Below are 111,190 nucleotides of genomic sequence, written 5' to 3' on the forward strand. Positions count from 1 at the left end.
TGCGGCCGAAAGGCGATGATGGCTCGCTCCGATATGTCGACTTGACCATGGGGGCAGGGGCATCCTTGTCTCCCGATGTGGCTGCAGCTCGGGCCATTTCCGAGGCCGTACAATCGCGGATGACCTTCATCGCTGGTGCCAGAGATGATCTTGTCCCGGAACTGTTCTCTCGCCGCGCCGATCCTGCTCACCTGCAGTCGTTCCAGGCGCGGTGCACGACGAACCTGAACGAACTGCCGACGATGTCGGCCGGGTCTGCGCAAGATGCGCTCGACCAGCTTGTCGAGGTTTTGCTGGGAGGCGGCATTGACCAGCTTTATGCCATCGAGCTGGCACCCGAATGGCTGCCGGCATCGGTGGTAAAGGTTTTCGCGCCGCAGCTCGAACATCCGGACGGCGATCGCCGCATTCGTTTCGGCAGCCGCGCATTGTCAAAGAGTTTCCTGTGAAAGTCATCTTCGTGGGGCCGAGCCTGCCCGATGCCAAAGCACATATTGACAATACGATGGTCATACGACCGCCGGCGTGCCAAGGTGACGTCGTCAGAGCTCTTGAGGATGGCGCGGTTGCTATCGGCCTCATCGACGGCCAGTTCGAGTTCGTCGCGCCCGTCTGGCACAAGGAGTTGCTCTTTGCCCTATCTCAGGGCGTTCCCGTATTTGGAGCGGCCAGCATGGGAGCGCTCCGCGCGATGGAATGCCAGGCCTACGGCATGATCGGCATCGGCAGGATATTCGGTGACTATGCCTCCGGTCTCCGGGAGGAGGATGCGGATGTTGCTCTCCTTCATGGCCCTGCGGAATTGGGCTATCCCCCTTTGTCGGTGCCATTGGTCAATGTCGATGCGACGATAGAGACCGCGATTGATCAGGCCATTATCGGCAAGGAAGAGGCTCTGCGGCTCTCCCGGGCAGCACGGCGTCTCTTCTTCAAGGATCGGACTTGGAGACGTCTCGCCGATGCCGCCGACATGGACATAGGGCAGGTGAGGGCTCTCGTCGCAAAAGCATGGACCGATCAAAAGCGTAACGACGCCATGGAGCTCATCCGCGCCATTGCCGAGGCGCCGTTGCCGGCACATATGACGGACTGGTCTTTCAATGCAACTCCGCTGTGGCGCAAACTTTTCCCACAATTTTACCGTATGTAATTGATTCAAAAATACATCTATTGCGTGTGCAACGCTTTTGCAACGCACCATATCAATCGAAATATGCCAATCTACCCCAACGATATCATTTGTTGGGGCTTTTAACGTGACTGATTTTGAGGGACAGGAACGCCAGGGAGAGATTTTGGCGCTTGCAAAAATGATGCAGTATGCCGGAGGAATCGCAAGTGAGCTCAACGCATCGCAGGCCGTATTCCTTATAAAAGCAGCACAAGCCGCTCTTCTTTCGATGTTAGAAACCGAGTTCCCGAGGCTATCCGGTGAGCATCTGAACGGGCTTGTCAGCGACACACATGGTCACTGTTAGCAAGCTCGGGTCCATTTGTTATCAACGGCGCTCACAAACAGAAACTTCAAGAGATCGAGCTTGCGTAGAAGAGCACTAACCAGAGTGGGATGGTCCGTGAGAAAAGTGAGCTCCACCGATGCAGCAGGCATCGTCGCGGATTTCAAAGAAGGGAATATGAGGATTGCGCTTATAATATTTGGAGCAATCATCACTGCATGGCTTGCGATTGTCTACAATATCTGCCGTTCGCTGAACTGGCTCTGATCTAAGGCTGTGGCACGAGAATCGTGAGATGACCCGGATCACGTCTGTAAGCAATTGTTTATCGCGCCTACCGGTGTCGCAATCCCATGCTGTTTCATACCGCCGAGTGTACCGTTCCGCCCGCAAACTCTATGGGCACGGCCAACGGCGGAAAGGACCTAGGAGAACTTGGCCGGCATATGGCAGTCTTTGCTCATGCCCAGCTTACGTGGGGTTGCCAGCAGTCTCGCGGTGGAGACGATGATGGAAAGGTTGAAACGCCTCGCACAAGGCGCTTTGTCGCAGAGCGAGCTCGAAGTCATAAAGCGGGTATTCGATTTAGCTACGACGCAGAGCTGGTTCGATGATGCTCAATACAGCCGGGATGGCTTTGCCGTCGCGGTGATCAACCTGTTTCGATGCGGAATGGTCAATCCGACCCAGCTGGAAAAGATCGCGCTGTTTTGGGCATTGAGCGACTTTTCCCAGACCATGTCGAGCACACAACGGGCTAAACTGAGATCACTCTACGGCCGATGCGAGGTAGAGGGGTAGGTTTCCTATTGAATGGAGCCGTTCCCCATTCTCAGGATTGGCAACCGAACGGATATTGTGATTGATCCCGATTATCCCTGCAAAGCCGATGCCCGTCGGTACCGATTTCGTGTCTCTGGAATCCACGATGATCGCAGGGAGAGCCATCGTAATGACAGCAACTTTAACGCGTATTTCTAGCATAATATGAATTATGGAACTAAAACCGACATCGCATCGCCTTGGGAGTGCCCGAACGATGTCCCTAATCGCGCGGAAAAATACGACCTTCGAACAGTTTTCTTGCCGTACGGATCGTACCCGCAGCCTTGATTTGCCCTTCGGCGTCGATGTCCAGGAACACTTCCATGCTGCCTGTAGGATGCTCGATCTGATAGCGACCATCCGCTGGCGCCCGAACCAGCTTCCCGGCCGGGCTGTCCGGTAGCCGGGTCGCCGTCGCAACGGTTACAGCAGCGAGCACGCCTACCGACGCATGCACCCGATGCGGAATGAAGCTGCGTGTCGAAATGGCGCCACCCGCCAGAGGAGCCGAGATCAGCGTCATTTTCGGGACCGATGCTGACCTTACATCACCGAGATTCATCGGTGGTCCTGCCTTGAGCCGGATCGCTTCGATGCGCGCCTTGATCTCGGTATTGGCTTCAAGTTCCTCGCGGGTTTCCGAACCGGTGAGACCGAAGTCCGAGGCGCGCATGATCACGCAAGGCATTCCATTGTCGATAAGCGTGGCCTCAATCCCATCGATTACGTCGACGTCATGGCCGGTCGGAAGAAGTGCGCCGCACATCGACCCGGCGATGTCGGAAAAAAACAGCGGGACTGCGGCGTGACTACCCGGCACGCCAGCGATCACGGTGTCGCCGCTATATGTCACGCGGCCATCAGGTGTTTCGATTCTTGCGATCGCCACTTCGCCTGAATTGAGCATGTGAATTCGGACTTCGGTCACCTCGCCCGTCGGTTCAACAAGCCCGCGCTCGATGGCCGCCGGCCCTACGCCTGCTAGGATGTTGCCACACCCTTGTGCATCGCTGACAAGTGCCTGGTCGACGAAGACCTGCAGGAAGAGATAGTCGACGTCGGCGTCAGTCCGCGTCGACCGTGAGAGGACGGCCACCTTGGAGGTCAGCGGGTCCGCGCCGCCGATGCCGTCAATCTGACGAGGATCGGGGGAGCCCATAATCCTTAGCAGAAGATCGTCGCGCACTGTCTTGTCGGACGGAAGGTGTTCGGCAAGAAAATAGGCACCCTTCGAGGTGCCCCCTCGCATCCACAGGCAAGGAATGCCGTCCTCAGACATATCTGAGCCCCTTTGCAGCCAGCGTCTCGCGCATGCCATAAATATCAAGGCCGAGCTCACCGGCAGCGAGCCGCTTGCGCTTGGCGTCCTCGTTGGCCAGCCGCTTTTCTGCGGCAGCTACGACGTCGGCAATCTCGGTGTGTTTGACCACGCAGATGCCATCGTCGTCGGCTATAATGATGTCCCCCGGCTCGATATGGGCGCCGGCGCAGACAACGGGGATATTCACCGACCCGAGGGTCTCCTTGACGGTCCCCTGTGCGGAAACCGCCTTTGACCAGACGGGAAAGCCCATCTGGGTCAGGTCCCGCACATCGCGAACACCCGCATCGATCACGAGGCCGCGGCAGCCACGCGCCATGGCCGATGTCGCGAGCAGATCGCCAAAATAACCGTTGTCGCAAGGCGATGTCGGCGCAAGGACGAGAATATCTCCTTCCCTGAGCTGCTCGATCGCCACATGGATCATCCAGTTGTCGCCGGGAGGGGCTGAAATCGTCACAGCGGAACCCGCGATCTGCGCGCCGGCGTAGATCGGCCGCATGTAGCTCGCGAGCATCCCCTTGCGCCCTTGCGCCTCGTGGACGGTTGCGACACCCGCCTTGGCAAGCCTTTCGATCAAATCAGGTTCAGCGCGCGAAATGTTCTGAACAACGACTCCCATCCATGGTCTCCTTGCTACTTTGCGGGCGGCGTCCCGTGCGTGTGGAACGTTTCGATTGTTTTCAGACCCCAGGCCTGTCCCTTCTTTCGTTCGGTCTCGGTCCACACGACGGGCTGCCAATCGGGTGCAAGGATCAGCCGTGCGCCGGAATTGGCGAGCTCGACCCGGTTGCCAGCGGGCTCCCAGACATAGAGGAAGAAAGTCCCCTGAATCGCGTGCTTGTGAGGGCCGGTTTCAATGTGGATGCCGTTTTCGAGGAAGATGTCGGCGGCGCGCAGAATTTCTTCCCGCGTGTCGGTCGCGTAGGTCACATGGTGCAGGCGCCCTTCTCCGCGGCCGTGTTCTTCGGTGCAGGCAAGGTCATACGTCTTGTTATTGACCGTGAACCAGCACCCGCCAAGGCGGCCATTGTCGAGTTGGATCATCTCGGTGACGCGGGATCCGAGGCAGATCTCCATGAACCTGCGGAACTCGGATACATCCGCGGCAAGCAGGTTCAGATGATCGAGGCGTCGCGGATGACAGCCCCGCGCATGATAGCGCTGGGCGAGGTTCTTGAGCTTCGGCCGCTCCTTCGGCGGTGGATCGTAGCGGACTGTATCCCAATAGATTTCGAAGACATGGCCGAAAGGATCCCTGAACTGGAACGCCCGGCCATGACCGATATCGCCATTTACCCAGCCCAGCACATCGTAGCCGCTGGCCTCGATCGTCTTGACGCGCCGTTCAAGCGCTTCCGGCGATGAAACTCTATAGGCGACATGCCCGATTCCGGTCGTCTCGTTGCGCGTCAATTTCAGGGTGTGGAATTCGTAATCATCCCAGCCCCGCAGATAAGCAGAACTCTCGTCCTCACCCGCCAAGGTCAATCCGTAGACATTGACGAAGAAATCGAGGCTCTCGTCATATCTGTCAGTGAACATCTCCACATGGCCGAGGTGAGCAATGTCGAAACAGGGTTCCATGTCAGGCTCCTCCCGAGAGCGCCGTCAAAGCTCGTCGACCGTGCGCGGGAAAATCGACTGAAAGCCTTCCGCATATTTAGACGCACGCCCGCCGGACTGGCCGCCGGAATTGCGCTGGAAATGGTTGGCACGGTTCTGGGCAACGCGGGTATAAAATTCCCAAAGATGCTCCTGGCCTTCCATGCATTCGATGGCGGATCGCTTCTTATCCCATACGGAGGTGATGTCGAGGAAGACGTCAGGCTTCCAGCCCATCTGCTCCGTCTGATGCGGTTCGAAGAGATAGAGCTGAGGGGCGCCGAGCACCTTTTCGCCGGGATTGTGGCCCCAGGCCTGTGCGATCATGCGGGTTTCGAGCGCGACCTGCGTGGCATACATGTGGTCGGTATTGTAGGGATCGTATTGGGAGTGGCTCAGCATGAAGGAGGGCTGCACATTGCGGATCACGTCCACGAGACGATACTTATCTTCGTCCGTCATGCGTAGGGGATAGTCCCCGAGGTCAAAGCAGATGAGGTCATGGACGCCAAGCGCCTGAGCTGCCTTTTCCGACTCGGCGCGCCGCGCAGCCTTTACGCGGTCGAGGGTTATGTCCTTCTGCTTCCAGAGCTTGGCAGACTCGCCCCGCTCGCCGAAGGACAAGCAGACGACGGTCACATCGTAACCTTTGTCGGCGTGCAGAGCGATCGCACCTCCGCAGCGCCAGACGAAATCTGCTGCATGGGCGCTGATTACCAATGCGGTCTTCTTGTCGGACATGGAAATCTCCTGTTTTTCGAAATCGTATGTCGCTCCGAACGGCCGGTTTGCCAATTTTCTTTCGACGCCTTGTCCATAAGTTTTGGCTATAATGAATAGCGGTGCGGCCTTTCTTCGTCTAAAGCGGGCATGGCTTGATGGAGCGGCTGCGGGATAAGCGGATGATGAACCAGTTCAAGATCGGCATGATCGGATTCGGCGAGGCAGCACGCGCATTTGCATCGGGCTGGGCGCGACCGGACGGAGCGCTGGTTGCCGCCTACGACATCAAGACCGCCGATCTGCGCTGGACCAGCCAAATCGCAACGGCTTGCGCCGAACTCAACGTCCACCATGCCGATGAGGCCTGGCAAGCCCTCTCCGACGCCGCCATAGTCTTCAGCCTCGTCACAGCGGATCAGGCTCTACCGGTCGCCAGGGATGCCGCTCGCTGGCTCAAGGCAGGTGCACTCTATTTCGACTGCAATTCCTGCTCACCAACCGCCAAAATAAGCGCGGCTGAGGCAATCGAAGCAGCGGGTGGCCGTTATGTCGATGTCGCCGTCATGTCGCCAGTGCATCCGGCGCGCCATCTCACGCCGCTTCTGGTTTCCGGTCCCCATGCAGAAGCAGCGAATGCGGCGCTTGAACATCTCGGGATGAAGCCGAAGTCTGCGGGTGAGAAAGTGGGACAGGCGTCATCGATCAAGATGCTGCGTTCTGTCATCGTCAAAGGTATCGAGGCCCTGACGGCGGAGGCGATGCTCGCGGGCCGCCGCGCTGGGGTCGAGAACGCCGTCATTGCGTCGTTACAGGCCTCCGATCCCGGAATAGACTGGGCCAAGCGCAGCTCCTACAACCTCGAAAGGATGATGGTGCATGGGGCGCGTCGGGCGGCCGAGATGCGCGAGGTTGCCGCAACCGTCCGTGATCTCGGACTTCCCGACAGGATGTCGGCAGCTATCGCCGATTGGCAGGACGAGATAGCCGCGCTCTGTGTCCCCGCGAATATCGATGATCTCGGAAGCCGAGCCGACAGCATCCTCGAAAGAATGAACGAGGAGAAAAACAAGGGAGCCTCCGCGACTCAATGAGGCACAATCTGCGGCATCTACGCGTTTTTCTGGCCGTTGTCGAAACGGGCTCTGTCACGCGCGCGGCCGAGATCTGCTACGTATCGCAGCCGGCAGTCACGCAGGCCATATCGAAGATCGAGAAGACACTGGGATATGCGTTGTTCACGCGTTCGCCACATGGCCTCTTCGTCAACGACGAGGGCAAGCTCTTGTTTCTACGGGTGAGACGCGCCTTCTCCTATCTCGATCCGGCACTGGTCGAGCTTGCGCCAAGGCTCAAGGTGACAGCCACGTCGGCGCAACTCGAAGCACTCGTCGGGGTCAGAGAGCTGGAGAATTTCACCCTTGCGGCGCGCCGGCTCGGGGTGGCGCAACCGACTATCCACCGCGCCGTGAGCCAGCTGGAAAAAGAGGCGGCCCGTCCCTTATTTGAGAGAACGTCCTATGGGATGGTTGCCACGCGCCTGGCGCAGAATCTCGCTCAGGCGACCCGCCTCGCATTCGCCGAACTCCATCAGGCAGAGGCGGATCTCGCCGAAGCCCGTGCACAGGAGGCCGGACTGATCGTCGTGGGCGGCATGCCTCTGTCGCGCTCATTCATCCTGCCGTCGGCGATCGCCCGGTTTCGCAGGAAGCGGCCGAAACTGCCGATCAAGGTTGTCGAGGGTGTCTATGCCGAACTGCTCGGCGGCCTGAGACGCGGCGAGATCGATTTCCTGATCGGAGCGATGCGCAATCCCCTTCCCATCGACGATGTCGAGCAGGAAACGCTGTTCAATGACATTGTGGTGATCGTCGCAGGCAAACGCCATCCGCTCATCGGGAAACCCCAAATATGCATAGGCGATCTGGCCTCCTATCCCTGGGTGGTTGCAACGAGCGGCACTCCGATCAGAAGCCACTTCGATGCCCTCTTCCAAGGTCAATCGCAGGGGCCGAAAAGCGTGGTCGAGTCCAGCTCGCTGATCCTGATGCGCGAACTGCTCGACCAGAGCGACCATCTCGGTTTCGTGTCGGGCGGCCAGGCCGCAGCGGAGATCAAGCGCGGCCTCATGGCGTCCCTGCCGTTCGATCTCACCCATACCGAACGGCCGATCGGCATTACGATCCGTAAGGGATGGCTCCCCACCGCCGCCCAGGCAGCTTTTCTCGACGAGATCCGCGAGGAAGCGAAGGCAAGGCAAACTCATCGCCTATAGCCTTCCCTTAAGACGCTTTCCTCGAACGCGTGTCACGCTATCGGTGCGCCGCTTCCAACACTGCCCCACAAGTCGAACTCTTAAACTAAGCGCTCCACGTTGCGACGCGATACCATGAAGGTTCTGGACGTTTTCGATTTTTCAGAATGAGGTCGTGCAGGACGCAACCATTCTATAGCCGCTGCTTATGCCGCGGACCTCTGATTGGATTGGAGGTAGTGGCCCAAGACGCGTACTGCTTGGCCGTCAACGAAGCGCAGGGGCGGAGGAAGTTGGCGGGGAGCGTCAATCGAGCGATTCCATAAAGCCATTTCCGCGAGCGGACCGATGCATGGGCGATCCACAACGCCCATGCATGAAGCCCCGCGCGGACACGCGCAACCATCATGTCGGAGGAGCATATGACACAGTCAACCGTCCTGGAGATCAGGTCTTACATCAACAGCCGCCCGATGTCGCGAATGCAATGGACACTGACTGTTCTCTGCTTCCTGATCGTCTTCTGCGACGGCATGGACGTCGCCATCATGGGCTTTCTCGCCCCGGCTATCACGGGTGATTGGGGGATTTCCAAGCCCGCCTTCGGTCTCGTAATGGCGGCGGCGCCGGTTGGTCTGGCGATCGGCGCGATCCTTGCCGGCTCGTCTTCCGACTGGTTCGGGCGGCGCCGAGTGCTGCTCGGTTCGGTCTTCGCCTTCGGAGTCCTAAGCCTGCTCACCGCGCTCACTCAGAGTCCCACAGAGATGGCCGCGCTCCGTTTTCTGACTGGCCTCGGCCTCGGCGCCGCCATGCCCAACACGACGACGCTACTGTCTGAATATGTGCCCGAGCAGAAGCGCTCCGTTCTTCTGGCGATCATGTTCACCGGCTTCAACTTTGGCTCTGCGATCATCGGCTTCGTCGCCGCATATCTGCTTGCGAAGTTCGGCTGGCATTCAGTGCTCGTGTTCGGAGGCATCGTGCCGCTCGCGCTTTTCGTGATCTTGATTTTCCTCCTTCCGGAATCTGCACGCTTCATGGTCGTCCGCGCAACTCCGACCGATCGCATCCGCAAGCAGCTATCGCGGGTGACGGGGGAGGATCTCAGGTCGGTCAGCGAATTCACGCTCGAAGACGAGCCTGTGACCGCGAGCCAGCCGGTCGCGCTTCTGTTCACCCCGGCATTCATCATCCGCACCCTGTCGCTTTGGCTGTGCTATTTCATGGGCCTGCTGGTCATCTATCTGACGACGAGCTGGCTTCCTACCATGATCAAGGACGCGGGCATGCCGATCGAGACGGCAGCAAATGTCACCGCCATGTTCCAGCTGGGCGGCACGATCGGCGCCATAGTGGTCGGTTTCGCGATGCAACGGATCGGTTCGAAGAGCGCGATCTCGGTATCCTACCTGTTTGGCGCAGTCGCGCTGATAATGCTTGCCTTCAGCGGCTTAACGTCAGCAGCCCTGGCTGCGATCGTCGCAGCTGTCGGGTTCTTCATGAGTGGCGGGCAGACCGGCCTCAATGCGTATGCACCCGGCCGCTATCCAACCTTCGCACGTGCGACGGGCGTAAGCTGGATGCTCGGCGTTGGCCGGCTCGGTAGTATCCTAGGCTCATCGATCGGCGGTCTACTGCTCGGCTTCGGCTGGGACTTCCGCGGCATCTTCTGCGCGCTCGCCGTACCTGCAGCGATCGGCGCGGCGGCGATCCTGATCAACGATCTTCAATCGACGCCACAACTTCAGCAACGGACTACGAGATAACGACTCATACGGCCCCCCATTCGGAGCCGCATATTCTCTCTGGAACTGCGCCGGGTCGCGGCGCTCGGCATGCCGACTGTGACTGGAGCCGCGCAGCTCTCGCGTGTCTATGTGTTCGCGTTGCTGTTCGGCTGCGCCACCGCTTTGATTCGCCAGTTCGCCAAATTTTCGTCGCCGTCGAACACTGCGTTGTGTCGACGGTACCGACAATCTGAGCACCCCGCGCTCATCAAGGTAGCAGTCGAATTCACCACGCCGCCCACTCTTCCAGCGCTCTTTTTACATCATACTGATAGGAAGCCGTATTTTTCCTTTCGCAAATTGCGTGCAGATACAATTCCACGGCACTCCGTTGAAGCACAGTAAGAAGGTAAAATTTCTCCAGAGGCCCGCACAGGTGATATACGAATTCGTGTTCGTAGAGATTGTCGAGATCGGCAATCAGATACGCGGGCAAATGAAATCGCATTCCTTCGGCATCGAAAAACGACGGGCTGCTGGGGTGCTTATTTAGAATCTCTGCGGCGATTGCGGTCCAGTCGCTCTTCTCATCATTGGCCCGAAATGCGGCACGAACTTCATTGCTCGCGTAGTCGTCAAGCGCTCGCGCCTCACCAAGGCCAATGCCATCGCCCAAGGTAACTCCGGCAAACGCATCTCTTATCGCGGCTTTCGCCTTCTCTGTAAGATCAGACACCGGCTTGATCAATGAGGTGCCTGTTCAATGATGCGCTCCGTCACTGTGCGATGTCGGCCAAGCTCCGCCTTCGGTGCGCTCAAACTGGAGGCCGGTCAACGGACCTTCTGGCCGGATCGCCGGCCGCCTCTTCTCCTCGCGAAGAATGCAAAGATAGATGATGCCTGCGATCAGCATCAGGCCGGAAACAACCCCAGCCGCAATCAAAGTGATCATCGAAATGATTTCCATATCGGTCGATCCTCGTGATCAACAAATGTCGATCATTTGAAACCAGTCGCCTTGCACATTTGGCTCCAAAGTATCGATAGGATATCTTACCACACCAGTCACTGGATGGAGGATATATGTTCAAAGCAGTCTCTGACAGCGCTGCTGCTGCCGATGGAGGATCACTTGCATTGTTTATGGAACGACTTGATGGAGAATTGGAACAATTCGTCATCAATCGCTCCCTCGCTTCGCGTGGGACACCTGCCTATAACAAAGTTTCATCGAACCTCCGGTCTCTCTCCGCAGATAATTGCCGGGCAGTCGCTGCCGCTCTCGAACCTCTCTTGGCAATGACTCCATCGATTCATCCGGTGGCAGATTTCATCGAAACACTTAAGAAACAATCCCAAGAAACATCCAAGACTGGGAACGAAGCGGTTGAGGCGGCTGTAGATCGGCAGGCCGGCGGCGCAGGCTGAGCCAACGTCCACGAACCTGAACTGTTGAGCTTGTTCAGGTTGGTTGCGGGCGAGAACAGTCCGAAGTCTATGTGATCAGATGTTGGGTGATCAGATGTTGGCCAGGACCTGTGGTTCTGAAGTTTCTGATTTCCAACGTTTATTTTCGCTGAGGCCTAAAGTTGATGAGCAGAGATTTGAGCTCAATTTCACGTACTCGTCTAGCCGCCTCGTCGAGGCTTACCCAATCGAGCCGACGCTGGCCTCGCTCCTTGAACGCATTGCCGGTCTCTTTCACTTCCACTTGAAACAGGTCAACGACGCATGGCACGACTTTGCCGTCATCAAGTTCTTTCAGATAGGTATATCGCCCGATCGGCGTTTTTCTCACCTTGCCGCGAACACCGGCTTCCTCCCAGGCTTCGATTGCGGCTGCCTCGTGAGGCTCCTTACCTTTCATGGGCCAGCCTTTCGGCACGATCCAGCGCCCGCTTTCACGCGAGGTAATCACCAGAACTTCGATCTCGTGACCGTCCTCCTTGTAGCGAAAACAAAGCGCGCCATATTGGCTTCGAAACGCACTGGAAAACAGCTGTTCCGGCGTGCGTGCCAGCTGTTGCAGCAGGTGCTTTGATTTGGGGGATGCAGGCTTGCCGCCGTCTTTTTTTGACGTCATGTCATTCAACTTATCAGCCTATCCAGCGCCCTATCCTCCTCTAACCGAGCCTCGCCATGCCAGCTCGGCGTGCAATCTTACGGAATGGCCCTCGAGCCTGTCCGATGACGGGCTCTCGCCCAGCCATGTCACAGCCTGCCGCGCGATTGCCGCCACGGGCTGAGCAAAGGTCGTCAGATCATAGGACGACCATGAGGCCTGCTCAATATCGTCAAAGCCGACGACGCAGAGCTGGTCCGGGATCGAAAGCGAAAACTGGTGTCGCGCCGCGTCCATGAGACCGCAGGCCAGCAGATCGGTTGCACAAAATACCGCGTCCGGTCGTTCGCTTCGGGTTAGCAGCCGCTGCGCGACGACCCTGCCCGCCTCGTATCCGGTCCAGCCATATCGCTCGACGACCACATCCAGTCCATGGGCCTTCGCCGCCGCGATGAAACCGGCCTCACGCGCCATCAAACTTGGCGTGCCGGCTTCCGAATTTGCGAACGCCAGCTTGGTGCAACCGGCACGAACGAAGGCTGTCACAACGCGCCCCGCCGCCTCGTGATCGTCGAGATTGATCCGCAAAGGTCCCGGTTGGTCGTCGTCTCTGTTGATCAGAACGAGGCGCTGGCCGCTTCTCAGGCAGAGCTGCGTGATCGACTTGTCGGGCAGGCCCGAGAGAATGATCGATGCATCCGCCCTATATCGGATCGCCTGCTGAAGCGCGCGATCGACGCTGCCATCGGAGCGGTCGGTATTGACGAGCATGGCGACCTTGCCGACGATCTGCAGCTGCTGTGTCAGTTCGCGCAGCAATGCAGACCGATAAGGTGTCGCCACCTCCGAGACAATCAGACAGACAATGCCGCTTTCATTGCGCATCAGCCCGCGGGCGAGATGATTGACCTGATATCCAAGCTCCTCCGCCGCCTGCAAGACCTTTTGCCGGGTGGCCTCGGAAACGCTTGCACCTGGCGTGAATGCGCGGGAAACCGCCGAGCGCGAAACACCCGCCCGCTGCGCCACTTCCTCAGCACTGACAAAATCTCGTTGCGACACGCCGCCTCTCCTCTTCCATCGAAACTCCATCATAGTTTGCAATCGCGTGCAATATGTCGATCGTGCCTGTTTTATGAAACTTTTATGACACCGGTAGTTGACAGCGTGAGATAACCAATGCAGCATTTGCACACGCTTGCAAAAAAGCGCTCGGCGTGGAGGCGCCGCATAGCAGGAGGACATCATGCGTTTGGTCAAATTGGCCGCGGCGACCCTTGCTGCGGGAATATCGCTTATTGCCTGGTCGGCGCATGCCGCAGGCGATTTGAACGTAATCTGCTCGGCAGATCCGGAAGTCTGCGACTTGATGAAGGGGCTCTTCGAGAAGCAGAGCGACATCAAGGTGAATATGGTTCGGCTTTCGGCCGGCGAAACCTATGCTAAAATCCGCGCCGAGGCGCGCAATCCAAAGACGGATATCTGGTGGGCGGGAACCGGCGACCCTCATTTGCAGGCCGCCGCCGAGGGCCTGACGCTGGAATATAAATCACCGCTTTTCGACCAACTTCAGGATTGGGCGAAAAAGCAGGCCGAAAGCGCCAATTTCCGCACGGTCGGCGTTTATGCGGGAGCGCTTGGCTGGGGCTATAACACGGATATCTTGAAGAAGAAGGGCTTGAAGGAGCCCAAATGCTGGGCCGACCTTCTTGACCCCTCTTACAAGGGCGAGATCCAGATCGCCAATCCGAACTCGTCGGGAACATCCTACAATACGCTGGCGACACTCGTGCAGATCATGGGCGAGGACAAGGCCTTCGATTATCTCTCGAAGCTCAATGCCAATGTCTCGCAATATACCAAGTCGGGCTCCGCCCCGGTGAAGGCGGCAGCTCGCGGGGAATCGACGATCGGCATCGTTTTCATGCACGACGCGGTTGCACAGACCGTCGAAGGCTTTCCGATCAAGGCGGTCGCACCGTGCGAGGGCACGGGTTACGAGATCGGCTCCATGTCGATCATCAAGGGCGCCAGAAATCTCGATAACGCCAAGAAGTGGTACGACTGGGCACTCAGCGCCGAGGCGCAATCGCACATGAAGGATGCCAAGTCCTACCAGCTTCCCTCCAACAAGTCGGCCGAGGTGCCGAAGGAGGCTCCGAAATTCGAGGAGATCAAGCTGATCGACTACGACTTCAAGAAATATGGCGATCCCACGATCCGCAAGGCCCTGCTTGCCCGATGGGACAAGGAAATCGGCGCCAAGGCCAACTGACGGCTTTTTCGACTGCCCTCGCAGGCCGGTTCCTCGTGCGTCCGGCCTGCTTCATCTCTGAATTTTGCTGAATGGGATGCGAATCCGACCATGACCAATAGCAAACGCCGGCTGGATGTTGCGCTGATCTTCGGCATCGCTGCCCTGATACTACTCCCATGGTATCGCATAGAGGGCGGCTTCTTCGGCCTTGGCTGGCTGAGCGGCTTTCCCGGCGATCCCTCCACAGCGCCGGGAATCCTGCAGATCGCCAGTTACGGCCGATGGTGGCTCGCGATCGCCGCCGGGCTCCTTATGCTCGGTGGCATCGCGCGCTTCATATCCAGTCCGATGTCGCGCGGTGCGCTCATGGCGCTTGCCGGTGCATTGGGTTTTACCTTTTTGTCGCTGCAGGGACTAGCGATCACGTCGGCGGGCTGGAGCTGGTCGATCTGCGAGACCATCTTCGGCGCGCTGGCAGACGGCCAGCCAGCGATGGGTGCCGGCGCCATTATCCTTGGCATCGTCTTCGTCCTGTTCTTTTCCTTCGGCCTTGCCGAACGCGGCGCGATGAAGGGCGATGCCTTCGTCGTCAGCGCCATTACCATGCTGATCGTCCTTGTTGCGATCTTCGTCTTCTATCCCGTCGGCAGCATGTTCGCCGGAGCCTTCCAGTCGTTAGACGGATCCTTCGATCCCAGTGGCTTCACGACGAACGTCCAGGACCCGTCGATCTGGAGCCTCAGCTGCATTGTCGGCGGCGACCGCTGCGGCATCGCCTGGCGCACGCTTTGGCTTGCCATCTTGACGGCAAGCGGGTCGACCTTGCTCGGGCTCTGCTTTGCCCTTGTCGCCACCCGCACGCGCTTTCCCTTCAAGAAGGGACTGAGGCTTCTCACAATCCTGCCGATCATCACGCCGCCCTTCGTGGTCGGTTTGGCGCTGACCCTGCTGTTCGGACGGGCCGGGGTCGTCACCCAGGCTGCCGCTTCGATTTTCGGAACGGAACCCAGCCGCTGGCTCTATGGCCTGACCGGTATCTGGATCGCGCAGGTTCTCTCCTTCACGCCGATTTCCTTTCTTGTCCTCATCGGCGTGGTCGAAGGCGTCAGCCCGTCGATGGAAGAGGCTTCCCAAACTTTACGCGCCAATCGCTGGCGCACCTTCTGGCGGGTGTCCCTGCCGCTGATGAAGCCGGGCCTCGCAAACGCCTTCCTGATCGGCTTCATCGAAAGCATGGCGGATTTCGGCAATCCGATGGTTCTCGGCGGCAGCCACGGGGTTCTGTCGACGGAGATATTCTTCAGTGTCGTCGGCGCACAGAATGATCCGTCGCGCGCGGCAGTCCTTGCCATGATCCTGCTCGTCTTCACGCTCAGCGCCTTCCTCGCGCAGCGCCTCTGGCTACAGGGCAAGAGCTTTGCGACGGTAACGGGGAAGGGCGATTCGGGTGCTCACAGCGCCCTGCCCCGCGGCCTCTCGATCGCCGTCCACGCGCTCGTCATCCCCTGGATGATCTTTACCGTCGTCGTCTACGTCATGATCCTCTTCGGTGGCTTTGTCCGCACCTGGGGTCTCGACAACACGCTGACGGTGGAACATTACGTCAAGGCCTTCTCGATCGGCCTACGCGACGATGGTGGCCTCGCCTGGACCGGCGTTGCCTGGAACTCCTTCTGGACGACGATGGAGATCGCCCTGATCTCCGCACCCTTGACGGCTGCCGTCGGTCTGCTGACGGCCTATCTGATCGTGCGCCAGAAATTCGTCGGTCGCGGCCTGTTCGAATTCGCGCTGATGATGAGCTTTGCCATCCCCGGCACGGTCATCGGCATCAGCTACATCATGGCCTTCAACCTGCCGCCACTGGAGATGACCGGAACGGCGCTTATTCTCGTTGCCTGCTTCGTGTTTCGCAACATGCCGGTCGGTGTGCGCGGCGGCGTTGCCGCCATGAGCCAGCTCGACAAGAGCCTCGACGAAGCATCGCTGACATTGCGGGCCGACAGCCTGCGCACCATCCGGAAAGTAATTCTGCCGCTGCTGCGGCCGGCGATTACCGCCGCACTCGTCTATTCCTTCGTACGGGCCATCACCTCGATCAGCGCCGTTATCTTCCTCGTCAGCGCCCAGTACAACATGTCCACGGCCTATATCGTCGGCCTGGTCGAGAACGGCGAGTATGGCGTCGCAATCGCTTATTCCTCCGCCCTTATCGTCGTCATGATATCAGTCATTGCCGGGTTCCAGCTGCTCGTCGGAGAAAGGCGGCTGCGACGCGTAAACCGTGTCGCGATGACGCCGTCGCCGACCGCGCCCGCATCCATCGTTCAGGAGAAAACCGCATGAATCCGAAGGCTCCCGGTTCCGTCGTCTTCGAGAATGTTCGAAAAACGTTTGGTGCGTTTACTGCCATTCCCGACCTGTCGCTCACCATCGAGCCCGGTACGCTCGTCACCCTGCTCGGCCCTTCCGGCTGCGGCAAGACGACGACGCTTCGCATGCTGGCGGGGCTGGAGCACCCCTCCTCCGGCCGCATTCTGATTGGCGGCAAGGATGTCACCATGCTTCCGGCCAACGAGCGTGACGTGTCGATGGTTTTCCAGAGCTATGCCTTGTTTCCGCATATGACGGCGCTCGACAATGTCGCCTATGGATTGGAATCCTCAGGCATGAAACGCAAGGCAGCACGCGAGAAGGCGGAGGATGCGCTTGGTCTTGTCGGCCTTGCCGGCATGGGCGCGCGTCTTCCGGCCGAGCTTTCCGGTGGTCAGCAGCAGCGCGTCGCCGTGGCACGTGCGCTGGTCGTGGAACCGCAGGTGCTGCTTCTCGACGAGCCGCTTTCCAATCTTGATGCCCGGCTGCGTCGGCGCGTCCGGACGGATATTCGCGAATTGCAGCAACGGCTCGGCTTTACTGCCGTCTATGTGACCCATGACCAGGACGAAGCACTTGCCGTTTCCGATCGCATTATCGTCATGAAGGATGGCGGCATTGCGCAGCAGGGCGCGCCGCGCGAGCTCTATGATGCCCCAGCCTCGGCCTTTATTGCCGATTTCATGGGCGAGGCCAATGTCATGCCATGCGATGTCGTCGAAACCGACGGCGATGGCGTCATGATCGCGATCCAGGGACTTCGCCACCGGGTCAACAGCCGTTCCGTCAAACACGGCCCCGCTCAGCTCGCCGTACGGCCGAACGCAATCATTCTGACGCCAGGAACAGGCAACGGCCAGTTCCATGGCCAGATCACTCATTCCGCCTATCTCGGCGATCACGTCGAGTATGAGGTAAAGACCGATCGCGGATCGCTCTTCGTTGTCGATGCCACGGTCGATTCCGCCCTTCCTCCCCACACCGATGTCACGATCGCTTTCAAGGATCGCGGCATTGCCGTCATCGGCGGCTGATTGCCGTCAAACATCAGATGATTAAGGACATAATTGCATGACCTCCGTTCCCCTCGCCGATCTTGAAGCACGTCTCGCCCTTGCCGAGACCATCGCCCGCGAGGCCGGCAAGCTCGCTCTCGACTATTTCAAGCGCCGCGAGACCCTAATCATCGAAACCAAGCGCGACCCGCAGGATGTCGTTTCGATCGCCGACCGGGAGGTTGAAAATCTCATCCGTGGACGCATCCATGAAGCGCACCCGCAAGATAGCATTCTCGGCGAGGAATATGGGCTGGAAACGGGCAGCTCCGGCTACACCTGGGTCGTTGATCCGATCGATGGCACAAGTCCCTTCGTCAACGGCATGCCCAACTGGTGCGTTTCCATCGCAGTATTGCATGACGGCATTCCCGTGATCGGCGTCATCTCCGCACCATGCCACGATGAGCTTTACGTCGCCGCGCACGGCAAAGGTGCCACCTTGAACGGCAAAAGCCTCAAGCTGGATGCATCGCGCAATATCCGTAACGCCGTGACAGGCATCGGCGCCAACAACCATGTCTCACCGGCCTTCGTCGCGAAAATGGTCGAGCAGGTTCTCGAAGCCGGGGGCAATTTCATCCGCAACGGCTCGGGCGCCTTGATGCTCGCCTATGTCGCCGCCGGCCGACTGGTCGGCTATTACGAACCCTATATGCATGCCTGGGATTGCCTGGCCGGCTATTGCCTCGTGAAGGAAGCCGGCGGCTGGTACCATCCCTTCCCGACGGAAGGTGAACGTCTGACCAAGGGATCGGTGGTTCTGGGTGCCGCTCCGGGCGCGATCGACGATCTCAAAAAGATAGCTGGCTTATAAGTTTTCACGGTAGACAAGAGCTGAGCAGATATTAGTTTAGATGAACGCGCTTGCAAGTTGACCGTCACATCCGGCGGCAGTGTAGCGCAATGCGGGTCGGCCGATCGAGGAGGATCGACCAAACCGTTTCAAGGAAGAGATGATAATGGGAGGAAAAATGCCTAATCGCCTCGCGTGGAGCTGCCTTGTAGCGGCTGCAATTTCATTCGGAGGAACGTCGCACGCGTTTGCAGTGACCGAGCTGCAATGGTGGCATGCCATGTCGGGCGCCAACAACGAAGTCGTCGAGCAACTGGCCAAGGAATTCAACGAGGGTCAGAAGGACTATAAGATTGTTCCCGTGTTCAAGGGCACCTATCCGGAAGCGCTGAATGCCGGTATCGCCGCGTTTCGTGCCAAGCAGGCGCCCGCGATCCTGCAGGTCTTCGACGCCGGCAGCGGCGTGATGATGGGTGCCGAAGGCGCGATCATGCCAGCGGCTGAAGTTCTGAAAAAGGGCGGCTATACATTCGACAAGTCGCTCTATCTGCCCGGCATCGTTTCCTACTATTCCAAGCCGGACGGCACGATGCTGTCCTTCCCCTATAATTCGTCTTCACCGATTCTCTATTACAACAAGGATATCTTCAAGAAGGCCGGGCTCGACCCAGAGAACCCGCCGAAAACCTGGCCGGAGGTTTTCGACGCTGCCAAGAAGATCAAGTCGAGCGGGGCATCGGCCTGCGGCTTCACCTCGACCTGGCTCACCTGGATCCAGACCGAGAATTTCGCCGCCTGGAACAATGTCAGCTATGGCTCCAACGAAAATGGTCTCGGCGGCACCGACGTCAAGCTGGCGTTCAATATGCCTCTCTTCGTCCAGCATTTCCAGGCGATCGCCGATCTCGCCAAGGACGGCACCTTCCGCTATGGCGGCCGCACCTCGGAGGCCAAGCAGCTCTTCACGTCAGGAGAATGCGGCATTCTGACGGAATCGTCGGGCGGTCTTGGTGATATCATCAAGAGCGGCATGAATTATGGTATCGGCCAGCTTCCCTATTATGATGGTGAAGGCCGGCCGCAAAACACCATCCCGGGCGGCGCCAGCCTCTGGGTTTTCGCGGGCAAGAGCGATACCGAATACAAGGGCATCGCCGAGTTCTTCCATTTCCTGTCGCAGACCAAGATCCAGGCACGCCTGCATCAGGTTTCCGGTTATCTGCCGGTGACGATGGCCGCCTACGAGGAAACCAAGAAATCCGGTTTCTATGACAAAAATCCTGGCCGTGAAACGCCGATCCTGCAGATGCTCGGCAAGGCTCCGACCGCCAACTCCAAGGGCGTTCGCCTCGTCAACCTGCCGCAGGTGCGCGACATCATGAATGAGGAGTTCGAGGCGATGCTGGCCGGCAAGGAAGATGCCAAGACGGCACTCGACAAGGCCGTCGAACGCGGCAATGCCGCTATCCAGCAAGCCATCGGCAACTGATGCACTGATACGGTTTGGCCCGCGGCCGCCAAGGCTGCGGGCAGTTCCCCATCACAGGAGATCGCCGTGCAGTGCGTCGTCTTTCCAAACAAGATTCTTCCCTATTTCCTGGTCGCACCGCAGATCATCCTGACGGTCGTCTTCTTTTTCTGGCCGGCGAGCCAGGCGCTCTATCAATCGACACAGCGCGAAGACCCCTTCGGGCTGAAGAGCGGCTTCGTGGGGTTTGCGAATTTTCGCGCGATTTTGTCTGACGGGACCTATCTGCATTCCCTGCAGGTGACGGTGATTTTCAGCGTCGCGACAGCGCTGCTGTCGATGATTGTCGCGCTCGCGCTCGCCACCGCCGCCGACAAGGTGGTGCGCGGGCAGACACTCTATCGCACGCTGCTGATCTGGCCCTATGCGGTGGCGCCCGCCGTCGCCGGCATGCTCTGGCTCTTCATGTTCAATCCGGCCATGGGCACCTTGGCCTATATTCTGCGCCGCAACGGATTTGCCTGGGACCCGCTACTGAACGGCAACCAGGCCATGGTGCTGGTTATCGTTGCCGCCGCCTGGAAGCAGATCAGCTACAATTTCCTGTTCTTCGTCGCGGGGCTGCAGGCAATCCCCAAATCATTGCTCGAAGCCGCCTCCATCGACGGTGCGCGCGGCAACCGGCGCTTCTGGACCATCATATTTCCGCTGCTGGCTCCGACGACCTTCTTTCTCCTCGTGGTCAACACGGTCTACGCCTTCTTCGACACCTTCGGCATCATCCATGCCGTCACCGGCGGCGGACCGGCGAAGGCGACGGAGACCCTCGTCTACAAGGTCTACAATGACGGCTTCGTCAATCTCAACCTCGGCTCTTCCGCGGCTCAGTCCGTCATCCTCATGGTGATTGTCATAGCGCTGACGGCATTCCAATTCCGCTTCGTCGAGAAGCGGGTGCATTATGCGTGAGGTTAACCGATGATCGAAAAGCGTCCAGTCGCCAATCTCATCGGCCATCTCATGTTGGTCCTTGGCATCGTCATCGTCGCCTTCCCGATCTATTACACGTTCGCCGCCTCGACGATGACATCAGCCGAGATTTTGCGGCCGCCGATCTCGCTGCTGCCCGGCGGCCATTTCGCCGAAAACTATGGCGAGGCGCTGAACGGCGGTGTCGAGCGCGTGGTCGGCGTCAGCCTTGAACGGATGCTGTGGAATACGTTTGTCGTCGCTGTCGTCATCGCCGCCGGCAAGATCGCGATCTCCTTTCTCTCGGCCTTCGCCATCGTCTTCTTCCGCTTTCCGCTGCGGATGGTGTTCTTCTGGATGATCTTCGTCACGTTGATGCTGCCGGTGGAGGTACGCATCCTGCCAACCTACAAGGTCATCGTGGATCTTGGCATGATCGACACCTATGCAGGTCTGACTTTACCGCTGATGGCATCGGCAACGGCGACATTCCTGTTCCGGCAGTTCTTCCTGACGGTGCCGGGTGAACTGCTGGAAGCCGCCCGTATCGACAATGCCGGCCCATTCCGCTTCATGCGCGATATCCTGTTGCCGCTGTCGAAGACCAATATCGCAGCCCTTTTCGTGATCCTCTTCATCTATGGCTGGACGCAATATTTGTGGCCGCTCCTGGTCACCAATGACGCGAAGATGTCGACGATCATCATCGGGCTGCGGAAGATGGTGGATTTCGCCGATGCGGCGACACCGTGGAATTTTGTGATGGTCACGGCGATCCTGGCGATCATTCCGCCCATCCTCGTCGTGGTGCTGATGCAGCGCTGGTTCGTCAAAGGTCTGGTGGAGACGGAGAAATAATGGCCGGAATCATTCTCAAGGATGTCCGTAAAAGCTACGGCGGCATCGACGCAATCAAGGGCGTGTCGCTCGATATCGCCGATGGCGAACTTGTCGTCCTGGTCGGACCTTCCGGCTGCGGCAAGTCCACGCTCCTGCGCATGATCGCGGGCCTTGAAGCCATTACATCAGGCGAAATCAATATTGGCGGCCGTATCGTCAATCGCCTGGAACCCTCAGAGCGCGACATCGCGATGGTCTTTCAGAACTATGCGCTTTATCCGCACATGACCGTGCGTCAGAATCTGGCATATGGCCTGAAGAACAGGAATGTCCCAGCAGCCGAAATAAACCAGCGCATCCAGTCTGCAGCACGATCGCTTGAAATCGAACCGTTCCTCGATCGCAAACCACGGCAACTCTCCGGCGGTCAGCGGCAACGCGTAGCGATGGGCCGCGCCATTGTGCGCGAGCCGGCGGCGTTCCTGTTCGACGAGCCGCTCTCCAATCTCGATGCCAAGCTGCGGGTGCAGATGCGTGTCGAGATCAGACGGCTGCAACGATCTCTCGCGACCACGAGCGTCTATGTCACCCATGACCAGATGGAGGCCATGACGCTGGCCGATCGCCTGGTCGTCTTGAATGGCGGGCGGATCGAACAGGTCGGCACACCTATCGAACTCTATGAACGACCCGCCACCACCTTCGTTGCGACCTTCATAGGCTCGCCTTCGATGAATCTTCTAAAACCTACCGAAAACGGCACAATTGCGCTTTCGCCTGGCGGCCGCCTTAGCGGCGCTAACACGACGATCGGCGTCCGGCCCGAGGATCTTCACCTGGCCGACGGCGGAAGCGATGCGGCGTTCAGCGCAAAAGTGCGTGTCCAGGCGGTGGAGCTTGTTGGGGCGGAAAGCTATGTCTACGGTGCCCTGGCGGACGGCCAAACCATCGTCTTTCGAGTTTCGGGGCGGTCCCGGATCGCAATGGACACCGAATGCGTGGTTGCCGCTTCTGCCGGGAGCCTGCATTTCTTCGATGGTCACGGGAACCGATTAGACCCCGTATAAGCAGTTCAAATCTTGTGATGCGCTGTCAGAGAGCGTCGTTTTGCGGATGCCTCGGCTTTCCATGTCAGGCTCCGTCATTTATGACGGATTTGTGACAACACCTGTTTGGAGTGCCGAAAGTGAACTGGTTTCGTAGACTGATGCCGAGAGAAGACCGTTTTTTTGATCTTTTCTCTCGACATTCGCGCGCGGTCGTCAGCGCGGCGGAAGCTCTGAACGCTTTGCTGGCCGGCAAAAACACTGAGCAGCACTGCCAGCGTATCATTGAGCTCGAAAACGAGGCCGATGACATCACGCGCGAAGTTCTGCTTGCCACTCGGCGCAGCTTCATCACGCCGTTTGACCGTGGCGACATCAAGGATCTCATCATGTCAATGGACGATGCGATCGACATGATGCATAAGACGGTCAAGACGATCCGGCTGTTCGAGCAGGACAGTTTTGATCCTGGCATGCAGGAAATGGGCAAAGTGATCGTCGAGGCGGCAAAATTGGTAGCCGAGGCAATCCCTCTCCTTGATCGCATGAGTGCCAACTCGTCTCGCCTCAGCGCGCTCACCGAAGAGGTCGTAAAAGTCGAGGGGCGCTCCGATGAACTACACGATCAAGGTCTAAAAGATCTTTTTCGCCGGCATGGCGCCACCAACCCAATGGCCTACATCATCGGCAGCGAGATCTTCGGTGAATTGGAGAAGGTCGTCGACCGTTTCGAGGATGTCGCCAATGAAATCAGCGGCATCGTAATCGAGAACGTCTGATGGAGGCCACTCTCGCTTTCCCATTGCTGGTGTGCCTCATCGCGGTGGCATTGTTCTTCGATTTTTTGAATGGGCTGCACGATGCCGCCAATTCAATTGCCACCATCGTCTCGACAAGGGTCCTGCGACCGCAATATGCGGTGTTATGGGCCGCATTCTTCAATTTCATCGCTTTCCTGTTCTTCGGGCTCCACGTCGCCGAAACCCTCGGCACCGGCATTATCGATCCTAACATCGTCACGCCACAGGTCATCTTCGCCGCCCTGATGGGGGCGATCATATGGAATATCGTGACCTGGGTACTCGGCATTCCATCAAGCTCGTCGCATGCTCTGGTCGGCGGCCTCGTCGGTGCTGGCGTGGCGAAGATCGGCGTGGATGCCATTGTTTGGTCCGGCCTGCTGAAGACGGCCGGCGCCATCGTCATGTCGCCACTGCTTGGCTTCGTACTCGCGCTCTTCCTCGTCCTATGCGTGACATGGATATTCGTTCGCCAGACGCCTTTCGCCGTCGATAGCACCTTCCGCGTCCTGCAATTCGCCTCCGCCTCGCTCTATTCCCTTGGCCACGGCGGAAACGACGCCCAGAAGACGATGGGCATCATCGCCGTACTGCTCTACTCCCAAGGCCATACCGGAGCGGAGTTCCATGTGCCCCTGTGGGTCGTGTTATCCTGTCAGTCCGCGATGGCGCTGGGCACACTGTTTGGCGGCTGGCGGATCGTGCATACGATGGGCTCGAAGATCACCAGGCTCAATCCAATGCAGGGCTTTTGCGCTGAGACCGGTGGCGCCTTGACCTTGTTTGCCGCCACATGGCTTGGCATTCCGGTCTCAACGACGCATACGATCACAGGCGCAATCGTCGGCGTCGGTGCCGCGCGGCGGGTCTCGGCGGTTCGATGGGGATTGGCGAGCAATATCGTCGTCGCATGGATAATCACCCTGCCCGCGGCAGCCGCTATCTCGGCAATAGCCTACTGGATCACGAACTGGATGGGATAAAGCCGCTAGAGCGTTTCTGCTTTTCTCCGAATCGCGAAAACGCTCTATCCTTTTATTCTCTCGCAATTCCGGACGGAAAACCGCTTCGCACTTTTCCTGGAATTGCTCTAAGCCCTATTGCGTGACTGCGAGGTTCAGTCTCCTTCTTCGGCGGCATCGTCCTTCTGCTTGTTTTTCTCGGGAGACGGCTTCTCTCCCTTTTTCATGACTGGCGGGATGGCCGGCTTTTCCACCGCACCGGTCGCGCCCTCGGTCTCCTCATATTTCCCTGGTCGCGAGCGAGGGGGATCTGTCGTCTCTTCGTGCTTCTGCTTCTTCATGACAGCCCTTTCCCACGTGATCATCTGCTGGACGGAACTATTCCGCATTAAGATGGTTCCCACGCATCGCCTGGATGATCGAAAGAGTTGGCATTCCTGATCCCGAATAATCTCAGAGCCTGCAAAGGGATCGAACGACGTCGACAAGACGTTTCATGTCGGTTGGTTTGCCGAGATTGGGCGCCTCGGCCAAAACATCGTGCCGAGCAAGTTCTGCTGCATCGCTCGCACTGGCGAGGACGAACGGAACGTCCCATGACTTCAATAGCACGGCGACAGGTGTGACCTTCCCGCCGCCGAGAGTAACGTCCAGGACGGCAGCATCTGGACGTTGGTTCCTTAGCAGGTCGAGGGCTTGATCGACCGAACTCGCCGGTCCCAGGACCTTAAACCCGCTTCTGGTCAACACGCTTTCCAGCTCCATTGCGATAAAGAACTCGTCTTCAACCACAAGAACGATCCCAGGTGGAACATCGCCATTTTTAGGTTCGCTCATAAACGTTTCCAAGGGAGCTTGATGATGACAGCCAAACCTTTTGGATCGAAGTTAAGTTCCACCGTTCCGCCAAGATGTCGGCATGTGCCTTCGATCAAATCGGTACCGTACCCTCTTCGCCTCGGCGGTGCGACCGCAGGGCCGCCTATTTCGCGCCACTGGCATACCAAGTACGACTGGCTTTCCGGTCCATCCTCCAATGACCACTCGATACGCAACGCACCGTCTGGAACGGATAGTGCACCGTACTTCAACGCATTCGTTGTCAGCTCGTGGAACATCATGCTGATCGGTACGATCTTCGAACCTGGGATCTGGACGGCGGGTCCTTCGCAATGGAGACGATCCAGTCCAGGCTCACTGACCGACTGCCCCAACAGGGTTTTAAAGTCGCTTGCTTCATTGATGGCGGCGATCTCCTGAGCACGGAGAGTGACCTCAAGGCGCCCTAGGAAACGGTCGCGGTAGTCTACGCCGGTGAGATCTTCCGCATCCATCCGCATGGCAAGGGATCGCACGACCGCGAAAAGGTTCTTCATCCGATGGCGCGTTTCCGAAATGATGAAATCTTGCTCGGCCTCGTGCCGCTGTCTTTCGGTCACATCGTCGAAGAGGACAAGGATATTGGTGCTATTGTCATCCGGGTGCACAAGACGCCGTGCATCGACGAGGAATGTACGCTGGCCGATGGTTGGAAAATTATGCGCGACTTCGTACCCGATGACAGCAACTGCTTTTGGGATAACCGCGGCGATCAGCTGCCGAAGCTCGGCAATATCCCACTGACCGTTGCCGAGATCAAAGAAATTCTCCCCCAGAATATCGTCGCGCTCCACCTCGAAGGTTTTCAAGAATGCATTGTTTGCGGTTGCGACGCACAAGTTCTGATCAAGGACGACGATGGGCTGCGTCATCGTGTCGACCACGCCCTGCGCCTGGACATGTCCGGCTCGCAAGAGGCGGTATAGATCTTCCAGCATCATTCCCATTCCTCCAACAGACGCACCCAACATGTGTCGCAGGTTCTCTGCTAAAAGTAATGGCCGGCTGAGCACTGGCAAGACCCGCAACGAAGGCGATGCCGTCAAAGTAATTTGACCGCTTTTCCCGCTCTTCTTCGCCACGCGAGCCCTGGGATAGAGCCCGCCCTCTTTATTGAGCTCATCGACATGCCCTCGTTTAACCTGTTGCGGCCGAATCCATAGGGCCGAAGAAGTGTACGACTGTCTGGCAGGGTCAACCGTGAAAAGCTATGATCAAGATTCTTTCCACCTTTGACAGAACCCAAGCATATGCCTTTCAGATACTATGAAAGTCCTTGAGTCGGACCCACGTACTCCGCCAATAGGAACAAGTACGCCTTGGCGCGAAAAAGCGCTTCGTTGAAATTAGCCAATCAGATTATCAATGCGGATCGGGAGTCTGCGGATACGCTTGCCGGTGGCGTGGTAGACTGCACTGGCAATCGCGGCTGCCGTTCCGACATTGCCAAGTTCGCCAAGTCCCTTGACGCCCGCCGGATTGACGTCCCGATCGGTCTCCGACACAAGAATGACTTTTACGTCCTGGATGTCTGCATTCACCGGCACGAGATAGTCCTGCAGATCTCGATTGACAACGCAGGCATTGCGCCGGTCGAATTCGGTCGCTTCGTGAAGGGCCGACGAAATTCCCCAGATCATCCCGCCCATCAGCTGGCTGCGAGCCGTCCGCGTATTCATGATCCGGCCAGCGCCAAAGGCGCCGACGATCCGAGGGATGCGGATTTCCCGGGTTCTCCGATGAACGCGGATCTCGACGAATTCAGCGCCGAAGGCATATTTCACCTTCTTGCCCTGATCGCCGCTCACCATTTCCAGCTTGCCCTTGTAAAGGTTGGAAACGGCTTCTGCCGAAGCAGCGTCAGGACGAAATTCGCTATATTGCTCGATGACGCCGGCTCCCAACTGCTTCAAAGCGTCCTTGAGGCCCTGCGAGCTCTCGCCGATGACGAGCTTACCCTCTCGCAGCGTGATCGAGTTCGGATCGCGGCCTGCGAGTGGCCCGTCATTGGATGTCACCGCGGCATGGGCGAGCTTTTCGCGGATTTCTCCGCAAGCTTTGATGATCGCTGAAGAGACGCTGGCGGTAGTATTCGAGCCGCCTGCAACGGGCGCCGGCGGAAGCCGCGTATCGCCCATCTCGACTTCGACGGCGCTTACGTCGAGCCCCAATTGCTCCGCTGCAAGCTGGGCAGCAATCGTGCGTACCCCGGTGCCGATTTCATGGGAGGCGGTCTGGACCCGTGCCCGTCCATCGTCGGTCAGGGTGATGCGAACTGCGCAAGGCGCGATATTGGTCGGATAGATCGCCGTCGCGCAGCCCATGCCGACCAGCCAGTCGCCATCCCGCATGCTGCCCACATCCGGGTTGCGCTTCGACCAGCCAAATTCGCGGGCGGCCTCGTCGTAGCATTCCATCAGCGAGCGGCTGGAGAAGGGCCGACCTTCGATCGGCTCCTTCACGGCATCGTTGATGCGCCTGAACTCTATCGGATCCATGTTGAGAGCAACCGCCATCTCGTCCATGGCGCTTTCCAGTGCATAGACATAGGGTGTTTCCGGTGGGGACCGCATATAGCTCGGTGTCGGCCTGTCCGCCTTGACCAGAAAAACCTTGGTCAGTACCGATCCATAATCATACATGAGGCCGGTCGTCTTCGTCCCGCCGACCACATAGGGATCCGGACGGGACGTCACCTCCCAACCCTCGTGCTTTAGAGCAGTAATCTTGCCGTCGCGCGTCGCACCGATCTGGATATGGTGGCGCGTTTCGGCACGGTAGGTCTGTGTGGTGAAGGCCTGCGGTCGGGTAACGACACATCGCACCGGCCTGCCCAGCCTGCGTGCGGCAAACGCGATGATGGCCGTTCGCGGCGTGATCGGCCCCTTCGATCCGAAGGCACCGCCGATGTAGGGACTGACCACCCTCACTTGATCGGGTTTGATCTTCAGCTGCCGCGCGATCTCGACCTTCCAGCCGTAGACATTCTGGCTCGGTTCATGAACGACGAGTTCATCCCCTTGCCAATAAGCCGTCGTAGAAAACAGTTCGATCGGATTGTGATGCTGCGTCGGCATCTCGTATTCGGCGTCGATCTTGACGTCAGCGGCAGCAAAAGCGGCGTTGAAATCGCCCGCTTTGACGTCTTCCTTGAACTGCTTGCTCGCTTCTGCCGCAGCCACGGTTTCCGTGCCCTCCGACCCGAAGCTCGTGCTCGGCTTCTCCGCCTCATAGTCGGCGGTGATGCGCATGGCGCCTTCGCGGGCGGCCTCGATGGTCTCGGCCAAAACCAGCGCAATGATCTGGCCGTCATGCCAGATCTTCGTATCGTGGAGAGGTCCGATGGAAGTCGATCCTGATGCCCCGAATTCAGGTGCTTCCAGCTCATCTCGGATGGTCTCATGGGTAATGATGTCAATTACACCTGGCACGGCCCGCGCCTGGTCCAGATGCAGCGATGTCAAACGACCGCGCGCAACAGCACTCGTCACCAACATCGCATGTGCGAGATTGTTGACCGGAATGTCGGCGGGATAGGATGCCTTTCCCGTCACCTTCAGGTGGGCGTCGATCCGCGGCAGTGGCTCACCCATATTTTCCTTTGCAGGTGGTGCGGCTTCGTTCATGGTCATATCCTCATCTCCCGAACCTCAAGCAAGGTCCGCACCAATGTCTGTTTTCCAAGGTCGATCTTGAAGGCATTATGCCGGCGCGGCTGTGCGTTCACAAAAGCGGCCTGCGCTGCCAGTGAGGCGCTTTCCTCCGTGAGCGGCTTGTTCCGGAGTGCCTCCTCGGCCGCCGTGGCGCGCCAAGGAACGGTAGCCAACCCGCCAAGACCGATACGCGCATCGCGCACGATGTCTCCATCGAGGTCGATCGCGACGGCTATGGAAGCGAGAGCGAAGGCATAGGACTGGCGGTCGCGTATTTTGAGGTAACGAGATCGTGCAGCCCAGGCAGGAACATTCACGACGATCGCGGTAATGACCTCGCCCGGCCGCAGCGTCGTTTCGATATCCGGCCGATCGCCCGGCTGGCGGTGCAGTTCTGCAAAGCGGATACGGCGTTTGCCGGATTGCCCTGATATGTCGACCGAGGCATCGAGAGCAATCAGCGCCTGGGCAAAGTCTCCGTGATAGGTAGCTATACAGGAGTCGCTGGTTCCGAGCACCGCATGCTGCCGGTTGAAGCCTTCGATGGCTGCGCAGCCGGAGCCTGGATCACGCTTGTTGCAAGGCCATGAAATCTCGCGGAAATATTCGCAGCGCGTCCGCTGCAGCACATTGCCGCCAAGGCTGGCCATGTTGCGGATCTGCCGGCTGGCTGCAAGCTTCAGGCTTTCGGCAAGCATCGGGCACCTTCGGTTGATTTCCGGATTGTCCTCGACCTCGCTCATGCGGACCAGAGCCCCGAGACGAATGTCGGGATCACCGATCTCGATCGTTTTCAATGATCGATCGTTGATGCAGTTGATATCCACCAGATGCGACGGTCGATTGACCCCGAGCCGCATGTAATCGGACATGTTCGTGCCGCCCGCGATGAACTGTGACGATGCAGCGGTCGGCGGAATTTCCTTGGCTTCGTCCGCCTCTGCGATGGCGCTGCCGACATCGCGAACACTTTGATAGCTGAAAGGTAGCATCAGAGCTTCTCCATCTCATCGCGGGCCTGCCGCACGGCAGCGAGGATGTTGGGGTAAGCGGCGCATCGACAGATATTGCCGCTCATGTATTCGCGAATGTCGGCGTCGTTGCCGGCATGTCCCTCGTGCACGCAGGCAACTGCGGATAGGATCTGACCAGGCGTACAGTAACCGCATTGGAAGGCATCGTGGTCGATAAACGCCTGCTGCATCGGATGCAGATGTCCATCGGCCGACGAAAGACCTTCGATCGTGGTGATTTTGCGCCCGTCATTCATCGCCGCGAAACTCATACAGGACAACGTCCGCTTTCCATCGGTGAGCACCGTGCACGCTCCACATTGCCCGTGGTCGCAGCCCTTCTTTGTGCCCGTCAGGCCCGCATGGTCACGAAGGAGATCCAGAAGCGACGTGCGCGGGTCAACGCTGAACTGATAGGGTTGGCCGTTGATCTTCATCTTTACCGGGACCGTGGATTGCGTCGATGCTGCCGCGAGCCGCGCCTTTTCCTCCTTCGAGGCAGCACCGACTGAAATGGCCGTTGCAGACGTGATTGTCCCCGCCAAGAGTGTGCGCCTCGTAACCCCCGAGGCTGAGGCTTCTTCTGGATTAGACATCCGATACCCTTTCCGATGGCGATTTCAGCAGGAGGACCACACGGCCCGAAAGGCCGTCGTGAGCACGTCTAACCGTGAATTCGCCACAGGGTTCCCGGCGACTTCGCACGAGATCATCTCGCTCAGTCAATCGCCCTTGTTCTCCGCGTCAACAATATCATTGACCTTCCTATGGATATTGGCTCAAGACGCCGCCCAATCTCGGAGGTCGGCGACGAGGAGGTCCGGCACTTCCATGCTGACGAAATGCCCGCCGCGATCGTGTTCTCGCCAACGAACGATGTCCTAACCCTTTTCGACCCAGCTCAGTGGCGGCCGCGGATGACGCGGATGCATCCCAGCGCACATGAAAATCATTGTCCGACATCTACAGGAAACACTCAGCGGCTGTTGAAGTTCCGCATGAGAGACCTTCAGACTGCCGGGATGCAGCTGGTCAAGCAGCGGGCAGAATCTCCGTCGCAATGATGCGTAATCTCGCCGACGATGTGCGAAAGCGTCAAACGCCACCGATGTTGCGATCGCTGGCCCTCTGTGGGCGAAGCGGAAACTCCTCGATCGATGCCAGCATGTCATTCTTCTTCAGGAACCGCTCGAAGTTCTTCCTCACGGCGCTCAATGGAAACCGACCATCGACTGCATCTCTGCAGGCCCGCAGCATAACGACATGCGCGACGCCGCGTTTCTCCTCCGGCCATTCTTCAAGGAAATCAACGATGTCGTCGAGGCAGCATATTTCTTGAATGAAGTGCTTCCTTTTCACGAAAAGAGGGCGGTCAAACACGTACCTTATCATTGCTTCCTCCTTTGACCTGGCATGCTTATGTCCAAAAATTTAGAAAGCGCATTTTCCCCCGCAAGAGGTGAAGCTCGCAGCGAGCTTGGCCAGGACAGGATCAATGTCCCGAAGCATCGTCTATTCACCGAAGGGATAGGTTCCCGGCACGCCGCGATGGTGCTCAATCCCAAGCGGCTTCACTGCCTGCGTCTCATCGAACCAGACATAGGCATCGTCGGCTAAATTTACCTCCACCGGATCAGTTTGAGCCCGTGCCGATGAAGACTGCAATGAGCTTAACAGCGATCGACGTAGCGGTTTCCGTTGCGGTCGCGATAATAGCAACGGCCGGGCTGTCCTGCGACGTTCCCGATCAAGGCGCCGGATACCCCGCCCACGGCCGCACCGACGGCGGCGCCGCGAACATTCCCCGTTGCTACGCCGCCAACAACGGCGCCCGTGGCAGCGCCGATCCCGGCGCCTTGCTCCGTCGAAGTGCAAGCCGTGAGACACAACGCTGCACAGGTGGAAATGATAAACGTTTTCATTTGAACCTCCATTTCAGTTCGCTCCCAGATAGACTAATCTGCTTTTTGCCGTCATGGCTGCGCTAGGGCGAGCCGTATTGACTAAGTGATGTGATTTCACTTGCCACCGTTTTGCATGCGCACAAGCGATTGCGATGTCACTTTGCCTGAGACGACACCGCCCCTGTGGCCGGCGGAACCGGCTCGCCAGGATGAAGGGCAAAGGCGAAATAGACAGCGATGAGACAGGCAAGAACGAAAATCGTCGCGACGAAAATCATCATGCGGCGGCGTGCATCTGAGTGGTGGTTCATGTGGTCTCCTCGCGCGCTACTCACCCGTGCTTGTCTGCTCGGCATCTATCGCTGACAAAGATAGAACCATATCCGGCTGACAATGTTCCGAAGAGGCTTTTCAAGGGCGCGCATATCTCCATCGCTTGCCACGATCGCGCGTGATGATCCGCCGGCGAATGTTGCGTGTTTTTTCTCGCCCAACAGGGCTCGAACGCGACTAGACGAGCGCGCGGGTCCAGTAATCGAGGCCGAGAAAGCCGAGCAGGATCAGCAGCCAGAGACCGGCGGCAAGCGCGGCAATGCGGTTAAGCGGCGTCTGCTCGTTCAGATGCATATAGCGCCAATAGATCATTGCGGATTTGATCGCCGCGATCGAAAGGCTGACGACGAGGCCCACCGGCCCGCTCAGCACGAAGCTTGCCGCTACAGTAATGCTTAGCAAAACCAGCAAGATTGCCCAGATGACGACGAGAGGATTTGCAAGTGGCAGCATCTAAGGTTCATCTCGCAAGATAGAATACAGGATAGAGGAAGACCCAGATCACATCGACCAGGTGCCAATAGAGGCCAGCAGTAACGAGAACAATCGCCCGCTCCGGCAGCTTGATCGAGCCGAACGCCAAGCGAAACGATAGCGCGATCAGAAGCAAGATGCCGATGGACAGATGCACCGCATGTAGGCCGGTGGCGATGAGATAGAGATTCATGAAGAGATGCTGAACGTCGTCCGCATAGCGGGAATGCAAGCCCTCTATCGGGAGCAGCCCTTCGGTAAACTCCATGCGGTATTCGTAGGCTTTCATCGTAAGGAACGCCGAGCCGAGGGCGGCGGCTGCAACCAGCCAACGGGCCGTGATTTTGGCACGGCCCTCCTTAGCGCTCTCCACGCCCAAGGCGACGAAGAGGCTTGAAGTCAGCAGGATGGCAGTATTGAGCCCGCCAATCCCAAAATGCAGGGCATGGGAGGCGCGGACGACCTCGGGCGCATGCGCCAGACGCACAGCAGCGGCAACGCAGAACAAGCCGCCGAAGAGCATGATTTCGCTGCCGAGAAAGACGTACATCCCCATCATCGCTGCACGATGCTGCTGAAGGGGATCGGTGAATGGGTCGGTGACGGGCCTTGTGTCAGACATGTTCGTCCCTCATCTCGATCTCATAGTCGTAAGGTGGGCGATCGACGACGGGCAATGCCTCGAAATTATGCTTCGGCGGCGGCGAGGGCGTCGTCCATTCCAATCCGGTCGCATCCCAGGGGTTGTTGGGCGCCGGCTTGCCGCAGTGCATCGAATAGATGAGATAGATCAACGGCATGACATAGGCGACCCCAAGAACCGCAGCGCCGCCAGTTGAAATGACGTTCAGCACCTGAAACTCCGGCGGATAGACATGATAGCGCCTCGGCATTCCGAGATAGCCGAGCAGAAATTGCGGAAAAAATGTCAGGTTGAATCCAATGAAGAAGAAGATCGCCGTGACCCGCCCCCAGGCCAGCGAATACATGCGTCCGACGATCTTTGGCCACCAGTAATGCAGCGCGCCGAAGAAGGCCGATATCGTTCCGCCGACCATAATGTAATGGAAATGCGCGATCACGAAATAGGTGTCGTGCACATGGACATCGATTGCAAGCATGGCGAGCATCAGGCCCGTCAATCCGCCGAAAACGAAAAGGCCGATGAAGGTCATGGCGAAGAGAAACGGCGGATCGAGCGAGATGTGGCCTTTGAACAGCGTTGCCGTCCAGTTGTAAACCTTCACGCCGGAGGGAATCGCCACTGCGATGCTGAGGAAGGAAAAGGCCGCGCTCGCATAGAGCGATTGCCCCGAGACGAACATATGGTGGCCCCAGACGAAGAAGCCGAGGGCCGCGATCGCGATCGAAGAGCCGGCCACGAACTGATAGCCGAAGATCGGCTTATGGGCACCGGCGGCAACAAGTTCGCTAACTACCCCGAGGGCGGGCAGGACCATGATATAGACGGCCGGATGGCTGTAAAACCAGAAGAGATGCTGGAACAGCAGCGGATCGCCACCAATCGCCGGGTTGAATATGCCGAGCCCGAACAGCCGTTCCAGCGAAATGAGCACCAGCGTGATCGCCAGCACTGGCGTGGCCAGCACCAGGATCAGCGATGTCGCATAGATCGACCAGACGAAAAGCGGCAGCCTGCCCCATGTCATGCCGGGGCAGCGCAGAGTGTGAACCGTGACGATGAAGTTCAATCCCGTGAGGATCGAGGAAAAGCCGACGATGAACACAGCGCTTGCGGCCAGGATCACGTTGCCGTTGGCATACATCGTCGAAAGGGGCGTGTAAAATGTCCATCCCGTATCGACCCCGCCTGCGATCAGAACGAACACCGTAAACAACCCGGCGAGCATGTAGATATACCAGCTCAGCAGGTTCAGCTTGGGAAAAGCGAGATCCTTCGCGCCGATCATCAACGGGATCAGGAAATTGCCGAAGGTGTTGGGGATGGATGGGATGAGAAAGAACCATACCATGACCACACCATGGACCGTGAAGGCGCGATTGTAGCCTTCATTAGTCATTAGGTCTCCCGCCGGCGTCAGCAGATCGAGCCGGATCAGCGCGGCCGCGGCCGCACCGATGAAGAAGAAAAATGTGATGGAGAGGGTGTAGAGAACGCCGATCCGCTTATGGTCCGTCGTCAGCAGCCAAGACTTGAGACTATGCCCGGCGCGCAGGTAGCTGACGCGCTGCGCCACAGTCTCCGTCGAGCCGCCTCTACCGACATTTGCCTCTTCAAGCTTGGGATCAGCGACGCCGGTCATTGTGTCACCCCCGCCTGCTTCAGCGATTTGACATAGGCGACGAGCTTCATGACATCCTCCTCGCTCAGGACGTTTTGAAACGTCGGCATGATTGGCTGATAGCCGGCAACGACCTTCGATTGCGGTAGCAGAATGCTGTCGCGAATATATTGGTCATCGGCAGTGACGATCTCTCCCGATTGAAGCGGCACCGGATTGCCGTAGATGCCGGCCAAAGAGGGCGCTCGCACCGACGCTCCCGGATCGTGACAGCCGCTACAGCCACGGCTGCGAAAGAGCGTCGCCCCTTCCGCGGCAAGGCTAACGTCATTCGAGGACAGGGACAGCCATTTGGCATAGTCGGCGGGGTTCATGACGATAAAACTGCCGGTCATCTCGGAATGGTTGCTGCCGCAATATTGCGAGCAGGCAATGCGATAGGTGCCCGGCTTGTCGGCTACGAACCAGCTGGACGTATATCGCCCTGGCACCACATCCTGTTTGATGCGCAGAGCCGGGATGAAGAGGCTATGAATGACATCCTGCGACGCCATTATGAGCTTGATCGGCTGACCAGACGGTACATGCAGTTCGTTGATTTCGGCCTGTCCTTCGGGATGCTGGAATTTCCACATCCATTGCTTGGCAACGACGTCGACCTGCATGGCGTCGGCTGGCGGACGATAGAGCCTGGCGAAGAGATCCGTCGACCAGATATAAAAGCCGAGAAGGGCAACAAATGGGATGATAGTCCAGGAAAGCTCCAGTGGAATGTTGCGGTTCGGAGCATGCCTGCGATCGGCCTCCTTGCCGCGCCGATATTTGACGATGAAGACGAGGAGCAAGATGAATACGGGCGCCGACAGCGCCACGATCAGCACGGTGAAGGCAATGACGAGCAGGTCGATCTGGTGACTATAGGCCGACGCGCCGGACGGCCAGAGCGGAATGAAATTCATGGCGCCCTCCCCCCGGTCTCTTTCGACCGGCGGTCACGAACAAGCCCGAGAGCAAGCAGGCCGGCACCGACGATCACGGTGAGGCCGAATGCAAGGCGAAGCGCCATTAGAATGGGGGATGAGTATCGCCCGGTTAATGGATCATAGTGATAGCACAGTACCAGAAGCTGGTCACGCCAGCGGCCGATCCGGCCCTCGCCGGCCTCGGTGAGCGCCAGTTTCAGGTCTCGGCTCGTCGGCGCCAGACCGTAAAGCCAGCGGCTTAACCTCCCGTCCGGTGTCAAGACGGCAACGGCGGCATCGTGGGCATATTGGCCAATGTCGGGATCCCAGGCGTAACGATAACCGAGCGCTTCGGTCATGGCATGAATGGCGATCGCCTCGCCCGTCAGCGCATGCACGCCATTTTTCGCGAGGGAGGGGAAGCGGTGCTTCAACTGATCGATCGAGGCCGCAGCTTCTTTCGGGCCCTCACGCGCATCGATGCCGAAGGCAACAATCGTAAAGTCGGTGGCTGGTCGAAATGATTGCCCTTCAACGGCCTCCATCAGACCCGATAGGGTGACGCCACAAATATTGGGGCAATTATGCAGGACAGGCGCGAGAAGGATCGGCTTGCCGCCTCCGAGCTGCCGAAGAGTGACGAGGCGACCCGCCTCGTCACGGAAAGGCTGGTCGAGGGGGATGGAGGCATCCGGCTTCTGATCGATCCCTGTCGCCGTGAACGGATCGAAGGCCGCCGCGTGCGCCTCGCCGGCGCCGAGAAGCAAGGCAAGAGCCAGCGTGAATGCGGCCGTCCTCATTGCGTTTCCTCCCGCTCATCACGGTCCGGCCAGCCGCGCGTCGCCAGAATGGCCATGGCCCTGTTGATCGGAATATGCGCCGTCCCGGCCTTACGATCGATCCAGCCGTACCCCCCGGGACGCTGTTCCGCCTGCCGTTGAAGCAGATCGCGATTGACGGATGGTGACACTTCAAGGCGTGGGCCTGGCTCCGCTTGCCTGGACCCGAACCCCGTCTGCGGCGGGGCGGCGTTCGGCCTCATCCACCACAGAATGCCAAAGACAAGGAGAACAGAAAGACCCATGCCGAGGAAAAGACCAAACGTCACCCAAAGCACCAGCCGCGGCGAGACATCCTTCGGTTCGAATTGCGGCGACGCCTTCTGCCGCCGCGACTTTCTGGAAAGCGAGGCAGTCATCATGAAGCCTCCGCCGCCGTGGTCAGCCGGTGCACGACCTTGCTTGCGCGGGAAAGAATGGCAAGCGTGATCTGCGCAAGACCGCCAAGCGACAAGCCATAGGCTGCGATCGCATAGCCGAGATGCGACGTCAGCTGCGGCAGAATGAGCCACGCATATTCCAGCAAACGCCCCGCGAGGATGATCGATATCAGAACGATCAGCCATCGTCTGGATCGCCGGATCGGCGGAAAGAACAGAAGGAAAAGTGGCGTCAGATGCAGGAAGGCAATCGAGAGCTCGACCAAGGACCAGATGCCCGTGCCACGGCGCTGAAACCAGAGAGCGCCCTGAACCAGATTGCCCGACCAGATGATGAAATATTGCATGAACGCTAGATAGGCCCAGAAAAGGATGGCGGTGATCAAGAGCGCACCGAGCACGCTCGGTTTCGCGACACCACCCTCCCCCAAGCTTAGAAGCACCAGCAAGGCAAGCGCAGTCAACATCTGGCCGGTGAGGACATAAAGCGCGAAACCGGAGGAGTGGAAGTGCGGGTCGAGCGACATCAGCCAATCGGTCGCCAGGATTTCCTGCAGGAGGACGAAACCGATGAGTCCGCCGACCGCAACGGATAGAGATTGGCTGCGCAACAGTGCCTGCGCAAGCAGGTATGCGGCGGCGAGAATGAACAGGGTCCTGAGATCGAAGAATAGCGGCGTCAGGTAGATCGCCTTGAAGGGTTCGGATAGAGGCTGCCGCACCCATTCATAGACGAAGGACAGGCCGAACAGGATCGGCAGCCAGGCGATCAGCACAAGCGGCAGCAGCGATAGCGACGATCTCGCCGCGTGATCGAGATCATGCCGCCAGATCCCCGGAATGATGCGCATCATCATGACCAGACAAAGCGCACCGAGCGGGAGCGCGCTTACGAAGACCAGCGCGGAAAGCCAGCCGAGCAAGGCGGACGCAGGCGCGACCAGCACCAGGGCGAGAGCCGCGATGCAGAAGATGACGCCGCTCAGCGCCAACAAGCGGGTCGGCATGGCTTCGACCCGGCTCATGACCCCACCCTCTTCAGCTGCGCCTGATCCTCCGGCGGCAGGCCTGCGACGCTGGCGCCCTGGCTTAGCTGCAGCGCCCGGATATAGGCCGCGATCGCCCAGCGATCCCGTGGAGAAACGCGATCCGCATAGGAATACATCACGCCGTGGCCCTTGGAGATCACCTCGACGAAATAACGCGATGGCGCCTGTCGCAGTCGGTCGATGTGGAAACTCGGCGGATGGGGAAAGCCTCGCGCCGGCACCGTGCCATTGCCGTAGCCGGCAGCATCGTGACAGGGCGTGCAATAGATGCCGAATTCCTGCTGCCCGCGCCGGAGAAGCTCGATATTCATCGGGGGACGATCGGCAAGCGCCTGCGCATTCTGAAGATCGTCCCGTGCGATCGTTCCATCCGGCGGCGCCTGCAAGGCTTTGCCATCGGCAAAGAGCCGGCTCTTTTCGTAGGAATCATAGCGCGGCTGATGGTTCATGTCGTCGCAGCCGGCAAGCAGAAGCATCGGCGCAAGAATGAGAAGGCGGCACCTCATTCCGGTTGCTCCGTATGCTCGACGGCTTCCACGCTGACCGGATCGAGCATGTCGAGGAAGGTGCGGGTGCGCTTCGGATGGAAGCGCTCGTCGTTACTCAGAATGATGAGAAAGAACTTGTCGGACTGCCCGAGCTGAAACGCCTCTATGTCGAAAAGCGGATGATGCAGCCGCGGCAAGCGATTCAGAAGCAACATGCCGAAAATTGCCGAAAGCACGGCAAAAAGAACCGTGAGTTCGAAGGTGATGAGCATGAAGGACTGCCAGGGATAGAGCGGACGACCGCCGATTTCGATCGGATAGGCGTAGTTGGTGTAGAATTGCAGCCCGTAGCCGAGCGCTGCGCCGAAGATACCGCCTGCCAAAGTCAGCCACGGCACGATGTTCTCCTTAAAGCCGAGCGCCTCCGTCAGTTCTTCAACAGGATAGGGCGAGTATGCTTCCATGACGATAAAGCCCGCCTTCCGCGCGTGTTTCACCGCCTCGATCAGACGCTCTGGCCTGTCGAATTCGGCCAGCAGCCCAAACAGATCTCCTCCGGGACGCGGCTCACGCATGCCTCAAATCCCCCGTCTCGCGTAAAGCTTCCTCCACTTCAAACGTGGAGATGACAGGCAGGAAGCGCACGAAGAGAAGGAACGGTGTCAGGAAGACACCGAGCATTCCCGCATAAAGGCCCCATTCCCATATGCTGGGATGATATTCGCCCCAGGAGGAAACCAGATAGTCGCGATATAGCGACGTCGTCAGCAACATATAGCGCTCGAACCACATGCCGATCGTGACGGACAGGCCGATCAGAAAGAGCATGAGCGGCTGGCGTCTGACGCTTTCGAGCCACAATAGCTGCAGCGGTAGGAAATTCAGAATGACGGCGCCCCAATAGCTGAAGGCATAGGCGCCGACCAGGCGGTCCGTCAGGGTTCCCACATCCTGCAATTCGCCGCCGTAAAGGCTGTCGAACACTTCTGCGACATAGCCGTAGGCCGTCATCAGGCCGGTTGCGAGCAGGAAGCGTCCGAGCAGGTCGAGATGGCGGTCGGTGACCAGCATGCCGAGACCGAGGGCGTGGCGCAGTACGACCGCGATCATGGCGACGACGGCGAAACCGGAAAAGGCGGCCCCCAGCACGAAATAGGGCGGGAAGACCGTGGAGGTCCAACCCGGTATCGGCCCGGCGGCAAAGAGAAGCGAAATTTCCGAATGAACCGAGACCACCAGCGGAACGGCAATCGCCGCCGTCAGCCTGTAGGCCTGGTTCCATCGTGCCCAGTGCCGGGCAGACCCCCGCCAGCCGAGCGCCGCAAGCCCATAAATCACCTGCTGCCAGCGTCGCTTGGCGCGGTCGCGCACTGCCGCGAGATCGGGAATAATACCGATATACCAAAACAGTATGGAAACAGTGAGATAGGTCAGGACGGCGAAGAAATCCCAGCTCAGCGGGCTTTTGAACTGCGGCGAAATCGTCATCGTATTGGGATAGGGCGCGATCCAGTAGAAGAACCATGGCCGGCCAAGATGCAGGATCGGATAGAGCCCGGCGCAGATGACGGCAAACAGCGTCATCGCTTCGGCAAAGCGGTTGAGCGAATTGCGCCAGTGAGCACCCAATAGAAGCAGCATTGCCGAGATCAACGTCCCGGCGTGCCCGATGCCGAGGAACCAGATGTAGTTGGCAATCGCCAGACCCCAATTGACGGGGATATTGTTGCCCCAGACGCCGACACCGGAAATGAGAAGCACCGTCGCCGAAACCGCAAAGGATAAAAGCAGGAGCAGGGAAAATGCGAAGCATATCCACCATGCGCGAGGCGCCGGATATTTCAACGGGATCCGCGTGATCCGCTCCGCGGCTGCAGCGTCCCGTTTGCGAATTTTCTCGCTCATCCCGCCGCCTCCGTCTTTCCGAGGGACGGATCTTCGATCCGGGCGAGATAGGTCGTTCGCGGCCGGGTGTTCGCTTCCTCGAGCAGGCTATAGTCACGGAAACCGGCCTTGAGCCGACTGACGCCGGAATTGGGGTCTGCAACATTGCCGAAGGTAATCGCCTGTGTCGGACAGGCTTGCTGGCAGGCTGTAACGATCTCGCCATCGCGGATCGGCCGGCCCTCCTTGTCGGCCACGATCCGTGCCTCGGCGATACGCTGGACGCAATAGGTGCATTTTTCCATGACGCCGCGGCTGCGCACCGTCACATCCGGATTGCGCATGGCTTTGACCGACTCCGCATCGTCACTGGTGAAGTCGAACCAATTGAAACGGCGCACCTTATAGGGACAGTAGGAAGAGCAGGTTCGTGTGCCGATGCAGCGATTATAGACCTGCAGGTTCAGGCCATCGATGCTATGGACCGCAGCATTGACGGGGCAGCCCATCTCGCAGGGCGCCTGCTCGCAATGCATACAGGGGACCGGCTGAAAATAGGACTTCGCCGCCGTCACATCCCCTTCACGGTAATGATCGATCCGCAACCAATGCATTTGCCGTCCTTCGGCGACAAGCTCCTTGCCGACCACCGGAATATTGTTTTCAGCCTGGCAGGCGGTCACGCAGGCATTGCAGCCGATGCAAAGATCGAGATCGATCGACATGCCCCAGGACGGATCCGATATCGGCCTGTCCGGGTAGAGCGATGGCGGCTTTTGCTTGTGATCCGGCCGGGACTGCGGGCCGAGCTGGCCGATCTCCACCGTCCGGATGAAATCGAAACCGTCGATCGCCTGGTGTAATTGCGTCGTTGCCACCTGCAACATTTTGCCCGTTGGCTCGATTGCAACACCGGTGATGTACCAAGGATCCGTTGATCGCCGCAGACCGTAGGCGTCATAGCCGAGACCGGCAGCTATGGAATCCTTCAGCTTGCGTCCATAACCGAGCGTAATGGTGATCGTATTGGCTTCCTGGCCCGGCATGATCCAGACCGGCCCTTGGATAGAAGCGTTTCCCGCCGTCAATCTGACTTCGGCGCCGTTTTCCAGCTGCCGTTCTGATGCGAGTTGCGGGCTGACAAGGATCACGTTACCCCATGTGATCTTGGTCAGAGGCCGTGGCGTCTCCTGCGCCCAGGCATTTTCCGAGAGCGTGCCATCCCAGACACCGGCATCCGGACGGATGACCAGCGACAGGCCGGAAGAGGCATCCGGCGCAGCTTGCGGGACCGCGCGGTTCAGCACGGTGGGGATGAGCGACAGTGCGGCACTGCCCGAAACGAAGCCGCGATAAAGGGCGTCGCGCCAGCGCTCGTCGAACTCCCCAGCCCAGGCCGCGCGCCAGGTCTGCTGCACCAGATCTCTATCGCTCGACGTGCGGCCCATCAGTGTTTCAAGCACGACATGCGCTGCACGCACCGCGTAGAACGGCCGGACCAACGGCTGGATCAATGTCACGCTGCCGTCGACAGCGCGCGCGTCACTCCAGCTTTCAAGATCATGCTGAAGCGGCACATGCCAATGCGAAAGAGAAGCGGTTTCATCGACATAGAGCCCGGCGTGAATGCGGAGCTTCACTTTCTGCAAAGCATCGCGGAAGGCGAGATCGGCCGGCACAAAATAGGCGGGATCGGTACCGACGACCACAAGTGTCGACACCTTGCCGGCGTTCATGTCGGTGGTCAGAATGTCGAGCGATCGCGAGCCGTCCGGCGCTTGTGCATTGACCGGCTCCGAGAACCGAAGCGTGTTTCCGAGACTTCCCAATCTCTCATTCATCAGCAAAGCAAGTGCCTGAAGATCGTCTCCATGATGGGCGCCGATCAGTAGCAAGCCATTGGCCTTGGATGCTTGAAGTGCGGATGAGGCAGCCATCACCCATTGCCGCTCGTGGTCAGCGAAGCTGACATCCCCCAAACCCGTGAGACCGATCTGGGCGGCTATGGCGCGCAGCAGGCGATCCATTCCCGAATGTGAGGCGACAAGGTGCATATCGGCAACCGCCCCAGTGGCCGAAGGTGTCGGTTCGGCCACGAATAGCCGGCTCGCGCCCCGCATGTGTTGGCGCATCCGCCGGCGATCGGCAAAGGCACGGGCATATGGCGTCTGCCACGGACCGGGGCCGAGGAAATCGTCATCGAGGCTGACGATGGTCTCGGCGGCAGCGAATGCCGGCTGAAGCTCCAGAGGACGACCGAAAATGTGCTGCGTGGCGTTCAATCGCGCCGTGTTGGGCAATGGATCGCAGATATGCCAGCGTGCCTTTGGCCACCGCTGCATCATCGCCTCGATCTGGCGGCGCAGGGTCGGCGAACTGAAAGGTGCGGTCAGCAGCCGGAACCCCTCCCCTTCAGTGTTGTCCAGCTCATCAGCTTTCGCCGCCATCTCGGCATCGAATGCGTCCCAATCGGCGGGCTTGCCCAGATGAAGCGGTGTTTGCGAGCGACCGGGATCGTAGAGACCGAGGAGTGAGGCCTGCGTGAAGGCATCGGTGGCGCCGCCCGATACGGGGTGATCGGGATTGCCTTCCAGCTTGACCGGTCTGCCGGTGAAGGTCTTGCCGAGGACAGGCTGCGCATAGCCGTCAAAGGTCACGGCAGTCGCAAACCATTTGGCAACTCCAACAGTCACGCCCTCCGGGGCTTCGACATAGGGAAGCGCCTCCTCGTCCTCTTCGCCCTTGCAAGCCGAAAGCCCGGAGAGCGCAAGCGATGCTGCCATGATCTTGAGAAGTGTGCGGCGGTCGAACGTGATACCGTTTCTGTGCATCATCGGAAATTCGCGCCTGGAAAACCGGTGAAACTCCTCGGTATCGGCAAGCTCCTCCAATGCCCGCCAGAAATGCCTCCCCGTCTTGCCGACTAGCCGCTCGCGAACCGTGTCTTTTTGAACCGGACGAACTATCATCGGATCACCTGTGACAGATATTGCATTGGATGAGTTTCCTCGGTTCGATGCCATAGGCTTTCACCACCTGCGCGCCGAAATCCTTGTGTTGCTCGGGATTGGCGTCCCAGTCGGACCAGTCCATGCGGGTCACTTGATCAGGCGGGCGCAGATTGGGCGCCGGATTTCGATGGCAATCCAGGCACCACTGCATCTGGAAGGGCTGCGCGCGGGACATCAGCGGCATCCGATCAACCCGCCCGTGGCAGATCACGCAGGCAACGCCGCGGGCAACATGGATCGAATGGTTGAAGTAGACATAGTCGGGTAACCGGCTAACGCGGTTCCATGTGAGCGGCACATTGGCCGCGAGGCTGCGTCGGACCGGCGCCAGCATGCCAGCGCCGGTCCAGATCTGCGAGTGGCAACTCATGCAGATATACGTCGCCGGCAATCCCGCGCGGGCGCTTGTCTCGACGGAGGTGTGACAATACCGACAGTCGATACCGAGACCTGCCACGTGGTGCTCATGGCTGAAGGGAACCGGCTGATCCTGCACCCAGCCGACCAGGGTGCCATAGCTGGAACTCGCATATCCGCCGACAAACAGGACGATCAGAAATATCAGGATGGCGGCAACAAGCAGGGACGCGCGCAACCTCGTATCAGCCGATGCCGTAAAGATCTGCGCCACGGAATTCCCCTGAATTCGCCCTCGCAATGAGGTCAAACGAAAACCGGGGTTGAAAGTTCCACCCATCTGTAGTGCCGTCCCCAGACGGCACGTCCCTTTCCCATTTTGCTAGGAACAATACGGACCGCAGGCGGTTTTAAGGACGAAGGCGGACCCGTCACTGCCGCGACGGCCGCAAAATACATCCTAAAGGAGGCCTGGCTATGAAACATCAGCAACCTCATGAAGGCGCACCAGGAACGACGGATCAATCCCCGCGATGGGAGGGACCGGCTGGCTCAAAGCCGGCTGGATATTTGCCGGCCAAGGATGGCGGTGAAAAAGCGCGCGATGCCCATGGCGAAAATATCGATCATCCACGCAAGCGCCGCGTGTCTGACGCCCTGAAACAGAAGGGTGACGATTGACGACGCCGCCGGGCCATGACGCCGCCACGAAAACTGCCAGGAATAGGTTCGCGCGAAACTCAGCCCTGTCCCAAATGGCGCAAGCTTCCGATCGGCCACGATGAGAAGGATTCGACCTCGGCCTAAACCAAGGCTTACGAGATCGGCCCACGGCGAAATTGTATGGTCGCTTGAGACGATGCCTGCAGCTATTGCTCAATCAATATCTGCAGGCCTTGCATCCTCCAGCGCAAAGCGCATCAACAGTCCCTTCAGTTCAGGTTCGCGCACGCGGCGGGCTGCCTCTTCCGGCACCATCCATTCGATCGTCCGCTGCCCGCTTTCAGGAAACTTTCCGGATTGTTTTCTGACTTCAAGCAGGTGAACTTCGACCACTGACGGTATCGTCTGCCGGTCAGCCAGCACCTTCAAATATGTGAAATACCCGAATATTCCCTTTTTGACCTTGCCCTTGACACCTGCCTCTTCCCAGGCTTCGCGTTCCGCCACCTGACCGCCATCAAGCCCTTTGATCGACCATCCCTTCGGGATCATCCATCGTTTGGTCTCGCGTGTGGTGATAAGCAGCACTTCAGGCGAATTATCGTCGCGATGCCGAAAGCATAGCGCACCATATTGCTCGGCCATATCTCCGGCAGCGATGGTCTCTATATGCGGCGCAAGCCGCGCAAGATGGGGTCGGCGGTTTGACATGGCACCTCTAACTTACCGGCCCATAGGCCCGGCATGATATCGAAACCGACAAGCTCCCCCCAATGCTATCGCACGAGGCATATCCGTGACTGGGCGTCCTCTGACGATGCGCTGCTTCCGCAACGCATCGAAGATCAAATGCAGCCGTGTTTTATGCGGCCTTCCTGGCCTTCGCATTGGCTGCGGTTTCGGCGAGTTTCGTCAGCTTCTGATCCGTCGCCTTTTCCTCCGCGAGCGTCTGCTGCAGGAGGGTGACGGCATCCTTCAGACCGAGTTGCTTGGCCCATTCAATGAGGGTGCCGTAGCGGGCAATTTCGTAGTGCTCGACGGCCTGCGCCGAAGAGATGAGACCGGCATCGAGCGCCGGCGTGCCTTTGAATTCCTCGATGATCTCGTCGGCCTCGGCGATGATGCCTTGGATTGCTTCGCACGTCTTTCCTCGCGCCGGCTTCCCCAGGAGTTCGAATACCTGCTCCAAGCGTTCCACATGGCCCTGGGTTTCATCACGGTGATGAAGGAAACCTTGTTTGCCCTCCTCCGCCTGGGCCGCGCGTGCCATCTTTGGCAATGCCTTAAGAATCTGCTTCTCGGCATAGTAGATGTCTTTCAGTGTTTCCAGAAAGAGATCATTCAAAGTCTTCTCGGATGCCATTTGGAGTCCTCCAACATTTTGAGAAAAGATCATTTTGAAGCAGCGCAGATGCGTCGGTTTTTGTGTGCGCTGGTTCGCACGGCCGATTCAATGCACCTGCAGGAAAAGATACCGGCAACAGCCCTTCCGAATTCGATTACAAATTCTTGTGGTTTTGCTGGTCCGCCCTTGCATGCTGTTCATGCGATCCACCTTGGGAAGCCATGATGTTTTCTCCTTAGTGTTCTCGAGACCTTCATTGGTCCCACTCCCGAACAGACGGCCAGAAGATTGGTTCCCGTCCCATGCCGGGAAAAAATGCAGTTGCGGCCATGCCGATTACGGCGAGAATGGCAAGAGGCTCAGCCACATCCGCCTTGGATGGTGAATTGCTTCGGGACCTAGCGATGCGGCAACGCAAACGCCACGATTTCGTCACCGTTGCGCGACTGCAAGCCGCCATGACCGCCGGCTGCAACGACGACATATTGTCTTCCGTCCGAGCCGAGATAGGTCAAGGGGGTGGCGTTTCCACCTGCCGGCAGGTGAAACTGCCAGACGACATTTCCCGTCTTGCCATCCAGCGCGCGGATATATTGATCCGTCGTTGCAGCGATGAAGATCAAGCCGCTGCGTGTCGCAACACTCCCGCCCATGCTGAATATTCCCGTGGGCAGACCAAAGGGCAAACGCAGTCCAAATGGCCCCATATCCTCTGTCGTTCCAAGGGGACGTCGCCATGCAACCTTTCTTGTCGAAAGATCGATCGCCTGCATCTGCCCCCAAGGCGGGCGGGTACAAGGGATATCAAGCACACCGAGCCAAGCTTTGACGACAATGGAAAAAGGCGTGCCATGCTCAGGATTATTTTGGAAGTCAGGCTGCGGATATGGCTGCTTCCATCCGCCCCATGGCGCGAAGAGCCCTTTGGCGAGAGCCGACGCATAGGGAAGCATCTGCAGTTGAAACGGCATGAATGTCGTATTGATAAACAAGAGTTTGCGTTCTGGATCGATCGTCGCGCCATACCAATCGGAGGTCCCGTCGAAGGCCGGCCAGCCGATGGTCGGTTTCAATCCTGGCGGCGTAAACAGACCGTCGTCTCGCATCCGCCGAAAGGAGATCCGGCAGAGAAGCTGATCGATGGGAGTTGCACCCCACATATCCGTTTCTCGAAGCTTGGGCGCGAGCAGTTGCGGCATGCCGGTCGAAAAGGGCTGTGTGGGCGAATAGCGTTCGCCCGGTATATCGCCCGGCGGCACCGGCCGCTCGTCGACCTCGGCCAAAGGATGGCCATCGCGGCGGTCAAGGAGAAAAAGCTGGCCCTGCTTGCTGGTTTGAACAAGCGCCGGGATACTGCCGCTTCTATCGTCGGGGAGATCGACAAGCGATGGCCCCACGGGAAGATCGAAATCCCAGAGATCATGATGTACGGTCTGAAAATGCCATCTCTCCTTTCCGGTGGTAAGGTCCAACGCCACCAGGGAGCTTGAATAGCGATCGTCAAAAGATCTGCGTTGCCCGCCGAAATAGTCCGGGGTCGCGTTGCCGAGAGGTACGAAGACGAGATTGAGCTTTGGATCGGCCGTATAGACGCCCCAGCCGTTTGGCGTTCCACGCGTATAGGTTTCATCTGCTGCAAGCGGCTTATTGGCGGGATCCTTTCCCATATCCCACGACCATGCAAGTCGCCCGGTGTTTGCGTCAAAGGCACGTATGACGCCTGAAGGCTCGCCGACGGTCTGATTGTCGTAGACCCATCCTCCCAGAACTATACGCCCGTTCAGGGCAAGCGGCGGCGAGGAAATGAAATGAAACCCTGGCGGAACCGGCCCCATGTGATCGCGCAAATCGACCATTCCCCGCTCACCGAACTGCTCGCAAGGCTTGCCCGTATCGGCATCGAGTTCGAACAGCCTTGGTAGATCCGATGCGGTCGAGATTATGCGGTGCGCGCATGTGCCCGCGGATGTTACGGATGAGGCGTCGTAATATGAAACCCCGCGACAAGCTTGATAGACATTGTGCGACATGTCGCCGCCCGGATCATAACGCCATTTCAGCTTTCCCGTCGTTGCATCGAGCGCGATAACCTCGCGATGCGGTGTACAGAAATAAAGGCTATTTCCGACCTTTATCGGGGTCGCTTCAAAGCTGAACTCCCTGCCTTTGGAATTCTCACCCGCCCTCGGCTTGTCGCCGGTGGAAAACGACCAAGCTTGTTTCAAAAGATTGACGTTGTCAGGCGTGATTTTGTCGAGAGACGAATACCGGTCTCCCGCCGGCGTGCCTCCGTAGTAGGCCCAATCGTCTGCTGGACCGGCGTCGCTCTGGTCTCCATCCATGACCTTCCAGCGGGCAGGATCGCCGAAATTGATGGTCCTGGCTTCGGTGATCCGATAGCCCGAGCTAAAGACGAAGATCAGGATCGCCAATGCAAAAACGAGATTGGCGAGGAGGATCATTCTTGCCCTTGCCAAGCGCTCGATGCGGCCGGCAACCCAGGGGGACCAGATCCATAAGCCAAGAACCGCCGGAGCGACCAGTCTCGGGATAAGCGCCCAGCCATCGAATACGGATTCGGTCAGAGCCCATGCCAGAGTTCCGATCAACAATAACGTGTAAAGCCACGGACCGAAGACGCTTCCCCTGGATAACAGCACTGCAACACATGAAAGGATGATACCAGCTATCAGATAATAGGACGTGCCGCCGAGTACGAACAGCCATGCGCCAAGGCACGCAATGGTGATGCCGATCAGCCCGACGAGACAGGCCGTAAAAATGAAAAGAACGCGCATCAAGGCTCCTCCCGTTGGCGCGAAGCACGGTCAAGCGTTCGACCGATTAGAAGTAAGCCATCTCACTTGTTCTCGGAGGCAAGCTCTCCCGGCTTGAATCTCCCGGGCTTGGCTTCTTGTGAGGGAATGGCATCCGACGACGTGGGAGCTGGGTGAGTTTCATCCTCCGACTCCGGCACCACGCCGGCATGATGGTCATCAGGCGATGTTTTCGGGAGATCTTCGTCACGCGCCTTTAGCTCACGTTCCGCATCCAACCAATGGCGCAGCTCCTGCCCATCCGGCTTTCCTTCCATTTCCCACCTGGCATGGGCAGCCTTTTTGATGTCCTCTTTGGTCATCGGAGAACCCTTTCACAGATACCGACATCCAACTGCGCCGGAGCCGCGGAGTTCCCGAACGGACCAGACCTTCAATGAATCCGGTCGGCGATCGATCATGGGAAATCCTCCTGTATTTACGGGGGCTCAGGTGCAGGGTGGTTCGAGCTGACCACAGGCATCATTCCGTGGACAGAAACTCTTCGACCGTCACAATTTTGGCCTGTACGGAAAATCGCCTTTCAAACAGCGTAAGCGCTGCGTCATGTGCATCGTCATCACCACTGCATACGGCATCCTTCAAGATGATAACGCCATAACCGAGATCGATGGCGCCAAGTGCTGCAGCCAGGACGCAGACGTCCGTCTCTCCTCCGCTTATAACCAGAGTGTCGACGCCTTGACGGGACAATATCTGATGCAGACGACCATCCACCCACGGCGAATAGGTGAACTTGTCAAAGATGCGCGCCGGCGGCGTCAAGGCTCGAAAGACTGGAAGCACGTCCATCAATTCTTGAGGCAGATTGCTGGCGGTCATCATGTTCCATTTCTCGTAATAGTCCCGCCATTTGCCTGGCATGATGTCCGGCTGTGCCGGTGGCATGAAGCGCGTGAAAATCGTCCGTTCGGGAAATCGCCCAGCCACCTCGCCAACCTGATCCAGCGTGCGCGCCATCCAAGGCACCTGCCAGGGAGTTGGTTCAAAGAACATACATTGCATGTCGATGCACAAATGCAGCCAGGTTTTCATCCCGCCACCATCCAGCCAAACAGGAATTCAGCCGCGATATTTGCCCTCGTTCATGTCACGCGGATCATAGTTGAGATCCCAGTCCTTTTCGGGTTCGGCCGATCCGGGAGGGGTCTTGTTTACGGTTGCGTCGCTGGAGCCGGTAATGACCCGTGGCTTGGCGCTCGCGACGCCATCACTCTCACTGCCATGCAACAGCTTCCGATACTGACCTTTGGCGTCCTGAGGGGGATCTCCCCTCTTCTTGCCGCCTGGATTGTTCGATTTGGCCATTGTGATACCTCGCTTGCTTGCTTGTCGGACCTTATGGAAGCTGAATTCCTAATGTTCGGCCGAGCCCGGGCGGGCTGTTTTTGCATGCTGGTGCGCCAAGATGCTGGCCGGTGTTATGTTCGCCACCGCAGCTTGGAGCTTGTTCTTCCAGCCGCTCACAACATCCGCTTCACCGTCCATCATCGCATCGAAGCCGATCCGGGCGACTTCCGCAGGATTATCCTTGCTGGCCTGGCCAATTTCCGTGTCCATTAAGCCGGCCCGCTTGAAGAAATTCGTGTCCGTTGCCCCAGGCATCAGGCAACTGACGGACACGCCGGTACCTTTCAACTCTTCGCGCAGGGCGAAGGAGAAACTATTGATAAAGGCTTTGGTACCATTGTAGATCGCCTGGTAAGCGCCCGGCAGGAACCCGGCAATCGAGCCGGTCAGCAGAATGCGACCATGGCCGCGGCTTCTCATCTGATTTCCGACGTGCTGGATCAGATACACGGTTCCGACGATATTGGTATCAATGACTTTTCTGGCGCGGGTAAAGTCTTGATCGAGAAATTGCCGGCCCAATCCCTGACCGGCATTTGCCATGAGCAAATCAACCGGGCGGCCGGCCGTGGCGATGCTTGCCAGAAGCGTGTCGACTCCGGATGGTGTCGAAAGATCCGTCTGCACCGCCAGCACCTCGCCACCAAATTTTCTGAGTTGGGCTGCTGCGGTTTCGATATCGCTCTCGTCGGCCGCCACGATCAGATTGTAACCTTCCTCGGCGGCGCAGACCGCGAGTTCATAACCGATGCCGCTCGAGGCACCCGTGACGACAGCCAGTCCTTTTTCCAAAGCCCGTTTGGCCATAAGCCTGCTCCTTCCTAAGGTTTGAGCACGACTTTCACGCAACCGTCCTGTTTGTCGCGAAAAAGCTTGTAAAGGTCGGGCCCATCTTCAAGGGCACCGCGATGTGTAACGACGAAGGAAGGATCGATTTCGCCCTTTTCGATACGTTCCATCAACATGGGCAGGTAATGTTGCACCGGCGTCTGCGCCATCTTGAAGGTCAGTCCTCTATTGATCGCCGACCCCATCGGAATCTTGTCGAGATATCCGCCATAAACGCCGACGATCGATACGGTGCCGAAGTTGCGGCAACAATGGATGGCCTGGCGCAAGACGTGGGGCCGGTCCGTACCCATGAAGGTCGCGACCTTGATGCGATCCCATCTCGAATCCCAACTGGCGGAAGCCTCCGCCTCAGTTCCCACCGCGTCGATACACGCGTCGGCACCACGTCCTCGGGTCATTTCCATGATACGGTCATAGACATCTTCTTCCAGGAAATTGACCGTCTCGGCACCGCCGGCTTCTGCCAGCAAAAGACGCGCTGGAACGGTATCGATGGCGATAACGCGTTCAGCACCTAGCAGGAAAGCCGACCGAATGGCCATTTGACCCACGGGGCCACATCCCCAGATCGTGATCGTATCGCCTGGTTGGATGTCGCAGAATTCGGCCGCCATATAACCGGTCGGGAAGATATCGGAGAGAAAAAGGACTTGTTCGTCATCCAGCCCATTTGGAACCTTGGCTGGTCCGACATCGCCATAGGGAACGCGTAGATACTCAGCCTGACCGCCGCTGTAGCCGCCAAGGAGGTGAGAATAGCCGAACAAGCCAGCCGGCGAATTGCCCCACAGCTTCGTTACCTTCGAACGATCGGGATTTGTCCGCTCGCAACCAGAGAAGAAACCGCGCTTGCAAAAGAAGCATTCGCCGCAGGCGATCGTGAAGGGAACGACCACGCGGTCTCCGACGGCTAGCGTCGAGATCCCTTTGCCCACCTCGACGACTTCTCCCATGGTTTCATGGCCCATGATATCGCCGCTTTCCATGGCTGGCATCACGCCGTCATAGAGATGGAGATCGGAACCGCAGATCGCGCATGCGGTTACCTTTATGATGATATCGCGTTCATCTTCTAACCGCGGATCGGGAACGCTCTCGCACCGTATGTCATGCTTGCCATGCCAGGTCAGTGCTTTCATCGGTTCCTCCAATATCTCGATCCTGCGCCAAACAGTCGAGCCGCAACGATGTTCCCAAGCGACTGAAATTTGCCGGCCGAGGGTTCAAAGCTGATCAACCGATGGGAAGCCGGCGCACCATCGCCGGCATAGACCTTGGAGATGTTCGAGTGCTGCAAATAACCGACATCGGCAAAGGACGATTTGAAAAAGGAACTTTCGAGTCGGAAGGAGGTTTGGATGTGAAACGCTGGTTTCTAGCGCAGGGAAAGTACAGCCATGCCCGTCTTCGAAAAGGGAAAATACGGTGCTTTAATCGCCTATATCTTATTGGCGGTGCTTATCGGCTGTGTATTGGTTGCGGGAGCCCTTTTCTTTTATCACCGTGAGCCGCAACGGCCCGGTCAGCCCTCGCCCCATGCCCTGGATCAATCCCAATAGTATGAAGAAAAGGCCGGCACCACTTAATCGCTATCGCAAGCGGCGTCTCCCGCCAGACGCGCCATGAATCCAATCCGGCCCAGCGGCCTTTGAATTCATGACGCGCCTCAGGAGGCGGCTCGCCAGCGGATTTGCGAGCCAGGAGGGACCGGCGTTGACTTCCCTCCGGCGGCCGAACCCGTATGTGTGGGATTTGTTCCTGAGGGGAAATAAATATCGAACCGGTACCGTGCGGATCAAATGCGGCGCAGACCACGCTCGGCCTCCGGCGCGAAAACCCAAGGCTTTTGGTCCGCCAGCGGTCCAAGATCTTCTAGAGAGCACTGCCTATCGCAATTCTTGGAAAAGGCGATGCTCCTTGAATTGCCGGCAGTCTCGAAACGAAAGTCTCGTTCGACGGGTGAATGACCATGCTGGGATCGGCAGCCACGCGCCATTGCAATTGGCTTGCGTTACACCTCCGAGGATATTCAAAACACCTCGACCCCGAGTATGGCAAGCAGGTTTTCAAATGAGGAACTTTCGGAGCGGAGCGAGGTTCGAAGCCGAAATCTGCGTTATAGACCAAGGACGCCTCGGCCAGCATTCGCCCACGCTGTGGACCAATTTCGCCGGTACCGTCGCCATTGATTTGAACAGCGCAGGCGGTATCGCCGACCCTTCGCCGAAAAATGCAGGTTTTGGGGCAACCTTCCGTATCGCTGCAAGTTGGGAGGAAATGAAGACCGAGGCGGTTCAAAACACTGTACAGTCAGGGAAGGAGTTTGTAGGTCGTCTTGGTCCCGGCATGGAAACGATATCATGGTTGGCAGCTACAGCAAGATGTTTGCAGGCAAGCGGGTTCTCATCGTCGAAGATGAGTATTTGCTGGCCGACGAAACGCGCCGCCAGCTCAAGAGGCTAGGAGCGACCGTTATTGGCCCGACCGGGCGTGTTGATGTTGCTCTGGAACTGATTGATGACGAGGAGATAGATGTCGCTATTCTCGATATATATCTCGACGGAGAACTGGTGTTCCCTGTTGCGGAGCGACTACAGGAACTCAATATCGCTTTCGTCTTTGCTACCGGATATGATCCTTCCATCGTGCCTGCGTCGTTCAAGGGATTTTTGTTGAACGAAAAGCCATTCGAGTTGGAGAAGATCGCACAAGCGCTATTTGGTCCGCGTCCTATCGGCATGTGAAAATAAAGCGATGCATCTGATTTTGCACGCCATTGATGGCGATGAGGACCGCCGCCCATGCGCTGGGAGGGATGGATGCGAATCCCTCTGCCAGGCCATTGTTTCTCGATGCAGACGAGTATGGTGTCCCGCGCTATCGAGGCTTCATGGTTCTCCACGGCGTGCCACAGCACGCAACTTGGTCTCTACCTCAAAACAGGGGGCACACTTCGGAAGACTTCGCCCCGCTTCGTTCGATACTTAGACCTTTGCCAGTTTGGAGGTGATCTTCTAACCGCCCGGCTCGCTCGGCCGCATTGATGCGCGAGGATCGGCTTTGCATTCACTTTGAATTCACGCAGAGCGAATTATGATCGGATAACCTGAGCTAGGCTGGCCAATGAACGATTCGACAACTGCATATAGTAAAATGTTTTCCGGCAAACGGCTCTTGATCGTCGAGGACGAATATTTCCTTACCGAACGGACAAGCCAGAAGTTGCGTTCACTGGGAGCTATCCTGATCGGCCCGATGGCTAACGTCCCGCGCGCTCTCGATTTGATTGAAGGCAATCAGGTGGATGCCGCGATTATCGACATCCGGCTTGATCCAGATCTTGCGTATGCGATGGCTGAAGCGCTTGAAAAACTCGGACTTCCTTACGTATTTGCCGTCGCGGATAACCCGCCACCGCAATTTTCCGGCTTCGTCCTGCGAGAAAAAGCTGATGATATCGAGCATATCGCCATGGCGTTGTTCGGTACGCGGCGGCTGGATATCTGAGAACTGGAATATCAATAAAGGTCTTCGTCAAGCTGGGCCGCGAGCTGCTGGCGAGCCCGGTTGATGCGACTTTTTACGGTGCCAATCGCACAACCGAACTTCGTGGCAGCATCTTCGTAGGAGCGGCCTTCGATCACCACATACTCCAGCACTATCCGATAGTGTTCCGGCAGGCGGTTGCAGGCCCGCTGCAGTTCCTTTGCCCGGATCGTCCATTCCTGCGACGCTGGGGCGATGCCGACGTCGGATATGCATTTCTTGTTACCCGGAGCCTCGCGTTTGGCGATGCGGAACTTTGTGCAAAATGTATTGCGCATGATGGTGAACAGCCACGATTTCAACCGAGTGCCAGGATCGAACTGGTCGATATTGGCCAGAGCTTTTGTCAGCGTCTCTTGAACCAAATCATCGGCATCCGTCGAATTTCGGTGGAATGTTCTGGCGAAGGCGCGCAGGGCCGGAATGAGCTCCACGATTTCAGCCTGCAAACGATTGGAACGGGACAGGTGGATCACGGTATTCTCCTTTGCCGTATCGCTCATTCAACAGCTCTGATCCGGATGCGGACCTGACATCTTTGGCAGCGCCAGATGCATCCTATCTTTGATTTCAAATGAAGCTACTTCGCGTTGTGACATTCGCCGCATTAGGGAAATGACCCAAGACCATTCTGAGGTCCACTCAAACGCTTTCACACTTCGAAGGAACGGCTCCGTGCCCAGCATGTTCCATGAGATAAGGAGAATCTTTCGGATGGCTCTGCATCCTTTGCGGCTCATTTAAAGCCGGCACACAAGACTTTGTCTCGGCGATGTTCGGTATCCAAACTCTATCAGAATCCGCGCGGCGAAAGTAAACGCAGAACATTCACGCCACTGAGACGCGTCACCCTTGCCTCTCGTCCTGCAGGAGAATGCGAGGTGGTCTTTCGACCATAAAACGATGGGCGCTGCACTGCAGAAGATATACTTCCGGTTCCGGATTCTGCAGCATTGTAAAACCTGCGCTGCGCAGCATCGCCTCCATTGCCGCCTTGTTCGGTATGAACCAGTTTGTCGGGTCCCCAGCATAGCGATTTTCGACGAAGAACAGCTTCGGATAATCAGGACGATTGAAAATCTCCTTGTCCTCGAAGTCGTAATCATCCTTCAGTTCCGGCGTATCGTCCACTCCGCGCTGCATACATTGAAACAGCATCAGATCCTTGACGACGTGCTCGCGAAGCAGGTCAAGCGCCAATAGCGGATGACGCAGATGATAGAGGACACCCATGAAAAGGACGAGATCAAACTTTTCGCGCAGTTCCGCGACCTCGTAGACCGACATTTGCCGGAAGTCGATGTCAACCTCGGCCTGCTTTGCCACGAATGCGGCTTGCCGCAGATAATGCGGATCGGTATCGATCGCCACCACGCGGGCTGCATTGCGTCGTTTCATCTCAAGCGAATAAAATCCCGCGTTGCAGCCGATATCGAGAACGGTCTTGCCCGTCAAATCCGTGGGAACGACTTCCTTGAAGCGCCGCCATTTAAAGCTTGGATAGTCCCCGAGAAAATGATCGGGCGCTGTTTCGATGCCCTTTATGCGCAGGTTGTGAAACCATGGCGCCAGTTCGGCGATCTGGCGCCGTAACTCCTCTTCGCTCTGCATGATCACGCTCCGATTGAAAGACCCGTCGGGCGCCGGATTGGCATGGTCTTATGACGTGCCCGTTGGATAAATTGCGGTTCGTGAAGCGCCTGGCGAAACCAGGCAACGGTATATTCCAGGCCTTCGGTGAGATGAACTTTTGGCTCCCAGGACAAGAGCTGCTTTGCCCGAGCGATGTCCGGCCGCCGACGCTGTGGATCGTCGGTAGGCAGCGGCTGGTAAGCAATGCCTGAGTTTGTTGGCACCATCTCCAGGATCACTTGCGCAAGTGCTTTAACGGTAAACTCCCCGGGATTGCCGAGATTGATGGGCAAGCCGGCGTTTGGCTGCACATTCATTGAGCGGATCAGCCCCTCGACGAGATCGGACACGTAACAGAAGGATCTCGTCTGGTTGCCATCCCCGTAAATCGTCAATGGCTCATGCTGCAGCGCCTGGACGATGAAATTCGAGACGATACGCCCGTCATTCGGCTGCATACGAGGGCCATATGTATTGAAGATGCGCACGACGCGTGCGTCGACAGATCCCGCACGCAGACTATCGAAGCAAAGGGCCTCTGCCGCACGTTTTCCTTCGTCGTAGCATGCGCGCGGTCCGATGCAATTGACGTGCCCCCAATAGTCTTCCTGCTGCGGATGTTCCTCCGGATCGCCGTAGACCTCGCTCGTGGAGGCCTGCAGGAAGGAGGCGCCGTGACGCTCCGCCAGTTTGAGGAGATTCCCCGTTCCGGCCACGCTGGTCATCATCGTGTGGATCGGGTCGGCCTGGTAGAATGGCGGAGAGGCCGGGCATGCCAGGTTGTAGATCTGATGAAGCGGCTCGACGATCTCGAGCTCTTCGCATATGTCATGCTCGATAAGAGTGAAATTAGGGTGATTTTGCAATGACTCGATATTATCGGGCGAGCTTGTCAAAAAGCTATCGACACAAATGACCCGATGGCCGCCGCCCATGAGTGCGTCGCAAAGATGAGATCCGACAAAGCCTGCGCCTCCGGCAACGAGAATGTTCTTTTTGACTACCTGCCGCATGCAATTTCTCCTTTGATTGCTACGCTAACGCACGTCGGCCTGCTAGATTTTCCGGCAGACTTTCCGATAGAAGGTTCGCCAATTGCCTGGCGCGAGCACGGCCGGTGTGATCACCGTGAACGATGCGTTGCGCGAGATCGGCCATTCCGCGTCTCGTTTCCTCCGAAAGGCCGGTCAGCGCGCTGACCACGCCTGCGGCATCATGCGCGATCAAGATCGAGCGATCTCGTGGGAAAAGCTCATCGAGGCCACGCCAGAAATCGCTGATGATCGGCGTGCCGCAAGCGGCGGCCTCAAACAGACGCACACTTGGCGACCAGCCCGCCTCGATCATGTCGGATCGGGTAATATTGAGGGTAAATCTTTGCCGGCTGTAAAAGGACGGATGATCGGCGGGCGCGAGATGTTCGATGCGAGTTACATTCTCGGGCCAATCGATATCAGCGGGAAATTGCGGTCCGGCAACGATAAAGCGCATATGCGGCAGCTGCCGCGCCGGCTCTATCAGAAGCTTCTGCAGTTTCTCCTGACGGTCGGGGCTGTAGGTGCCAAGATAGCCGAGATCCCAAAAGGGTTCCTCGCCCGTATTCCTGTAACGCCGCTCATCGACGGAGCAATAGAGAGCCTCTGCCCGTGAGACGCCGAACTCCGTCATCAGCTGGTCGAGGACGCCTCCCCCCGAAAAAGACAGATAGACATCGAACAGCGGCATTTGATGCCTGGCGACATATTCCTGGTCGTCCTGTCCGAGTTTCGCAAGCGTAACCGGCGTGTCGATATCATAGAAGCATAAGAGCTGGGGCTTTAGCGCGGCAACCGTATCGATCACCGTTACGCCATCCGGCACATAGGAACCGATGATAACGACATCAGCGGCGATCAGTCGCCGCTCAAAGCGGCTCCTGAGTTCATCGATACTGTCGTAATAAGAAAGCTCGCAGAAATCCGGATCGCGAAGGTCTCTCTGCGCCGCATACCACGGAACATCCCGCTCGAGGAAAAGCACATGGTGCCCCTCGGCATGGAGACCTCTGATCAGGGAGCGGAATGTCGTGGCATGACCATTTCCCCAGGAGGAAGACAAGGAGAGGCCTAATATCACGATGTCGAGTGCACGGCTCATTCGGCAGCCTCCTTGCTCGCAAAGCGGGACCGCAAGAGTTGATCGACTTCGACGGCCCGATGCTGGTAAGTGTGCTCGCCAAGCACCCTCGCAAGCGCTCTTTTGCCGGTCTCTGCCGCGCGTTCGGGTGTCAGAGCAGACAGGATTTCACGCACATCCCGGCCGTCGCGCGCGACGAACACCTCCTCGCTCGGCGTCAGAAAATGGTCAATTCCTTCCCAATAGTCGGTGATAAGGCAGGCGCCGGCACCCGCCGCTTCGAACACGCGCGTGGCGGGTGAAAAGCCGTTCTCGGCCATGCTCTCGCGCGAGATGTTGAGCACTGCTCTCGGCGTCACGTTGAAGGCATTGTGATCGCGGGTGGGCACGTGCCCGACATAGCGGACATTGCCCGACATCGGCTTGTCGTCCCAGCCCGCGCCGCCCAGAAGAAAGCGCTGCGAAGGCATGGCTACAGCCGGCTCGAGGAAAAAGGCTTCGACCCGCGCCTCACGATCGGGCAGGCGATTGCCAAGGAAGCCGAGGGTTGCCTCGAAACGAGGATCGGCGGTGACGGGATGATGTGTCTGCGGATCGAGCGCGTTGTAGATCGGAATACATGCAGGCGCGCCAAGCTGCCGGTATTTTTTTACGACAGGCTCCCCACCGCCATAGGTCAAAATCAAATCAATGCCACCAAGCGCCTTACGAAGCGGATGGTCTGTGGACGTCTGCATTTCGGCAAGCGTCGCCGGCGCATCCACATCCCAGAAAATTTTCAACGCCTCCGGCCGGGCAGCCGTCATGACCTCCTGCAAAAGCAGATCGTCCTCGAAGCCGACGCCGCTCGTCTTGATGACAACATCGGCAAGGGCAGCCTCGACAGCAACCTTCTTCAGGGCGGCAATCGTCCCATCATAGACGACGACCTCGCACCAATCGGGCGGATCGATATCGCGATGTTCCTGGCGCTGATAAACGTCGGGCTCGTAGAAGGTGATGCGGTAACCCCTGGCCGCCAATGCCTTCAGCAGACCGCGATAATAGGTGGCCGCACCGTTCCAATAGGCCGAAAGAAGGCTCGAGCCGTAGAAAGCGATCTTCATTCCGCAACCTCCCGCTTATCCACTGCATTATGCCGATCCAGAATTTTCAGAAGTTCGTCCACGCGATGGCCGCAGGTGTGGCGCGTGCGAACGCGCTCCAAACCGGATGCAATCAGCGCATCGGCGAGCGCCTGGTCCGAAAGGACATCGCGAATGAGATGGGTCATTTCATCGCCGTTTCTGGCGACGAGAAAATCCTCACCGGGCCGGAAAAGCTCCTCGCAATCATCCCATGGCGCGGATATCAGCGGAATACCGCAGGCGAGTGCCTCGAAGACGCGTATCGTCGGAATACCCGGCAAGGATTCGACATAAGGGCGCCGGGGGATATGCACAGTCACGCGGTTTTCGGCAAACGCCCGCGGCACCTCGGCATTGGCGATCCAGCCGCCGTAATTGATGCCGGCTTTGCGCAGAGCCTCAAGTGCCGCCGGAGGATAGCGCACACCTCGCACGCTGGTCGTAAGTGCGTATTTCCCGATACGGCTCGCAGGCTCAACGAGAAAACGGCCGATCTCGGCACTGCGTTCATCGTCGCCCCAATTGCCGATCCATATGAGATCGCCCTTCTTTTCCACCTTGGGCATCGGCCTGAACAACGCCTCGTCGGCGGCTTCGTGCCACGTGAAGACATTGTTTCCCCACCCTGCCTTGAGATAGCGCTGACGCAAAGTCTCGCCAAAAGCGAGAATAAGGTCATAGTTCTCAAGATCGAGGCCTGCGATTTCGCTCCGTGCGGAGACGGCGCGATGGTGCGTGTCATGGAAGATGAGTGTGAAACGCCCACCGATGCGTCTGGCTTTACCAAGGCGCTTGACGAGTGCGGGATCCGTCCACTCGTGGACGACGACGACATCAGCATCGCTAATCGCCTCCTCGTGGTCGAAGGCGCTGTCGTAGGAGAGTGATGTCAACTGCGGGAATGTACGGCGGAAAGCTTCCAGCGCCTGCGGACCCTGATCCATGAAGAGATTGCGGCGGCTCCAGGAATCGGAAGGCTCCAGGGCAATCGCACTATGTCCGCGCTTGAGGAGCTCACGCATGACCCCCCGCAGGAAATGCGCATTGCCATGGTTCCAATCCGAAACGAGAGAGTGCGTGTAGAATACGAATTTCATGGATGCACCGCCTCCCTCTCTTCGGCATGTTGCATGGCACTTGCGTAAACGTTCAGAAGCGAGCGGCACTGATGATCGAGCGAATAGGCCTGCGATCGATTTTGTGCCGATAAACCTTTCTCTTTCCGCAGCCTCTCGTCCTCTGACAGCAAATCGATCGCATCGGCAAACCCGACGGCGTCGTGCGGATCTGCAAAGAGTGCGGCTCCGTCCCAAAGCTCGCGATAGGCCGGAATATCCGCTAATACGAGCGCGGCTCCGGCACGGGCTCCCTCAAGCGCAGCGAGCCCGAAGGGTTCGTAGAGTGAAGGCGAGACGACGATACCAGCCTGGGCCATAACGGCGGCGACCTGGTGATGATGCAATTCTCCCAGCTGAACGGCATGCCTGATGGAAAAATGCTGGCCGGACGGTCCATCCACAGCCCCCGCCATAAATATCTTCGAGCGTGAGAGGTGTGCGGCTGCATCCAATACCGCACCATTCTTGCCATCGTCCCACCATCGGCCAACCGCCAGGGCAAAATTCTCCTTTGGAGCCGGCTGCGCATGAAGTTCGCTTGAGTTATGGACGACCTTCAAAGGGGAGATCGGCCCGTAACACGTTTGGAGCGCATGCGCGTGGCTATGACTCGGCGCAACGACGATATCGGCGCGGTCGAAACCTCGCCGGTTGCGCGAGAATTGCCATCTCCATGGATCGGGGACACCCACACCGCGCACGGATTGAAACCATGTCACCACGCATGAATGCGAAACAACGACGACAGGCAGATCGATATCGAGACCGGCAGCCTGTGAGGGGAGATTGAGATGAAGCAAGTCTATCGAATACCGATCGATAAGCTCCCCGAGAAGATGGGAAATGGTGTCGAGCTCATCTTCATTTCCCGCCGTCCAATCCAAGGGTGCATCCAGCCAAACCAATGGTCCGATTGCAATTGCTTCCTGCTCCTGTTCGGAGGAAGGCGACGGCCCAAGCCCGGCGAACACTGTGTTGACCCCAAACCGCTGTAATCCCTTGGCGAGATCCATCGCGTATCGCCATACGCCGCCGACGGCATCGACCGTCATGAGAACCGTTCGTGGCTTGGGAGCGTTAAGCTTATAACCGGGCGAAGGCATTAAATTGGATTGGCAGACATCGACCTCTCCATTCATGCTGAGGCCCTCCGCTCGCGATAAGAATCGCCTAGACGATTGCTCACGAGCCAATCGCAAAGGTCACGCACACCGTTGCGCCATGATATTTCAGGTTCCCAGCCGATGACTTTGCGCAATGCGCTGGTGTTCGTGACGAAGTAAAGCTGATCCCCAACGCGCCAGTCGGAATGCATGGTCGCAATCGGCCTGCCGATGATCCTTTCGATTTCCCTGAGCACGATGCGAATACTCACGGCATTGTCAGGTCCTCCCCCGAGGTTGAAGGCCTTGCCTTTCGCTTCATCGATCGAGCTCAGCAGGCTCCGATAGGCACGGACGGCATCATCGACATGTAAAATGTCTCGCACTTGCCGACCGTCGCCATAAATCGAAATCGCTTCATCGTTCAGTGCGCGGATCAGGAAATGAGCGACCCAGCCTTGATCTTCGGTGCCAAACTGCCGTGGGCCGTAAATGCAGCTCATACGCAAAACGGCGGTGAGCGATCCGAAGGACTTGGCATAGTCGAGAACATATTGATCAGCGACACCCTTGGAGCAGCCATATGGCGTGCAGAAATTCAGTCCGCGATCCTCGTCGAAGCCGTGCTCGCGCAGCAATTCGTCAGCGGGTATATAGCGGTCTTCCAATCCGGCCATCGCGATGTCGTGGATGTCGCCATAAACCTTGTTCGTACTCGAAAAAATGACCGGCGCCCTGTTGCCCGCCTTGCGGACCGCTTCCAGCACGTTGAGCGTTCCGCGGGCATTCGTCTCAAAATCATGAAAGGGATGGTCGAGGCTGGTCGTCACCGCCGTTTGAGCCGCAAGGTGAAAGACCGCCCGCGCCCCTATGAAGTATGGGGCGATGGCATCGAAGTCGCGGATATCCGCGATTGCCGATTGAACGCGATCACCGTGATTGCTTTTCAGCCAACGCAGATTCTGCTCGACGCCGGGGCGGCTGAGATTGTCGAGAACGATCACGTCCTCACCGTCTCTGAGATAGCTGTCGGCGAGATTGCTGCCGATGAAGCCGCTGCCGCCAACGATAATGATGGGGCCTTCGGGTAATCTCATGACATGAGCCCTCGTTCCTTGAGATGCTTGGTCATCTCCGCATTCCTGTCGATAGCCTCGGTCGCCAGAACCCAATCCGCAAAGGACTCGAGCGACCCATCGAGATGGTAACGCGGCTCGAAGCCGAGCAATTCTCTCGCTTTTGAAATATCGGCGAAGCAATGACGGATATCGCCGCTGCGGGATTTGCCGGTAATGTCGGGCGCCAACTCCGGGGCTCCCATGGCAGCGGCAAGTAGCATTGCGACCTGCGCTATGGTATAGGCTTGGCCGCTGCCTATATTGATGACGTGACCTGCCGCCGGCTTGCGCTCCAGGGCCAGACGAAAGGCACGGGCGACATCGCGCACATGAACAAAGTCACGGCGCTGATTGCCATCTTCGAAAATCATGGGCGGCTGGCCATTGGAAAGACGCGAAGCGAAATTGGCGAGCACGCCCGTATAGGGATTGGAAAGCGCCTGACCGGCACCAAAGACGTTGAACAGACGTAGTGCTACTGCCTCGATGCTATAGGCGCGGCCGAAGATGAGCGTCTGGCGCTCCTGCGCATATTTGCTCAGCGCGTAGATCGAGACCAGATCGACGGGCTTTTCCTCATCCGTCGGCGCAGGCAGGAGCGGCTCTCCGTTGGGGCTCAGTGGATCCCACAGACCCTCGGCGAGACGGCTGACATCGCGCCGGATATAGCCGAGGCGATGCCCCACCGGCGAGACATACATGCCCTCGCCATAAACGCTCATTGAGGATGCAACGACTATTCGCTTGATCGGAAGGCCGATCATCGCTTCCAGAAGCACGGCAGTACCGAGATCGTTGGTTCCGACATAACGGGCAATCTCATACATGGATTGGCCGACACCGACCTCGGCCGCCAGATGGATGACGGCGTCAATGCCTTTCAGAGCTTCACGAACCGCTCCCTTGTCGCGCACGTCAGCACGAATGACATCCACAGTATCCATTACTTGCTGGAAGCCAGAAGGACCATGCACCTGATCGATCAGCGCATCGAGAACGCGCACCTGATATCCATTTTCTAGCAGTTCCTCAGTGACATGCCGGCCAATAAAACCGCATCCACCGGTGACGAGAACATGTGACATTGAGCACCTTAGGCTGTTGAGCTGAGAGGTTTTTGATCGCCCCTAACAGTGATCCCCAAGGAATGTTCCTGACGCTATGACATCATTATCTTTGTAGACTTCTTTCATAATGCGCTTGGTTTCGCTCATCAGGTGAGATCTTTGTATCTGCCTCGAAGCATCTTCATCATCTTCTGGAACAAGCCATGCGCATGCCAGTTAGGCACGCGTCTTCGGTCCAATACGACGATCGGATGGCTAGAACTGCCAGGAGAGGATGAATGAACGCGATCACATCAGTGCAGGCAGACAATATGAAAGCGGCCGTCGTGACGAGCCCCGGGCAGCTGCACGTACAACGCATGGCTATGCCCGAACCGGCCGCCGGCCAACTGCGCGTGAAATTGGAAGGATGTGGTGTATGCGCCTCGAACCTGGTGCCATGGTCAGGCCCCGAATGGATGCGGTTTCCGACAGAGCCCGGCGGACTGGGACACGAAGGTTGGGGGACTATCGATAAAATCGGAGATGATGTCACCGGCTTTGCTGTTGGTGATCGCGTTGCGACTTTAAGTCAGCATGCCTATGCCACCTACGACCTCGCCGATCAGGGCGACCTTGTCCGGCTACCCGTCTGGCTCGATAATCGCCCGTTTCCGGGAGAGCCGCTGGGTTGCGCTATGAATATTTTCAAGCGATGCGACGTTCAGCCGGGGCAGTTCGTTGCCATCGTTGGCATTGGGTTCCTCGGTGCTTTGCTGACGCAGCTGTGCGTGGCTACCGGCGCGCGTGTCATTGCGATTTCCCGAAGGCCATTTTCTCTGGAAATCGCCAGACGCGCGGGAGCGTTCGAAACTATAGAGATGACAGACCATTGGCAGATTATCGAGAAAGTGAAGCAAGTAACGCAGGGGCAATTCTGCGCTCGAGTGATCGAAGCCGTTGGCAAGCAATGGCCGCTTGATCTCGCAGCCGAACTGACGCGCGAGCGCGGACGCCTCATCATTGCGGGTTATCATCAGGATGGCCCAAGACAGATCAACATGCAGTTGTGGAATTGGCGAGGGCTCGATGTCGTCAATGCTCACGAACGGGATCCTGCCGTTTATCTTCAAGGCATTCGCGACGCGATCGCGGCAATCGAAGCCGGTCAGCTCGATCCATGGTCCTTCCTGACACATCGCTTTCCGCTTGAGCGGCTTGATGATGCCTTGAACATGACGCGGGACCGCCCTGACGGCTTCCTCAAAGCCCTGGTGTTATATTAATGAGCGTTCGCGACGGATACGCTAGGCGGAGCCGGGACAACGGCCTCCGGCTTGGTTTTCTGGGTGTCGGCTGGATTGGCAGGCACCGCATGAAGGCTATTCTGGATACCGAGTTGGTCGGAAAGACGTTCATCTGCGACCCATCGGCGGAGATGGCGCAAACAGCCGCGGAGCTTGCCGGGCAGGCCAAGATCGTACCTCGCTTCGATGACTTGCTGGCCGAACCGCTCGATGGAATCGTCATCGCGACGCCAAGCGCCTTGCACGCAGAACAGACCGTTGCTGCCCTGGAGCAGGGCATTGCCGTCTTTTGCCAGAAGCCGCTGGGCCGCACCCGAACCGAAGTCGAACAAGCGATTGCGGCAGCCCGGAAGGCAAACCGCTTGATGCAGGTGGATCTTTCCTACAGGCATACGAAAGCCATGAGCCTCATCCGTGACCTTGTCCGCAAAGGAGAGCTCGGCCGGATCTTCGCCGTCGATATGGTCTTTCATAACGCCTATGGACCTGACAAACCTTGGTTTTACGACAGGCAACGCTCGGGCGGCGGCTGCGTCATGGATCTCGGAATCCATCTGGCCGACTTGGCGTTATGGACACTCGACTTCCCCGGCGTCTCCGAGGTCCAAAGCCGCCTTCTTCGAAAGGGGGCTCCGATCCGTCCCGACAGTAACGATGTGGAAGATTTCGCCTTTGCGACCGTGACCTTATCCAATGGCGCCACTCTCCGGTTGGCCTGCTCCTGGGGCCTCAACGCCGGCCGCGATGCTGTCATCGGCGCAAACTTCCACGGAACGGAGGGAGGGGCCGCCATGCGGAACCTCAACGGTTCTTTCTATGATTTTGCCGCAGAACGATACAAGGGAACCCGCACCGATCTCCTTGTCGAACCGCCGGATGAATGGGGCGGCCGGGCAGCGGCAGCCTGGGCAACGCGTTTGGCCAAAGACAATAGCTATGACCCTGCCTGCGAGGGCCTGATCAATTCTGCCGCGGTTATTGACGCAATATATGCCGCCGGGAGTGACCGGATCGGCAAATATGAGATCGACAAATACTGATTTTGTGAAAACAGCTGGAACCAGCGACCCTCAGGTGAGTTCGATGCGATCTCAATGCATCAACTTATGGATCGCTACGATGCAATCGGGTGAAAGCCGCGGTTCGGGAGCATCGACACAAAGGTCGGATGTTCTTTCCGAAACGACACTTCCGCGCTGGGTGGTTCGTTCATTGGCCGACAACGGCATTACCCGCTGCGGCGAGGCTGCCGGCATGACGGACGACGCATTGCTGATGTTGAGGGGTGTCGGCATTCAATCCGTCAAACTCATCAGAACGGCGTTGGGATATCCTACTTACATTCCTCTCTCGCCTTCCGATATACCCGCATGCGCCGGTGAACCGTCAACGATCGAAGATGGCGGGACGGTTGGCCACTAAGGCGCGGACGCGTTCTTCATAGCGTGCCACGGCATTCGTCAGACGGTCTAGTTCGGCGAGATCGGGGCCTTGTGCCGCCAAAGACCAAAGGCCGATCTGAAAACCCAGATAGCATGCCTCGAATACGTCAAGCACATCCTTGCGCACATCGCGACCGGTTTGCGTTGCAACGATCTGTGCCAAATGCAGCCGCTGCGCTTTCGATAGATCGAATTCCACGCAGGCGCCTGCGACATCCCAAGCGACATCCTGGCATCCGATGAGATCATGAGAGGCATTGTGATCCAGCGCATCGGTCTTCATCAGGCGGCCGTCTTGTCGCCTTACCCATTCCCATCGGTGAAGCCGATTATCCGTATCCGTCCGCCGCAAATATTTCGTCAGGCGATGCGGCCGGCCGATCAACCGCGCGATGCGATCGGCAATCTCGCTTCCGAGGGCTTCCTCGATATTGACGACAGCCATTTGACATAGATCGGAGAGCGATGCGCCTCCATGTGCGGCAGGAAGGTGACCTGCCCGGAAGCCAAGATATTGGCCTATCTGCTCAACCATCTCCGTCGATACCGGATCGGCCGCAATTGGGTAGCCCTCTGCCCACGGTTCGACAATGAAGCCGTGGCAGGTTCCAAGCACTGGCGGCGTGAAGCCGGCCTCGCTCAACAGCTTGCCTCTTGCCTGCTTGGTTGCCGCATCGCAAAGCCCGGCAAATTTCATCAGATAGCGCGCCTCGCCGTCCGACAGCAGAAATTTCAGCTTTTCCTGCTGCCGGTAGCTCGGCGGCCAATTTTGCGGATCCTCATAGCGAAGCCTTCGCCACTCACCTCCCGACAGGTCCTGCCAGGTACCTCCGTTCACACCCAAGAACTCGCAAGCCCACGATTTCAGACTATGTTTCTGTTCCGGCCCATCCAGGATCAACTCGTGAACATCGACGACATGCGGCCGGCGCTGCCTCCATCGGCGAAGATGCGCCTTGCTGACCTGCCCACCTGGCTCGCCCTTGTGACTTGGAAAAAAATGAAGGCGCTCGGCCGGGACGCCGTGGGCCTCGAGCCAATCCGCAATGCAGCCGAATGAACTGCCCGACAATCCGGGGCCTTCATCGACAATGGCGAAGTCCGTATCAGGTCGGCTCAGCATGCGATTTTGCAACGTTTCCCCTGGCAGCACGTGCCGACGGAAAGGATCGCCCGTCGGCCGCAAGGAATATGCAGGCCCGGAGCCGAGCGCAGCCGCGACAAGCGCGCCGAGGCCCACGCCAATACTGCGCACGCCGATCACAACGGTCTCGGAGGCGAGGCCTGAACGCAAGGCCGCCTCCAGAAAGCTCTCGGGATAGAGCGCATAATAAGCGTAACCTTCCGGCCGCCTTATTCGGATGGGTTCTTTGAGCCTGAGGCACTCCAGCAAAGCTTTCCAATCGGCCGAACGCGTCAGAGGTCCTGCGAAATTTCCTTGCCACGACTGCAGAAGCATCCGGGCTTGCAGCAACAGCAGCTCTGCACCCGCATTCTGGGTGTCGGAAATTTCGTCGCGGCCTCTTTGCTGAAATTCACGATCGGCAAGCCCTTGGACGAGCTCGCCGGTCATAATGAAGGTCTGCACGAGGAGTTCATGCCGATGGCGATCCGGCTTCATGCATAAGCACGCTGCCATGTCATCTGAGATCCGGCAGCATATTGATGCGGCCTCCTCGACACGCTCCATATCTCCGTAGACCAGCATCGTTGTACCTCTTCAGTCCGAACCATATCGAACGCGCGAAACCGGCTTGCGATCCATTGAATGATTTTTTCTGGAACAGTTGTCTCCTCTCTTTGTTTGAAGATGGCTTTGTAGATGCTGGAGAAAGACATGCGTTCCCATTCCATTCGAGTAGCTATCGTCGGTGTCGGCAATTGCGCGTCCTCGCTCGTGCAGGGGCTGACCTATTATCGCGATGCTGAAAGCAACGAGCCGGTCCCCGGCCTCATGCATGTGGATCTCGGCGGATACCATGTTCGCGACGTCGAGATTTCGGCGGCTTTCGATATTGCCGCTTCGAAGGTCGGAAAGGATGTCGCCGAGGCCATTTACGCAGAGCCGAACAATACCCAACGTTTTGCAGAGGTTGCGCCGACAGGCATCAAGGTCAACCGCGGCCACACCCTCGACGGTCTGGGTCAATATTTGAAGGACGAGATCCCGCAATCGGAAGAGCCGGTCGCCGACGTTGCCGAAATTTTGCGCCAGACTCAGACCGAAGTGCTTGTCTCCTATCTTCCGGTGGGGTCCGAGGAGGCCACGCAATGGTATGCCGAACAGGCGCTCGCCGCAGGGTGCGCCTTCGTCAACTGCATCCCCGTTTTCATCGCCTCGAAGCCTGAATGGCAGCACCGCTTTGCCGAAAGTCGCCTGCCCCTCATCGGGGACGACATCAAAAGCCAGGTGGGCGCGACGATCGTCCATCGCATGCTCGTCAACCTCTTCCGCGAGCGCGGCGTTAGGATCGATCGCACGTATCAGCTGAACTTCGGCGGTAATACGGATTTCCTCAACATGCTGGAACGCGAGCGGCTTGAATCGAAAAAGATCTCCAAGACGCAGTCGGTGACGAGCCAGCTCGATGTTCCGCTTGCTCCGACGGACATCCATGTAGGACCCAGCGATCATGTTCCATGGCTCGCGGATCGCAAATGGGCCTATATCAGGCTGGAGGGGACGACGTTCGGTGGCGTGCCGCTCAATGCCGAATTGAAGCTGGAAGTATGGGATTCGCCCAATTCGGCCGGTGTGGTCATCGACGCGATACGCTGCGCCAAACTGGCGCTCGATCGCGGCATCGGCGGCCCTCTGGTCGGTCCCTCGAGCTACTTCATGAAATCGCCACCCCGCCAATTCACCGATCAGGAAGCCCGCAGGCGCACGCAGGCGTTCATCGAGGACCAGGAGGATGCCCTGCCCGGAGCGGCGGAATGACGACGACCTTCTTCCTTGTTCGTCACGCAGCTCACGACAATCTCGGCGCTTTTCTTGCAGGCCGCACACCGGCGATCGTTCTCGGCGAAGCCGGCTTGTCGCAGGCAAACCGCCTTGGGTTGCGCATGATGCGCGAAGATCTGGACGCGGTTTACAGCAGCCCGCGTGAACGGACCCGGCAGACGGCGGAGGCAATCGTCTCGGCATGCGGGCTGGGTTCCCCACAGATCGAAGAGGCGCTGGATGAAGTGAACTTCGGCGATTGGACCGGCAAGACCTTTTCGATGCTCGATCAAGACACCCAATGGCGCCGCTGGAACACGATGCGCAGCCTTGTAAGGGCGCCGAACGGCGAAACCATGCTCGAGGTCCAGACGCGCGTTTGGAATTTGATTGAAGACCTCTCCAGCAACGCCGAAGGCAAGAGGCTGGCGCTCGTCTCCCACGGCGATGTCATCAAGGCGGCCGTCAGCCACATTCTCGGCCTGCCGATCGACGCTTGGCTGAGGTTCGATGTGGAGCCGGCATCCGTGACCCACATGGTGGTCGGAGATTGGGGAGCGAAAATCATCACCCTCAATGAAATGAATCCATGAGCTTGTCGCGGGAGGCCAGCATGATCAAAGCAGCTATGATTTGGAACGAACCAAACAACAAGTCGCACTGGGATCCGGAGATAGATCCGGACTGGAGCCGGTTTGCCGAAATGGCGATATTGGCCGCTGACGCGATCGCACTTGCGAATCCCGATCTGATCAAGGTGCTTGGCGGCATCTCTCCGATCGATCCCGCTTTCATGGACCGAATGAAGAATTACGGCGTCTTGGACCATCTCGACGCCGTCGCAGTCCACGGCTTTCCGCTGGATTGGAATCTCTGGCAGATCGACGAATGGCCGCAGAGAATTGCGGAAATCGCTGGTGTCACCGATCTTCCCGTCTGGGTCAGCGAGGTGGGCGTATCCAGTTTTGGCGCCGAAGACGTGCAGCTTTGGGGCTTGAACCGTACCGTCGAGCTGCTCAAGGGAAAGGTGCCGCAATTCCAGTGGTACAGTCTGTTTGACCTTCCGAGATCATGGGAAGCGACGACGCGCCATAAGGAAGCGGAGGGTTCTTCCTATTATCGGCACTACTACATGGGTCTTCTGCGGGAGGATGGAACGCCGAAGCCGGCCCTTGAGGCCTTCGCCCGGCATGCCCCGGAACTCGGCTTGGTTCAATGGTTCCACTTCGAAGATCCGCGACTTGACGAGGCTGTCGCCTGGATGAAGCGGCTCGGAGTGAAATCGGTCAGGACAGGCCTTTCCTGGGCGGATCGCTTCCGTCCCAATGCGCTGGGCTGGTTCGATCGGCAAATGCGCAGCCTCGAAGACTTCGATGTCACGGTCACCTTCTGTTTCACGCCGGAGCATCGAGGCATCGCCCCTCATCATACGAGTGCACCGCTGGTGCCCGAGGAATTCGCCGAATTCTGCCGCGAAATGGTCGAGCGCTATGCCCCTCATCAGGCCGCCGATCGCTTCGATCGTCCGCCATCGGCTATGACGGCTTTCTAAGTCCTCATGGCTTGCTGTCCGGACAAAAGCGATCGAGCAACCGACCCATAGGTCCGCGCGAATAGGCCAGCGCATGATAGCAGCTCAGCATGAGGCGAGCCCAGCTCAGATAAAGACCCGGCAAATGCATTTCACGGGCGAGCCAAAAGACACGATGGCTCCAGAAACTGATGGCTGAGCGCATGCCGTAGATCATCCTGCGCCGGATACCCAACCCATGTCTTGCCGCAGCGACGCGCTTTTGAGGGCGCATGCCAAATCGCGGTAAACTCAGACGGAAGGCCAAGCCTTCCCGTCTTTGCCGAAAACCGGCGGCCTGGGTACTGACAACGAAAGCTTCGTCGACGGGCGATAGGCAAATGCGTCCGAACTCCGTTCCGGCGCGGATGAGCTCGAGAAGCGCTTTCGAGCGCACGATGACGACATTGGTTCCTCGCCCGTCTGACGAATACGGCTTCCGCCAGGCGTCGCCGAAGGCTATATCCGAGGTCTCCGCAACCACGTCGTCACAATAGTTGCAGGCCGAATTCTGGAAAAAGCCCGCGCCCCAGTCGCCGTCCACAAGGTTCCACCAGTCGCGAGCCCGAAGCTCGCCATTTTGCAGCCCGAGGCTCGCGCGATACCAGTTGGCCGGGCGATCCGAGGATTTTGACCTGTAGTCGATCCGCTCGACATCCTGAATCCGTTGGCCCATCTGCCAGCTGAAGCTCTCGGTCATGCGCGCGCTCTTCATATGCCCGCAAAAGAGCCCGAGCGTGAAGGCAATGCGTTCTTTCAAGATGGGATCGACGCTGCTCAACAATCTCAACGCCTTTATAAAGCAGGGAACGCCGACCACCGCATATCGACCTGGCGTCTGCCTGATCTGCTCGAGCACCTTCGACATCTCGACCGGGTAGTAGCGCGACTTGGCGCCGGCCATCACGGCCTGCGGATCGCGTGAAAGCGTATAGGAAAACAAGCGCTCACCGCATGCCGGCCCGCTTCTTTCGACAACATGCGCGACAGCATCGACAAGCCCATTGCGAAGGAGCTCAGTTGCGACCCAGGTGACCATACCTCCGGAGCTGCCTCTGGCGCGAAAGGCGCCTTCGGCGACATGACCGACGAATGCCGCTTCCCATCGGCCGAGCTGAGAGTCGGTTTTCCGGGCGTTAGGGAAAAGCTGTTCTGCAAGGGCATCTTCGTTCCTGCTTGTCGGAGAGAACGGGCATATCCGGGAAAAATCCGCAGTTCGATCTCGCATCCAGCCGCCACTTGCACGCGGCTTCCATTGTCCGAAACGATCGAACTCCATATGGACGTCATTCTCATGCGTACGCGCCGCACAGGCACCACATCCGATACAGAGCCCGGAGCGAATGACATCAGCCGGGCTCAACCGGCCGGTATTTCCCAATGGATCAGAATACCTGCTCGAGGACATGATTGAGAAAGGTGCTGGAGTTGTGACGAAGACTTTCGATATGCCAGGCAACATCCGGCCGCGGCGCTTCCGTCAAAGCCAGATGCAATTGGGAAGCGGGGCTGAATTCAGATATGACGCTTTCCTCGATCCCGACCATCGCCGCCAGATCGCGCAGCTTGTTCGATCGATAATAGGAGAGGACGCAGGCCAGGGGCTTTTCGTTGACGAGAGCAAATACGCAGCCGTGGAAGAAATTCGTTACCACCGCACTGGCGCCGCCGATCAGGCGGGCGAATTCTTCCGGACCCGCGCCGATGCGGTGTTCATGAGCCCAATTGTTCCTATATCCGATGCTGATCAGCCGGGTATTATTCATATCCGCCCAATCACGAACCATTCGCTGAAACCAGGCCGGAAAGCTGTGCCCGTAAACAGCCGTATAAGGAGATAACGACTCTTCTTTACCAGCATCCAAGATTGCTCGGGGGAACTGAAGGCACGGATCGAGCACCAATTCGGCCTCCAGTCCTAAAGCTTCACCGAGAAGGCGCTTCGAATTCAAGTCGCGCACCGAGATCCGCGAGAAGTTACGGAGCTGCTCGGCCCAGTGGCCGTTCAGCCGCTGCGCCGAATTGAAATTTCCGAAGCTGGCTGCGTAGGAGGAAAGGAGAGGCTTCTGCAAGCCTTCGCCAAAGAAGAGACCGCTGCCACCATACCAGGGATGATGCAAATTCCAGACCTCGTCACTACCGACGATGACCACCGGAAGATCTTCGATAGCCGATGGATCCTCTAACGCGAACGGTGCGGATAGTGGCAGCCGGGAGATCGCGTCGAGGAATTTGCGGATCTTCTTCCGGTAAAGCGGGTAATCTTCTTTAGCAGTCGCCACCGGAAGCTGTGGCCGAAATGCGCAACGCCACTCCGCCAAATCCACGCGTTTTGACCTGTGGTTCAGCAACACTGCGTCGACGCTCATCGATCGCAATCCTTCGACCAGGCAGCGCGCCTGCCAATAGGACCCATAGTTGATACAGCCATGAAACGTCAGCACACCCGCGCGGAGCTTGCCACTGGCGGCGACTAAGCTATTTCCGGCGACAATGGGCGCACGTCCATAACCAGCAAGGCCGATCGCATCCGACATCTGATCTCCCGTTGTTCTGCAAATGGCCATGGTAGCGGCTTCTCTCGAGCGCATTGCCTGCAGCGACAGGCCTTACACTCCTGTCTCGCCTTCGAACCCTGCGGTTGATTGAATGTTCCCCTGGCGCCGACCTGTCTCTCAGGGTTTGCCGAGCTTGTTCCGGCGAGATGATTCGGTCAGCAGGCGTAATCGTTAGTCCGCGAGGATCAGATCGGCGATGAGCGGAAGATGATCGGAAGCAACCTTCGTCAGCTTGTTTTGCAGGACGGCAGAATCCGCGACACGAATATCCTCACTGACAAATATATGATCAAGGCGCATTAGAGGGTATCTGGAGGGAAAGGTCGGATGCGCCGGGCCTTTTCTCTGAAGCTGGACATCTTTTAGGAGCCGGCCGATCAGCCGATACGTGGCGGATGCGGCAACGGCGTTCAAATCGCCGCACAGGATCGTCGCCCCTGGCTTCACGGAACCATGCAGCCATGCGGGACCCAGCAACGTCGTCATTTGCTGAATACGATCTCGCCCACGAAGACCGAGGTGTGTATTGAAGACGTTCAATATGACATCGCCGATGACAATCTCGACTGCAAGAGCGCCGCGAGGCTCCCCTCTCGATGGCAACGGACCAGCCTTGACCGCCCTTATCGGCCAGTTGGTTATGATAGCGTCCCCATATTGCTCCTCGGCGAATGTCAGGGTCGGATTGAAATGAGCTTCCATCTTCAAAAGCGACGCGATCATGCTTGCCTGGTCGATACGCCCTGTCCGCAAACGACAGACGTCGATTTCCTGCAGCGCCACGATATCAGCCTGTGTTTGAGCAATGACGGATGCGATCCGGGCCGGATCCACCTTGCGATCGGTGCCAATGCAGCTGTGCACATTGTAGGTGAGTATTCTGATTCGTTTCTCGTTGGTCATATGTGGGGAACACCGAAGCGGCCCAGTCGTTCCGCCGAATAGCCGGTTCGAACAAAGGTAGACCGATGACCCGGAAAGGCTTGATATGGAATGCGGCAATGCTTGGTGCGCTTTGCCTGGCGCTCTTTCTTCTTTATCGGATCCTTTCGCACTACAGTCTGGAGGAGATTGAAGCATCGCTGCGCAAACTCCCCTTCCCGTACCTTGCGGCAGCGATCCTCTTCGCGGCGGCTTCCTATATCAGCCTGACCGGCTTCGATTATCTGGCCATTCTGTCGCTTCGAAAGTCCTTGCCATATCCAAAAATTGCGCTGGCATCCCTTATCAGCCTGTCGATGGGCCACAATATCGGATTTGCAGGGCTCAGCAGCGGTGCATTTCGTTATCGCTATTATGCTCGCTGGGGCTTTAGCATGGAAGATGTCGCGAAGATCATTCTATTTTCCGGTGTGACGGTCGCCCTTGGCTTGGTAACCATCGGCGGTATCGCCTTGCTTGTCGCTTCGGAAGATATCGTTACGCTGCTCCATGCCGATCCTCCAACTCTGCGGATACTGGGTGGCGCTCTTCTTTGCGTTGCTGTGATCTATGCTATTCTGGCTAAATACCTGCGAGGGCGGCTGACCTTATGGCACTGGTCATTTGAATTGCCTCAAGCCGGGATAGCTCTCGCACAAATTGCGATTGGCACGGTGAATTTTGCCTTCGTCTCGGCATGCCTTTACGCATTGTTTTCGGCTTATGCCGAGGTATCCTATTTTCGCACCATCACCGCATTCGTGCTTGCCAACACTCTCGTCCTGACCACGCATGTCCCCGGAGGTCTCGGTATTCTGGAGACAACCCTGGCATATGCTGTTCCGAATGCCGCCTCGATCGGAGCCTTGATCGCGTTTCGCCTGATCTACTACCTCATTCCGCTTCTGTTCGGCGGCATCACGATGATGATTACCGAACTGATCTTCAGCCGGCAATCAGCCAAACCGGAGCATGCGGCGCAATCGACCCGCGACACGACGTAGGGGCAATGGCGGCCAGGGCCGTGCAGGATCGAACAGTGCCGTCCCTAAAACAGGTGTGGTCTTTCGGCTTTTCGAGTGAAGCGGTCTCAGGCCCCTTGCCCCAAGATCGAGCGCCTCGATCGCACGGATAAGAGAGCCGTTTTGCTCAAAAACCTGATCGAGCGTTTTGGAAGAACAGCCGAGAAATTCCGAAAGAAGGCTGTGACGCAGACTGCGGATGACCCTCCTATGTTCGGCGCTTTGCGCCTCAAACAGAATGTCGCACTCCGTATCCAAATTCTCCGAACGATGGTTGAGGTTCGACGAGCCAATTCGTACTAAGTCGTCGTCTGCGATCAACAATTTTGAATGAATAAAAAGAGGTATCTGGTGCGTCCCATCCGGAATGACCGGATAGAAAACGCGCAAACGGTCGAACTCGTCGGCGTGTTTAAGTTTCGCAATGATCCTATCCCTATTCCTATCCATGATCATCTTTTCGATCAGACCATGCGAACAGGACGCACAGACGATCACGATCTCAGGCCCCTCCTTCTCCTTCAAACGCGCAGCCAATGTTTCGGCAATATTGAAGGAGGCCAGATATTGCGTTTCGATATAGAGATGACGCCTCGCTGCATCGATCATCCGGTTGGCTAGGACGCTTCCGAGATTCTCGCGCCGCCGCGATGCTCTCGTGGGATTCGAGACGGCAAGCCTGATTGGTATGTTGGAAAGAGAAAGAGATTCTTCGCATTGCAATTCATGCTCGCAAGTACATGCCAAGGGTTCATGCCGCTCGCCAGTTGCCGCCGCCCACCGGTGTCTGGCAATCTCAGAGACGATCCTCGCTGCCTGCCCACTTACCATGACCTGCAGGTCGTGCACCGCTTCGTAGGGCAGGCCCTCCGAATCTCGTCTGCGCTGATCTCCGACCCGATGGCCGCGTGTATCCCACCTGCGCGATGCCAGATCGATGCCGCCCAGGAACGCGACGCTGTCGTCAACGCAAACAAGCTTTTGATGATGACAGCCAAGCAAGACGGGCTGAACGGCAAAGCGTAACTGGATACGATTACTCTTCGGGAAGGTTTTTCGAAAAAATATTCTCAGGGACTTATCCGAATAGATTGGCCCAAGTGCCCAAACCAGAATGCGAATCTGCAAATCCGGGTTGGAATGGACTGCTCGTTCGAGGACGTCTCCCAGGGTTGCTTCCGATTTTTCCGGTTCCAGCGATATTTCCGGATTAAAGTTCCAGCCAATAATCCAGATCTCCCGTTTAGCCTCGTTTAGCGCCGCGGCAAGGCACGAAAAATAATTCTTGCCATTAATGAGAAAGCTCGCTTTCTCCGCAGTCCCTGACAACAATGGCTTGGCACTTTGCTGCATCGTGGTTGAAATCTGGAATTGTCGCGATTGATTCAGGTAATAATCGGCTTTTGCATCGACACTCCCCGTCGCTCATGGACCGGTACCGGGCGATCGCTATCTTGCCATATCCTCATCGATCACCCTTGGGCATCCCTGCGGACATGGCAGCCCGTTCGCTTCGTCACCGGCGATTGCTGACGTGATCGCGATATTGTTCTGTCTGAACGTTGCGGCTGTCGAGACCTCTTTGCCTCGAATGTTGCGCCTTGTCACGGTTGGACAGAACGGCATTTTCTCCGACCTTGCCCTCTTCAAGTGTGGTAGCGGCGCCTGACGCGTCACCTTTGCCTTTCGATCCGCGGGAGAACTGCTTTTTTCCTGCGTGAGCCATCATACATCTCCATCAATTTGCCGGCACAGTGCTTCACCTCGGCCATCCAATCAGGGTGCGCCGCAGCAAAGGCACCTTTGGAACATTCAACTTCTATTTCTGTCGATTGTTCCCTCTGGGCTGGGGAACCGGCATCGACACACGGTGCAGATTTATTGTTCCGGCCCGGGAACATTCCTCGCCTGCGATAGTTGCGTTGCGACTATCTCGAAGGAGAAGAAATGCGGGATGATGACGAGAAAAATTCTGTCGAAACAGATCCGATTGTGTCTGCAAACGACAGTCCTCAACAGAAGAGCAAAAAACGGCGGGCGGGATACCTGATCGTGCTTGCGCTTTTGGTGATCGCGTTGCTGACACTCGCCGAATGGATACTGAACGGTACCATCATTTTTTCTAACGCGCGGTAGCTGCCGCGTACCTTCAAACAGCAGGAAACCAAGCCAAACGGAAGTTACTTGGATTCCATGAAAGCAGATATGAAAAGGAGACCGGCATGAAGCTCGCGATCGTCACTATTGCGGTAGCGCTGGCAGCGGCGCCAGCATACTCCCAATCAGCAGCAGAGAAGACAGGCGTTAACTCTCTCGTAGGGGCGGCGCCGAATACGCAAGACTTTGTCAATGAAGCCGCTAGCAGCGATATGTTTGAAATTGAATCGAGCAAGCTCGCCCTGCAGCGCGGCAATGATCAAACGAAAAAATTCGCTCAGCAAATGATTGATGACCACCAAAAGACAACGAATGAGCTGAAAGATCTCGTCAACAGTGGAAAGGTCAAGGCAACACTGCCGACCGAGATGAGTTCAAGCCAGAAGAAGATGCTGGGGCGGCTGCAGAAAACGCAGGGAAATGACTTTATCAAACGCTACGACGCGGACCAGCGTTCGGCTCATGCGAATGCAGTTGATCTTTTCAAACGCTATGGAAACGGCGGCGAGGATGCAAGCCTGAAGACCTGGGCTGCCAATACGAGGCCGAAACTAGAGCAGCATCTGCAAATGGCCAAGGAACTTCCAAAGTAAAATGGCCACCGGGGATGAGTGGATGGCCATACCATCGGCTGTATTTTCATCCGCTCATCCGATGCGACACACAATCGATCTGAAGTGATTGGGGGTTGCGCGAAGAGGATTTGGCTCGCAACGGAGTGCGGGATATGGATGACCAGCTGCATCTCAGCGATAGCGATGTCATCGAAGTCGAAAACGAGGATGGAACGAGAAAAGTCTGCGATGATGTGGCCTACTTGAAGCTCTCCATCGTCAATGTGATTTTTCTCGGCAGACCTGTGCCAGATAGTAGCTGGCTCCTCGTCGACACCGGTTTGCCGTCGTCACAGGATCGGATCTTGGCAGCAGCGGCGCGTCGCTTCGGTGCGACGTCCCGGCCCGCTGCCATTATCCTGACTCACGGACATATCGACCACGCAGGTTCTGTCGAACGCTTGGCCGCCTTTTGGGACGTTCCGGTCTACGCCCATCCGCTCGAGCATCCCTACCTGGATGGACGCGCGTCTTATCCGCCCGCCGATCCATGGGTTGGCGGGGGAAGCTTTGCGCTCATGTCGCCCCTGCTGCCGCGTGGCCCCTCCAATCTCGAAAACCGGCTTCAAAACCTGCCTGCCGATGGCACCGTGCCTTTCGCTTCCGAATGGTCATGGCTGCATACGCCCGGCCACACACCGGGACATATCTCCCTTTGGCGCGAAGGAGATCGCACGCTCGTCGCCGGTGACGCCGTCATCACGACAGGCCAGGAATCCGTTTACGACGTAGTGACACAGGCTCCCAGGCTGCATGGTCCGCCTCGCTATCTGACAATCGACTGGCAAGCATCGGAACAATCAGCAAAGCAGATTGCCAGCCTCAAGCCGGAACGATTGATCAGCGGACATGGCCCGGCGCTGGGCGGGACCGGCTTGCGCGCAGGCCTCGATACGCTGGCGACGAATTTCTGGGATATTGCCGTACCACCCGACGGCCGATATGTCGATCATCCGGCGAGAGCCGCCGACGGCACGGCCTATTGCCGGCCCTGATGCTTCCCACACTGTGAGACCGGCTGCGCTTTCGCTTGCTCCACCTTTGCAAGATCCTGCAAGAACCAAAGAGCAGGTCATAACCCCGGTCGTTCTACAGACACCCTCTACAAACTGCTGCGCTGGAACAATGATGGTATCCGGAAGTTTGAGAATGGATCGGCGAGGGCCGCTGGGGATATCACCACGGGATCGCCGGAGAAAGCGCATGAGTGACAGGAATTTCGACAATGAACGTGATCCAGCTTCCGCAGGTCCATCGAAGTGATCGCCACCCGGAACCCGAGTTCTGCACAAGCGATCGTAACGGGCGTACCATGTTCCGTTTCCTGGCCGATTACCAAATCGATGGGCGGACGTTCGGCATCAGTTTCTGGGCCTATGATCTGGCAGACGCGGAGCGCCGCGTTGCATCCATGCGCGCCAATCTGAGCCTCCAAGGTCAGATCTTCTGCCGGATGTGAGGAGCTTATTCTTCCACCAGCAGGCCGATGTCCCTTCCATCCAGCCGCTGAATTCCGTCTGGCCAAACCGAACCGTCTCCCGTCCTATATGACCCACGTCACTACCAGCCCGGCGCTGGCCGAGAAAATGGCCAGGACTGTCAACCAGCCGGCGACATTCATAAGACGTGAATTTACATGTTCACCCATGATTGCCTTGTTGTTCGTCATCAACAGCAGCAATAGCAAGAGGGGCGGAGTAGAAAACCCCTGGACTACGCCGGACCATACCAGAGCCTTCATCGGATTTACGCCAAAGAAGTTCATCACGACCGCAATCAGCGTTACCGCTAGGATAATGATGTAAAATCCCGGCGCCTCCCGGGCCCTGGCGTTCAGACTGCCCTTGATGCCGATTGACTGGGCGAGGTCATAGGCTGCTCCCGTCGTCATGACAGGAACCGCCAGAAATCCGACCGATATGATTCCTGCGGCAAACAAATATCCAGCTGCATGCCCGGCGATTGGCTTTAAGGCTTCTGCCGCCTGAGCCGCAGTTTGGATATCCGTATGCCCCTGAACGTGCAGCGTCGAGCCGGTCGCCAGAATGATGAAGTACATGACCAGGTTGGAAAACGTCATGCCGACAAGGATTTCCTTGCGGGAGCGGGCCAGTTTCGAGCTGCTGACGCCTCGTCTGGCTTGCACCGAAGTCTTGCCCTCGGCGATTTTTTCCTCGACCTCTTCATTGGATTGCCAGGTGTAGAGATAGGCCGACAGCGTGGTACCGATGATCGCCACGATGATCGAAAGAAATGCCTCGTTGAATTCGATGGATGGAATGAGCGAGCCCTTAAGAACGGCCATCCAGTCCGGTTTCGCCAATATAGCCGCGCCTGCATAGGCCAGCAGACTGAGGGCCAGCCAGCGGAAAATGCGGCGAATGAGGATATAGGAGCCCACCACCTGTAGACAGAGCAGAATGACCGCCATCATGGCAACGATAAGGGGAACGGAAAGCGGCACGAAAAGGTTGACGGCCGCCGCCATTCCGCCCAGATCGGCAGCGGCCTCGATCGTATTGCCGATAACGACTCCGGCCAACGCCAGATAAAGAAACCATCGGGGATAATTGTCGTGGATGACTTGAAACAGTCCACGTCCGGTTACCTGCCCGAGTTTCGACGAAAGGTACACGACCGTGAACATCATCGGCAGCGTAACGGGCGCCGTCCAGAGCATCCCGAGACCGAAGCGTGCGCCGGCGCTGGCATAAGTGCCGATTGCGGAGGGATCGTCGTCAGCCGCTCCAGAAATGAGACCGCGGCCGAGCAGGCTCACTCCTTCATGACGTTGCCTAGTCGGGGATCCATCGCTCTCCTGGTGCTTCATTGCGAGACTTTCCCGACACGCGCGGTCATGACCGGGGAGCGTCTAAGGGTTGTCAGTTCGCTATGAAACAATCGCATGAAAGATGTCATTTCCGCCTAAGCGGCGAAATCGGCGGAAGTTCCGTGCGACCGGCAAATACCTCTCGCCTATTTGATTTCGTGGAACTTTGCGGCTCTTTCGCAGTAAGGTTCGTTTCTAAAGAAAGGCTGCATCATGACAGGCAACGAAACAAAGTCCGGCGGTCCGAACACTCCTTCCAGGAAAACCATATCTGATAATCCTGCTCCGATCCGGCAATCGAGTGAGCAAGATGGTATGGCCCCGAATGTTCTTGAAAAGGATCTGGTGACGCCGATCGGCAAATCGGGTATGCGGATTTCGCCAAAAGATCGGAGTAAGCCACGCACAAAGGAATAAGACAGGGTTTCGAATAGACCGGATTAAAATCTAGTAGGCTGTCGCAGCGGAAAGCCATACGAAACTGATCATATATCCAGCCGTCAGCGAAATGCAGATCGCAAATAGAAGAGCGAAGCACCTCGATGACATATTGAAGCTCCTTCACCGCATTTCTGTGCTTTGCCGACATTGGAACGATACTGGCTATCGCCACAGCAGATAAGATGATCTCGAACTCCGCGGAGCCATCGATGTTCCAAAGTCTTGATTGCGGCGACCCATATAAGCCGCCGAACAGCACTACCAGGTGAGAGACCAAGTATCTGTCTTCTTCCCCTTTTAGCCGCATAATCCAGATACTTATGGCTGCATATTCATCAATTGATCCATCGGCATCATGTTTTGCTTCAGATGATCCATGATCCAGATGGAACCGAGAACGATCAGCACGACGACCAATATGCCGAATGCCAGGGCGAGGACGTTGTTGGTGTTGTCAGGACCCGTGGTGATATGCAGAAAGAACACCAGATGCACACCCATTTGCGCGATTGCGAGTACGATCAGCGCTACCGGAATTGCCGGCCCGTAGACGATGTCGGAAGTGGCCAGCAAGAAGGAAGCAGCCGTCAGGATGATCGAAAATCCCAGCCCCAAGTTTGCGTTCAGCACCCAGTGACCGCTTTCTTCCGGTGGCTCATCGCCGGGCGCATGGTCATCCCGAAAATTTTGTCGGTTATCATATACGTCCGTGTCGGTGTCGGAGGTACTCATCAGTGAACTCCCATCAGATAGACGATCGTGAAAATGCCGATCCAGACGATATCGAGTGCATGCCAGAAGAGATTGAAGCAGATCAATCGATGAATGATCTCGCGGCGAAATCCTTTTATGAAAACCTGGGCCATCATCGTGGCCAGCCAGACGCCGCCGAGCGTGACGTGCAAGCCATGCAGCCCGACCAGCCCATAGAAGGAAGTGAGCATCGCACTGCGTTGCGGCGTGAAGCCGCGATTGGCGAGCTCGACGAATTCCCAGAGCTCGAGAAGAACGAATATCAATCCCAAGAGGCCGGTCAGAAGCAGGAAGATGAGCGTCCAAAGTTTGTTGCGCGCGTTCGTCGCCGCAAATGACAGCATGCAGGTATAGCTCGACAATAGCAGGGCCGCCGTCTCGAATCCCACGCGCTGCACATCGACGATATCGGCAATCGCCGGCCCGCCTGCCGTCGCTCCCCTTTGCACGGCGAATGCGGCAAAGAAACACGAGAAAATGATGATGTCGCTCAGCAGATAGATCCAGAAGCCGTAGCCGACAAGAATCCGCCTGTCGGCAGGACCGGTAGCGCCCTGACCAGTTCCCATCGCGGGCTCCCCCGAGCCGTGAGCACGGTGGCCCAGACGATGCGGGTCTTCACGAACGCGCCGTATGGTTTCGACGCTCGCCGGCAAGCCGGTATCGGTCATGGCAATGCTCCCTGTTCGGACATGCGCGCAAGCATCGCCTCGCGAGCGGAGCGCCGGGCGCGATCGACGCGCGCGACCTCGTCGGCCGAAACCTCGAATTCATGAACGTCGCGCCATGCGAAGACCACGAAGCCGATGAAGGCCGCCACGAGCGCCACGATGGCAAGCCACCAGATGTACCAGATCATCGCGAAACCGAAGACCGTGGCGAAAAAGGCCGTATAGATCCCAACCGGGCTGTTCACCGGCATCTCGATCGGCTCGTAATCCGGTTCAGGCGAGAGTTGCTGTGATTCCACGGCGCGAAGTTTGATACCCCAATAGGCCTCCTCACCCTCGACATTCGGCATGACGGCGAAGTTGAAAAACGGCGGCGGCGACGGGGTTGCCCATTCAAGAGAACGACCATCCCACGGATCTCCGGTGACATCCCGCAGCTTTTCCCGTTCGCGAATGCTGACCACCAATTGAATGACCTGCGCGATGACACCCAGGATTAGAATGCCGACACCGGCGACGGAGACATAGAGCCAGGGCGCCCATTCAGGAACGTCGATGTGCTGCAGCCGCCGTGTCATCCCATCAAGTCCGAGAACGTAAAGAGGCGTGAACGTCACCCAAAACCCAACGAAAGCCAGCCAGAAGGCTGCTTTGCCCCAACCTGCATGGAGCCGGAAACCGAATGCTTTCGGAAACCAGAATTCCATGCCCGCGAAAACGCCGAACACGACACCGCCAATGATGACATTGTGAAAATGCGCCACCAGAAACATGGAATTATGCGTCAGGAAGTCCGCTGGTGGTATGGCGAGCAGGACGCCCGTCAACCCGCCTATGGTGAAAGTGAAGATGAAGCCCATCGACCACAGCATTGGCACTTCGAAACGAACCCTTCCGCCATACATCGTAAAGATCCAGTTGTAGATTTTCACGCCGGTGCCGACGGCAATGATACTGGAGGAGATGCCGAAGAAGGTGTTGACCGCAGCGCCGGCCCCCATCGTGAAGAAGTGGTGCAGCCAGACCAGCATCGAAACGATGCAAATAAACATCGTCGCCGCCACCATGGAGCGGTAGCCAAATAGCGGTTTCCCGGAAAAGGTCGAAAAGACTTCTGAAAAGATGCCGAAGGCGGGCAAGACGAGAATATAGACTTCCGGATGTCCCCACGCCCATATCAGGTTCACAAACATCATCGGATTTCCACCCGCCGTATTTGTGAAATAATGCCATCCGACATAGCGATCGAGCGTGAGCATGGCGAGCGTCGCCGTCAGGATCGGGAAGGCTGCCACGATCAGCAGGCAGGAAGCCAGCGCCGTCCAGCAAAAGACCGGCATTCTGAGATAGCTCATGCCCTGGCACCGCATCTTCAGTATCGTCGTGACGATATTGATGCCGGTTATCAGGGTCCCGATGCCGGAAATCTGCACGGCCCAAAGATAGTAGTCGACGCCCACGCCTGGCGTGTAGCTCGTCTCGCTGAGGGGCGGATATGGCAGCCACCCGGTGCGGGCAAACTCGCCGATGAAGAGCGACACATTGACCAGAAGCGCGCCGCTCGCTGTCAGCCAGAACCCAACCGAGTTGAATGTCGGGAAGGCAACGTCGCGGACGCCGAGCTGCAGCGGCACGAGGAAATTCATGAATCCCAATACGAGCGGCATGGCGCCGAACAAAATCATGATCGTTCCGTGTGCAGTGAAGATCTGATTATAGTGTTCGGGCGGCAGATAACCGGGGGCATCGATCGCGACTGCCTGCTGGGTGCGCATCATGATGGCATCGGCAAAGCCGCGGATGAGCATGACGACACCGAGCAGGCAATACATGATGCCGATACGCTTGTGATCGACGCTCATGATCCACTCTCGCCACAAATAGGGCCACCATCCTCTTACGGTGACCAGAATCAAGACCGCAGCCGCGATAAGGATGACGGCAATGGATGTGATCAGCGGGATCGGCTGAGACAAGGGAATCGCCGAAAGACCGAGTTTTCCCAACATGTTCAATCCTTTCCGCCAGTGGAAGTCTCGCGACCCGCATGTTGTGGGGACTCGGCCTCTGGACCGGGACCTGGCGGAATCGTCTGTTGAACGATGGCATCGAAAAGCCCGGGATCCGCCAACCGATAGGTCGCAGGCTGAACACGCTCGCTCTGCTGTAAGAGCTTGCCATAGGCATCCCGATCAAGAGGAAGATCGGTCGCCTGCGCGCTCGTCATCCAGGTTTCAAACTCGGCATCCGGGACGCTTCTGACCTCGAACTGCATGTCCGAGAAACCGTCGCCGGAAAATTGGGCGGATATGCCCCGCAGGCGAGCGGATTCATCCGACTGGAGGTGCAGTTGCGAGATCATACCAGGCATGGCGTAGATCATCGATCCAAGCCGAGGCACGAAGAAGGCGTTGAAAACACTTGCAGACGTGATCGAAAAGTGTACCGGCGTGCCGGTCGGGATGACGACTTGATTGACGGTAGCGACCCCGTTTTGCGGATAGATGAAAAGCCATTTCCAGTCGAGAGACACGACCTGGACTTCGAGAGTCGGCTTGCTCGATGACAGCGGCCTGAACGGGTCGAGCCTGTGCGACCCGATCCAGATCAGCCCCCCGATGAACATGATCGTCAGGATCGGAATCGACCAGACGACCGCTTCGATGCGTCCGGAATAGGACCAATACGGAAGATATTCCGCTCGGGAATTGGACGCGCGATAACGCCATGCCATCCAGAACGCCAGCAGGATGGTCGGAACCACGATGGCGAGCATGATCACGGTCGCGTTGATGAGAATTGCGGCATCACCGGCGCCCACGGGACCAACCGGGTTCAATACCGCTAGGGAACATGAGGAGAGGCCAAAACTCAACAGACCAAAAGCTGTGCTGCGCCACATGCGAACGGGCGCCGATTTTGGATTTTCCAAGCCGCGCATTCTGGATCGTCCTCTCCGTTGCGGCTTCCCGAACTTGCAACGTCAGGCATTGTTCCCATCCAAAATGTCGTCTTGCCGAGTTCAGCGCGCCACCGTTTTCGTAGCGCTGCTGTTCCTGGCTTCAGATCGAATGATCAGCTATCGACTTGCGTGGGAAGAATCGTGTCAACGGAAACCTCGCCCTCCAGCACGCCGCGTTTCAAGCCGGTTCGGCCGCGGGCGATCTCGATCACGGTATAAAGCTTATCATCGCGAAATGCGCTCGCATTACTGGTCGTCACATCTTCGGCAGGGGCCGCATCGACCTCCATAAAATCAAGCTCATTGCCCGCCGCCACGATGCGCGCGTCGCCTGCGGTCCTGGCCGCTACGATAACCGTACCCTGATTGGGAGCGTTGTCCCAATGCGGATCGTCCAGAGCGGCGATGGGTTCCAAACGGTAGATATTCAGCGCCTCCTCGACATCGGTTGCCGAAGCAATGGTTGCCGCATCCCGAAGCTGGCTCTTGCTTTCGACCGATCGTCCGAAGGTTGTTCTACTGGTTGCATTGTTGATATCGTCGGTCCCTGTTCTCGAAACATTCGACATGACATTCCTCGTTGTTTTCTGCATCCTTGTCCTCCTAACTGTCATGCAATCGAATTGGTTCCCCCTTTCAGGCCCCCGCGCCGTGCCTTAACCATTGGGCCCAGCAAGGAGCCCGAAGGAATGCGATGTATGAGTTCACTTCACCCTCGGCGGCAAGACGTTTTCCCACTTATCTGGGGCACCTTTATCGCCAATGCGCGTTGAGCGATTGCAAACCTGGCTTCTGGCCGCGGGGTCGTCACATTTTTGCCCGCTCTCGGCCAAATGGCGCTAACGGAGGGAAACGACAATGGAATTGAAGCCGTGGACAATTCAATCATCGCGCCAGGTTCTGAAGGATCGCTGGATCGACGTAAGGGCCGATGATTGCGTAACCAGCGAAGGTCACTCGATTTCTCCTTATTATGTTCTTTCATACCCTGACTGGGTGCATGTCGTTGCAATCGGTGACGACAGCTCAGTCCTGTTGCTGGAACAGTACCGTCATGGGCTCGGTATCATATCGCTCGAAGTACCCGGTGGCGGAATAGATGCCGGCGAAACGCCTTTGGAAGCCGGAAAGCGTGAACTTCTTGAAGAGACCGGTTTCGAGGCTCGCCATTGGCATTATTGCGGACGCCTCGCGCCCAATCCGGCCATGCAAACAAACTACAGCCACATCGTCCTCGCCACCGGGCTCGAGGAATGCCAGGCGCCGCTGAATGATCCCTCAGAACGGGTCGTATTGCATCATATACCCCTGACGGAAACCATAAATGCGGCTCTCACAGGCAGAATCTGCCAAGCCATTCACACATCTGCCCTGCTGCTGGCGCTTGCGCACGGAAACCTCGTGAAGATCACCGCTGAGGCGCTTCCAAATGACATCCACGCTCGTTGATCACGACTAAGCAACCAGGATTCTTGAGGATGCCGCGGCGGCTCCCACGCTGTCTGTGTGCCCTTACGATCACGACCTGCACTTTTGTGCACTTTCAAGCGTCAAGGCCATAACCGGCGACGTCGAATTAGCCTTCCGAATACCCGAATTTAGCCCCGCCCGGCGATCCGGTACCCGGTAAACCGCTGAGGCCAAGATGCTGTCACACGCATGCCCGCCAATCTTCCGGCAGTCAGCCTTCCGCAGGAACAATGCCGGCATGTCTGTGTTCGGAGTTTCCAGCCAATGGAGGACATCATGGCAGACAACGAAATCCGTGACGTGTTTATCGTCGGTCTCAGAAATGCCCATGCGATGGAAAATCAGGCGCTCAGCATCATGAAGCCGCAGCTCTCGCGCATCGAACACTATCCTGAAGTCGCCGCGAAACTCGAACAGCATATTCGGGAAACCGAAGGCCAGATTACACGCCTCGAGGACGTGCTCGAGGGGCTGGACGAAGACCATTCGACCTTGAAGGATATGGCCTTGTCGTTCACCGGCACGATGGCGGCCATGGGCCATACCATGGCGGGTGACGAGATCCTAAAGAACTCCTTTGCCAATTTCGCTTTCGAAAACTTCGAAATCGCTGCCTACAGGTCCTTGTTGACTGTCGCCGATGCCGGCGGCTTTAGCGCCGCCACCACAGCTCTGCAGTCCAATCTCGCCGAAGAAGAAGCCATGGCAAACTGGCTTAACGACAATCTGGCCGCCGTCACTCAGAAATTCCTGCTCCTGCGGGAAGGTGGAGCAACCGCCAAGATTTGATGTACATAGTGCGTGCGAGTGTCTCGCCGATAATCTGGGGTCCGCCGCCTGCAAAGCGGAACGGATGGCTCGATCATCAGTTCTATGAGAGCGCCATCATTCACGCCCCACGGGATCGGTCGATAGAACCATGCGCATTCTGATTTGGCTGTGCCTGGCGGCCACGCTGGCCGCCGTTCTGGTCTGGTTCGTGACGGAACCTGTCATGCCTTTTGCGGCGGATGATCCCCGCCTTCAAGACAACGGTGATCCGGCGCGGGGCCAGCTTATATTTGCCGCTGGCGACTGCGCGTCCTGCCATGCTACCCCGGGCCAGAAGGATCGTCTGAATTTGGGCGGCGGCCTCGCACTTGCATCGCCTTTCGGCACATTTCGTGCACCCAATATTTCATCCGATGCCGTTGATGGCATCGGAAGATGGAGCACCGTCGATCTTGCCAATGCCTTGATCGGCGGCGTTTCCCCGCGACATCAGCATTATTATCCAGTATTTCCCTATCCCAGCTATACGGGCATACGGCTCGAAGACATCAGGGATTTGCGGGCCTATTTGAGGACATTGGCGCCGGTTTCCGGTCGCCCGCCCGCGCATGATCTGTTCTTCCTGTTCCGCATGCGCCGCTTCCTGGGCTTTTGGAAATTGCTGTTCTTCCGTGAAGGACAGATGCAGGGGACTGTCACCAGCGATCCCGTCCTGGCTCGCGGCCGCTATCTGGTCGAAACCCTGGGCCATTGCGCGGAATGCCACTCGTCGCGCAACATTTTCGGTGCGATAAAGCCCGAAACACGGTTTGCCGGCGGTACGGATCCTGAAGGCACGGGGTTCGTTCCCAATATCACGCCGAGCCGGATCGGAAACTGGTCCGAAGCCGACATCTCGGAAATGCTGAAGAGTGGCGACACGCCGAACCATGGCCGCGTCGGCTCGTCCATGGCCGAGGTCGTTACCAACATGGCGATGCTGCCGCAGAGCGATCGCGATGCCATCGCGCGCTACATCAAGAGCCTGCCTCCTCGGCCGACGCCGCATCCATAAATGGGATTAATGAGTGTAAAGATAGGCGGCGAGATCTCGGGCTTCGGCTTGCGAAATCCCTGTTTTTGGCATGGCCGAATTGGGCGAAAAGTCCTGCGGCGCTACGATCCAATGAACGAGGTTATCACCCGTATTGTTGACGACGCCGGCGATATAAACCCGTTTTTGAAGGCCCTCCAAGGTCCCGCCCACCTGACCATCCGCACCGGCTATGCCGGGGATTTGGTGGCATCCGGTGCAACCATACCGACGAAAAATCGGCGGTGCGCGGGAGGGATCCCCACCCTCGGTCAGCACGCGTACGATCTCCAGGCGCTGCTGCCAATTCTTTGCCCAGTTTGCGCCAACCAGAGCGCAAAGCAGTGCAATGGCTGCCGCAGCCAACCAGATGCTGCGATATCTATAAAGGGCGGATGCGTTGAACATGATCCACTCCCCTGCCGGCATTCGCGATCCATAGGGCTGCCATCGCGAGTGCCGCGCCGGCATAAATCGTCCCCGCCGGAATCCACATGACCATCCCGGCGAGCTGCTGATCCTCCAGCGGTGTAAGCCCCCATGTTTCCGCAGCATGCGTCTGCACGACATAAAGGACGCGTGGTGCAAGTGCCATCAGTGCACCGAGCGCTCCGGTGTGGAGCATGGTCAGGAACAGATGCCACGCCGCAACGCCGTGATTGCTGCGCCAGAAGATCGACCACCAGAACAGGATAGCAGTGACGAAGAAGCTCAGATGCTGGAGACGATGCAGCGCAACAGCAGCGACGGCGGCATCGAACAGGATCGGCGCATGCCAGGCCCATATGGCGACGGCATGCAATAGGGTGGCGTTGGTTCCTCCGCTCAGCCAGCGCCAGGCGATCCGCACGGAGCTCCGCCGCATCGCCCTCCCCGTCCAGCGCCTCAGCCGATCCGGCAGTCCCCAGAGGAATATGCCCGTCGGCCGCGCGATGACGATCATCGGGGCGGAGATCGCCATGATGATTTCGTGCTCGATCATGTGGAACGTAAAAAGCTGCTCTCCGAGCCAGTGCAATGGGGACAGCAGCGCACCGGTAAGCGTCAGCCAGCCGCACCAGTAGCAAAGGGCGCGCCTCGCCACAACAGACCTGCCCGTTCGAGCGCGTCGCCTCAGCTTCCAGCAACCTCGAGCATAAAGAAAAGCCGCAACCGCTAACGGTGTTACAATCCACGGGTCGATCGTCCAGACCGAATGAAAGAGATGCGCCTCCGCGCCATGCGCGGCAGCCTCCCGTCCCGTCAACAGCAGGATCATGAGGGCGGCTAATGTTCGCATGCGTCCACGAGCCATGCGGCTCCTCCCTGCAGGAAAAGCGCGAAGGCGAAGACGAGCCCGACGAGAACACTAAGATGGCGGAGGAACAGCCCTGTTCGCGCTTCCTCCGGCGTAGAACCGGCCTGCGGTATCGCCGCGCTGGCCAACGCAAGTAGAATTGCAAAGGAAGAGGTCAGTAGCGACCAATATGTATGGCGGCTGCAATCGACATAAGGAAGAATCTGGCCAAGCTGGGTGTTGATGGCCCAAATAAAGGGCGCGAGAATCAATCCGCCATATTTTGCCGCCGTGGTCATCATAGGCGTGGTACCCAATATATGCATGCGTATAAGGGAATCCACGCCACCACGACAAAGTTCCAGTACATGGCATTATCTTCAACATCGCCGAAGCGGCGCGGATTATCGGCATGCTTGGAAAACATCAGGCAGGTCAGTACCAGCGTATCGATAAGATCCGTGACGATGTGGGTCGTATGAAGCCCCAGCATGGTCCAAATGATCGAGCCATAGGCGTTGCCGTCCCAGCGTATGTTGAGAACGGTGAATTCGAAACCGCGCAGGACCAGGGGCACCGCCCCAAGCGCCGACATCAGAACAAGCCCGATCCGTACCTTGCGCAGATCTCTTTGCCGCGCCCATCTGGATAGGAGAATGTTGGGTACGACGCTCGCGAGCAATATCGCGGTCAGGGTCGTGCCGGGAACGAGGCCGGGCGCCGGCGCGTCGATCGGCCAGTGCGGGGCGAGGCTCATCAGGTAGAAATAGACTGCGATCGCCAATGCGAAGCCGGACCCTTCGATGAGCATGAAGGCGCAGGTGCCCCACCAGGTCGGGCTTGCCCTCCCCATACCGTGGGGCGGCAGCCTTGAAACGTCGAGGACGACGCGCTCCTTCATGATTCGTCCTCCGGTGTCTGCTTCGGCCAGAACCACCCGGTCAACGTGATCCCGATCGGAATCGATCCCCAAATGACCGCCCAAGGCGAGAAGATCGACCAGATCAGCATCACCGTGGTGGCGAGAGCCGCCAGGAGCGGCCAGATCGAATTTCGTGGCGAGGACTCGCTTGCTTCGGGTTGCGCCTCGACGACGCTGCTGACGATCAATTCGCGCCGATCAGTGCGCAGCCCGCCCGCCACCGTAAGTTCTTCCGGCTGCGACCACAGAGGATCACGAGCGCCGACCACCGGAATGCGGCGGAAATTGAAGCATGGCGGCGGCGACGACGTCGCCCATTCGAGCGTCGAGGCGCCCCATGGATTTTCGCCTGCGATCTGCCCGGACCGAGCGCTGCGGATGACATCGATGAAAAAGACGAGGAAGCCCAGCGAAAGGATAAGGGCGCTGAAGCTCACGAACATATTCATTCCAGCCCAGGGCATTTCCGGCTGATAGGTATAGATGCGTCGCGGCATGCCCTCGAGCCCGAGAATATGCATGGGAAAGAATGTCAGATTGAAGCCGGCAAAGATCAGCCAGAATGCCCAGCGGCCGCGCGTCTCGCTCATCATCCGTCCGGTTATCTTGGGAAACCAGTAATAGATGGCGCCGAGCAAGGGAAAGACGGCGCCGCCCACAAGGACGTAATGGAAATGTGCGACGACGAAATAGGTATCATGTACCTGGGTGTCGAACGGCACCGAGGCGACCATCACCCCCGTCAGGCCGCCGATGACAAAGGTCACGATGAAACCTATGACGAACAACAGCGGTGTCTTGAAGACGGGCCGTCCGCCCCATAGTGTGGCCAGCCAGCAGAATATCTGGATGCCGGCTGGAATGGCGATCGCCATGCTGGAAGCAGTAAAGAAGCTCTCGCCTAGCTTCGGCAGGCCGACGACAAACATATGATGCACCCAGAGGCCGAATGCCAGGATTCCCGTGGCGATCAACGCCATGACAAGCGGGAGATAGCCGAATACGGGGCGCCGCGAGAAGGTCGCTATTATCGTCGACACCATGCCGACTGCCGGTAGGAAGATGATATAGACCTCGGGATGGCCGAAGAACCAGAACAGGTGCTGCCATAGCAGCGCGTCGCCGCCCTCTGCAGGATCGAAGAAATGCGTTCCGACCAGACGATCGAGGATCAGCGACGAACTGGCGAGCATGATCGCCGGCATGGCCATGATGACGAGGAAGGCCGTGACGAGCATCGACCAGACGAACAGCGGAATGCGATCGAGCGACATGCCCGGCGCGCGCTGTTTGAAGACGGTGACGACGATTTCTACCGCAACGGCCAAGGCTGCGACTTCGGTGAAAGTGATCATCTGCGCCCAGAGGTCGGCACGCTTGCCCGCGCCATATTGCGGTCCAGACAAGGGCACATAGGCAAACCATCCGACATCGGGCGCAGTGTCGAGGGCAAACGAAACCCATAACAGCAGGCCGCCGGCCACATAGATCCAATAGGAAAAGGCATTTAAGCGCGGAAAGGCAATATTGCGGGTGCCGACCATCAGCGGCACGAGATAAACAGCCATGGCTTCCATGACCGGCACGGCAAACAGGAACATCATGTTTGAGCCATGCATGGTGAAAATCTGATTGTAGCGGTCCGGACCGATAAAGCGCGCCTCCGGCTGCGCCAATTGCAGCCGTATCGCGAGTGCGAGCAGCCCGCCCAAGGCGAGAAAGACGAATGCGGTGGCGATGTAACGGCGGCCGATGATCTTGTGATCGACTGTCGTGAGGGCTCCCCAGATACCGGCCGGCGTCATCCAGGTCTGCGCGAGCCGCCGTTCGAGCTCGCCGTTATCGAACATCAAATCCGTCGGTTGCGTGGGTTTGTCGTCTTTCGTCATTTGAGGCTTTCCATATAGGCGGAAAGCTGCCGCAGTTCGTCACTGGAGAGTGGAACCATCGGCATGTTGTTTCCCGGTTTCAGTGTCTGCGGATCGGCAATCCAGGCGGCAAGTGAACCGCGGGTATTGTCGAGCAACCCTGCGGCAATCGTCTGACGGCTCCCGACATGGGTCAGATCCGGCCCGGTCGATCCCGATGCCTCGGTTCCCCGTATGGTATGGCAGGCCGCGCAGGGCTTGCGCATGAAAAGAGCCTTGCCGGCAATCGCTTCCGGATCGGCTGGCGATACGCTGTTGGCCCTCTGTGCGGCAGTCCAGCGCTGATAGGCAGCCATGTCTTCGGCAATAACGAACAGCGCCATGTGACTGTGTTGAAGCCCACAGAATTCTGCGCATTGACCGCGATAAACGCCTGGACGGTCCGCCCGTATGGTTATGGCGTTCTGCCGGCCGGGAATGAGGTCGCGCTTGCCGGCGAGGCTCGGCACCCAGAAGGAATGAATGACATCCAAGCTTTCGAGCTCGATGCGAATATCCACACCAATCGGAATATGCATCTCATTGGCCGTCTGAAAGGACTTGGTCGGATCGGCATCGTCGTAGATGAATTGCCACCACCATTGCTGGCCGCGAACCTTGATCGTGAGACCGGCATTCTCTGATACACCGAGGCCGCGCGTCGCATAGAAGCTCGCGATCGTCAAACCGGCAATGATGACAACTGTCGCTGCAACAGCCGCCGTCACCAGCTTGCCCATCCGCCGCTCACTTTCGGAACTTGGATTTTCCTGCGGCGTCCTGGCGCGCAGCAATGCCAGGACCAGCACGATCATGACCAGCGCCCACACAGCGCAGCAGACGACCACGATCCCGAGAATGAGGTGCTTGAGCTGAACGGCCGCGGCCCCCTCAGCATTCAGGGCCGACTGAGCACCGTTGCATCCTGCAATCAGGATGGCCGATAGGCACAGGAAAACGGCAGCGCCCGCTTTCAATGGGATGGCTCCCGCGCTGCGTTCGGTCCGGCAGGGCCTTCGTCGAACAGGATTGCCGCCGGCGCGCGGTTTTCCGCCGGGCGCGTCTGCTTGTCGTCGTTGCGGCTCGGCGCTGTGGTCTTTGCCTTATATGCGCCGATCGTCTGGACGTAACCTGCGAGCTGCCAGATCTCGTCGATCGTCATCTTGTCGCGAAAAGCCGGCATTCCATGCGGACGGCCGTCGCGGATGGAGGCGGCGATCGACACCATCTCCGGACCATAGAGCCACCAGCCATCCAGGAAAGAGGGGCCGGTCCCGCCACGTCCGTCGCCATGGCATGCCCCGCAACCGAACCAGGAATAGAGCCGTTTGCCCTGACTGAGATCGTAAGCGGTTTTCTCGTAAGGTTTGCCAAGGGCAAAGTAGATTTCCGGCGGAGCACCGCTGATCCCGTTCGGCATCAGGCGCAGCTCGTCCAAGGCGGCTCCGAGGGGGGGATCGGTTCGATATTGTCGCCCTTCACGCGCATAGCCCATGAGGGCGGCCGCGCCGAGGGCCGCTAGAAACGCGGCGGCTACGAATGCGCGATCAAAGAATTCTCTACCTACCTCCCACGACATGGCTGATGTTCCAACCTGTTCGGGCTTCAATGAACGGGAGCAGCGCCAGAGCGGACAAGGCGCACGGGCAAAAGCTTGTAGGACGGTGTCTTCGCCTTGACGTCATGATGACTCAACGGGAACAGCGGGTTGGCTTCCGGGTAGTAGGCGCAGCAACATCCTTCCGGAATGTCATAGGCAACAATGGTGAACCCTGTAACCCGCCGCTCCGTCTCCCGATCGATCGCGGTCACCAGATCGACGGCCTCACCGTTGCTGAAACCAAGGCGCGCTATATCGTTTGTGTTGACGAAGACGACCTGCCTGGTTCCCTCGATGCCGCGGTAGCGGTCGCTAAAGCCATAAATCGTCGTGTTGAACTGATCGTTGGAACGCAACGTCGCGAGATGAAGGACATTGTCGCTTTGCGCATCGAGTGAAAACTCCGGAAACAGGCGGTCAGGGGTAATGAAATTGGCCTTGCCGTTGGGGGTGACCCATTTGCGCTCCCGCGCCGGTAACGGTCTTGGAATACCGCCAGGATGGAACATGCGCTCGTTGAAGTCCTTGAACGTCTCCGGATAGGTTTCTTCGATGGCGTCGCGGATGATCGAATAGTCAGCAACCCAGCGGTCCCATGGAACGACACCCTTGGTCAGCGTCGCCTTTGCCATCCCGGCGATGATTGCTGGCTCGGAAAGCAATTCCGGACTGGCGGGCTTGGCTCTTCCACGCGAGCCGTGAAAATGCGCGACCGAGCTTTCCAGCGAAACGGCCTGGGGGCCGCTTGCCTGTTCATCGATTTCGACGCGGCCGAGACATGGCAGGAGATAGGCGATTTCGCCGTGAATGACGTGGCTGCGATTGAGTTTGGTGGCGATCTGGACGGTCAGGCGCAGCTTCCGCCATGCATTCTCCATTGCGACGGTTTCGGGAATGGCTCGCAGAAAATTTCCGCCGAGGCTAACGAACGCCCGCGTCTCGCCCTCAAGAATCGCCTTGCATGTCTCAACCGTGGTGTGGCCGATCCATTCCGGCGGCTCGAACTGATAAAGTGCGGCTAGCTTGTCCAGCGGCACGAGACCCGGCTTTTCCGTGATCCCCACAGTGCGCTGACCCTGAACATTCGAATGGCCGCGGACTGCGCAGATATTGGCTCCCGGCTTGCCGATGTTGCCGCGAAGAAGCGCGAGATTGACAACCATGTGTACGTTTTGAACACCCATGACATGCTGCGTAAGGCCCATGCCATAGACCATGAGAACCGCATTCGAATTGGCATAGGTGGAAGCCGCCTGCTGCATCTGAGCCCGCGTCAAGCCCGAGACCCGCTCCAGCTCGGCCCAATCGTAATTTCGCGCCGCCGCGGCGAATTCCTCGAAGCCCGCGGTGTGTTGGCGGATGAAATCGTGGTCGAGGACATGCTTCTTGTCGGCGGCGGCCATCGCCGCGGCAAAGGCGACCGTTCCGGCATCGGAGGGATCGTCCGGTATCGCATCGGTTCCCACAACCTTGCTGGTGCCGGATGCCTTCAGAGCATCGTCGGCCTCGATCAGCGCCTTGCACACGCCGAAAAGCGCGGCGATATCGCCGCCGTTCTTGACCTGGTAGTATTCTGAGGAAATCGGCGTTTCCTTGCCGGTGAGCATCTGACCGGGCATTTGAGGATTGATGAAACGCTGCAGTCCGGGCTCGTGCAGTGGGTTGAAGGTGACGATCTTGACGCCCCGGTTGACCGCATCCTGCAGGTCGTGAAGCATTCTCGGCGAGGACGTGCCGACGTTTTGCGCAAGATAGAAGATGCAGTCGCAATTTTGGAAATCGGACAGAATGGCCGTACCGATCGAAGCGCCGATGCTTTCCGGCAGGGCGACGGATGTGCTTTCGTGGCACATGTTTGACGAATCCGGCAAATGATTGCTGCCGTATATGCGCGCGAACAACTGATACATGTAAGCCGTTTCGAGCGACGCCCGCCCGGACGTATAGAAATCAACCTGCTCTGGGGACAGCGCCCTCAATTCGCGGCCGATCTCCTCAAAAGCCACATGCCAGGTGACGGGTACGTATTTGTCCTTTTCGGCATCCCAGCGCATGGGATGCGTCAGACGCCCTTGCTCCTCGAGATCATGATCGGGCCACATTTCAAGTTCGGTGAGCGTATGTGCCGCAAAGAAAGCACGATCCGCGCGCCGGTTCGTGGCCTCCCAACTGGTGGCCTTGGCACCATTTTCGCAGAACTCCAACGGATGAGGCTTGGCAGGCTTGCCCCAAGCGCAACTGACACACATGTAGCCATCGGGCTTGTTCTGATGCGCCAGAAGGGATGGGCCTGCGATCGGAATATGCTCCCGAAGGAGAATGCCACTCACCGACTTTGCAGAACCCCATCCACCTGCTGCGGGTTTGCCGGGTGTTTTCGGTGGTTCGTTTCTCGGTTGGGTAGCCATGATGAAGATCCTCGATTTCCCACAAAGAACCAACGACAAGCTTTTCTGTTCCCTAGCGCCCGTGCCGGCGACGACGGGCATGGCATCAGTCGGAATTGCCGCTAGAGATCGATGAGCGCGTAAGGCTTGCCGGTAGGTTTCTCGATGTGGGCGGCGACATTGAAAACCGGTGCTCCTGCGGGGGTCCGGCCCTCATAGCTGCCCCGGTGCGCGTGTCCATGGACGACTGCATCGACCTTGAAGCGATCGATCGTTTCGGCAAGACGCGATGAGCCGAGAAAGGGAAAGATCTCCGGCGGTTCGCCGACGACTGTTTCTGTGATCGGCGCGTAGTGCAGAACCACCATGGAGCGGCTGGCCCGAACCTGACGCATGGCGTTTTCCAGACGCATGGTTTCATCGACGCTTTCAGCGACCATAGCCTTGATGGCGGGCTCTCCGAAGGAACTCAGCATGTAGCGTCCAAACCCCCCGGCAAAGCCTTTCACGCCGACGAAGCCAACTCCGCCGATCTCCACGGCCCGGCCGTTCAAAAGCTTCACGCCGACGTCCGTGAGAATGGACGTCACCTCCTCGACGGCACCGCTTTCATAATCATGATTGCCAAGCACCGCCACCACCGGCACAGTGCAATTGCGCAGGTCGGCGGCAAGCAATTCGGCCTCTTTCGGCTTGCCGAGGTCCGTCAGATCGCCGGCGATGACCAAGACATCGGCGACCGAACAAATATCGGCAAAAAGCGCCTTGTAGGATTGCTCGCGATCTTCCTTGACATGAAGGTCAGCGACGGCGGCTACTCTCAATTTCCGTCGTTGATCATTGGCCATTGTCAACTCTCCTCTTCATCGCGCAATTCGCCGTCGCCGCTTACGTCGGCAAAGCCCCATTCCTTCACGTCAATTTCAAAATCGACACGGGAATACATCCGGCCGCGGCATATCTTCGTCTGCGGCAAAGGCAGGTCACGCTGAGCGCTCAACCGGTCGAGTAGCTCGTCCATCAGCCAGTCCGGAATTTTGTCGCGCTCGGAAGGATAGATCCAGCGGAAGTTGAGAAGATGGATCAGCAACACTTCCCAATTTACCTCGAGATATTCCAACAGCTTACGCCAATTGATCTTGTCGTGTGCCTTCAGGATCACATGGGCGACGTCGGCGCCGTCATAACGATGCCGGAGCTGAACAAAGCATTTCGACCAGATCAACTCGGTTGCCCCAGCGATGCGAACAGAGCAATCGCACATCTGGAACCGGCGGGCGTCCTCGAACCAGTTATCATTTACAGGCGTCGCTCCATCAGGGGATGCGAAAATCACATCAAAGAAGTGCCGTCCCTTGGAGATCTTCCCTAGCCAGCGCTCATCTATGATCTCCACCGAATAGCCATGACTCTGAAAATTCGAGAGAATCCGCAGAAAATCGCCTGCCTTGCAGAAAATATCGCAATCCTTCGTTTCGCGCGAAATTCCCGTATAAGCGCTCACCGCGTAAGTGCCGGCGACAAGGAACGGGACCCGCGACTCCACGAGATTCTCAATGACGCTCGCAACGAAGGCCTCCGCATCCGGATCGATTAATCTAGGCACTGCCTTCGCTTCCATCGGCGAATTATCCCCGGTGCTTAAATCCTTATTCGCGGGAGCATTCATTTGATCGCCGCCTAGCTGAAGACATATTGACTTGAACACCGTCGACGAGCGGTTGTTCCATTGCCCATTTAAGAGGGGTCTTGATACGCCACTGAGCGCATGAGCAACGGACCATCAGTGATGGGGTATTCGCGAACTGATTTGTCCTTGCAAACGTATCGTTGAGATCGAGGTGCTAGGCCGCCTGCACCGGTTAAAGTTCCCCGGACAGTACCACCCGTCACTGCGTTGGAACTCACCCGGCTCTATTCGATTATATGAGGATATATGAGGAAAATGGAGTTTGGGCGGGCCGCCACGAGGACTCTGTTGTGAAACTATTCATCGTCGCCCTTCTCTTGGTCTGCTTGACCTCCTGCTCGGATGGAGATCAACGGCGCGAACGCAAAATTCGTGATGTGCTCTCATGGAGCGCGACCGCGGAGATGGTCTTGGACGCGCGAACGAGAATGCTCGTATCGAATAGTTTTGCCATCTTGACGATAGAGCGCTGCACAAAGGAGATCGGCTCCCTATCGAAGGAGCTCCCGACAACCCCCGAGAATTTGGCTACCCTCGCCGGCCGGTTGAACATGATCACCGGTGCAGCACATCACGAGCTCATCGATGGCCAGACGGATAGGCTTTCCCAACATCTTCGCGATTTGCGAAGCCTCGAAAGTGAGTTGAGAGCTAAATCAGGAGCAGCAGATTGAAGAAATTGCTGCAGATATCGCTTGGCATCATCACAAGCATCGGCGGTTTTCTTGAAACGGGAAACATCGCAACCTCCGGCCAAGCTGGAGCAGCCTATGGCTATACTCCCCTTTGGGCTATTGTGCTCGGCACGATCTGTGTGATTTTTCTCGTTGAAATGTCGGGGCGCTTCGCAATTGCGAGCCATTATACGATTGTCGACGGAATTCGGGACCGCTTCGGCTCCAATATTTTTCTCCTAACTATATCCATAGTCTTCATCGTCAATCTTCTCGTTCTTGCAGCCGAGATCGGCGGCATCTCGCTTGCGCTGCAATTCCTGATCGGAGTGAAATTTCCGTGGTGGTCCTTGCCGGTGACATTTATTGCCTGGTTGCTGCTGTGGCGAGGCACATTCGGCCTTATCGAGAATGGCATATCGGCTTTAGGACTTTTGGCGCTTTCTTTCGTCGTCGCCGTGTTTGTCATGGATCCGCCATGGGGTGAAATTGCGAAGGGCCTTCTGCCGACCCTGCCCAGTAAAGATCCGCTACATTATAGCTTCATCGTCGTCGGAATATTGGGCGCTGTCATTTCTCCCTATCTCTTTTACTTCTATTCCTCGGGCGCCCTCGAAGACGAATGGGACAAGAGCTACTTCGGCGCCAATCGCGCGATCGCGATCCTTGGCATGAGTTTCGGCGCGATCATTACCGCCGCTGTCATGGTATTGGCTGCAATGATTTATCCCTCCAGCGGGATTGAAGACATTGAAGGATATGAGCAGATTGCCATGATCCTCACACCCGCTTTTGGAAAATGGGGACTTTATCTCTTTGCGATCTCGCTCGGAATTACATGTTTGGGCGCGACCCTCGAAGTGAGCCTGGCACAGGCCTATCTGGTCGCACAGGGCTTCGGATGGAATTGGTCTGAAAACATGAAGCCGAAAGAAAATCCCGCCTTTTGCCTCGTCTACACGGGTTGCCTTATGATTGCCGTGATCCCAATCGTCATTGGCGTGGATCCGCTTCAGATCACCATCTTTTCGATGGCCCTCTCAGCGCTCAGCCTGCCGTTCGGGGTGGTTCCTTTCCTTATCCTGATGAACGATCCGACCTATGTGGGAAAGCATAAAAACGGATGGATCGGCAATGCCGCAGTCATCTTTATCGTTGCGATGGCTTTCGTGCTTTCAATTGTAACTACCCCTCTGGAAATCCTGGGAGGCTGACATGTATCTTGTGCGCGACGTTCTGGATAAGCAGGTGGTCGATCGCCGACAGGCTCGTATCGGAAAGGTCGACGGGATCGTGCTTACGACCGAAAATGACGGCCGGCTTAAGATCAGCTTTCTCGAAATGGGCCATTTGACGCTGCTGCGAAGGTTGAGCCCACGCCTATATCGCTGGCTGCTTGCCTTTTCCCCGCGGGTGCGGGCGGGTCGCGATCGATGCCCCTATCGGATCCCATGGTCGAAAATCACCGATGCGGGCGTCGACATTCAAGTTGATATCGACGACAGCGAAACACCTCTAGAACAGACGCAGGAATGGTTGAGGCAACATATTCTCAGGCGCATCCCGGGAGGGCTGTCATGACGGAGATTCATCTGGAGCTTCTGCTTGGAATGAAGGTCCATGATTTAAATGGTAAGCCGATCGCACGCTTGGAAGAGATCAAAGCGGAAGCTGCGGAGGAAGACTTCTTCGTTGTCGAATATCACCTCGGAGCTCTTGGCTTGCTCGAAAGACTGTCGGCAACGACGATCGGCAGCGTCATGCTGCGGCTCTTCGGATTCGCAGAGCAGCCGACTGGTTACATTGTTCCATGGGACAAGCTCGATATAGGGAATTCCACTCACCTGAAACTCCGATGTACCGTCGCCGAACTCCGCACGAGCGCCCCATGAGCGCACGCGTATTGCTGATGAACCGTGTTTGCCATGCGCACCTACTTCATTCTGCAAGCCTTTAGAAGTTCGCCATTTTAGAAGGACGATAAGAGGGCGCCGAGCGCCCTCCATTCCAGAGCGCTTCAGCTTTTCACGGAGTATCTGAAGCGCTCAATTTCTTTGTTTTCACGCAGTTCCGGACGGAAACCGCTCCGCACTTTTCTGGGAATTATTTTAGGCGGCCATGCGATGGCAACTGTCCGCACAGCGGCGGCAGGCTTTAACGCAATCCGGCATGTCACCGATCCGCTCACAATCATCCGCGCATTGGGCGCAGATCTCTGCGCATTCGCGACAAACGTGGCGATGATGTTCAGAGCCTATCAGCATGAAGTGTGCAGCCGTTCGACATATCTCGCTACAGGCCATCATCAGTTTGAAGTGCGGCGGCCTGGTGTGCTCTCCGCCGGCTTCGAGACAATGCCCCATCGCCGTCGACAGGCATTCGCCATAGCAGGCGAGGCAGTTTTCGATGCAGCTCTTCATTTCGGCTGAAACTTGGTGCATTGGGAATCTCCTTACTTGACTTCGCTGTCGAGCCAGCCGGTCATCTGTTTGATTTCCTTCGCCTGCTCGTCAATGATTTTGGCGGCCTTTTGCCGTGCCCATTTATTGTGGCCGTATTTGAGTTCAACCTGCGACATGCTGATCGCACCCATGTGGTGAGCGATCATGCCGCAAAGGAAGGACACGTCCGCGTCCTCCTTCATCATTCCCTGCATCATATTGGAATTCATGCTCTTCATTCCGTCCATGGCCGCTTTCTGGTAATCGGTCATGTTGCCGGGCATTTGCATGCCCGCCGACGACATCCGCATTTCCTCGGATTTACATTTGTCCGGATAGGCCATCTGCGCTGCTGCGCCGGCGGGTTTCAGCGCGAAGACTGCCGCGGCGACGATTGCTGCAAATGCGATCTTCCTGGTGATATTCATGTCGATCTCCTTCTGATTTGGTTCGATTTCTCTCAACCAAACGAAGATCGAGGCGGCGGATCCGGCGCCCTGATAAGGAGGAGCGGATTCGGCTGGATCGTTCGAGCCACCGGATTGTCGGCTTCACTGATGTGCTGCCCGCCGGCAAAAAAATCGGGAATCAGCGCGCAACAATGTCCGACGGAACAACAACACGGCTGCGGTGTGCCTTTTGTCTGCACTCCACGCTCGCCGCTCCGTTCGATTACGCAGCCGCTGCCCGTCTCTTCGGACCATGCATGGTTCATCGCCGCCACATTTAAGAAGATAGCGGCAGCCATAGCGACGATTCTCAGACAGTAGAAGATTCTTCGAAACGGCATCATGGGGGTGTTCCCTTCCCCCGCCGAACAATATCGCTACAAAAATGTTCCGACTGCGCTGCGGAATACGGGAGACGACGATCTTCAGGCTGGGCAGGACTTTATAAATCCTAGATTTGGCAACCGCTGATATGTCAGACGCAACTATTCCGGAACGGAGGGATCGCACGAGGCATTTTGGCTTTTCTCGGTAATTATTATCGCCGACGTGGATTATCCAATGAGTATGGCGCGAATGTCGTTGACGTTTGTGAGCGTCGGGCCAGTGACGACAAGATCGCCGATCGCACTGAAAGCCCCGTAGCTGTCGTGATTCAAAAGCGCCAAACGCGGTGAAATACCGGCATTTGACATACGCGACAGGGTCGATGGATCGATGATGGCGCCGGCTGCGTCTTCGACACCATCGATGCCATCGGTATCGCCGGCAATTGCCCAGACGCGATCCATCCCATTCAATGCAATCGCAAGACTTAGCAAAAATTCGGTATTCCTGCCGCCGCGACCGGTGGATCCCGATCCGAGTGTCACGGACGTTTCCCCGCCGGACAGGATAATGGCGGGTCCAGTAGCCGGTCGCCCGCGTGAGCGGACGGAGGCTGCAATACCGGCCAATAGCGTCCCCACCTCCCTCGCCTCTCCTTGAAGCGCGTCACCCAAGTCCACTATTTGCAGCCCGCTCGCAGCCGCAGCATTGGCGGCCGCCTCCAAAGCCATGGACGGTGAGGCAACAAGCCTGACGTCGCTATTCATTGGCGCTGCCGCTTCGATCGTCGCCCCTTGCCGCAGCACTTCTGTTGCCGTTGCCGGCAGCGCCAGCTTGTAACGAGCAACGATTTCTCGGGCATCATCGAGCGTAGATCTACTTGCAACCGTTGGACCGGACGCGATCTGCGAGGGATCGTCACCAGGCACATCGGAAATCACCAGCGTAACGACGTGTGCCGGATAAGCGGCCTGCGCCAGACGGCCGCCCTTGATCCGGGAGAGCTGCTTGCGAACGGTATTCATTTCGGAAATGCTGGCGCCGCTGGCGAGCAGCGCCTGATTGACCGCTCTTTTGTCCGCAAGGGTCATGTCCCCAGCCGGCGCGATGGCAAGCGAAGAACCGCCCCCGGAAATCAGGGCGATGACAAGATCGTCCGGTCCAAGCCCTTCGACACTGGCGAGCAACCGCTGCGCACCTACTACGCTCATCTCGTCGGGAACGGGATGTGCAGCCTCGATAATCTCGATGCGTCCCGCAGGTATTGCGTGGCCGTAACGCGTCACGACCACCCCACTCAGTCCGACATCCTTCCAAGCTGCATCCACTGCCGCGGCCATCGCCGCCGATGCCTTGCCAGCCCCAATGACGACGCAGCGTCCTCTAGGTTTTTCAGGAAGATGCCGTGCGACAACCTTCATTGGATCCGCACTTGCGACCGCCGCGTCGAATAGCCGGCGCAGCAGGCCGCGAGCAGATACGTCGTCCCAATTCATTGGGCAGCCGCTATTTTCAGGATGTTTGAACCCGCGATTGCGTCGCAGACCGCATCGGTAACCTGTTGTGTGGTTGCTTTGCCCCCTACGTCCGGGGTCAGAATACCAGCTTCGGTCACCCGTTCGACGGCGTTCATCAACCGCGTGGCGGCATCTCGCTCACCAAGATGTTCGAGCATCTGCGCCGCCGTCCAGAAGGTAGCGACCGGGTTGGCAATGCCCTTGCCGGTGATGTCGAAGGCCGAGCCGTGGATCGGTTCGAACATGGATGGGAAGCGGCGCTCCGGATCGATGTTGCCGGTGGGTGCGACACCGAGGGAGCCGGCGAGCGCTCCGGCAAGGTCGGACAGAATGTCGGCATGCAGATTGGTCGCTACGATCGTGTCGAGGCTCTGTGGCTTCAGGGTCATGCGCACCGTCATTGCGTCCACCAGCATCTTGTCCCAGGTAACGTCTGGGAATTCCTTCGAGACTTCGGCCGCAATCTCATCCCACATCACCATGCCGTGACGCTGTGCATTGGACTTCGTGACGACGGTGAGCAGCTTGCGCGGCCGCGACTGCGCCAGCTTGAAGGCGTAACGCATGATGCGGGTGACACCAACACGGGTGAAGATCGCCACCTCGGTACCGACTTCCTCGGGCAGGCCCCTATGAGCGCGGCCACCATGGCCCGAATATTCGCCTTCGGAGTTTTCGCGCACGATAACCCAGTCAAGATCGCCAGGCCCACAATTGCGCAGCGGCGGAGTAATTCCAGGCAGGATCTTCGTCGGACGAACGTTGGCATATTGATCGAAGCCCTGGCAGATCGGCAGACGCAGGCCCCAGAGGGTAATATGATCCGGCACATCAGGAGCACCGACTGCCCCGAAATAGATCGCGTCGAATTTCTTCAGCGTCTCCAGGCCATCGGCCGGCATCATGACGCCGTGCTTCTTATAGTAGTCGGATCCCCAGTCGAAGGTTTCGGAATGAATCTTGAAGTCGCCGCTGCGGGCTGCGAGAGCATCGAGAACCTGGAGCCCGGCCGCGATCACTTCCGGGCCGATCCCATCTGCCGGAATCGCTGCGATCTTGTATTCACGCATATTCATTCTCCATTTTGATAATCAGTGCTGGGCTGATGCTTTGGTTTGTGGATCCCGCGCGCTGCTGCGCGCCAGGATCAGAGTGACGGTGGCGGAGACCAGCAGAAGCGCTGCGACGAAGTATAGGCCGCCTGCAAAGCTTCCAGTCGCGTCCTTGATCCAGCCGATCATCGATGGACCGACGAAGCCGCCGAGGTTACCAATCGAATTGATCGTTGCAATGCCTGCAGCGGCGCCAGGTCCGGACAGGAAAAGCGTTGGCATGCTCCAGAGCGGCGGCTTCGATGCGCTGATACCAATGTTTACCAGCGTCAGCGCCATCAAGACTGCAAAAACGCTGGTTGCGCCGGTCGCAAACGCAAGACCCGCTGCGGCAAGCAGGCAGGCCCCGACGACATGCCATGTACGCTCGCCAGACTTGTCGGAATGACGGGCCCAGAGGATCATGCCGACCACCGCAAAAACAGCCGGGACCGCATTGATCAATCCGACCTGGAATGACGACAAACCGAAGCTTTTGATAATTTGCGGTGCCCATATGCCAAGCGTGTAGAGGCCTGCCGATGTCCCAAAATAGACGAGCGAGAGCGCGAGAACGCGGATATCGGCTAGGCCTGCCCAGATGCTGTGGCTGGTTTTCGGCTTTCCGGCCTGGTCCTCTTCCATGGTCTTGGCAAGCCATGTGCGCTCGTCAACAGAGAGCCATTTCGCCTTTTCCGGGCGGTCCGTCAGATAGAAAAGTACGACGACACCGAAGACAAGCGCAGGGATAGCTTCGATGATGAACATCCATTGCCAGCCTGCCAGACCCCAGATCCCATGCATTTCAAGCAGTGCGCCCGAGATGGGAGAACCGATTGCCGTGGAAAGCGGCGCCGCGGCCATGAACATCGCCGTCACCGCCGCGCGGCGGCGGGCCGGGAACCAATAGCTCAGATACAGGATGATGCCTGGGAAAAAGCCGGCCTCGGCCACCCCCAGAAGAAAACGCAATATGTAGAAGCTCGTCGTGCCTTGAACCAGCGCCATTGCACCGGAGACGAGACCCCAGGTGATCATGACCCGCGCGATCCAGATGCGGGCTCCGAGCTTGTGCAAAATCAGGTTCGAAGGCACTTCGAAAATGAAATAGCCGAGAAAGAAGATGCCGGCGCCGACACCAAAAACGGTCGACGAAAACCCCAGGTCCTGGTTCATGGTCAGGGAGGCAAAGCCGATGTTCACGCGATCGATGAACGCGATAAGATAAAGAACCATGATGAATGGCACGATGCGCCAGGTAATCTTGCGCAACACGCGCGTTTCCAGCTCACGCTCCATTGCAAGCTCCTCCCATTGTTTGAAACAAGCGCGTCCTCTCGCGCAGTTCCTGAAGGCTAAGTCCTCCCTTGAAAAGGATGAATACTCAGGTAATTATATAATTAAATGATATAATGGCTGACATATGGAACTCGAACAAATCAGATGCTTCGTTGCCGTTGCCGAAGAGCTTCATTTCGGCAGGGCGGCTCAAAGGCTTGGGATTCTACCTGCATCCATTGGCCGTCACATTCGCATGCTGGAAGAATCCCTGGGCGTCGTGCTCTTCAGCCGAACGACACGAAGCGTTTCTCTGAGCGAAGAGGGGATTCTCCTCCTCGATGAGGTCAAACCAATCCTTGCCCGATTGGATGCCGTGGCGGAGAAATTTCGAGCGACAGGGCGCAAATCGAGTCCGCTCTTAAGAATCGGTGCGATCGACAGCGCAGCTGCCGGCCTGGTTCCCCTGCTTCTTCACGACTTTCGCGCAATTGCCCCAAATGCGGTAACGCAGCTTGTGGAAGACAAATCGATCAGGCTCATCCCGAAGCTGCTTGCCGGTCGGCTTGACATAGCCCTAATTCGTCCTCGCGATGGGCTAAGCCGAAGCCTGGTGATCAAGCCGCTCTTGCATGAAACAGCCGTCGTTGCCATCGCCTCGACAAGCCCTCTGGCTTTAAAAGACGAGATCCGAATAGTCGATCTCAGTGATGAACCACTCATCGTGCCCGAACGGCGTTCCCGACCGCATAGCCACGATCTGACGATGACACTTTTTTCCGAATTCGACATGCGCCCCCGCATTGCCCAAGTCGCCGATGAAAAGCAAACAATCATCAACCTCGTCGCCGCCGGAATTGGCTCTGCGATCGTCCCGCGGTGGACATCAAAATTGGCCGTTCATGGCGTAACGTTCGTGCCGCTGGCGGATCACGCAGGCACACGGTTGGAGAAGCTGCCGCTTGCGGTCGCCTGGGTGAAGGCTGTGAGGGATCCAACCCGCGACCTGCTGCTCAACCTTCTCGAAGAGAACATCAAACGATATTCAGAGTTCGCCTAGAGCTGTTCAGTTTTTGCGGCATCTCTGAACTGTTCTATCTCTTTGTTTTCACGCAATTCCGGACGGAAAGGTGCAGAAAAAGGGCCTCTCTCGGAGGCCCTCTCGGCATTATTCAATGATGCGAACAACCTTGCGCGTCTTCGGTTGGACGATCACGCGTTCATGGTTCACGACAGCATAACCGTATGTCGGGTTATCCGGAACCGGTGTGATGACAACGGTCTCTGGGAGAGTTCGACCGACGACAATCTCGTCTTGTACGACGGCCTCGGATGGAGGCATTGGCTGCTCTTGAACATAGGTGATTACTTTTTGCGGCGGCGGATCGATCGCAGTACCGGCAATCGCTCCGGCAACACCGCCAACTGCGGCACCGACGGGGCCACCTACAACCGCTCCGGTGGCGGCGCCGCCCGCGGCTCCAGTCACCGTAGAGGACTGTGCCAAGGCTGAACCAGCGAGAAGGCCAAAGGCAGCAACCGCTGAAACGATAAGTCTCGTTCTCATAGCATTCTCCTTTGCATTTAGCTCTTATGAACTGAAAGGAAAATTGCGCAGCCCTTAGAATGTTCCTCTTTGGCTACCATCTGCAGCCATCACGAGTTCACCTCATGCGACAAATTTCGTGAGCGAAAAGGGTTGCGAAAGATGCTCCGGGCGGGCCGTGGTACTTGCCGATGGTCTTCTGCCGCCGAATGTTGGCTATAGCGAACGCATGCATTAGGTTAGCATTGGCGGACATTATCCAAAACGGAGTATCCAATAGGAGGGTCTGTCCTCCTCCGGTCGCTTCGTACGGCACGGCAACGCCAGCTCGGAAACAGCCGCAGGACTTTGTGCGCGACGAGCGTCCGCCAGCGTACACAAAATCATCCCGAACACGGGGGTGCTATAGAATCGCGATCCGCCCACAAAGCTAAGGGCATGCCGGCGAGGACCCAATTCCCATGCTCGATCTTTCGCGAGAGCCATGCTCGACCTAGAACGTTTAATGACAACGAACCGGCTTCTCGCTCGCCTGCCCGCAGATGAATTTCGCAACATCGGCAAGCAGTTGGAGCAGATCGATCTCCAGCGCGGCTTCAACGTTGCCGGAGCCGATTGCCTGATCGACCATGTCTATTTCCTTTCAAGCGGAATTAGCTCTGTCGTTACCATTTCGCCCGGCGGTCAGCGCGCCGAAGCCGGTATGGTCGGACGCGAAGGCTTTCTGCCGATGCCGGCCGGCGTCGGTGGGACGATCAGCATCCACGAGGTCTTTATGCAAATGGATGGCCAGGGTGTACGGATGCCCTTGCATGCACTCCTCGCCGCATTGCCGGAAAACCCCGTCTTCGCCAATCTTTTGGCCCGTTTCATTCAGACTTTTGCGACACAGATCTCCTATACGGCCCTTTGCAATGCAAACTATCAGGTGGACGAACGGCTCGCCCGTTGGCTGCTCATGTGCCATGACCGGGTGGATGGCGACGAGATTGCCTTGACGCATGACTTCATCGCCGCGATGCTGAGTGTTAGAAGACCGAGCATCACGACGGCGCTGCACGTTCTTGAGGGAAGGAAGCTCATCAGGGCCGAGCGTGGCCGCATTACGATCCGCGACAGAAGAGGACTTGAGGAATTTACTGGCGGCTCCTATGGTAAGCCGGAAGAGGAGTATCGCCGCCTTATCGGTGATTTCTGACAAGTGCTATTTCAAATGGTCGCGAATGACCGCGTGAAATGAAATCGAGAACTGCAACTTATCTGCCTCGTCGTGAACCTCGATACGCTCATCGGGAACCATCTGGCCATTCTTGATCCGCGCGGCAACGAGTTCCCGCACGGCCCTTATCGCACTCGAGCGCGCGTCTTCGATGGTGGCAAATTCATCGCCTTCGCCATCGCGGACGATTTCGCCATTTCGGCGAATATGAAAGAAGTAGCGCGTCATGCAGGCCCCTTCAGCCCTTATCCACCGCCAGTATACCACTGGCGCAATTGCCGCCGCTATCAAAAGAGATCCTTCATCAAACGCCGATATTCCTCTTCCGGCTTGCCGTAGGCATCATGGGCGAATTCCTCGAGAGCCGCTCGATTTCGAATGGTGATGCTGCCGCGCTCCGCCGTGATGAAGCGATTGCCTTCGAGAATATGCAGCGAGGTGGTCACGCTTGGCCGGCGTACGGCAAGCATCAGGGATATGAATTCATGTGTCAGTGCGATCTCGTTGCCGGATACACGGTCGTGGCACATCAGCAGCCATCGCGCCAGCCTCTCGTTCACGTCATGAAGAGCGTTGGAAATAGCTGTGTAGGCCAATTGGACGGAGAAGGCCTCGATGGAACGGACCATCAGTTTGTTGAAATTTCGATTTCTATCCATGAAATGACGAAACGACCCATAGTTCATCCGATAGGACTCCGCCTCGAGCTGCACGATAATATCGTGAGCATTAAATTCGGTGCCAGCAACCGCCGATGTCGGCACATAGCCATCAAAGCCGAACACGCCAGCCTCGGCGCGGCGGCCTTCCGGCGTCGCCGCGACGATTGACCCGATGCCGGATGTCAGAAAATAAACATAGTCGATGGACTGGCCGGCTTTTCCGATGAGCGTGCCGCGCGGAAGCGCCATATATTCAAGCTCTGGCGCGATTTGCTCATAATCCGCAGACGGAAGAATGGAGAGCAGTTTATTTTGCATATTGGACTGGTGGGGAGCTGGCATTACAGCGCTTCCTCCTGGTTAGGCAAAAGCATGACATGCACGCCTTGCCGTCTGAGCTCCAGCCGGACAATATGAAAGAAGCTACTCTTCTTGGAGCTGCGTCACAAGGAATGTACGCTAGCAGACGGAAGAGCGGATTTTGTGGCATAGTTCCCAATTGCGCGTATTTTACCAATGCGAGTTCGCTCGATGCATGGCGCCTATAAACCGATACTATTATTGTCCGTGAAAGACGGTGGCATTCTTCGGCTGAAGAGCTGAAGGCTTTACTTAAATGATATCGGCTCGGGAATGCCGAGCATAAATATCATCTGCGAGATAAAATCTCGCCGGCATGACTTCTATATAGGCGTCACATGGGCACCGGGAACGGTATGTGACCTGGTCTGCCGAAAAATGGGAGGTGGAGATGCCTGGGAAGACAAATCGGTCCACGTCGTCAACAGATATCCCTTATGTCACACCAAGAATACCCGCG

The 111,190-nt window shown here is 57.7% G+C and carries 119 protein-coding genes and 1 pseudogene (2 of these 120 cut by a window edge); 42 read left to right on the forward strand and 78 right to left on the reverse strand.

Annotation, left to right across the window (positions count from 1 at the left end):
• From AC13RM_RS02295 to AC13RM_RS02310, 4 genes are all read left to right on the forward strand, one after another.
• Positions 1–449 carry the end of a YcaO-like family protein gene (locus AC13RM_RS02295; protein WP_374817526.1) on the forward strand. 685 nt of this gene lie to the left of the window's left edge, so 449 of the gene's 1,134 nt are visible here — the last part of the coding sequence; its start codon lies beyond the left edge, outside the window; it ends in the stop codon at positions 447–449.
• Positions 446–1,150, forward strand: a complete 705-nt coding sequence (locus tag AC13RM_RS02300) for a TfuA-like protein (protein WP_113229208.1) — start codon at positions 446–448, stop codon at positions 1,148–1,150. The genes AC13RM_RS02295 and AC13RM_RS02300 overlap by 4 nt, the downstream gene beginning before the upstream one ends.
• Before the next feature lie 106 nt (positions 1,151–1,256).
• Positions 1,257–1,478, forward strand: a complete 222-nt coding sequence (locus tag AC13RM_RS02305; protein ID WP_113229209.1) for a hypothetical protein — start codon at positions 1,257–1,259, stop codon at positions 1,476–1,478.
• Between the two features lie 441 nt (positions 1,479–1,919).
• The gene (locus AC13RM_RS02310; protein ID WP_374817528.1) at positions 1,920–2,258 is read left to right on the forward strand and encodes a hypothetical protein; all 339 of its coding nucleotides are present in this window, start codon (positions 1,920–1,922) and stop codon (positions 2,256–2,258) included.
• A 244-nt stretch (positions 2,259–2,502) separates the two neighbouring features.
• Here AC13RM_RS02310 and AC13RM_RS02315 read toward each other — a convergent pair whose 3' ends face one another.
• The 4 genes from AC13RM_RS02315 to AC13RM_RS02330 are packed head-to-tail and all read right to left on the reverse strand — an operon-like array spanning position 2,503 to position 5,949.
• Positions 2,503–3,561 carry a 4-oxalomesaconate tautomerase gene (locus tag AC13RM_RS02315; RefSeq protein WP_374817531.1) on the reverse strand — a complete coding sequence of 353 codons (1,059 nt, stop codon included), beginning with the start codon at positions 3,559–3,561 and terminating at the stop codon, positions 2,503–2,505.
• Entirely contained in the window at positions 3,554–4,225 is a 672-nt protein-coding gene (locus AC13RM_RS02320) for a 4-carboxy-4-hydroxy-2-oxoadipate aldolase/oxaloacetate decarboxylase (RefSeq protein WP_285172533.1), read from the reverse strand. Before AC13RM_RS02320 ends, AC13RM_RS02315 begins: the two co-directional genes overlap by 8 nt.
• A 14-nt stretch (positions 4,226–4,239) precedes the next feature.
• A complete protein-coding gene (locus tag AC13RM_RS02325) occupies positions 4,240–5,190 on the reverse strand; it encodes a VOC family protein (protein ID WP_374817535.1) in 951 nt (316 codons plus the stop codon).
• Positions 5,191–5,214: 24 nt separating this feature from the next.
• On the reverse strand, positions 5,215–5,949 hold the full coding sequence (locus AC13RM_RS02330) for a PIG-L deacetylase family protein (protein WP_374817538.1): 735 nt from the start codon (positions 5,947–5,949) through the stop codon (positions 5,215–5,217).
• Between the two features lie 161 nt (positions 5,950–6,110).
• Here AC13RM_RS02330 and AC13RM_RS02335 point away from each other — a divergent pair, with 161 nt between their 5' ends.
• From AC13RM_RS02335 to AC13RM_RS02345, 3 genes are all read left to right on the forward strand, one after another.
• Positions 6,111–7,022: an NAD(P)-dependent oxidoreductase gene (locus AC13RM_RS02335; protein ID WP_374817540.1), complete on the forward strand. Its 912-nt coding sequence runs from the start codon at positions 6,111–6,113 to the stop codon at positions 7,020–7,022.
• Positions 7,019–8,203: a LysR family transcriptional regulator gene (locus tag AC13RM_RS02340; RefSeq protein WP_113229214.1), complete on the forward strand. Its 1,185-nt coding sequence runs from the start codon at positions 7,019–7,021 to the stop codon at positions 8,201–8,203. Before AC13RM_RS02335 ends, AC13RM_RS02340 begins: the two co-directional genes overlap by 4 nt.
• Positions 8,204–8,604: 401 nt before the next feature.
• The gene (locus AC13RM_RS02345; RefSeq protein ID WP_113229290.1) at positions 8,605–9,948 is read left to right on the forward strand and encodes an MFS transporter; all 1,344 of its coding nucleotides are present in this window, start codon (positions 8,605–8,607) and stop codon (positions 9,946–9,948) included.
• 247 nt (positions 9,949–10,195) lie between these two features.
• Here AC13RM_RS02345 and AC13RM_RS02350 read toward each other — a convergent pair whose 3' ends face one another.
• A complete protein-coding gene (locus tag AC13RM_RS02350; RefSeq protein ID WP_374817543.1) occupies positions 10,196–10,657 on the reverse strand; it encodes a DUF6714 family protein in 462 nt (153 codons plus the stop codon).
• A gap of 12 nt (positions 10,658–10,669) precedes the next feature.
• On the reverse strand, positions 10,670–10,861 hold the full coding sequence (locus AC13RM_RS02355; RefSeq protein WP_374817545.1) for a hypothetical protein: 192 nt from the start codon (positions 10,859–10,861) through the stop codon (positions 10,670–10,672).
• Between the two features lie 131 nt (positions 10,862–10,992).
• Here AC13RM_RS02355 and AC13RM_RS02360 point away from each other — a divergent pair, with 131 nt between their 5' ends.
• Positions 10,993–11,337, forward strand: coding sequence for a hypothetical protein (locus AC13RM_RS02360; RefSeq protein WP_374817547.1), 345 nt, complete (start codon positions 10,993–10,995; stop codon positions 11,335–11,337).
• Between the two features lie 139 nt (positions 11,338–11,476).
• On the opposite strand, the gene AC13RM_RS02365 is transcribed toward AC13RM_RS02360, so the two are convergent.
• Both AC13RM_RS02365 and AC13RM_RS02370 read right to left on the reverse strand, forming a co-directional pair.
• A complete protein-coding gene (locus tag AC13RM_RS02365; protein ID WP_374817950.1) occupies positions 11,477–11,992 on the reverse strand; it encodes an NUDIX hydrolase in 516 nt (171 codons plus the stop codon).
• A 30-nt stretch (positions 11,993–12,022) separates the two neighbouring features.
• Complete coding sequence (locus AC13RM_RS02370) at positions 12,023–13,033, reverse strand: LacI family DNA-binding transcriptional regulator (RefSeq protein WP_374817550.1); 1,011 nt, start codon at positions 13,031–13,033, stop codon at positions 12,023–12,025.
• Between the two features lie 184 nt (positions 13,034–13,217).
• On the opposite strand from AC13RM_RS02370, the gene AC13RM_RS02375 reads away from it, so the two are divergent.
• From AC13RM_RS02375 to AC13RM_RS02420, 10 genes are all read left to right on the forward strand, one after another.
• Positions 13,218–14,246 (forward strand): ABC transporter substrate-binding protein, encoded by a 1,029-nt coding sequence (locus tag AC13RM_RS02375; protein ID WP_113229220.1) that lies wholly within the window; start codon positions 13,218–13,220, stop codon positions 14,244–14,246.
• 90 nt (positions 14,247–14,336) lie between these two features.
• Positions 14,337–16,574, forward strand: a complete 2,238-nt coding sequence (locus tag AC13RM_RS02380) for an ABC transporter permease (RefSeq protein ID WP_374817552.1) — start codon at positions 14,337–14,339, stop codon at positions 16,572–16,574.
• Positions 16,571–17,635: an ABC transporter ATP-binding protein gene (locus AC13RM_RS02385; RefSeq protein ID WP_374817554.1), complete on the forward strand. Its 1,065-nt coding sequence runs from the start codon at positions 16,571–16,573 to the stop codon at positions 17,633–17,635. The genes AC13RM_RS02380 and AC13RM_RS02385 overlap by 4 nt, the downstream gene beginning before the upstream one ends.
• Positions 17,636–17,672: 37 nt before the next feature.
• Complete coding sequence (locus tag AC13RM_RS02390; protein WP_374817556.1) at positions 17,673–18,473, forward strand: inositol monophosphatase family protein; 801 nt, start codon at positions 17,673–17,675, stop codon at positions 18,471–18,473.
• A 157-nt stretch (positions 18,474–18,630) separates the two neighbouring features.
• Complete coding sequence (ugpB, locus tag AC13RM_RS02395; RefSeq protein ID WP_374817558.1) at positions 18,631–19,941, forward strand: sn-glycerol-3-phosphate ABC transporter substrate-binding protein UgpB; 1,311 nt, start codon at positions 18,631–18,633, stop codon at positions 19,939–19,941.
• Between the two features lie 66 nt (positions 19,942–20,007).
• Positions 20,008–20,889, forward strand: a complete 882-nt coding sequence (ugpA, locus tag AC13RM_RS02400) for a sn-glycerol-3-phosphate ABC transporter permease UgpA (RefSeq protein WP_374817560.1) — start codon at positions 20,008–20,010, stop codon at positions 20,887–20,889.
• Positions 20,890–20,898: 9 nt separating this feature from the next.
• A complete protein-coding gene (gene ugpE, locus AC13RM_RS02405; protein ID WP_374817562.1) occupies positions 20,899–21,747 on the forward strand; it encodes a sn-glycerol-3-phosphate ABC transporter permease UgpE in 849 nt (282 codons plus the stop codon).
• On the forward strand, positions 21,747–22,796 hold the full coding sequence (locus AC13RM_RS02410; protein WP_374817564.1) for a sn-glycerol-3-phosphate import ATP-binding protein UgpC: 1,050 nt from the start codon (positions 21,747–21,749) through the stop codon (positions 22,794–22,796). Before ugpE ends, AC13RM_RS02410 begins: the two co-directional genes overlap by 1 nt.
• 140 nt (positions 22,797–22,936) lie before the next feature.
• Positions 22,937–23,554, forward strand: coding sequence for a DUF47 family protein (locus tag AC13RM_RS02415; RefSeq protein WP_285172644.1), 618 nt, complete (start codon positions 22,937–22,939; stop codon positions 23,552–23,554).
• Positions 23,554–24,558: an inorganic phosphate transporter gene (locus AC13RM_RS02420; protein WP_374817566.1), complete on the forward strand. Its 1,005-nt coding sequence runs from the start codon at positions 23,554–23,556 to the stop codon at positions 24,556–24,558. The genes AC13RM_RS02415 and AC13RM_RS02420 overlap by 1 nt, the downstream gene beginning before the upstream one ends.
• Before the next feature lie 134 nt (positions 24,559–24,692).
• Here AC13RM_RS02420 and AC13RM_RS02425 read toward each other — a convergent pair whose 3' ends face one another.
• From AC13RM_RS02425 to AC13RM_RS02525, 21 genes are all read right to left on the reverse strand, one after another.
• The gene (locus tag AC13RM_RS02425) at positions 24,693–24,878 is read right to left on the reverse strand and encodes a hypothetical protein (protein ID WP_374817568.1); all 186 of its coding nucleotides are present in this window, start codon (positions 24,876–24,878) and stop codon (positions 24,693–24,695) included.
• Between the two features lie 112 nt (positions 24,879–24,990).
• The gene (locus AC13RM_RS02430) at positions 24,991–25,374 is read right to left on the reverse strand and encodes a response regulator (protein ID WP_374817570.1); all 384 of its coding nucleotides are present in this window, start codon (positions 25,372–25,374) and stop codon (positions 24,991–24,993) included.
• Positions 25,371–26,357, reverse strand: a complete 987-nt coding sequence (locus tag AC13RM_RS02435; protein ID WP_374817572.1) for a PAS domain-containing protein — start codon at positions 26,355–26,357, stop codon at positions 25,371–25,373. The genes AC13RM_RS02430 and AC13RM_RS02435 overlap by 4 nt, the downstream gene beginning before the upstream one ends.
• A gap of 405 nt (positions 26,358–26,762) precedes the next feature.
• A complete protein-coding gene (locus AC13RM_RS02440) occupies positions 26,763–29,042 on the reverse strand; it encodes a xanthine dehydrogenase family protein molybdopterin-binding subunit (RefSeq protein ID WP_488554658.1) in 2,280 nt (759 codons plus the stop codon).
• Between the two features lie 2 nt (positions 29,043–29,044).
• Positions 29,045–30,061 carry an FAD binding domain-containing protein gene (locus AC13RM_RS02445; protein ID WP_374817574.1) on the reverse strand — a complete coding sequence of 339 codons (1,017 nt, stop codon included), beginning with the start codon at positions 30,059–30,061 and terminating at the stop codon, positions 29,045–29,047.
• On the reverse strand, positions 30,061–30,627 hold the full coding sequence (locus tag AC13RM_RS02450) for a (2Fe-2S)-binding protein (RefSeq protein WP_374817577.1): 567 nt from the start codon (positions 30,625–30,627) through the stop codon (positions 30,061–30,063). Before AC13RM_RS02450 ends, AC13RM_RS02445 begins: the two co-directional genes overlap by 1 nt.
• A gap of 550 nt (positions 30,628–31,177) precedes the next feature.
• A complete protein-coding gene (locus tag AC13RM_RS02455; RefSeq protein WP_374817579.1) occupies positions 31,178–31,474 on the reverse strand; it encodes a DUF982 domain-containing protein in 297 nt (98 codons plus the stop codon).
• Positions 31,475–31,752: 278 nt separating this feature from the next.
• Positions 31,753–32,004, reverse strand: coding sequence for a YMGG-like glycine zipper-containing protein (locus AC13RM_RS02460; protein WP_374817581.1), 252 nt, complete (start codon positions 32,002–32,004; stop codon positions 31,753–31,755).
• Between the two features lie 137 nt (positions 32,005–32,141).
• Positions 32,142–32,297, reverse strand: a complete 156-nt coding sequence (locus AC13RM_RS02465) for a hypothetical protein (RefSeq protein ID WP_374817583.1) — start codon at positions 32,295–32,297, stop codon at positions 32,142–32,144.
• A gap of 199 nt (positions 32,298–32,496) precedes the next feature.
• The gene (locus AC13RM_RS02470) at positions 32,497–32,772 is read right to left on the reverse strand and encodes a cytochrome C oxidase subunit IV family protein (protein ID WP_374817585.1); all 276 of its coding nucleotides are present in this window, start codon (positions 32,770–32,772) and stop codon (positions 32,497–32,499) included.
• Between the two features lie 7 nt (positions 32,773–32,779).
• Entirely contained in the window at positions 32,780–33,415 is a 636-nt protein-coding gene (locus AC13RM_RS02475; protein WP_374817587.1) for a cytochrome c oxidase subunit 3, read from the reverse strand.
• A complete protein-coding gene (locus AC13RM_RS02480) occupies positions 33,408–35,078 on the reverse strand; it encodes a cytochrome c oxidase subunit I (RefSeq protein WP_374817589.1) in 1,671 nt (556 codons plus the stop codon). Before AC13RM_RS02480 ends, AC13RM_RS02475 begins: the two co-directional genes overlap by 8 nt.
• The gene (coxB, locus tag AC13RM_RS02485; protein WP_374817591.1) at positions 35,075–36,016 is read right to left on the reverse strand and encodes a cytochrome c oxidase subunit II; all 942 of its coding nucleotides are present in this window, start codon (positions 36,014–36,016) and stop codon (positions 35,075–35,077) included. The genes AC13RM_RS02480 and coxB (AC13RM_RS02485) overlap by 4 nt, the downstream gene beginning before the upstream one ends.
• Positions 36,013–36,819 (reverse strand): SCO family protein, encoded by an 807-nt coding sequence (locus AC13RM_RS02490; protein WP_374817593.1) that lies wholly within the window; start codon positions 36,817–36,819, stop codon positions 36,013–36,015. Before AC13RM_RS02490 ends, coxB (AC13RM_RS02485) begins: the two co-directional genes overlap by 4 nt.
• Positions 36,816–37,220: a hypothetical protein gene (locus AC13RM_RS02495; RefSeq protein ID WP_374817595.1), complete on the reverse strand. Its 405-nt coding sequence runs from the start codon at positions 37,218–37,220 to the stop codon at positions 36,816–36,818. The genes AC13RM_RS02490 and AC13RM_RS02495 overlap by 4 nt, the downstream gene beginning before the upstream one ends.
• Complete coding sequence (locus AC13RM_RS02500) at positions 37,217–38,263, reverse strand: hypothetical protein (RefSeq protein WP_374817597.1); 1,047 nt, start codon at positions 38,261–38,263, stop codon at positions 37,217–37,219. The genes AC13RM_RS02495 and AC13RM_RS02500 overlap by 4 nt, the downstream gene beginning before the upstream one ends.
• Entirely contained in the window at positions 38,260–38,793 is a 534-nt protein-coding gene (locus AC13RM_RS02505) for a c-type cytochrome (protein WP_374817599.1), read from the reverse strand. The genes AC13RM_RS02500 and AC13RM_RS02505 overlap by 4 nt, the downstream gene beginning before the upstream one ends.
• On the reverse strand, positions 38,790–39,350 hold the full coding sequence (locus AC13RM_RS02510) for a DUF3341 domain-containing protein (protein ID WP_374817601.1): 561 nt from the start codon (positions 39,348–39,350) through the stop codon (positions 38,790–38,792). The genes AC13RM_RS02505 and AC13RM_RS02510 overlap by 4 nt, the downstream gene beginning before the upstream one ends.
• Entirely contained in the window at positions 39,343–40,680 is a 1,338-nt protein-coding gene (nrfD, locus tag AC13RM_RS02515) for an NrfD/PsrC family molybdoenzyme membrane anchor subunit (protein ID WP_374817603.1), read from the reverse strand. The genes AC13RM_RS02510 and nrfD overlap by 8 nt, the downstream gene beginning before the upstream one ends.
• Positions 40,677–43,628: a TAT-variant-translocated molybdopterin oxidoreductase gene (locus tag AC13RM_RS02520; protein WP_374817606.1), complete on the reverse strand. Its 2,952-nt coding sequence runs from the start codon at positions 43,626–43,628 to the stop codon at positions 40,677–40,679. The genes nrfD and AC13RM_RS02520 overlap by 4 nt, the downstream gene beginning before the upstream one ends.
• Before the next feature lie 4 nt (positions 43,629–43,632).
• On the reverse strand, positions 43,633–44,301 hold the full coding sequence (locus AC13RM_RS02525; protein WP_440479147.1) for a cytochrome c3 family protein: 669 nt from the start codon (positions 44,299–44,301) through the stop codon (positions 43,633–43,635).
• Positions 44,302–44,504: 203 nt separating this feature from the next.
• On the opposite strand from AC13RM_RS02525, the gene AC13RM_RS02530 reads away from it, so the two are divergent.
• On the forward strand, positions 44,505–44,708 hold the full coding sequence (locus AC13RM_RS02530; protein ID WP_285172566.1) for a hypothetical protein: 204 nt from the start codon (positions 44,505–44,507) through the stop codon (positions 44,706–44,708).
• Between the two features lie 195 nt (positions 44,709–44,903).
• Here the strand turns inward: AC13RM_RS02530 and AC13RM_RS02535 are convergent, their stop codons facing one another.
• The 8 genes from AC13RM_RS02535 to AC13RM_RS02570 all read right to left on the reverse strand — a co-directional run bounded on the left by AC13RM_RS02535 (position 44,904) and on the right by AC13RM_RS02570 (position 52,213).
• On the reverse strand, positions 44,904–45,335 hold the full coding sequence (locus tag AC13RM_RS02535) for an NUDIX hydrolase (protein WP_374817612.1): 432 nt from the start codon (positions 45,333–45,335) through the stop codon (positions 44,904–44,906).
• A 217-nt stretch (positions 45,336–45,552) separates the two neighbouring features.
• A complete protein-coding gene (locus tag AC13RM_RS02540; protein WP_285172568.1) occupies positions 45,553–46,053 on the reverse strand; it encodes a YciE/YciF ferroxidase family protein in 501 nt (166 codons plus the stop codon).
• 380 nt (positions 46,054–46,433) lie between these two features.
• Complete coding sequence (locus AC13RM_RS02545; protein ID WP_440479146.1) at positions 46,434–48,833, reverse strand: membrane-bound PQQ-dependent dehydrogenase, glucose/quinate/shikimate family; 2,400 nt, start codon at positions 48,831–48,833, stop codon at positions 46,434–46,436.
• A 62-nt stretch (positions 48,834–48,895) separates the two neighbouring features.
• Positions 48,896–49,174, reverse strand: a complete 279-nt coding sequence (locus AC13RM_RS02550) for a DUF2934 domain-containing protein (RefSeq protein WP_374817618.1) — start codon at positions 49,172–49,174, stop codon at positions 48,896–48,898.
• A gap of 160 nt (positions 49,175–49,334) precedes the next feature.
• Positions 49,335–49,907, reverse strand: coding sequence for a cysteine hydrolase family protein (locus AC13RM_RS02555; protein ID WP_285172571.1), 573 nt, complete (start codon positions 49,905–49,907; stop codon positions 49,335–49,337).
• A 27-nt stretch (positions 49,908–49,934) separates the two neighbouring features.
• Positions 49,935–50,180 carry a hypothetical protein gene (locus AC13RM_RS02560; RefSeq protein ID WP_285172572.1) on the reverse strand — a complete coding sequence of 82 codons (246 nt, stop codon included), beginning with the start codon at positions 50,178–50,180 and terminating at the stop codon, positions 49,935–49,937.
• A 48-nt stretch (positions 50,181–50,228) separates the two neighbouring features.
• A complete protein-coding gene (locus AC13RM_RS02565; protein ID WP_374817623.1) occupies positions 50,229–51,029 on the reverse strand; it encodes an SDR family NAD(P)-dependent oxidoreductase in 801 nt (266 codons plus the stop codon).
• A gap of 14 nt (positions 51,030–51,043) precedes the next feature.
• Positions 51,044–52,213, reverse strand: coding sequence for a zinc-dependent alcohol dehydrogenase (locus AC13RM_RS02570; protein ID WP_374817625.1), 1,170 nt, complete (start codon positions 52,211–52,213; stop codon positions 51,044–51,046).
• A 258-nt stretch (positions 52,214–52,471) separates the two neighbouring features.
• Here AC13RM_RS02570 and AC13RM_RS02575 point away from each other — a divergent pair, with 258 nt between their 5' ends.
• The 3 genes from AC13RM_RS02575 to AC13RM_RS02585 all read left to right on the forward strand — a co-directional run bounded on the left by AC13RM_RS02575 (position 52,472) and on the right by AC13RM_RS02585 (position 54,581).
• On the forward strand, positions 52,472–52,633 hold the full coding sequence (locus tag AC13RM_RS02575; protein WP_285172575.1) for a hypothetical protein: 162 nt from the start codon (positions 52,472–52,474) through the stop codon (positions 52,631–52,633).
• Between the two features lie 801 nt (positions 52,634–53,434).
• Entirely contained in the window at positions 53,435–53,818 is a 384-nt protein-coding gene (locus tag AC13RM_RS02580; protein WP_374817627.1) for a response regulator, read from the forward strand.
• A gap of 379 nt (positions 53,819–54,197) precedes the next feature.
• On the forward strand, positions 54,198–54,581 hold the full coding sequence (locus AC13RM_RS02585) for a response regulator (protein ID WP_374817629.1): 384 nt from the start codon (positions 54,198–54,200) through the stop codon (positions 54,579–54,581).
• An 11-nt stretch (positions 54,582–54,592) separates the two neighbouring features.
• Here AC13RM_RS02585 and AC13RM_RS02590 read toward each other — a convergent pair whose 3' ends face one another.
• The 9 genes and pseudogenes from AC13RM_RS02590 to AC13RM_RS02630 form a co-directional block, all read right to left on the reverse strand.
• On the reverse strand, positions 54,593–55,123 hold the full coding sequence (locus AC13RM_RS02590) for a sigma-70 family RNA polymerase sigma factor (RefSeq protein ID WP_285172578.1): 531 nt from the start codon (positions 55,121–55,123) through the stop codon (positions 54,593–54,595).
• A gap of 343 nt (positions 55,124–55,466) precedes the next feature.
• Complete coding sequence (locus AC13RM_RS02595; RefSeq protein ID WP_440479145.1) at positions 55,467–56,231, reverse strand: TIGR04290 family methyltransferase; 765 nt, start codon at positions 56,229–56,231, stop codon at positions 55,467–55,469.
• Between the two features lie 2 nt (positions 56,232–56,233).
• Positions 56,234–57,265, reverse strand: coding sequence for a UDP-glucuronic acid decarboxylase family protein (locus AC13RM_RS02600; protein WP_374817633.1), 1,032 nt, complete (start codon positions 57,263–57,265; stop codon positions 56,234–56,236).
• Positions 57,266–57,284: 19 nt separating this feature from the next.
• Positions 57,285–58,388, reverse strand: coding sequence for a CgeB family protein (locus AC13RM_RS02605; protein WP_374817635.1), 1,104 nt, complete (start codon positions 58,386–58,388; stop codon positions 57,285–57,287).
• Positions 58,385–59,473, reverse strand: coding sequence for a CgeB family protein (locus AC13RM_RS02610; RefSeq protein WP_374817638.1), 1,089 nt, complete (start codon positions 59,471–59,473; stop codon positions 58,385–58,387). Before AC13RM_RS02610 ends, AC13RM_RS02605 begins: the two co-directional genes overlap by 4 nt.
• On the reverse strand, positions 59,470–60,591 hold the full coding sequence (locus AC13RM_RS02615; RefSeq protein ID WP_374817640.1) for a CgeB family protein: 1,122 nt from the start codon (positions 60,589–60,591) through the stop codon (positions 59,470–59,472). The genes AC13RM_RS02610 and AC13RM_RS02615 overlap by 4 nt, the downstream gene beginning before the upstream one ends.
• A complete protein-coding gene (locus AC13RM_RS02620) occupies positions 60,588–61,664 on the reverse strand; it encodes a glycosyltransferase family 4 protein (protein WP_374817954.1) in 1,077 nt (358 codons plus the stop codon). Before AC13RM_RS02620 ends, AC13RM_RS02615 begins: the two co-directional genes overlap by 4 nt.
• Before the next feature lie 83 nt (positions 61,665–61,747).
• Positions 61,748–62,857 (reverse strand): annotated as a pseudogene (locus AC13RM_RS02625) (NAD-dependent epimerase/dehydratase family protein); the annotation flags it as partial.
• Entirely contained in the window at positions 62,809–63,918 is a 1,110-nt protein-coding gene (locus AC13RM_RS02630; RefSeq protein ID WP_374817642.1) for an NAD-dependent epimerase/dehydratase family protein, read from the reverse strand. The pseudogene AC13RM_RS02625 and the gene AC13RM_RS02630, both read right to left, overlap by 49 nt.
• Before the next feature lie 260 nt (positions 63,919–64,178).
• Between AC13RM_RS02630 and AC13RM_RS02635 the strand changes: the two genes are divergently transcribed.
• Genes AC13RM_RS02635 through AC13RM_RS02645 form a run of 3 tightly spaced genes read left to right on the forward strand, consistent with a single transcriptional unit; the run spans position 64,179 to position 66,608 of the window.
• Positions 64,179–65,165 (forward strand): MDR/zinc-dependent alcohol dehydrogenase-like family protein, encoded by a 987-nt coding sequence (locus AC13RM_RS02635; protein WP_440479909.1) that lies wholly within the window; start codon positions 64,179–64,181, stop codon positions 65,163–65,165.
• Positions 65,165–66,226, forward strand: coding sequence for a Gfo/Idh/MocA family protein (locus tag AC13RM_RS02640; protein WP_374817646.1), 1,062 nt, complete (start codon positions 65,165–65,167; stop codon positions 66,224–66,226). The genes AC13RM_RS02635 and AC13RM_RS02640 overlap by 1 nt, the downstream gene beginning before the upstream one ends.
• Positions 66,207–66,608, forward strand: a complete 402-nt coding sequence (locus tag AC13RM_RS02645) for a hypothetical protein (RefSeq protein WP_374817648.1) — start codon at positions 66,207–66,209, stop codon at positions 66,606–66,608. The genes AC13RM_RS02640 and AC13RM_RS02645 overlap by 20 nt, the downstream gene beginning before the upstream one ends.
• On the opposite strand, the gene AC13RM_RS02650 is transcribed toward AC13RM_RS02645, so the two are convergent.
• Positions 66,573–68,216, reverse strand: coding sequence for a hypothetical protein (locus AC13RM_RS02650; RefSeq protein ID WP_374817650.1), 1,644 nt, complete (start codon positions 68,214–68,216; stop codon positions 66,573–66,575). The genes AC13RM_RS02645 and AC13RM_RS02650 overlap by 36 nt on opposite strands.
• Before the next feature lie 249 nt (positions 68,217–68,465).
• Here AC13RM_RS02650 and AC13RM_RS02655 point away from each other — a divergent pair, with 249 nt between their 5' ends.
• The 3 genes from AC13RM_RS02655 to AC13RM_RS02665 are packed head-to-tail and all read left to right on the forward strand — an operon-like array spanning position 68,466 to position 71,124.
• Complete coding sequence (locus AC13RM_RS02655; protein WP_374817652.1) at positions 68,466–69,569, forward strand: inositol-3-phosphate synthase; 1,104 nt, start codon at positions 68,466–68,468, stop codon at positions 69,567–69,569.
• Positions 69,566–70,165 (forward strand): histidine phosphatase family protein, encoded by a 600-nt coding sequence (locus AC13RM_RS02660; protein WP_374817654.1) that lies wholly within the window; start codon positions 69,566–69,568, stop codon positions 70,163–70,165. Before AC13RM_RS02655 ends, AC13RM_RS02660 begins: the two co-directional genes overlap by 4 nt.
• A 20-nt stretch (positions 70,166–70,185) precedes the next feature.
• Entirely contained in the window at positions 70,186–71,124 is a 939-nt protein-coding gene (locus AC13RM_RS02665) for a glycoside hydrolase 5 family protein (RefSeq protein WP_374817656.1), read from the forward strand.
• 4 nt (positions 71,125–71,128) lie between these two features.
• On the opposite strand, the gene AC13RM_RS02670 is transcribed toward AC13RM_RS02665, so the two are convergent.
• The 3 genes from AC13RM_RS02670 to AC13RM_RS02680 all read right to left on the reverse strand — a co-directional run bounded on the left by AC13RM_RS02670 (position 71,129) and on the right by AC13RM_RS02680 (position 74,603).
• The gene (locus tag AC13RM_RS02670; protein WP_374817658.1) at positions 71,129–72,550 is read right to left on the reverse strand and encodes a Coenzyme F420 hydrogenase/dehydrogenase, beta subunit C-terminal domain; all 1,422 of its coding nucleotides are present in this window, start codon (positions 72,548–72,550) and stop codon (positions 71,129–71,131) included.
• Entirely contained in the window at positions 72,528–73,679 is a 1,152-nt protein-coding gene (locus AC13RM_RS02675) for a polysaccharide pyruvyl transferase family protein (RefSeq protein ID WP_374817660.1), read from the reverse strand. Before AC13RM_RS02675 ends, AC13RM_RS02670 begins: the two co-directional genes overlap by 23 nt.
• 192 nt (positions 73,680–73,871) lie before the next feature.
• Complete coding sequence (locus tag AC13RM_RS02680) at positions 73,872–74,603, reverse strand: endonuclease/exonuclease/phosphatase family protein (protein ID WP_374817662.1); 732 nt, start codon at positions 74,601–74,603, stop codon at positions 73,872–73,874.
• Positions 74,604–74,668: 65 nt separating this feature from the next.
• On the opposite strand from AC13RM_RS02680, the gene AC13RM_RS02685 reads away from it, so the two are divergent.
• Positions 74,669–75,625 (forward strand): lysylphosphatidylglycerol synthase domain-containing protein, encoded by a 957-nt coding sequence (locus tag AC13RM_RS02685; RefSeq protein ID WP_374817664.1) that lies wholly within the window; start codon positions 74,669–74,671, stop codon positions 75,623–75,625.
• Here the strand turns inward: AC13RM_RS02685 and AC13RM_RS02690 are convergent.
• Complete coding sequence (locus AC13RM_RS02690; protein WP_488554542.1) at positions 75,578–76,996, reverse strand: phospholipase D-like domain-containing protein; 1,419 nt, start codon at positions 76,994–76,996, stop codon at positions 75,578–75,580. The two genes, AC13RM_RS02685 and AC13RM_RS02690, sit on opposite strands and share 48 nt — an antisense overlap.
• 163 nt (positions 76,997–77,159) lie before the next feature.
• Positions 77,160–77,369 carry a hypothetical protein gene (locus AC13RM_RS02695; RefSeq protein WP_285172595.1) on the reverse strand — a complete coding sequence of 70 codons (210 nt, stop codon included), beginning with the start codon at positions 77,367–77,369 and terminating at the stop codon, positions 77,160–77,162.
• Positions 77,370–77,590: 221 nt separating this feature from the next.
• On the opposite strand from AC13RM_RS02695, the gene AC13RM_RS02700 reads away from it, so the two are divergent.
• The 4 genes from AC13RM_RS02700 to AC13RM_RS02715 all read left to right on the forward strand — a co-directional run bounded on the left by AC13RM_RS02700 (position 77,591) and on the right by AC13RM_RS02715 (position 79,873).
• A complete protein-coding gene (locus tag AC13RM_RS02700) occupies positions 77,591–77,779 on the forward strand; it encodes a hypothetical protein (protein ID WP_285172596.1) in 189 nt (62 codons plus the stop codon).
• Between the two features lie 86 nt (positions 77,780–77,865).
• Positions 77,866–78,393, forward strand: a complete 528-nt coding sequence (locus AC13RM_RS02705; protein ID WP_374817670.1) for a DUF4142 domain-containing protein — start codon at positions 77,866–77,868, stop codon at positions 78,391–78,393.
• 134 nt (positions 78,394–78,527) lie between these two features.
• Positions 78,528–79,409: an MBL fold metallo-hydrolase gene (locus AC13RM_RS02710; protein WP_374817672.1), complete on the forward strand. Its 882-nt coding sequence runs from the start codon at positions 78,528–78,530 to the stop codon at positions 79,407–79,409.
• A 230-nt stretch (positions 79,410–79,639) separates the two neighbouring features.
• Positions 79,640–79,873: a hypothetical protein gene (locus tag AC13RM_RS02715; RefSeq protein WP_285172599.1), complete on the forward strand. Its 234-nt coding sequence runs from the start codon at positions 79,640–79,642 to the stop codon at positions 79,871–79,873.
• An 84-nt stretch (positions 79,874–79,957) separates the two neighbouring features.
• Here the strand turns inward: AC13RM_RS02715 and AC13RM_RS02720 are convergent, their stop codons facing one another.
• The 7 genes from AC13RM_RS02720 to AC13RM_RS02750 form a co-directional block, all read right to left on the reverse strand.
• The gene (locus AC13RM_RS02720; RefSeq protein ID WP_440479905.1) at positions 79,958–81,244 is read right to left on the reverse strand and encodes an NRAMP family divalent metal transporter; all 1,287 of its coding nucleotides are present in this window, start codon (positions 81,242–81,244) and stop codon (positions 79,958–79,960) included.
• A 211-nt stretch (positions 81,245–81,455) separates the two neighbouring features.
• Positions 81,456–81,962 carry a hypothetical protein gene (locus AC13RM_RS02725; RefSeq protein WP_374817676.1) on the reverse strand — a complete coding sequence of 169 codons (507 nt, stop codon included), beginning with the start codon at positions 81,960–81,962 and terminating at the stop codon, positions 81,456–81,458.
• 41 nt (positions 81,963–82,003) lie between these two features.
• Positions 82,004–82,417, reverse strand: a complete 414-nt coding sequence (cyoD, locus tag AC13RM_RS02730) for a cytochrome o ubiquinol oxidase subunit IV (RefSeq protein ID WP_374817678.1) — start codon at positions 82,415–82,417, stop codon at positions 82,004–82,006.
• Positions 82,417–83,109 carry a cytochrome c oxidase subunit 3 gene (locus AC13RM_RS02735; protein ID WP_374817681.1) on the reverse strand — a complete coding sequence of 231 codons (693 nt, stop codon included), beginning with the start codon at positions 83,107–83,109 and terminating at the stop codon, positions 82,417–82,419. Before AC13RM_RS02735 ends, cyoD begins: the two co-directional genes overlap by 1 nt.
• On the reverse strand, positions 83,106–85,118 hold the full coding sequence (locus AC13RM_RS02740; RefSeq protein WP_374817683.1) for a cbb3-type cytochrome c oxidase subunit I: 2,013 nt from the start codon (positions 85,116–85,118) through the stop codon (positions 83,106–83,108). The genes AC13RM_RS02735 and AC13RM_RS02740 overlap by 4 nt, the downstream gene beginning before the upstream one ends.
• A 2-nt stretch (positions 85,119–85,120) precedes the next feature.
• Positions 85,121–86,050 (reverse strand): ubiquinol oxidase subunit II, encoded by a 930-nt coding sequence (gene cyoA, locus AC13RM_RS02745; protein WP_374817685.1) that lies wholly within the window; start codon positions 86,048–86,050, stop codon positions 85,121–85,123.
• 134 nt (positions 86,051–86,184) lie between these two features.
• Positions 86,185–86,640, reverse strand: coding sequence for a hypothetical protein (locus AC13RM_RS02750; RefSeq protein WP_285172606.1), 456 nt, complete (start codon positions 86,638–86,640; stop codon positions 86,185–86,187).
• A gap of 289 nt (positions 86,641–86,929) precedes the next feature.
• Here AC13RM_RS02750 and AC13RM_RS02755 point away from each other — a divergent pair, with 289 nt between their 5' ends.
• From AC13RM_RS02755 to AC13RM_RS02765, 3 genes are all read left to right on the forward strand, one after another.
• Positions 86,930–87,520, forward strand: a complete 591-nt coding sequence (locus AC13RM_RS02755) for an NUDIX hydrolase (protein WP_374817688.1) — start codon at positions 86,930–86,932, stop codon at positions 87,518–87,520.
• 297 nt (positions 87,521–87,817) lie between these two features.
• Complete coding sequence (locus AC13RM_RS02760; protein WP_285172608.1) at positions 87,818–88,330, forward strand: ferritin-like domain-containing protein; 513 nt, start codon at positions 87,818–87,820, stop codon at positions 88,328–88,330.
• Between the two features lie 130 nt (positions 88,331–88,460).
• The gene (locus tag AC13RM_RS02765; RefSeq protein WP_374817690.1) at positions 88,461–89,366 is read left to right on the forward strand and encodes a c-type cytochrome; all 906 of its coding nucleotides are present in this window, start codon (positions 88,461–88,463) and stop codon (positions 89,364–89,366) included.
• 6 nt (positions 89,367–89,372) lie between these two features.
• Here AC13RM_RS02765 and AC13RM_RS02770 read toward each other — a convergent pair whose 3' ends face one another.
• The 10 genes from AC13RM_RS02770 to AC13RM_RS02815 all read right to left on the reverse strand — a co-directional run bounded on the left by AC13RM_RS02770 (position 89,373) and on the right by AC13RM_RS02815 (position 99,097).
• Positions 89,373–89,792 (reverse strand): c-type cytochrome, encoded by a 420-nt coding sequence (locus tag AC13RM_RS02770; RefSeq protein WP_374817691.1) that lies wholly within the window; start codon positions 89,790–89,792, stop codon positions 89,373–89,375.
• Positions 89,767–90,663 carry a cytochrome c oxidase assembly protein gene (locus AC13RM_RS02775; RefSeq protein WP_374817956.1) on the reverse strand — a complete coding sequence of 299 codons (897 nt, stop codon included), beginning with the start codon at positions 90,661–90,663 and terminating at the stop codon, positions 89,767–89,769. The genes AC13RM_RS02770 and AC13RM_RS02775 overlap by 26 nt, the downstream gene beginning before the upstream one ends.
• Positions 90,651–90,962 (reverse strand): hypothetical protein, encoded by a 312-nt coding sequence (locus AC13RM_RS02780; protein ID WP_374817692.1) that lies wholly within the window; start codon positions 90,960–90,962, stop codon positions 90,651–90,653. The genes AC13RM_RS02775 and AC13RM_RS02780 overlap by 13 nt, the downstream gene beginning before the upstream one ends.
• Complete coding sequence (locus AC13RM_RS02785) at positions 90,959–91,561, reverse strand: cytochrome c oxidase subunit 3 (protein ID WP_374817694.1); 603 nt, start codon at positions 91,559–91,561, stop codon at positions 90,959–90,961. The genes AC13RM_RS02780 and AC13RM_RS02785 overlap by 4 nt, the downstream gene beginning before the upstream one ends.
• Entirely contained in the window at positions 91,558–93,471 is a 1,914-nt protein-coding gene (gene ctaD / locus AC13RM_RS02790) for a cytochrome c oxidase subunit I (RefSeq protein WP_374817696.1), read from the reverse strand. Before ctaD ends, AC13RM_RS02785 begins: the two co-directional genes overlap by 4 nt.
• Positions 93,468–94,466, reverse strand: coding sequence for a cytochrome c oxidase subunit II (gene coxB / locus AC13RM_RS02795; protein ID WP_374817698.1), 999 nt, complete (start codon positions 94,464–94,466; stop codon positions 93,468–93,470). Before coxB (AC13RM_RS02795) ends, ctaD begins: the two co-directional genes overlap by 4 nt.
• Positions 94,463–94,984 carry a c-type cytochrome gene (locus AC13RM_RS02800; RefSeq protein WP_374817958.1) on the reverse strand — a complete coding sequence of 174 codons (522 nt, stop codon included), beginning with the start codon at positions 94,982–94,984 and terminating at the stop codon, positions 94,463–94,465. The genes coxB (AC13RM_RS02795) and AC13RM_RS02800 overlap by 4 nt, the downstream gene beginning before the upstream one ends.
• A gap of 110 nt (positions 94,985–95,094) precedes the next feature.
• Complete coding sequence (locus AC13RM_RS02805) at positions 95,095–97,497, reverse strand: FdhF/YdeP family oxidoreductase (protein WP_374817700.1); 2,403 nt, start codon at positions 97,495–97,497, stop codon at positions 95,095–95,097.
• 101 nt (positions 97,498–97,598) lie between these two features.
• A complete protein-coding gene (locus AC13RM_RS02810) occupies positions 97,599–98,324 on the reverse strand; it encodes a metallophosphoesterase family protein (RefSeq protein WP_285172615.1) in 726 nt (241 codons plus the stop codon).
• A 2-nt stretch (positions 98,325–98,326) separates the two neighbouring features.
• The gene (locus AC13RM_RS02815) at positions 98,327–99,097 is read right to left on the reverse strand and encodes a hypothetical protein (protein WP_488554543.1); all 771 of its coding nucleotides are present in this window, start codon (positions 99,095–99,097) and stop codon (positions 98,327–98,329) included.
• 739 nt (positions 99,098–99,836) lie between these two features.
• Between AC13RM_RS02815 and AC13RM_RS02820 the strand changes: the two genes are divergently transcribed.
• The 3 genes from AC13RM_RS02820 to AC13RM_RS02830 are packed head-to-tail and all read left to right on the forward strand — an operon-like array spanning position 99,837 to position 101,732.
• A complete protein-coding gene (locus AC13RM_RS02820) occupies positions 99,837–101,054 on the forward strand; it encodes an Nramp family divalent metal transporter (protein ID WP_374817704.1) in 1,218 nt (405 codons plus the stop codon).
• A gap of 1 nt (position 101,055) precedes the next feature.
• Positions 101,056–101,421 (forward strand): hypothetical protein, encoded by a 366-nt coding sequence (locus AC13RM_RS02825; protein ID WP_374817706.1) that lies wholly within the window; start codon positions 101,056–101,058, stop codon positions 101,419–101,421.
• The gene (locus AC13RM_RS02830) at positions 101,418–101,732 is read left to right on the forward strand and encodes a PRC-barrel domain containing protein (protein WP_374817708.1); all 315 of its coding nucleotides are present in this window, start codon (positions 101,418–101,420) and stop codon (positions 101,730–101,732) included. Before AC13RM_RS02825 ends, AC13RM_RS02830 begins: the two co-directional genes overlap by 4 nt.
• A gap of 216 nt (positions 101,733–101,948) precedes the next feature.
• On the opposite strand, the gene AC13RM_RS02835 is transcribed toward AC13RM_RS02830, so the two are convergent.
• The 6 genes from AC13RM_RS02835 to AC13RM_RS02860 all read right to left on the reverse strand — a co-directional run bounded on the left by AC13RM_RS02835 (position 101,949) and on the right by AC13RM_RS02860 (position 106,964).
• The gene (locus AC13RM_RS02835) at positions 101,949–102,281 is read right to left on the reverse strand and encodes a four-helix bundle copper-binding protein (protein ID WP_285172621.1); all 333 of its coding nucleotides are present in this window, start codon (positions 102,279–102,281) and stop codon (positions 101,949–101,951) included.
• A gap of 11 nt (positions 102,282–102,292) precedes the next feature.
• The gene (locus AC13RM_RS02840; RefSeq protein ID WP_374817710.1) at positions 102,293–102,709 is read right to left on the reverse strand and encodes a DUF305 domain-containing protein; all 417 of its coding nucleotides are present in this window, start codon (positions 102,707–102,709) and stop codon (positions 102,293–102,295) included.
• A gap of 32 nt (positions 102,710–102,741) precedes the next feature.
• Positions 102,742–103,074: a hypothetical protein gene (locus tag AC13RM_RS02845; RefSeq protein ID WP_374817712.1), complete on the reverse strand. Its 333-nt coding sequence runs from the start codon at positions 103,072–103,074 to the stop codon at positions 102,742–102,744.
• A gap of 210 nt (positions 103,075–103,284) precedes the next feature.
• Positions 103,285–104,553 (reverse strand): glycerate kinase type-2 family protein, encoded by a 1,269-nt coding sequence (locus AC13RM_RS02850; RefSeq protein ID WP_374817714.1) that lies wholly within the window; start codon positions 104,551–104,553, stop codon positions 103,285–103,287.
• On the reverse strand, positions 104,550–105,644 hold the full coding sequence (locus AC13RM_RS02855; RefSeq protein WP_374817716.1) for a tartrate dehydrogenase: 1,095 nt from the start codon (positions 105,642–105,644) through the stop codon (positions 104,550–104,552). The genes AC13RM_RS02850 and AC13RM_RS02855 overlap by 4 nt, the downstream gene beginning before the upstream one ends.
• A gap of 21 nt (positions 105,645–105,665) precedes the next feature.
• Positions 105,666–106,964 (reverse strand): MFS transporter, encoded by a 1,299-nt coding sequence (locus tag AC13RM_RS02860; protein WP_374817718.1) that lies wholly within the window; start codon positions 106,962–106,964, stop codon positions 105,666–105,668.
• A gap of 124 nt (positions 106,965–107,088) precedes the next feature.
• Here AC13RM_RS02860 and AC13RM_RS02865 point away from each other — a divergent pair, with 124 nt between their 5' ends.
• Entirely contained in the window at positions 107,089–108,003 is a 915-nt protein-coding gene (locus AC13RM_RS02865) for a LysR family transcriptional regulator (RefSeq protein WP_285172624.1), read from the forward strand.
• A 108-nt stretch (positions 108,004–108,111) separates the two neighbouring features.
• Here the strand turns inward: AC13RM_RS02865 and AC13RM_RS02870 are convergent, their stop codons facing one another.
• Positions 108,112–108,510 (reverse strand): DUF1236 domain-containing protein, encoded by a 399-nt coding sequence (locus AC13RM_RS02870; RefSeq protein WP_113229240.1) that lies wholly within the window; start codon positions 108,508–108,510, stop codon positions 108,112–108,114.
• A gap of 484 nt (positions 108,511–108,994) precedes the next feature.
• Between AC13RM_RS02870 and AC13RM_RS02875 the strand changes: the two genes are divergently transcribed.
• The gene (locus AC13RM_RS02875; protein ID WP_285172625.1) at positions 108,995–109,687 is read left to right on the forward strand and encodes a Crp/Fnr family transcriptional regulator; all 693 of its coding nucleotides are present in this window, start codon (positions 108,995–108,997) and stop codon (positions 109,685–109,687) included.
• A gap of 6 nt (positions 109,688–109,693) precedes the next feature.
• Here AC13RM_RS02875 and AC13RM_RS02880 read toward each other — a convergent pair whose 3' ends face one another.
• Together AC13RM_RS02880 and AC13RM_RS02885 are read right to left on the reverse strand one after the other, a co-directional pair.
• Positions 109,694–109,936, reverse strand: coding sequence for a DUF6894 family protein (locus tag AC13RM_RS02880; protein ID WP_113229242.1), 243 nt, complete (start codon positions 109,934–109,936; stop codon positions 109,694–109,696).
• A 59-nt stretch (positions 109,937–109,995) separates the two neighbouring features.
• Entirely contained in the window at positions 109,996–110,712 is a 717-nt protein-coding gene (locus AC13RM_RS02885; RefSeq protein ID WP_113229243.1) for a Crp/Fnr family transcriptional regulator, read from the reverse strand.
• Between the two features lie 409 nt (positions 110,713–111,121).
• Here AC13RM_RS02885 and AC13RM_RS02890 point away from each other — a divergent pair, with 409 nt between their 5' ends.
• Positions 111,122–111,190: the 5' end (the start) of a PAS domain S-box protein gene (locus AC13RM_RS02890; protein ID WP_113229244.1), read on the forward strand. It continues 1,041 nt past the right edge of the window; 69 of the gene's 1,110 nt are visible here — the first part of the coding sequence; its start codon is at positions 111,122–111,124; its stop codon lies off the right edge, out of view.

This window comes from Martinezella sp. CNPSo 3732 (genome assembly GCF_057784515.1).

Coding starts and splice junctions, on each gene's coding strand:
- AC13RM_RS02310 (WP_374817528.1), top strand. CDS start 1,920: ATGCCCAGCTTACGTGGGGTTGCCAGCAGTCTCGCGGTGGAGACGATG.
- AC13RM_RS02315 (WP_374817531.1), bottom strand. CDS start 3,561: ATGTCTGAGGACGGCATTCCTTGCCTGTGGATGCGAGGGGGCACCTCG.
- AC13RM_RS02320 (WP_285172533.1), bottom strand. CDS start 4,225: ATGGGAGTCGTTGTTCAGAACATTTCGCGCGCTGAACCTGATTTGATC.
- AC13RM_RS02325 (WP_374817535.1), bottom strand. CDS start 5,190: ATGGAACCCTGTTTCGACATTGCTCACCTCGGCCATGTGGAGATGTTC.
- AC13RM_RS02330 (WP_374817538.1), bottom strand. CDS start 5,949: ATGTCCGACAAGAAGACCGCATTGGTAATCAGCGCCCATGCAGCAGAT.
- AC13RM_RS02335 (WP_374817540.1), top strand. CDS start 6,111: ATGATGAACCAGTTCAAGATCGGCATGATCGGATTCGGCGAGGCAGCA.
- AC13RM_RS02340 (WP_113229214.1), top strand. CDS start 7,019: ATGAGGCACAATCTGCGGCATCTACGCGTTTTTCTGGCCGTTGTCGAA.
- AC13RM_RS02345 (WP_113229290.1), top strand. CDS start 8,605: ATGACACAGTCAACCGTCCTGGAGATCAGGTCTTACATCAACAGCCGC.
- AC13RM_RS02355 (WP_374817545.1), bottom strand. CDS start 10,861: ATGATCACTTTGATTGCGGCTGGGGTTGTTTCCGGCCTGATGCTGATC.
- AC13RM_RS02360 (WP_374817547.1), top strand. CDS start 10,993: ATGTTCAAAGCAGTCTCTGACAGCGCTGCTGCTGCCGATGGAGGATCA.
- AC13RM_RS02365 (WP_374817950.1), bottom strand. CDS start 11,992: ATGACGTCAAAAAAAGACGGCGGCAAGCCTGCATCCCCCAAATCAAAG.
- AC13RM_RS02375 (WP_113229220.1), top strand. CDS start 13,218: ATGCGTTTGGTCAAATTGGCCGCGGCGACCCTTGCTGCGGGAATATCG.
- AC13RM_RS02380 (WP_374817552.1), top strand. CDS start 14,337: ATGACCAATAGCAAACGCCGGCTGGATGTTGCGCTGATCTTCGGCATC.
- AC13RM_RS02385 (WP_374817554.1), top strand. CDS start 16,571: ATGAATCCGAAGGCTCCCGGTTCCGTCGTCTTCGAGAATGTTCGAAAA.
- AC13RM_RS02390 (WP_374817556.1), top strand. CDS start 17,673: ATGACCTCCGTTCCCCTCGCCGATCTTGAAGCACGTCTCGCCCTTGCC.
- ugpB (WP_374817558.1), top strand. CDS start 18,631: ATGCCTAATCGCCTCGCGTGGAGCTGCCTTGTAGCGGCTGCAATTTCA.
- ugpE (WP_374817562.1), top strand. CDS start 20,899: ATGATCGAAAAGCGTCCAGTCGCCAATCTCATCGGCCATCTCATGTTG.
- AC13RM_RS02410 (WP_374817564.1), top strand. CDS start 21,747: ATGGCCGGAATCATTCTCAAGGATGTCCGTAAAAGCTACGGCGGCATC.
- AC13RM_RS02415 (WP_285172644.1), top strand. CDS start 22,937: ATGCCGAGAGAAGACCGTTTTTTTGATCTTTTCTCTCGACATTCGCGC.
- AC13RM_RS02420 (WP_374817566.1), top strand. CDS start 23,554: ATGGAGGCCACTCTCGCTTTCCCATTGCTGGTGTGCCTCATCGCGGTG.
- AC13RM_RS02425 (WP_374817568.1), bottom strand. CDS start 24,878: ATGAAGAAGCAGAAGCACGAAGAGACGACAGATCCCCCTCGCTCGCGA.
- AC13RM_RS02430 (WP_374817570.1), bottom strand. CDS start 25,374: ATGAGCGAACCTAAAAATGGCGATGTTCCACCTGGGATCGTTCTTGTG.
- AC13RM_RS02435 (WP_374817572.1), bottom strand. CDS start 26,357: ATGATGCTGGAAGATCTATACCGCCTCTTGCGAGCCGGACATGTCCAG.
- AC13RM_RS02440 (WP_488554658.1), bottom strand. CDS start 29,042: ATGAACGAAGCCGCACCACCTGCAAAGGAAAATATGGGTGAGCCACTG.
- AC13RM_RS02445 (WP_374817574.1), bottom strand. CDS start 30,061: ATGCTACCTTTCAGCTATCAAAGTGTTCGCGATGTCGGCAGCGCCATC.
- AC13RM_RS02455 (WP_374817579.1), bottom strand. CDS start 31,474: ATGATAAGGTACGTGTTTGACCGCCCTCTTTTCGTGAAAAGGAAGCAC.
- AC13RM_RS02460 (WP_374817581.1), bottom strand. CDS start 32,004: ATGAAAACGTTTATCATTTCCACCTGTGCAGCGTTGTGTCTCACGGCT.
- AC13RM_RS02465 (WP_374817583.1), bottom strand. CDS start 32,297: ATGAACCACCACTCAGATGCACGCCGCCGCATGATGATTTTCGTCGCG.
- AC13RM_RS02470 (WP_374817585.1), bottom strand. CDS start 32,772: ATGCTGCCACTTGCAAATCCTCTCGTCGTCATCTGGGCAATCTTGCTG.
- AC13RM_RS02475 (WP_374817587.1), bottom strand. CDS start 33,415: ATGTCTGACACAAGGCCCGTCACCGACCCATTCACCGATCCCCTTCAG.
- AC13RM_RS02480 (WP_374817589.1), bottom strand. CDS start 35,078: ATGACCGGCGTCGCTGATCCCAAGCTTGAAGAGGCAAATGTCGGTAGA.
- coxB (WP_374817591.1), bottom strand. CDS start 36,016: ATGAATTTCATTCCGCTCTGGCCGTCCGGCGCGTCGGCCTATAGTCAC.
- AC13RM_RS02490 (WP_374817593.1), bottom strand. CDS start 36,819: ATGAGGACGGCCGCATTCACGCTGGCTCTTGCCTTGCTTCTCGGCGCC.
- AC13RM_RS02495 (WP_374817595.1), bottom strand. CDS start 37,220: ATGATGACTGCCTCGCTTTCCAGAAAGTCGCGGCGGCAGAAGGCGTCG.
- AC13RM_RS02500 (WP_374817597.1), bottom strand. CDS start 38,263: ATGAGCCGGGTCGAAGCCATGCCGACCCGCTTGTTGGCGCTGAGCGGC.
- AC13RM_RS02505 (WP_374817599.1), bottom strand. CDS start 38,793: ATGAGGTGCCGCCTTCTCATTCTTGCGCCGATGCTTCTGCTTGCCGGC.
- AC13RM_RS02510 (WP_374817601.1), bottom strand. CDS start 39,350: ATGCGTGAGCCGCGTCCCGGAGGAGATCTGTTTGGGCTGCTGGCCGAA.
- nrfD (WP_374817603.1), bottom strand. CDS start 40,680: ATGAGCGAGAAAATTCGCAAACGGGACGCTGCAGCCGCGGAGCGGATC.
- AC13RM_RS02520 (WP_374817606.1), bottom strand. CDS start 43,628: ATGATAGTTCGTCCGGTTCAAAAAGACACGGTTCGCGAGCGGCTAGTC.
- AC13RM_RS02530 (WP_285172566.1), top strand. CDS start 44,505: ATGAAACATCAGCAACCTCATGAAGGCGCACCAGGAACGACGGATCAA.
- AC13RM_RS02535 (WP_374817612.1), bottom strand. CDS start 45,335: ATGGCCGAGCAATATGGTGCGCTATGCTTTCGGCATCGCGACGATAAT.
- AC13RM_RS02540 (WP_285172568.1), bottom strand. CDS start 46,053: ATGGCATCCGAGAAGACTTTGAATGATCTCTTTCTGGAAACACTGAAA.
- AC13RM_RS02545 (WP_440479146.1), bottom strand. CDS start 48,833: ATGCGCGTTCTTTTCATTTTTACGGCCTGTCTCGTCGGGCTGATCGGC.
- AC13RM_RS02550 (WP_374817618.1), bottom strand. CDS start 49,174: ATGACCAAAGAGGACATCAAAAAGGCTGCCCATGCCAGGTGGGAAATG.
- AC13RM_RS02555 (WP_285172571.1), bottom strand. CDS start 49,907: ATGAAAACCTGGCTGCATTTGTGCATCGACATGCAATGTATGTTCTTT.
- AC13RM_RS02560 (WP_285172572.1), bottom strand. CDS start 50,180: ATGGCCAAATCGAACAATCCAGGCGGCAAGAAGAGGGGAGATCCCCCT.
- AC13RM_RS02565 (WP_374817623.1), bottom strand. CDS start 51,029: ATGGCCAAACGGGCTTTGGAAAAAGGACTGGCTGTCGTCACGGGTGCC.
- AC13RM_RS02570 (WP_374817625.1), bottom strand. CDS start 52,213: ATGAAAGCACTGACCTGGCATGGCAAGCATGACATACGGTGCGAGAGC.
- AC13RM_RS02575 (WP_285172575.1), top strand. CDS start 52,472: ATGCCCGTCTTCGAAAAGGGAAAATACGGTGCTTTAATCGCCTATATC.
- AC13RM_RS02580 (WP_374817627.1), top strand. CDS start 53,435: ATGGTTGGCAGCTACAGCAAGATGTTTGCAGGCAAGCGGGTTCTCATC.
- AC13RM_RS02585 (WP_374817629.1), top strand. CDS start 54,198: ATGAACGATTCGACAACTGCATATAGTAAAATGTTTTCCGGCAAACGG.
- AC13RM_RS02590 (WP_285172578.1), bottom strand. CDS start 55,123: ATGAGCGATACGGCAAAGGAGAATACCGTGATCCACCTGTCCCGTTCC.
- AC13RM_RS02595 (WP_440479145.1), bottom strand. CDS start 56,231: ATGCAGAGCGAAGAGGAGTTACGGCGCCAGATCGCCGAACTGGCGCCA.
- AC13RM_RS02600 (WP_374817633.1), bottom strand. CDS start 57,265: ATGCGGCAGGTAGTCAAAAAGAACATTCTCGTTGCCGGAGGCGCAGGC.
- AC13RM_RS02605 (WP_374817635.1), bottom strand. CDS start 58,388: ATGAGCCGTGCACTCGACATCGTGATATTAGGCCTCTCCTTGTCTTCC.
- AC13RM_RS02610 (WP_374817638.1), bottom strand. CDS start 59,473: ATGAAGATCGCTTTCTACGGCTCGAGCCTTCTTTCGGCCTATTGGAAC.
- AC13RM_RS02615 (WP_374817640.1), bottom strand. CDS start 60,591: ATGAAATTCGTATTCTACACGCACTCTCTCGTTTCGGATTGGAACCAT.
- AC13RM_RS02620 (WP_374817954.1), bottom strand. CDS start 61,664: ATGACGGTCGATGCCGTCGGCGGCGTATGGCGATACGCGATGGATCTC.
- AC13RM_RS02630 (WP_374817642.1), bottom strand. CDS start 63,918: ATGTCACATGTTCTCGTCACCGGTGGATGCGGTTTTATTGGCCGGCAT.
- AC13RM_RS02635 (WP_440479909.1), top strand. CDS start 64,179: ATGAACGCGATCACATCAGTGCAGGCAGACAATATGAAAGCGGCCGTC.
- AC13RM_RS02640 (WP_374817646.1), top strand. CDS start 65,165: ATGAGCGTTCGCGACGGATACGCTAGGCGGAGCCGGGACAACGGCCTC.
- AC13RM_RS02645 (WP_374817648.1), top strand. CDS start 66,207: ATGAGATCGACAAATACTGATTTTGTGAAAACAGCTGGAACCAGCGAC.
- AC13RM_RS02655 (WP_374817652.1), top strand. CDS start 68,466: ATGCGTTCCCATTCCATTCGAGTAGCTATCGTCGGTGTCGGCAATTGC.
- AC13RM_RS02660 (WP_374817654.1), top strand. CDS start 69,566: ATGACGACGACCTTCTTCCTTGTTCGTCACGCAGCTCACGACAATCTC.
- AC13RM_RS02665 (WP_374817656.1), top strand. CDS start 70,186: ATGATCAAAGCAGCTATGATTTGGAACGAACCAAACAACAAGTCGCAC.
- AC13RM_RS02670 (WP_374817658.1), bottom strand. CDS start 72,550: ATGTCCTCGAGCAGGTATTCTGATCCATTGGGAAATACCGGCCGGTTG.
- AC13RM_RS02675 (WP_374817660.1), bottom strand. CDS start 73,679: ATGTCGGATGCGATCGGCCTTGCTGGTTATGGACGTGCGCCCATTGTC.
- AC13RM_RS02680 (WP_374817662.1), bottom strand. CDS start 74,603: ATGACCAACGAGAAACGAATCAGAATACTCACCTACAATGTGCACAGC.
- AC13RM_RS02685 (WP_374817664.1), top strand. CDS start 74,669: ATGACCCGGAAAGGCTTGATATGGAATGCGGCAATGCTTGGTGCGCTT.
- AC13RM_RS02690 (WP_488554542.1), bottom strand. CDS start 76,996: ATGCAGCAAAGTGCCAAGCCATTGTTGTCAGGGACTGCGGAGAAAGCG.
- AC13RM_RS02695 (WP_285172595.1), bottom strand. CDS start 77,369: ATGGCTCACGCAGGAAAAAAGCAGTTCTCCCGCGGATCGAAAGGCAAA.
- AC13RM_RS02700 (WP_285172596.1), top strand. CDS start 77,591: ATGCGGGATGATGACGAGAAAAATTCTGTCGAAACAGATCCGATTGTG.
- AC13RM_RS02705 (WP_374817670.1), top strand. CDS start 77,866: ATGAAGCTCGCGATCGTCACTATTGCGGTAGCGCTGGCAGCGGCGCCA.
- AC13RM_RS02710 (WP_374817672.1), top strand. CDS start 78,528: ATGGATGACCAGCTGCATCTCAGCGATAGCGATGTCATCGAAGTCGAA.
- AC13RM_RS02715 (WP_285172599.1), top strand. CDS start 79,640: ATGAACGTGATCCAGCTTCCGCAGGTCCATCGAAGTGATCGCCACCCG.
- AC13RM_RS02720 (WP_440479905.1), bottom strand. CDS start 81,244: ATGAAGCACCAGGAGAGCGATGGATCCCCGACTAGGCAACGTCATGAA.
- cyoD (WP_374817678.1), bottom strand. CDS start 82,417: ATGAGTACCTCCGACACCGACACGGACGTATATGATAACCGACAAAAT.
- AC13RM_RS02735 (WP_374817681.1), bottom strand. CDS start 83,109: ATGACCGATACCGGCTTGCCGGCGAGCGTCGAAACCATACGGCGCGTT.
- AC13RM_RS02740 (WP_374817683.1), bottom strand. CDS start 85,118: ATGTTGGGAAAACTCGGTCTTTCGGCGATTCCCTTGTCTCAGCCGATC.
- cyoA (WP_374817685.1), bottom strand. CDS start 86,050: ATGCGCGGCTTGGAAAATCCAAAATCGGCGCCCGTTCGCATGTGGCGC.
- AC13RM_RS02750 (WP_285172606.1), bottom strand. CDS start 86,640: ATGTCGAATGTTTCGAGAACAGGGACCGACGATATCAACAATGCAACC.
- AC13RM_RS02755 (WP_374817688.1), top strand. CDS start 86,930: ATGGAATTGAAGCCGTGGACAATTCAATCATCGCGCCAGGTTCTGAAG.
- AC13RM_RS02760 (WP_285172608.1), top strand. CDS start 87,818: ATGGCAGACAACGAAATCCGTGACGTGTTTATCGTCGGTCTCAGAAAT.
- AC13RM_RS02765 (WP_374817690.1), top strand. CDS start 88,461: ATGCGCATTCTGATTTGGCTGTGCCTGGCGGCCACGCTGGCCGCCGTT.
- AC13RM_RS02770 (WP_374817691.1), bottom strand. CDS start 89,792: ATGTTCAACGCATCCGCCCTTTATAGATATCGCAGCATCTGGTTGGCT.
- AC13RM_RS02775 (WP_374817956.1), bottom strand. CDS start 90,663: ATGCGAACATTAGCCGCCCTCATGATCCTGCTGTTGACGGGACGGGAG.
- AC13RM_RS02780 (WP_374817692.1), bottom strand. CDS start 90,962: ATGATGACCACGGCGGCAAAATATGGCGGATTGATTCTCGCGCCCTTT.
- AC13RM_RS02785 (WP_374817694.1), bottom strand. CDS start 91,561: ATGAAGGAGCGCGTCGTCCTCGACGTTTCAAGGCTGCCGCCCCACGGT.
- ctaD (WP_374817696.1), bottom strand. CDS start 93,471: ATGACGAAAGACGACAAACCCACGCAACCGACGGATTTGATGTTCGAT.
- AC13RM_RS02800 (WP_374817958.1), bottom strand. CDS start 94,984: ATGGGCTATGCGCGTGAAGGGCGACAATATCGAACCGATCCCCCCCTC.
- AC13RM_RS02805 (WP_374817700.1), bottom strand. CDS start 97,497: ATGGCTACCCAACCGAGAAACGAACCACCGAAAACACCCGGCAAACCC.
- AC13RM_RS02810 (WP_285172615.1), bottom strand. CDS start 98,324: ATGGCCAATGATCAACGACGGAAATTGAGAGTAGCCGCCGTCGCTGAC.
- AC13RM_RS02815 (WP_488554543.1), bottom strand. CDS start 99,097: ATGGAAGCGAAGGCAGTGCCTAGATTAATCGATCCGGATGCGGAGGCC.
- AC13RM_RS02825 (WP_374817706.1), top strand. CDS start 101,056: ATGTATCTTGTGCGCGACGTTCTGGATAAGCAGGTGGTCGATCGCCGA.
- AC13RM_RS02830 (WP_374817708.1), top strand. CDS start 101,418: ATGACGGAGATTCATCTGGAGCTTCTGCTTGGAATGAAGGTCCATGAT.
- AC13RM_RS02835 (WP_285172621.1), bottom strand. CDS start 102,281: ATGCACCAAGTTTCAGCCGAAATGAAGAGCTGCATCGAAAACTGCCTC.
- AC13RM_RS02840 (WP_374817710.1), bottom strand. CDS start 102,709: ATGAATATCACCAGGAAGATCGCATTTGCAGCAATCGTCGCCGCGGCA.
- AC13RM_RS02845 (WP_374817712.1), bottom strand. CDS start 103,074: ATGATGCCGTTTCGAAGAATCTTCTACTGTCTGAGAATCGTCGCTATG.
- AC13RM_RS02850 (WP_374817714.1), bottom strand. CDS start 104,553: ATGAATTGGGACGACGTATCTGCTCGCGGCCTGCTGCGCCGGCTATTC.
- AC13RM_RS02855 (WP_374817716.1), bottom strand. CDS start 105,644: ATGCGTGAATACAAGATCGCAGCGATTCCGGCAGATGGGATCGGCCCG.
- AC13RM_RS02860 (WP_374817718.1), bottom strand. CDS start 106,964: ATGGAGCGTGAGCTGGAAACGCGCGTGTTGCGCAAGATTACCTGGCGC.
- AC13RM_RS02865 (WP_285172624.1), top strand. CDS start 107,089: ATGGAACTCGAACAAATCAGATGCTTCGTTGCCGTTGCCGAAGAGCTT.
- AC13RM_RS02870 (WP_113229240.1), bottom strand. CDS start 108,510: ATGAGAACGAGACTTATCGTTTCAGCGGTTGCTGCCTTTGGCCTTCTC.
- AC13RM_RS02875 (WP_285172625.1), top strand. CDS start 108,995: ATGACAACGAACCGGCTTCTCGCTCGCCTGCCCGCAGATGAATTTCGC.
- AC13RM_RS02880 (WP_113229242.1), bottom strand. CDS start 109,936: ATGACGCGCTACTTCTTTCATATTCGCCGAAATGGCGAAATCGTCCGC.
- AC13RM_RS02885 (WP_113229243.1), bottom strand. CDS start 110,712: ATGCCAGCTCCCCACCAGTCCAATATGCAAAATAAACTGCTCTCCATT.